The following is a 112528-nucleotide window of genomic DNA, read 5'->3' on the forward strand; positions in this document are numbered from 1 at the left end:
ATGTACGTGATCATGATCATGGCCGCGCTGAGCATCACCACCGAGTACCGCTTCGGCGTCATCCGCACCACCTTCCAGGCCGCGCCCCGGCGCTGGCAGGTGCTGGCGGCCAAGGCCGGCTTCCTGGGCGTGATCGGGCTGGTCCTCGGGGAGATCTTCGCCTTCGGCTCGGTGGCCCTGGCGCGGCTGCTCAACAGCACGGCCCTGCCGGTCAGCAGCGAGGAGGACTGGCGGCTGGTGGCCGGCACCGGAGTCATCTACGGCCTGTCGGCCGTGCTCGCGGTGGCCGTGGGCGCGCTGCTGCGCCAGTCCGCCGGCGCCATCGCGCTGCTGCTGCTGTGGCCGCTGCTGGTGGAGGGCCTGGTCACCCTCATCCCCAAGGTCGGCGACGACATCGGCGAGTGGATGCCCTTCGCCAACGCCAACCACTTCCTCACCGACGGCTTCGTCACCGGCGACTACCCGCTCAGCCCGTGGGGCAGCCTGGTGTACTTCGTCCTCTTCGTCGCCGTGGTCTTCGCCGCTGCCGTCGCGGTGGTCAGCCGCCGGGACGCGTGACTGGGAGAAAAATCGGTGTCCGGCGCGTTGTACGGACAGACACCAACCACCGTCGCCCGCGCGGCGCCCGAGGAGTCCGTATGCCGGTCCTGATCTTCGCCCTGTACGCCGTAGCCGAGGTCGCTGCCCTGATCTGGGTGGGCAGCGCCCTCGGTGTGCTGCCCACCGTCGGGCTGCTGGTGCTGGGCTCCCTGCTCGGCGGGTACCTGCTGCGCCGGGAGGGCCAGCGCGGGATGCAGGCCATCCGCGAGGCGCAGCGCCAGGGGCTGCCGGCGCAGCGGCACCGGCAGGCCGACTACGCCGACGTGGCGCTGCGCACGGGTGGCGCGCTGCTGCTGCTGGTCCCCGGCTTCGTCAGTGCGGTGCTCGGGCTGCTGCTGCTCCTGCCCCCCACCCGCTGGCTGCTGCGCCCGGTGCTCAAGACCGTGGTGGCCCGCCGCGTGCAGGTGATGACCACCAACGCGTTCGCTCGCTTCCCGGGCATGGGTCCGGGCCCGGCAGGTGGAGCCGGCCGCTTTCCCGGCGGCCACCGCCAGGGTGGCTACGGCGACGTGATCGACGGCGAGGTGGTGGACGTGCACGACGAGGGCCCCTCCGGTCCGCCGCGCACCCCGCTGACCTCCTGACGCACCCGGCCGCCCGGCCCACTCGTCGTGGCCGGCCCCCGCTCGGGCAGACTCGCCGATCGTGAGCACGCAACTCCTGCTGGGCGGTCGTATCTACAGCCCCACTTCCCCTGACGCCACCGCCATGGCGGTCACCGACGGCACCGTGGTGTGGACCGGGATGGACGCGCCCGGCCGGGCGATGCACCCCGACGCCGAGGTGATCGACCTGCAGGGCCGGTTCGTGGCCCCGGCCTTCGTGGACTCCCACGTGCACTGCACCGCGGCCGGGCTGGCACTGAGTGGGCTGGACCTGGCCGGCACCACCTCCAAGGCGCAGTGCCTCGAGCTGGTGCGCGCCCACGCCACGGCCCACCCCGACGCGGTGGTGTGGGGCCACGGCTGGGACGAGTCGCGGTGGAGCGAGCAGCGCCCGCCGAGCCGCGCCGAGCTGGACGAGTGCGTGCCCGGCCGACAGGTGTACCTCTCCCGGGTGGACGTGCACTCCGCGTGGGTGTCCACCCCGCTGGTGGAGCAGGCCACCGGCGTCCGCCAGGCGACCGGCTGGTCCGACGAGGGCCCGCTGAGCCAGGACGCCCACCACCTGGTGCGCGAGGCCGCGCGCGTCCGGCTCACCGCCGCTCAGCGCCGGGCCGCGCTGCACACCTTCCTCGACCACGCCGCCGCCCACGGGGTGGCCGCGGTGCACGAGTGCGGGGGCGCGGAGATCGCCGGGCTGGAGGACTTCCGCGCGACCCTGACCGCCGACCACGGGGTGCAGGTGCGCGGCTACTGGGGCGAGGCGGTGACCGACGCCGACCAGGCCCGCGACCTGCTCGAGCGCACTGGCGCCGCCGGCCTGGCCGGCGACCTGTTCGTGGACGGCTCCCTCGGCTCGCACACCGCGTGGCTGCACGAGCCCTACTGCGACCTCCCCGAGGCCGGCACCGGCGCGGCGTACCTGCAGCGCGAGGAGATCGCCGCGCACGTGCGGGCCTGCACCCTCGCCGGAACCCAGGCCGGTTTCCACGTGATCGGCGACGCCGGCATGCAGGCCGTGGTGGACGCCATCGGCGACGTGGTGGCCGAGCTCGGCGTGCCCAAGGTCGCCTCACGGGCGCACCGCCTGGAGCACGCGGAGATGATGACCCCCGGGCAGGCCGAGGCGCTGGGCCGCTGGGGCGTGCTGGCCAGCGTGCAGCCCGGCTTCGACGCGCTCTGGGGCGGCAGCGACGGGCTCTACGCGCAGCGGCTGGGCCCCGACCGTGGCGCCCGGCTCAACCCGTACTCCGCGATGGCCTCGGCCGGGGTGGCGCTGAGCCTGGGCTCGGACGCGCCCGTCACCACCCTCGACCCGTGGCGCGCCGTGCAGGCCGCGGTGCACCACCGCACCCCGGGCAGCGCCATCTCGGCCCGCGCCGCCTTCGCCGCCGCCACTCGCGGGGCCTGGCGGGCCGGGGGAGTGCGCGACGGCATGGCCGGCACCCTCACCCCCGGTGCCCCCGCCTCCTACGCGGTGTGGGACTGCGACGAGCTGGTGGTGGCCGCGCCCAAGGACTCCGTGCAGCGCTGGTCCACCGACCCCCGCGCCGGCGTCGCCCCGCTGCCGCGGCTGGACCCGGACGCGGCCCTGCCGGAGTGCGTGCGCACCGTGCACCGCGGGCGCACCATCTACGAGCGCTGACGTGCCCGGCCTGCCCGCCACCCAGCGACGCCGCTGGCCCCGGCCCCGGGTGCCCTCCCGTGCGGTGGTGCTGCGGTGCCTGGCCGCGCTGGTGGCGGGCGGGCTGCTCTACCTGAGCTTCCCGCCTCGGCCGCTGTGGTTCCTGGCGCCGGTGGGCATCGCGGTGCTGTGCGCGGTGCTGCGCGGGACCCGGCCGGGGGCGGGCTTCGGCTACGGGTACCTGGCCGGGCTGGGCTTCCTGGTGCCGCTGCTGCCGTGGGTGGGTGTGTACGTGGGGCCGCTGCCGTGGCTGGCGCTGGCCGCGGTGCAAGCACTGGCGGTCGGCCTGTTCGGTGCGGTGTCCGCCGTGCTGGTGCGGCTGCCGGGCGCTCCGCTGTGGGTGGCCAGTGCGTGGGTGGGCACCGAGTGGCTGCGCTCCTCGGTGCCGCTGAACGGATTCCCCTGGGGCAAGCTGGCCTTCGGGCAGGCCGACGGGCCACTGCTGCCGCTGGCGTCGGTGGCGGGCACGGCGGGGCTGAGCCTGGCGGTGGCGCTGATCGGCGCCTGCCTGGCCGCCCTGGTGCTGCACCTGCGGCCCCCACGTGCCCGCGCGTGGGCGGTGCTCGGCTGCGTGCTGGGCCTGCTGGTGCCGCTGGCGCTGGCGGCGACCCTGGCCGGCACCGCTGCCGATCCCACCGAGGGGCGCACGGTGACCGTGGCGCTGGTGCAGGGCAACGTGCCGCGGGAGGGCCTGGACTTCAACTCCCAGCGCCGGGCCGTGCTGGACAACCACGTGGCCGAGACCGAGCGCCTGGCCGCCGACGTCGCCGCCGGGCGGGTGCCCCAGCCCGAGCTGGTGATCTGGCCGGAGAACGCCTCCGACATCGACCCGCTGGCCAACGCCGACGCCACCGCGCTGGTCGCCCGGGCCGCGCGGGCGGTGAAGGTACCCATCCTGGTGGGGGCGGTGCTGGTCAACGTCGACCGCACCACCAGCAACGTCGCCATCGTCTGGGATCCCGCGGCCGGGCCGGGCCAGCAGCACGTCAAGCGGGTGCTGGTGCCCTTCGGCGAGTACCTGCCCGCCCGTAACTTCTTCCGCCACTTCTCCTCCTACGCCGACCTGGCGGGGCGCTTCGTGCCCGGGGACGGCAACGGCGTGGTGGACCTCAACGGGGTGCCGCTGGCGGTGGCCACCTGCTACGAGGTGGCCTTCGACTACCTGGTGAACGACTCGGTGCGCGCCGGGGCGCAGCTGATCACGGTGCCCACCAACAACGCCACCTTCGGGCGCACGGAGATGACCTACCAGCAGCTGGCCATGTCGCAGGTGCGGGCGGTGGAGCACGACCGGGCCGTGCTGGTGGCCGCCACCACCGGTGCCAGCGCGGCCATCGCCCCGGACGGTGCAGTGCTGTCGCAAACGTCACTCTTCACCCCAGCTACCCTGGTTGCGCAGGTTCCGCTGCGGACCACGACTACTCTGGCCACTCGGCTCGGGAACCTCCCGCCAGCAGCGATCAGCACCCTCGCGGTGCTCGCGCTCGGAGCAGCCCTCGTTCGCCCGCGCTGGTCGCGGGGCGACGAGCCGCGACACGACACGGCAACAGCCGACGAGGAGGATGTTCATGGCGGAGCACGATCGTCCGCGCGGGACTGACGGGGCTGCGGGTAGCCCAGCGAGCGCGAGCGTGCTGGTCATCATCCCCACCTTCAACGAGCTGGAGAACCTGGCGAAGATCGTGGGCCGGGTGCACGAGTCGGTGGCCCACGCGCACGTGCTCGTGGTGGACGACGGCAGCCCGGACGGCACCGGTCAGCTGGCCGACGAGCTCTCCGCCGCCGACGACCGCGTGCACGTCATGCACCGCACGGAGAAGTCCGGTCTCGGTGCCGCCTACATCGCGGGCTTTCGCTGGGCGCTGGAGCGCAGCTACGCGGTGATCGTGGAGATGGACGCCGACGGAAGCCACGCCCCCGAGCAGCTGCCGTCGCTGCTGGCCCGCGTGGACGCCGGTGCCGACCTGGTGCTGGGCTCGCGCTACGTGCCCGGCGGCAAGGTGGTCAACTGGCCGCGCCACCGCGAGTGGCTCTCCCGCGGCGGCAACCTCTACTCGCGCCTGGCGCTGGGGGTGGGCCTCAAGGACATCACCGGCGGCTACCGCGCCTACCGCAGGCAGGTGCTGTCCGACCTCGACCTGGAGACCATCGCCTCCCAGGGCTACTGCTTCCAGGTGGACCTGGCCTGGCGCACCATCCAGCAGGGCTTCACCGTGGAGGAGGTGCCCATCACCTTCACCGAGCGCGAGCTGGGGGAGTCGAAGATGAGCGGCAACATCGTCCGGGAGGCGCTGCTCATGGTCACCAAGTGGGGCGTGCGCAACCGCGTGCAGCGCCTCACCGGTCGCCGCTAGGCGCCGGCGGCTCCTCCGTCGGGGTGCGGGCTGCGGCAGCGCGAGGCCATGGCCCGGCCGGCGGTGAGATTGAGCCCGGAGACGCCGCCGGCCGCCCACCCCGAGGGGTGCGCGGCCGGCGGCGTCAGTGCTGGGTCAGGAGGAGCGACGGCGCTGCTTGAGCAGCTCCAGGCGCTCGTTGAGCAGCTCCTCGAGCTCCTCGGTGGAGCGGCGCTCCAGCAGCATGTCCCAGTGGGTGCGCGGGGGCTTGACCTTCTTGGTCTCGGCCGTCGAGCCACCGATCAGCTCGGAGGTCTGCCCGTGCAGGCGGCACTCCCAGGTGGCCGGGAACTCGGCGTCGTCGGCGAAGGGCACCTCGAAGTCGTGTCCCTTGGGGCACTGGTAGCGGGCGGCCTGCCGGGGCGCCAGGTCGTGGTCCCGGTCCGTCTCGTAGCTGACAGCTCCGAGCCTGCTGCCGCGCAACACGCGATCAGCCATGGTGTGTCCTCTCCCTGGTTTGTGGCTACGTGCGGGGGTCGGACGAACCGGTCCCGCACAAGTACTGCATGAGTCTCAACGCGCACGAGGGCATGGACGTTCCCGCCCAGGCCCAGTGCTGGCCTCCCAGTGTCTCAACTAGGGCCGAGCAGAAGCAAACGCCTGTGCGGGGGAGTCGTGGTCCGCGCATCACGGTTGGGCGACGCCGTATCGTGCACGCCCGTGGCGCGGAGACCGGAGTACTGCCTGTGGTGTGGCCGCGAGGTCGCCAACCCCCCTGTCGGCCGGCGCCGGCGCTACTGCAAGCCATCCTGTCGCCAGCGCGCCTACGAGCAGCGAGTCGCCCTGCGTGCCACCAGCTTCCCCGAGGACGCGGTGGTGCTGACGGCGCAGGAGGTGGAGGCCCTCACCGACCGCGCGTTCCGCCTGCGCTGCGCGGCCGAGGACGTGGCCACCGCGGTGTCCGACGGAGCCGATCGTGCCGAGGTGGAGCAGCTCTGCGGGGCGCTGGTGGAGCTGGCCGCTGAGGCCGAGCGCTGGCGCTGAACCGGGGTTGACCACGGCGCTCGGCGTGTTGCCTTGCCCCACGCGTGGGGCACAGCGAGACTGGCGAGTTTTGAGTGCCGGTTGTTACTGGTGTGAAATCTGGTTACGGTGTGTCCATCTCGTGATGTACCCCACATCCGCGCTAGCGCGGCTACTGCACTGGAGCGGCTGTGACCACTGCACTCACCAGGACCACCTCGACGAGGCTCGGCGTTCGTCGTCTGCTCGCCGGCATGCTCACCCTGCTGTTCGCGCTCACCACCGCAGCGGTGGTCGGTGCACCCGCCGCCAGTGCTGACCCGAGTGCGGGTGCCTGGAAGGCTCTGCGCGACTGCGAGTCGAGCAACAACTACAAGATCGGTGGCACCAAGTACTACGGCGCCTACCAGTTCGACATGAGCACCTGGATCAGCGTGGGCGGCAACCCCGCCATCACGCCGAACCAGGCCAGCCCCGCCGAGCAGGACTACCGGGCGCTGTACCTCTACCGCAAGCGCGGGTGGCAGCCCTGGCCGCAGTGCCGGGTCAGCAAGGGCCTGGTGGAGGACCGCGACGCGGGCAGCGGCCGCCTCCCCACCTACGCGGAGAGCGCCTACATCGGTGGGGGCGGCACCACCCCCGTCCCCGGGCCCAAGCCGACGGTGCCCGGCACGGCGACGATGGACGAGATCGAGCTGCCCTTCCTCAGCTTCCCGTCCGGCAGCTGCTCCCCGCTGCTGTTCGTGTGGCAGTGGCAGATGAACACCTTCGGCTACGGTCTGCCGCTGTCGGGCTGCAACGACGCCGCCTCGCGCGTCGCGGCCAAGGACCTGCAGCGCACCAACGGCATCACCCAGACCAGCACCATCGGCGGCCTCACCCTGATCGCCGCCTTCTTCGGCACCCCGCCCCGCTAGCGCGGGCCCAGGGTCAGCCCTCCAGCACAGCCCACCCACGGGGAGGCAGCTGGACCTGCCCGGAGGCCAGGTGCCCGGAGCCGCACACCAGGCTGCGGGCACCGGCGCTCGGCAGGGTGACCGCGGTGTCCTCGAGGCTGAGCGCGACGACGACCGACCGGGCTCCGGCGGCGGTTCGCAGCACGAGCTGCCGGTTGTCCAGGTGCACCACGTCGGTCTGGGCGCGGTGCAGCCACGGGTGGCGGCGACGCAGCGCTATCAGGGCCTGGTGTGCGTGCAGCACGTGGCGCGCGGCAGGTTCGAGCTCGTCCTCGGTCGGCGGGCGAGGCGGAAACAGCGGGCGCACGGCCTCGTCACCGCCCAGGCGCTCTTCCTTGATGCCCGTCCAGGCGAGCTCGTCGCCGGCGTACACGCTGGGGGTGCCGGCCACCGTGAACAGCACGGCCAGCGCGTGGGGCACCAGGTCGACGCCGATCGCGGAGGCGATGCGCGTGACGTCGTGGTTGCCCACGAACGTGGAGGGCACGAACGTGGCGAGCAGGTCGTTGTGCCGACGCAGCGCGTGGGCCAGCTCGAAGAGGTTGCGCTCGCCGATGCCGTGCCAGATGCCTTGCCACAGCTCGTACTGAGTCAGGGAGTCCATCGTGGAGGTCCGCACGATCTGCGCGGCGTCACCGTGGATCACCTCGCCGGAGAACCAGGCGCTCGGGTGGGAGCGGCGCACCTCGGGGAGCACCCGGGCCCAGAACGCAGGCGGCACCGCGTAGGCGGCGTCCAGCCGCCAACCGTCCGCTCCTCGGTCCAGCCAGTACGTCATGACCCGAGCGACCAGGTCGGCCACGGCCGCGGACTCGTGGTTGAGGGCGACCAGGTGCTCGTGGCCCTCGAAGACCTCTGCGCGTACCGGGTCGCCGGGGCGCCAGCCGGCCCAGTCGACGCGGAAGAGCTCCGCTGTCGCCGATGCAGGACCGTGCTGCTCGACCTGCACGAAGGCTGGGTGCGCTCGGCCGACGTGGTTGAAGACGCCGTCGAGCAGCACGCGGATGCCGCGCTGGTGGGCTGCGGCGACCAGGTGGTCGAAGTCGTGCTCGTCGCCCAGGCGCGGATCAATCCGGAAGTAGTCCACGGTGTCGTACCCGTGGGTCTGGGACGCGAAGACAGGGCCCAGCGCGATCCCGTTGAGTCCCAGCGCGAGGACGTGGTCCAGCCACGCCTCGACCCCGTGCAGCCGGTGCGTCACCGCACCTGCTGTCGGGCCGTCGTCGGGCGCGCTGGGTTCCGGGTGGATCGGGGCACCAGTGAAACCCAGTGGGTAGAGGTGCCACCACATCACGTGCTCGGGCCACGCTGTCATCGGTCGGTGCCTCCTTGTTGGTCAAGGTTGGTCAAGCATCTGTTGCATGCCGAGCAGGAACAGGCGCAGGTTCATCGCGAGCTGGGCCTCGTCACCCTGGGCATGGCCGACCTCGACCACGCGGCGCAGCGTGGGGTGGGCCGCGTCGTCGCAGTCCGCCAGGGCTCGGCGCAGGTTGGCGAGCCCGGAGTCCTGCCCGCTGCGACGGTGGCGCAGCCGTTCCTGGGCGAGGCCGACGCACAGGAAGGTCAGCGCAGTCACCCCTCGCGCAGCGCACTCCTCGTCGAAGCCCGCTGCCAGCAGTGCGTCCAGGGCCACCTCCACTGGGCGAACGACCACCGGGTCCAGGGGGTCCGCCAGGCTCACGCAACCGGCCAGCTCACCGGTGGCGACCAGGCTGTCGACGCACGCGCGGGCGAAGTCCGTGCACACCTGGCGCCAGTCCCCGTCCTGCTGCAGGCGTGCACTGTCGAAGGAGGACGTGAACAGGTCCGCGGCCACCATCTTCACGAGAGCCTCGCGGCTGCGCACGTGGTGGTGGAGCGCCTTGCGGTCCACCCCGAGCTCATCGGCCACCGCTTGCATGGTGATCGCCCTCGGCGCCAGCGCCCGCGCCGCATCGATGACGGCCTGCCGGTCCAGGCCCGCCCGCTGACCCCGTTGCCGACGTCCCGCTCGTCCCTCGCCGGGGCGACCGGGGCCGCCTGGTTCCGCCGTCACGCGTGGTCACCTCCAGTCTCTATTCCCGGCCGGGAATGTACTCCGGTGCTCGTGTAGAGCCACAGGGGGAACAAGCTGGCTGCGCAGGTAGTTTAATGTTGGACTATCAACCCAGGAGGGCGGCACCATGCAGTTCGGCATCTTCACCGTCGGCGACGTCACCCCGGACCCCACCACGGGCCGGACCCCCACCGAGCACGAGCGGATCAAGGCGACGATCACCATCGCCAAGAAGGCTGAGGAGGTGGGCCTGGACGTCTTCGCCACCGGCGAGCACCACAACCCGCCGTTCATCGCCTCAGCGCCCACCACCACGCTGGCCTTCATCGCGGCGCAGACCGAGCGCATCATCCTGTCCACCTCCACCACGCTGATCACCACCACCGACCCGGTGCTGATCGCCGAGGACTACGCCAAGCTGCAGCACCTCGCCGACGGCCGGGTGGACCTGATGATGGGCCGCGGCAACACCGGCCCGGTCTACCCGTGGTTCGGCAAGGACATCCGCGACGGCGTCAACCTGGCCATCGAGAACTACGCGCTGCTGCGCAGGCTCTGGCGCGAGGACGTGGTGGACTGGCAGGGCACGTTCCGCACGCCGCTGCAGTCGTTCACCTCCACGCCGCGCCCGCTCGACGGCGTGCCGCCCTTCGTGTGGCACGGCTCCATCCGCACGCCCGAGATCGCCGAGCAGGCCGCGCACTACGGCGACGGCTTCTTCCACAACAACATCTTCTGGCCCATCGAGCACACCCGGCAGATGGTGGCGCTCTACCGCCGCCGCTTCGAGCACCACGGCCACGGCAGTGCCGACCAGGCCATCGTCGGCCTCGGCGGGCAGGCGTTCATGCGCAAGAGCTCCCAGGAGGCCAAGCGGGAGTTCCGGCCCTACTTCGACAACGCGCCGGTCTACGGCCACGGCCCCAGCATGGAGGACTTCACCGCACAGACCCCGCTGGTCGTGGGCAGCCCGCAGGAGGTCATCGACCGCTACCTGACCATGCGCGAGGAGGTCGGCGACTACCAGCGCCAGCTGTTCCTGATGGACCACGCCGGCCTGCCGCTGAAGACGGTGCTGGAGCAGCTCGACCTGCTGGGCGAGGAGGTGGTGCCGGTGCTGCGCAAGGAGATGGCCCTCGGCCGGCCCGCGCACGTCCCGGACGCCCCCACGCACGCCTCGCTGGTCGCGGCGGGTGGCGCGCAGGACGCCACCGTGCCCGGCGTGGACGACGTCACCGGCGCCTCCCCGGCGGCGGCGCGATGACGGCCCGCACCATCGCGGTGGTCAGCGCCGGCCTGCGCGAGCTGCGGGCGCGCGGGGTGGACCCGTTCGCCGACCCGGTTCCGTTCGACCAGCTGGTGAGGGGCGCCGCCGCAGGGTGATCCGCGGGGTGTGGCGCAGACCGCAGCGGGAATAAGTTAGGCTAACCAAACCAAGGTTAGGCAAGCCTTACTCGAAGGGCCCCGATGCGCACCCGAACTTCTTTCCTGCAGCGCCGAGGCGCCGTGTCCGCCCTGCTCGCCTCCGCGCTGCTGGTGACGGCCTGCGGATCCGGCGACAACGCCTCGGACAGCGCTCTGGAGGGCCCGGCGACAGCATCGAGCCTGACCATCGCGGTGGACAAGGACTCCGGTCCGCTCAACCTCTTCGCGGGCCAGACCGACCAGCTGACCGAGCTGGTCTACGACAAGCTGCTGGCGCCGTCGCCGTACGTGGACGACCCGAAGCCGTGGCTGGCCACCTCCGTCACCCAGGTGAGCGCCTCCACCTGGGAGGTGGCGCTGCGCGACGGCGTCACCTGGCACGACGGTGCACCGTTCACCGCCGACGACGTGGTCTTCAGCTTCCACTACATGCACCAGGCCCCCACCGGTCGGTTCACCCACCACGTGAACGACACGCCGTCGATCTCGACGGTGGAGACGACGGCGGCCGGGGGAGTGCGCTTCACCTGCGACTACGCGTGCCCGGAGCTGGGCCCGGTCACGCTGGCCGACCTCCCGATCGTCCCCAAGCACGTGTGGTCCACCGTCGACCCGGCCAAGGCGAAGGAGCACGCCGCGCTGCCGATCGGCACCGGCCCCTACCAGCTGGTGGACTACAGCCCCACCTCCGGCTACCGGTTCACGGCCAACGCCAACTACTTCGCGGGCAAGCCGACGGTGGACGAGCTGGTGATGCCGGTGATCGCGGACCCCTCCGCCACGTTCACCGCGCTGCGCTCCGGGCAGATCGACGCGACCACCCGGGCGCTCACGCCGGAGCTCACCGACGAGTTCCGCCGCTCCTCCCAGGTCGGCGTGGTCAAGACCTCCCCGCTGCGCTACCCCGAGCTCAAGCTCAACTTCCTCGAGGCGCCGTTCAGCGAGGCGAAGTTCCGCACGGCCTTGAACAAGGCCGTCGACCGCGACCAGCTGCTCGAGGTGGTGGGACTGGGGCAGGGGCGCCCCGCCACGCAGGGCTACGTCCACCCGGATGCGCCGTACGCCAACCCCACCGAGTCGCCCTACGACGTCGCGGGCGCCAACACGATCCTGGACGAGCTCGGGTACGTGGACGACGACGGCGACGGTTTCCGGGAGAACGCCGCGGGGGAGAAGCTGACCTACCGGATCCATGCCAACGGGGGGCTGGCTCCCGACGTGCGCGCAGCGCAGCTGCTCACCGAGGACTTCCGCAAGGTCGGTCTGGACGTGTCGGTCGTCGCGGTGGACACCGGCTCGCTGTCGGACATCGCGGCGAAGAAGACCTACGACATGTACGTCACGACCAACTCGCCGCACGCGGTGGCCGACCCGACGCAGTTCATCATGTCCCACCGCTCCGGCAACCTCTGGAAGGCGCCGTCGGTGCCGTACCCGGAGTACGACGCGCTGTACGAGAAGTGGAGGAAGACCGAGACCAACGAGGCACGGCTCGCGGTGCTCGACGAGATTCAGACCCTGTTCAACCAGCAGCCCACCGTGCTCGGCCTGTACTACCCGGACGAGTACTTCGGCGTGCGCGCCGACAGCTTCGCCGGCTGGGTGGAGACCCCGGGCTACGGCGTCGTGCACAAGTGGTCGTTCCTGCCGCGCGAGGTCAGCGAGTCCGCCGGCGCCATCGCGCCGGTGCGCTGAGCGCGATGCCCCTGCTGCGACGGGTCGGGCAGTACCTGCTGGTGCTCTGGGCCGCGGTGACGCTGAACTTCGCGCTGCCCTACCTCGCGCCGGGTGACCCGGTGCAGTACCTCTACGGCGGCGAGGAAGGCAACCTCGCACCGGAGCACGTGGCGCAGCTCCGTCAGGACTACGGGCTCGACCGGTCGGTCCTCGAGCAGTACGTGTCCTTCTGGGGCGGGCTGCTGCACGGGGACCTGGGCACGTCGGTCGCGCACAACCGCCCGGTGTCGGACGTGCTCGTGGACAAGCTGCCCTGGACGCTGGCGCTGGTGGGCACCGCGATGGTCCTCGCCGCGGTGCTGGGCACCCTGCTCGGCACCTGGGCGGCCTGGCGGCGGGGCAGCCGGCGGGAGACCGCCACCGTCACCGGGGTGCTCGCGGTGGACTCGATGCCTGGCTTCTGGGTGGGCATGATCTTGATCGCGGTCTTCTCGGTGCAGCTGGGCTGGTTCCCGTCCTACGGCGCGGCGCCGATCGAGGCCAGCGGCTGGTCCTGGTTCACCGCGGTGGCCGTCCGCATGGTCCTGCCGGTGCTCACCCTGGTGATCGCCAGCATCGGCGGGTTCTTCCTGCTGGCCCGGGCGTCCACGGTGAGCGTGCTGGACGAGCCGTTCATCCGGCTCGCTCGGGCCAAGGGGCTCAGCGAGCGCAGCGTGGCGCTGGGCCACGCCCTGCGCAACGCCCTGCTGCCGGTGTTCACCAGCCTCACCCTCACCGCCGGCACGCTGCTCTCCGGCGCGGTGGTGGTGGAGAGCGTGTTCGCCTACCCCGGCCTGGGCAAGCTCACCTACGACGCGGTCACCACCCGGGACTACCCGCTGCTGCAGGGCGCCTTCCTGCTGGCGACCATCGGCATCGTCGCCGCCAACCTGCTGGCCGACCTCGCCTACCCGATCCTGGACCCACGGGTGCGGCGCGAGCGCGTCACCCACCACCGGAAAGAGGTCAGCGCATGACCGTCTCGGCCCGCTCCCGGCGGATGGCGGTGGCCGGCAGCGCGATCCTGGCCCTGCTGGTGCTCTGCGTGGTCGCGGCGCCGCTGCTCGCGCCGCACGATCCCACCGAGCGGGTCACCCGCCCGTTCGCCCGACCGTCGGCCGCGCACTGGCTCGGCGCCGACGACGTGGGCCACGACCTGCTCTCCCAGCTGATCCACGGCGCCCGCACCTCCCTGCTGGTCGGCCTGGTCGCGGCCCTGGCGGCGACGGTGATCGGCGCGCTGGTCGGAGTGGTGGCGGGCTACTGCCGCGGCTGGGTGGACGCGGTGCTGATGCGGATCGTGGACGTGATCCTCACCCTCCCGGTCCTGCCGCTGACCATCGTCATCGGCGTCTTCCTCGGCCCGGGCGTCAGCACCCAGATCCTGGTGATCTCCGCGGTGCTGTGGGCGGGCCTGGCCCGGGAGCTGCGCTCGCAGGTGCTGTCGCTGCGCGAGCGCGACCACGTCCAGGCGCTGCGGGCGATGGGCGCCGGGTCGGGCTACGTGCTGCGTAGGCACGTCTCTCGCGCGGTGCTTCCCCTGGTGGTCCCGCAGTTCATCCTGGCGGCCAAGACGGCGATCCTGCTGGAGGCGTCCCTGGCGTTCCTCGGCCTCGGCGACATCTCCGCCTCCAGCTGGGGCTCCATGCTCGCCATGGCCAGCTCCCGCAGCGCGTTCCTCACCGATGCCTGGCTGTGGTGGGTGATGCCGCCGGGAGTGGCCATCGCGCTCACCGTGCTGGGCTTCGCGCTGCTCGGCAACGCGCTGGAGGAGCGCTCCCGCCCGGTGCTGAGCCGACGCAGGAAGACTGCCGCTGGCCGTGGCCGGTCCGCCGGCGACGCAGGGCCCCCCAACCACGACCACAGTGCGGCGCTGCAGATCGAGAACCTCACTGTCTCCTACGGCCCGGGCAGCTCCGGAGTGCACGGGGTGTCGCTGAGCGTCGCGGCCGGTGAGGTGGTGGCGCTGGTCGGCGAGTCGGGCAGCGGCAAGTCCACGGTGGCGGCCTCGACCGTGGGGCTGCTCCCGCCGGCCGCCGAGATCGTGGGCGGGACGGTGCACGTGGCGGGGCAGGAGGTGACCACGATGTCTGCCGCGGGCCTGCGGGCGTTGCGTGGCAACCGCATCGCGCTCGTCCCGCAGGAGGCGATGTGTGCGCTCGACCCGGTGCACACCATCGGTGCCCAGCTGGTCGAAGCCGTCCTGGTGCACACCCGGTGCACCAGGGGACAGGCGCGGGAGCGGGCCACCGAGCTGCTGGGCCACGTCGGCATCGACCCCGCCCGCATCGACGCCTACCCACACCAGCTCTCCGGCGGGATGCGCCAACGCGTGGTGATCGCGATGGCCCTGGCCAACGACCCGGCGGTGCTGGTGGCGGACGAGCCGACCAGCGGGCTGGACGTGCTGATGGAGGTCGAGATCCTCGCGCTGCTGGCGGACCTGCGCCGACGGAGGAACCTCGGCCTGCTGATCGTCTCGCACAACCTGCGCGTGGTGGAACAGGTCGCGGACCGCATCGCGGTGATGAAGGACGGCGAGATCGTGGAGGTCGGCCCGACCGCACAGATCGTCGGCGAACCCGCCCACTCGTACACCCGCAGGCTGATCGGCTCCGTCGTGCGGCTGGCACCGGTGCGGGAGCGGGTGAGCGCCTGATGAGCCTGCTGGAGATCCGTGGTCTCACGGTGTCCTTCCCCGGCCGCACCGCGGTGGAGGACGTCTGCCTGGACGTCGAGGCGGGCGAGTCCGTCGCGCTGGTCGGAGGGTCGGGGGCCGGCAAGTCCACGGTGGCCCGCGTGGTGGTGGGACTCGAGCAACCCTCGGCCGGGCAGGTGCGCTTCCAGGGCACCGACGTGGTGGGCATGCGTCGCCGAGCCGCGCGCGCCGTGCGGCGGGACGTGCACCTGGTCTTCCAGGACCCCTACGCCTCGCTTCCCCCCACCCTCACCGTCGCCGACATCGTCGCCGAGCCCATGGTGATCCACCGGATCGGCAGCGCCACCAGCCGACGGGACGCCGTGCGGCAGGCGCTGGCAGCGGTGAACCTCGACCCGGCCGAGCGCTACGCCAGCAGGTACGCCCACGAGCTCTCCGGTGGCGAGCGCCAGCGCGTGGCCTTCGCCCGCGCCGTGGTCACCGGGCCCAAGCTCGTCATCGCCGACGAACCGACCAGTGGGCTCGACGCGTCCCTGCGCATGCAGGTCATCGAGCTGATGGAGCGGTTGAACCGCGAGCAGGGCATCGCGATCCTGCACATCACCCATGACCTGGCGCTGGCTCAGCGCGGGTCGCAGCGGGTGGTGGTGATGCAGCACGGACGGGTGGTCGAGAGCGGCCCGGTCGCGTCGGTCCTCGGCGATCCCCAGCACCCGTACACCCAGGCGTTGGTGGCTGCCTCCAGCCACCCGCACATCGCACAGAAGGAGCTCTGACCGCAATGTTTGCACTGGTGACGATGTACCCGACCGGGGAGCTGTCCCCGTTCGCCGCAGGAGCGCTGGGGCACGACGTCTCGCCGATCGACTGCTACGACCTGTCCGACGCGACGCTGGGGCCGCACCAGGTGCTGGTGATCGGGTCGAACGTCGACCAGGAGCACCTCGCCCGCCGCCGCGGGGTGGTCCGTCGGTTCCTGGACGCCGGGAAGGTGGTCATCTTCTGCGGCCACCTCAACCAGGACTGGCTGCCAGGGGCGCGGCACTTCGAGCCGGTGATTCCGCCGCGACGGAAGAACTACAAGGTGACCGAGGCCGCGGATCACCCGGTGTTCCGTGGCGTGGCGCTGGAGCACATGAGCGAGCGACGCGGGGTGGCCGGGTTCTTCGCCCGCGGGCACCACCCGGTGCCCGACGGCGCCGAGGTGCTGGTGCGGCTGGTCGGTGGCCAGCCGGTCACCTACGTCGACCGGGTCTCCACGGCGGGGACGATCTTCGTGCACGCCACCGGTGACCTTTTCGGGTACGCGACCGGGCTGGCGGACAACACCGCCGCCAAGATCCCCGGGCAGCTCGCCGACTGGGCCGCCGCGGAAGCCAGCCAGCTGCAGAACCAGCCCCTCCGGCCGACCCCGCCCCTCGACCAGTGGGGCCCGCTGCCCGTGAGCCCGTCCACGGCGACCGGCCGGGGACTGGCCGCGGTGTACGGCGGCAGCTCGCACCACCACCGCGCGCTGACCACGCCCAAGTACGCCCAGCACCTCACCGGCGGAATGCTCTACCTGCCCGAGCTGGCGCAGACCGACCTGACCGGCTACGACGGCGTCATCATCCCCGAGCGCATCCACCAGGGACTGCTCGACGCCGCGGCGCCTCGCATCCTGGAGCTGCTCGAGGCCGGCGGCACCGTGGTGTCGTTCAGCGGCGGCGAGCCGCTGCCCGGGTTCCTGCCCGGCGTCCAGTGGGAGCACCGGCCCACCAACTACTGGTGGTGGCTGGAGCCCGGGGCGGACCTGGGCATGAGCACCCCCAACCCGCACCACTCCTTCTTCGGCCGGATGGGCGTCGAGGACTGCACCTGGCACTACCACGGGGCCGTCCAGCCGCCGCCCGGCGCGGAGGTGCTGCTCACCCTGCCCAACGGCGACGTGCTGGCCTACGTCGACCAGGTCAGCACTCCGGGAACGATGGTGATCGCGACCCTCGACCCGATGTCGCACTACGGGGCGTACTTCATGCCCGCGACGGAGCGATTCCTCGACGGATTCATGCCCTGGATCTCCGAGTTCAGCCAGACCGCCAACAATGGCGGCACGACAGTGAGGACTGCATCATGACCAACCCGCTCGAGGTGATGGACCAGGGCACCCTGCTCACCTTCGACTTCGACGACGCCCTGCGCTACCACGGGCCGCTGGCGCCCGGCGGAGTTGCCCACGCCTACCAGGTGCTGGCCCGCGGGCTGCAGGCGCTGGGCAAGAACGGCCCCGTCGAGCGGCGCGACATCACGGTCACCACCTCCCACGGCGGCCCGGGCGTCCGCGACACCTTCGAGCTGGTGACCCGGGCGGTGACCGAGGGGCGCTACACCGTGGACGGTGCCCTGAAGCGGCCGGAGCGCGGTCGCACGATGGAGATCTACGTCTTCCGGCTGGACTACCGCGGCGAGAGCGTCACGCTGGTGGTCCGGGAGGGATTCGTCCGGGACGAGTACATCGCCCTCTCCCGCAAGGCAGCCCGCACCGCGGAGGAGGAGGCTCGGCTGGTGGTGGTCAAGCAGGAGATGGCGGACCGGGTGATGGCCAGCCCGGCTGGGGACGTCTACGACGTGGTCTCCAGCGTGGGCGCGGCGTGAGGCCGGTCGCTGCGCGATGACCGGGAGCGGGACGGCTCACCCGGACGTCGACGTGGTGGTGGTCGGCGCCGGGCAGGCCGGGCTGGCGGCGGCGCACCACCTGAGCCGCCGGCTGCCCGCGGGTGGCTCGTTCGTGGTGCTGGACGCCAACGACGGTCCGGGGGGCGCGTGGCGGCACCGGTGGGACTCCCTCACCCTGGGCCGCGCGCACCGGGTGCACGACCTGCCCGGCCTGCCGCTGGTCGACCCCGACCCGGACCAGCCCGCCGCGCAGGTGGTCGCCGACTACTACGGCCGCTACGAGCAGCACTACGCCCTGCCGGTCCGCCGTCCCGTTCGGGTCGCCGCGGTGACGGCGCCGGAGGGTCCGCAGGGTCCGCTGGTGGTGGCCACCGACGCCGGCACCTGGACCACCCGCGCGCTGATCAGCGCCACCGGCACCTGGGACCGCCCCTACTGGCCGCGCTACCCCGGGCAGGAGCGCTTCGGTGGCCGCCAGCTGCACACCCACGACTACACCTCGGCGGAGGACTTCCGCGGGCAGCGCGTGGTGGTGGTGGGCGGTGGCACCTCGGCCGTGCAGCACCTGCTGGAGATCGCGCCCGTCGCCGCGAGCACCACGTGGGTCACCCGCCGACCGCCCCAGTTCGTCGACCGCCCCTTCGACGCGGAGTGGGGTCGCGAGGTGGAGCGCCGGGTGGCGGAGCGGGTGCGCGCCGGGCTGCCGCCGGTGAGCGTGGTGGGCACCACCGGTCTGCCGCTCACCGAGGAGTACCGGCGGGGGATCGACTCCGGTGTGCTGGTGGCCCGGCCGATGTTCACCGAGATCACCCCGCGCGGGGTGCGCTTCGCCGACGGTGCCGAGGTGGTCGCCGACGTCATCCTCTGGGCCACCGGCTTCCGGGCGTCGCTGGATCACCTGGCGCCGCTGCACCTGCGCGAGCCCAGCGGCGGGATCCGGATGGCGGACACCACGGTGGTCCGGGATCCACGGGTCCAGCTGGTCGGGTTCGGGCCGTCGGCCTCCACGCTGGGCGCCACCCGCGCCGGTCGCCTCGCTGCGCTCGCGGCGGTGCGCAGCCTGACGACATCCGGCACCGGCCTGACCAGGGAGAATGAGCACCAACCTCAACCTCAAGTAGAGAGTTAACAGCGTTAACCGTTGAGTTGAGGTTGAGGCTTTCTCTGGTCTCGTGGACGCGGTCAGATGAGGGTGCCGACGTCGGTGCGCACCAGGTGGTCCATCGCCCGCTCGGCCACGGCCGCGATGGTCATCGACGGGTTGCAGGCCGCGGCGCTGCCGGGCAGCAGGGCACCGTCGAGCACGTACAGCCCGGGCTGGTCGTGCACCCGGCCCTCCAGGTCGCAGACCGTGCCCATGCTCGCCCCGCCCAGCGGGTGCCAGGTGGACGGGAAGTAGTCGTTGGTGTCGGTGACGATGCTGGCGGGGCCGGCGATCCTGCGCACGATCGGGTCGATGTGGCCGGTCTGGATGGCGGTGTCGCCGTCCTTGGGCCAGTGCAGCACGGCGTTGTCGGTGGCGGAGTCGTAGCGGAAGCTGCCGCGGCTCTCGCTCACGCCGTAGCCGACCAGCATGGTGCTGCGCGCGTCGAAGCCCACGGGCGGCATGGAGGCCTGGATGACGGTGCAGGCGGTGGCCGGGTCGGCCCAGCTCTTGCTGCCGTAGACCACCGGGCCGCCCTGGGGCACCCCGAACCCGGTCGCGAGGTCGGTCCAGACGTAGATGCGGTCGGCGTTGGTGCCCCAGTTGCCGCCGAGGGCGTCGGGCAGGTCGGGGATCTGCCCGGTGGCCGCGGCCCGCACCAGCAGCTTGGTGGTGTTGAGGCTGCCGGCGGCCATCACCAGGGTCTTGGTGGTGAGGATCTTGGTCTCCAGCACCGTGCCGGCGCGGTCGATGCGCTCCACGTGCACCGTCCAGCGGCCGTCCTTCGCGCGGGCCACGTCGGTCACCTGGTGCAGGGTGCGCACGTCCACCCGTCCGGTGGCCTCGGCGGCGGCGAGGTAGGTGACGTCGATGGAGTGCTTGCCGCCGTTGTTCACCCCGAAGGCCCCGTCACCGTTGGTGTAGGACGGCTTCATCTCGCCGCGGGTCTCCGCCAGGGCGTAGCTCCAGTCGATGGGCATGGGGATCTTCTCCACGGGAAGGCCCGCGCGCTGGGCGTGCTCGGCGAACACCCGGGCCGCGCGGTAGCTGGGGGTGGCGATCAGCTCGTCGGGCGCCACGGCCAGCTTGAGCATCTGCGCCACCCGCGGGTAGTGCACCCGGTTCATGGTCTGCCAGTCGAGCTCGTTCGGGAAGTGCGCGTTGAAGACGGCCTCGTCCGGCTGCAGCGTCATCCCCTGGTACACCAGGGAGCCCCCGCCGACGCCCGCGGCGCACAGGGCGGTCATGTTCTCCCCGGGCACGATCTCCAGCAGCCCGGCGTAGGGCTCGATGATCGGTCGGCCGAAGATCTGCGGGACGGACTGGTGCCAGAGGAAGCGCTTGTCCGGCGCCGACACGCGCGGGAAGGTCTCGGCGTTCGGACCGCTGGGCCAGCGGATGCCGCGCTCGAGCACCACCACCGGCACGCCCGCCTCGGCCAGCCGCAGAGCAGCGACGCCACCACCGAAGCCCGACCCGATCACCACGGCGCGGTGGTCCTCGCGGGTGACGGGGGCCGTGGGGGAGCGGCGCGCACGGGGCCCTGCCGGGGACTGGGCGCTCGCCGACTGCGGGACGGCCAGCGAGGCGGCGACCGCGGCCGCACCGGTGAGAAACGCACGACGCTTGAGCTCAGACATGGGCGGGGCTCCCGACAGAGACGTGACGTGGGCCGGTGGGGCGCCGCGCCACGCTGGTGTCCCGAGACGAGTCGCACCGGCAACCAAGCTGTTCGCTAGGCGAACTCAAAACTAGACACTGGCCGACAATAGTGTCAAGAATTGAATTCTTGGCTACCGCTGGACGGGAGTGCCGGCCGCAGCCACCGGGACAGGAAGCGCCGCAGCGCATCGTCGTCGTGGACGGCGTCGTCGTCGAAGAGCACCACCGACAGCCCGAGGCGCAGCGTGATCTCCACCAGGTCGTCCAGGCTCGACGCCACCTCCGGGTGTCGCTCCGCGAGTGGCTCGAGCAGCTGTCGGGCGATCGGCTGGGCGCGATCCATCATGCCGGGGTCGAACACCGGGCTGCCGCGCTCGGCGTGAAACAGCGTGGCGAGCACCGGGTCGGCCCGCACCGCCGACCGGGCCACGACAACCAGCTCGACCACGTAGGCCAGTGCGCTGTCGGTGGCCTCCAGGCGCTGGCGGATGTCACCGAGCAGGTCCATGGCCAGTCCGGCGACCGCCTGCGACACCAGGTCCTCCCGGGTGCCGAAGATGCTGTAGACGGTCTGCCGCGACACTCCCGCGGCGCTGGCCACTGCGGCGATGTTCACCGCCTCGAACCCGCCACCGGCGATCAGCCCCAGCGTGGCGTCCAAGATCTTTCGGCGAGACCGCATTCGGCCATTATCGGCCAGCGCTGCGGCCGGGGGAGACCAGTGCCGCGCTGCTGGAGGGCGGTCAGCGGGTGGCGGCGAGCTGGGCCGACGGCGTGGTTGCCTGGGACGCGCCGGCGCGCAGGAAGGAGCCGGTGCGCTCGGCGCCGAGGAGCTCGGTCGGGGTGCCGTCCTCGACCACCACGCGCCCGGCGATCAGCACGAGCGGAACGGCTGCGTCGTTGCGGTTGACCATCCGCGACAGCCCGCCGTACTGCTCGACCGGGTTCTCGTGGTACTCGTCGAGCTCGGCGCCCAGGTGCTCGGGGTCGACGACGAGCAGGTCCGCCCGGTCGCCGAGGCGGAGGTGGCCCGCGTCGATGCCGTACCAGTCGGCGAGCTCACCGGTCAGGCGGTGCACGGCGCGCTCGACGGTCATGAACGGCGCGCCGGCTCGCTGCGCGTCGTGCACGTGGCGCAGCAGCCGCAGGCCCATGTTGTAGAAGGCCATGTTCCGCAGGTGGGCACCCGCGTCGGAGAAGCCCATCTGGATGCCGTCGGTGACGGCCATCTTCTTGAGCAGCTCGGGACGGTGGTTGCTGATGGTGGTGTGCCACCGCAGGGCCTTGCCGTGCTCGAGCACGAGGTCCAGGAACGCATCGACCGGGTGCAGTCCATCCCGCTCGATGCCGACCTGGCCGAAGGACTTGCCGACCACGCTGGCGTCTGGGCACTCCACGATCTCGGCGTCGAAGAAGTCACGGTGCCAGACCCGCAGGCCCCACTTCTCGTCGTAGTCCTTGCGGAACTTGCGGCGGTAGTCCTCGTCGCGCAGCAGCGCGTCCCGCTGCACCGCGTCGGACAGGTGCAGGGCGGCCGCACCGGAGCCGAACTCCTCGAAGATCACCAGGTCGATGCCGTCGGCGTAGACCTCGAACGGCACCGGCAGGTGCTGCCACCGAAAGTCGCCGCCCAGTCGGTTGATCGTGCGCGACAGCGGCCCCATCAGGTGGATGACGGCCGGGTTGGCCTTGATGTCGGCCGCCGACAACAGGCTGGTCTTGAGGCGGGGCCGGCCGAGGCCCAGCGAGGTGACCAGCTGGGAGACGACGTTGCGGGGGTTCTTGATGTCGGGGCCGGACTGCAGGATGGCGCTGCGGCGACGGAGGATCGCCTGCAGGCGCCGCAGCTCCCGGGGCTTGGCGTACGTGGAGGGCAGCGTCCGCGAGCGGCAGGTCTGTCCGTCCAGCTTGTCGAACAGCAGCTGCTGCGACGACATGCCCACGAATCCCGCGTCCAGCGCCTCCTCGAGCATCTCCTCCAGCCGAGCCTGCTCGGTGCGGGTCGGGCGCACGTCGGGCCGGGTGGACCGGTCGAGCCCCATCACTGCGGCGCGGGCGTCGGAGTGGCCGAGGAACGCGGCGAGGTTGGGGCCGAGCGGGAGACGCTCGAGGGCGGCGACGTACTCGCCGGCGGTGCTCCAGGTCTTGGTCGTGTCGACCGCGCGGATGACGTCGCCGCGGGGGATCGCCTCCACCCGGCCGAACAGGTCGCCGGCGACCTCGCCGTCGACGTGGATGGTGGACAGGGAGCAGGACCCGATGAAGACCGTGGTGACCCCGTGGCGCACCGACTCGGGCAGGCCGGGGCCGTGGAGAACCTCCACGTCGTAGTGGGTGTGGATGTCGATCAGACCCGGCAGCACCCACTTGCCGGTCGCGTCCACGACCCGGGTGTCCGGTCCGGGCTGGAGCGCCTCGGTGGAGAGCGCCACCACGACCCCGTCGCGGATCCCGATGAACGCGGTCCGCGGTGCTGCGCCGGTGCCGTCGTACACCAGTCCGCCGGCGATGATGGTGTCGTAGCTCATGCGAACGCCCTCTCGAGGTGGGCCTCACCGCAGGGGAGAGCGGTACCGGCTGCTCGAACCGTATGTGACCTGCGTCATCAATGCCAGTGGCCGCAGCGTCACCCAGCGCTCAGGTCAAGGCGGCCGGGGTCCAGAGCGGCCAGGCGGGCGTGCCCACCGGCTGGCCGTACTCGTAGACCGCGACGCGACGAAACGGTTCGTCGAGACGGGAGTTGTCGTAGAAGTCGGCCCGGTCCACCCGGCCACGGGCCTGCGCGAGCAGCTCCCACAGGCGTTGGTAGCGCTGCCGGATCTTGCTCTCCGGCACCGCGTGGCCGCCATGGGCGACGCGATCGGTCACGCGGGCCACCGCCAGGCCCTCGGGAATCATGACGACGTGCAGCGACACCGTGTAACCGCAGACCTGGGCGTGGTGCAGCAGGTCCAGCTTGCTCGGGTGGCTGAAGACGGTCTCCGTGATGAAGGAGGTCTGCTGGGCCATCAGCCGGTCCCGTTCCTGCGCGGCCAACCGGGAGACCTCGCCGGCACGGCGCTGCTGCTCGGCCCGGTCGTCGGGCCACAGCCGCTCGGCGATCAGGTCGGCGTTGACGAACGGCAGGTGCATCCGCGGTACGAGCACCTCCTGGGCGAGGGTGGACTTGCCCGCCCCGTTGGAGCCCGCCAGCAGGTGCAGGACTGGTGTGCCCACCCTCAGTCGGCGTCCGGGCCGCTGGCCTCACCGTGCGTCGTTTCGTGCACCACGGCGTTGCCGTGCTCGTCGGCCTCCGACCACCGGGTGCGCCCCTGCTCGGCGAACCGGGCCCGCAGGTCCAGGGTTGCCAGGTCGGCCTCGACTCCTTCACGCCACCCGGTGCGCACCGCTGCCTGCTCCCGGTCGCCGACCTCGTCGTAGGACAGCTGCCCGGCGAGCACGCGGCCGATGTCGCGCTGGGAGATCCCAGCGGACGCCTCGAGCTCACGACCCAGGCGGGCCCAGTGGGCCAGCTGCTGAGCGGCGCTGCGGTGGGCCCGCGCGCCGGCGGCCTGCGCGGACTCGAAGAGTGCCGCGTCGAAGCGTGTGGGTGTGGTCGACGACGGTGCCATGGCCAGCTCCTCGGTTCTCGTCCAGTCCGCACTGCCAGCGTAGCAAGGTGCTACACCCACTCTAGGGCGGCGCGAGGTGACTGGGGGTGGAGCGCGGCTCGGGCGTCCGCCGGCATCGCGCGAGTCGAGCGGTTTGTCCACCCTGGCACCAGCCCTCGATATGTCACAGTGACGTATTGGGGGGTCGCAGCGGGGTGTCCGGGGACAGGGGTCTCGAAACTGGAGGCGCGGTCCGGCGATCGTCGGTGCCAGAATGTGCTGAGGACCGACTCGCGGGGAGGCTGGCGCCGTGCGGAAACTGACCTTCGGCATGAACCTGAGCCTGGACGGGTACATCGCCGCACCCGGAGGCGACATCGGCTGGAGCGCGCCGAGTGATGAGCTGTTCCAGTGGTGGTCCGACCGGGTGGGCACGACAGATCTGGCGCTGTACGGGCGCAAGCTGTGGGAGACGATGAGCTCACACTGGCCGACCGCCGACCAGCAGCCTGGTGTCACCCCGGCGGAGGTCGAGTTCGCCCACCGCTGGCGGGAGATGCCCAAGGTGGTGTTTTCCTCGACGACCAGCACGATCGACGGGGACACCCGTCTGGTCACTGGCGACGCGGTCGCCGAGATCGCCCGGCTCAAGGCCGAGGACGGCGGCCCCATGGACATCGGCGGCGCCACGCTCGCTGCGGCGGCCATGCGGGCCGGGCTGATCGACGAGTACGTGTTGGCCACCGCGCCGGTGATGGTGGGCGGCGGCACGCCGTTCTTCACGGCGCTGGACAGCTGGGTGAACCTGAACCTGGTGGAGACGCAGACGTTTCCCGGCGGCGTGGTGCTGAGCAGGTACGAGACGGTGCGCTGAGCGCCCGACGTCGGCGTTTCAGCCCCCTGGACTAAGCGCCGATAACCTACATTATGACATTTACACCGGTCAGCACGCTCCCCACCCGGTACTGCGCCCTGTCCGGTGCGTAGCCTCGAAGGCATGAGTTCCCTTGCTTCACACACCGCCCTGGTCGTCGGCGCCACTGGAATCGCCGGACAGGCCCTGTGCCGTCTCCTGGTCGGCGAGGGCTGGGACGTCCTGGGCCTGTCGCGGCGGGCTGCGAGCGACGTTCCTGGCGTGGTGTCCGTCCAGGCTGACCTGACCGACGCCGCCGGTCTGCGAGATGCCCTGGCCGGGCACCAGCCGACGCACGTCTTCCTCACCGCCTGGGCTCGCCAGGACACTGAGGAGGACAACATCCGCGTCAACAGCGCCATGGTCCGCGACGTCCTGGAGGCTGTCCGGCCCGCGGCGTCGGTGCGCCACGTCGCGCTGGTGACCGGGCTCAAGCACTACCTCGGTCCCTTCGAGGCCTACGGCAAGGGCAACCTCCCCGACACGCCCTTCCACGAGGACGAGGACCGGCTGCCCTACCCGAACTTCTACTACGCCCAGGAGGACGAGCTCTTCGCCGCCGCCGCGCGCGATGGCTTCACCTGGAGCGTGCACCGGGCTCACACGATCATCGGCTACGCCCTGGGCAACGCGATGAACATGGGCCAGACTCTCGCCGCGCAGGCCGCGCTCTGCCGCGAGCAGGGGCTGCCCTTCGTGTTCCCGGGGTCGGAGACCCAGTGGAACGGCGTGACCGACATGACCGACGCGGGGTTGCTGGCCGAGCAGATGCACTGGGCGGCCGTCACCCCCGCCGCCGCCGACACCGCCTTCAACACCGCCAACGGCGACGTCTTCCGGTGGCGCTGGATGTGGCCGCGCCTCGCCGAGCGCCTGGGCGTTGACCCCGTGGGGTACGAGGGCCACCCGCGTCCCCTGGAGGAGCAGATGGCCGACGCCGCACCGGTGTGGGCCGAGCTCGCCGCACGCGAGCAGCTGCGCGAGCACGACCTGCACCGCGTCGCCTCGTGGTGGCACACCGATGCCGACCTCGGCCGCGACATGGAGTGCTTCACCGACCTGGCCCGCAGCCGGGCCGCCGGGTTCACCGGCTACCGCTCGACGCTCGCCAGCTTCCTCGAGCTGTTCGACCGGCTCGAGCAGGATCGGGTCGTGCCCACGCCCCGTCGATGAGCTCCTAGCCGCGGTCCGGGAACGCGGCGTCGGTCTCGTCGCGACCCGGCACTGCTGACACCGGGTAGGACAAGACCGTGAGCACGTCGTCGTGCAGCGCGGCGTTGGAGTAGAAACCACCGCCCTTGTCGCTCGCGTGTCCGCCGGTGGGGTCGGTGAACCGCCCGCCCGCTTCCTGGACCAGCAAGATCCACGGAGCGTGGTCCCACGTGAAGTAGCGCTCAGCGAGGAAACCATCGATCTCCCCTCGGACGAGCTCAACCAACGGCAAGGGGCTCGAAGGCGGACGAAATCCGGCAGGCAGCCGGTCTCGTCCTGGGCTGGCAAGGGCGTCCAGCGCTGCCTCGGCCACCCTCGACGTGGCGCTGACGGAGAGACGCCGGACCTCGCCACCGACTCGAGGCCAGGCTGCTTCGAAAGCCCCACCGTCCCGCACCGCCCACCAACGAGTGCCGAGCGCGGGCGAGGTCACCACTGCCAGCGCGGTGACTCCACCGATCTCGAGGGCCACATGGATCCGCCAGTTCGGATCACCTCGGCTGAAGAACCCGGTGCCGTCAATGGGGTCAAGGATCCACAGGCGCTCGGATTCACCTTCCTGACCGTGCTCCTCCCCCAGCAACGCATCGCCCGGGCACACCGCTGAGAGGCACTCACGAAGGAGCCGCTCCACGGCGACGTCGGCTTCGGTCACAGGCGATCCGTCAGCCTTGGCGGTGGCCGTGACGCCCGACGTGAAGAACTGCAGCGCTAGATCGGCGGCTCGGTCTGCGACGTCGAAGGCGACCTGAAGGTCAGTCGAGTAATCCATCGCGGGTAGACGCTATCGGCCCAGGGCGCGGCGCGCGCGAGCAGCCACCCGACCGCAGATACTCTCCGCCGCAACGGTGCTCATAGATGATGGTCGCTGGAACGGTGATAGAGCTCGCGTTGCCAGGGACGACAAGGAGACTGCGGCATGACCGAGATCGCGAAGGGCTCGAAAACCGACCTGCGAGGGACGCAATTCACCGTCCGCATCGACAGCACGCAGCAATCCGGGCACAACGTTGATGTCGCGGCCACGTTGCTCGGACCATCGGGAAAAGTCCGGAGCGACGCGGACTTCGTGTTCTTCAACAACCCGGCTGGGGCTGGCGTAACCCTGGTTTCCGACGCGGTCGTCGAGGTGGACCTCGCCAGGGTCCCGGCAGAGGTGGACAGAGTGCTGGTGACGGCCAGCACAGAAGCGATCGGCACGACGTTCGGCGCCGTTGCGGCCCCGACGGTGCACGTCGTGAGCGACGCCGAGACCATGCAGTTTCGCCCTTCCGGACTGACCACCGAGACGGTGCTGCAGGCAGTGGCGTTCTATCGACGCGGACAGGGTTGGCGCCTCGACGCAGTGGGCCAGGGCTACAGCGGTGGACTGGCCGCGTTCGCTGCTGAGCACGGCATCGACGTCGACGACCCCGGCACTCCCCCAGCCGTCCCCGCTCCCCCGGCGCCGCCGGCCGCCGCGCCGCCGGAGCCGACATCGACGATCAGCTTCTCCAAGGTCAAGGTCGCACTGACCAAGGACTCGCCCGAGAAGAAGGCGACGATCGACCTCCGCAAGAGTCAGGGCGACCCGAGCTGGGTGTTGACGGTCGGGCTGGAGTGGGACGGGCGCGGGGCCACCTACGACCGCAACGGACAGGTCAAGCGCTTCGGCAAGGGTGACCTCGACGTCTACTTCTTCTGCCGCAACGAGGAGACCAACAATTACGTGGTCATCAGCGGCGAGAAGGGGCATCGGGGCAGCCTCGACGCCTGGCCGTTCATGCACCACGACGGAGACAGCAAGGGGCCCGGAGCGAGGTCGAAGCCGGCCACCGAGCAGGTGCGGGTGCGCCCCCAGGAGAACGGCGACCTGCTGGTGAACGTGTACCAGAGCGTCGACAACGGCGGCGGAGCCATCAACACCTTCGGCAAGCCCCGGGTGGCCATCCGCTACGGACGCATGGGGGTGGACGGGTTGCCCGGCCCGGATGCGGACGAGGTCCTGGTGTTCATCGGCAACGACGAGGACTCCTACTGGGCCACCGTCGCTCACGTCGACGTGCAGGACGGAATCCTCACGGTGGACGGGGAGACCCGCTACAGCGAGCCGGGCGAGGAGTGCATGCCAGGGCTGGACACTGCGGGGGGTTGGGTGCGGGAGCCGAAGGGCGGACCTGTCGGGCGGAGCAAGAGAGCGAACAAGGGAATCGGGTTGACCCGGTACGCCGGCAAGTGCCCGCCACCCGCGAAGTAGCCCTGTCGGGCTGAGGAAACTCCGCGTTTGGGACGGGAAACCTGCGTACCGCAGCGCTTGTTGAGACTTACCGAACGATGTCTCAGTAAGATGGTCCTATGTCAGCCACTGACCATGCAGCCGAGAGCGGCAGTGGTGTGGGCGCATGGCCGGCAGTGGCCTACGAAGAGCTGCCGTGGCGCTCCTCGATCGACCCGAGCCTCGTCTCGCGACGGGTGCGGGAGCGCCACTCTGCTCCCTACTCGGCCGCCCTCGTGCCGGCGATCGCGGCGGTGGAGCTGGCGCTGCCCGCATCGACGCTGGCACTGACCGAGGAGGCTTCCGCCGAGATAGCCCGCTTCGACGCCGAGGTCGGAGCGGAGCTGGCCCCGTTCGCCGCCATCTTGCTCCGGTCGGAATCAGCTGCGTCCTCCATGATCGAGAACCTGACCTCGGGTGCGAAGGCGATCGCGCTGGCGGAGCTGGGCGGGGTGGCCAAGCGCAACGCCGCCGAGATCGTCGCCAACGTGCGGGCCATGCAGGCTGCCGTCGCGCTGGCCGACCGGCTCGACGAGCACACCGTGCTCGCCATGCACGAGGCACTGATGGGTCATCTGCACCCGGAGGTGGCCGGACGCTGGCGGGAGGAGCAGGTGTGGATCGGTGGCGACGGCTACGGACCGCACGGGGCCGACTTCGTTCCCCCGCACCACACCCACGTGCCCGCGGCGATCGCCGACCTTCTCAACTACGCCCGCCGCGACGACGTTCCCGTGATGGCCCAGGCCGCAGTCGCCCACGCCCAGCTCGAGACCATCCACCCCTTCCCGGACGGCAACGGGCGCACCGGCCGTGCGCTGGTGCACGCCATGCTGCGCAACAAGGAGCTGACCCGCAGGGTCACCATTCCCGTGTCGGCAGGTCTGCTCACCGACACCGGCCGGTACTTCAGCGCTCTGACCGCCTACCGTGCCGGAGAGGTGGTGCCGATCGTGGAGCTGATGGCCTCGGCGTCCCTGCACGCGATCGCCAACGGTCGCCAGCTCGCCGCCGAGATCACCCGCATCCGCACCGGGTGGGACGACACGGTGGTCGCCCGCCGCGACGCCGCCGCCTGGCGCCTGGCCGACCTGGTGCTGCGCCAGCCGGTCGTGAACTCAGAGACCGTGGCCCGCGAGCTCGCGATCCCGCCGACCAGCGCGCTCGCCGCCATCGGTGTGCTCGTCTCCAGCGGAGTCCTGGTGGAGATCACGGGCGGCAAGCGCAACCGGCTGTGGCAGTCACCGGAGATCCTGGGTGCCCTGGACGACTTCGCCGCACGGGCAGGCAGGCGTCGCCTGGACGACTCCTAGCCACTCAGGGGAGATCTGGCCGCCGGCGGTGAGGAACCGCGTCCGAACGCGGACCTCACGCCATTGTCGAGAGGCAACCAGTGGTCATCTCCGCCACGTAGCGGTTTTGGCTGGCCGGTCGGATCGCATGGTTGTATTGCCCCATGCGTTCCCAGCCTTCGGCCGCAGTGTGGCCAGCCGTTCACCACGAACGCCACATCCTTGTTGGAGAACTTGAATCGCTCACCTCAGAGCAATGGGCCCAGCCCTCGCTCTGCCCCGGCTGGGACGTTCACGACGTCGTGGCTCATCTCGTGGATTCCGCGAAGACGACTCGCCTCGGCTTTCTCCGTCGAATGGTGACCGCGAGGCTCGATTTTGACAAGGCCACGGCACACGGGGTCGTCAGGGAACGTGGCGCGACTCCAGGCGCGACCTTGGCTGAGCTCCGCCGCGTGCGCGAAGCAACCACGACGCCGCCCGCTGCCCTGGCAACACGACTCGTCGAGATCATCGTGCATGGTGAGGACATTCGGCGTCCCCTGGGTCTGGTGCACTCCTACCCGGTTGAGTCGGTCAACGCGGCCTTGTCTTATCAGCTCAGGACCTCCGTCTCCATGGGCGGTGGCAAGGAACGCGCAGCTGGATTCCGGCTGCACGCTTCCGACGCACGGTTCGAGCACGGTTCTGGATCAGATGTCACAGGAACCTCCTTGGCACTTCTCATGGCCATCTCGGGCCGCCCCGCCGACAAGGAAGATTTCTCCGGTGACGGTGCCGCCACGTTCCTGCACAAGCTAGAACAAGCGTCTTGATGAGCAGCCACGTCCCGTGCTGATGCACAACAGCACCCCACCCCAAACTGGGGTGAGGTGCCGTCGTAGCACGGAGGCGACTGTTACCCGGTCACGCCGTAGTCCTGCGTGATGCCCGCCAGGCCGGCCGCGTAACCCTGACCCACGGCGCGGAACTTCCACTCCGCCCCGTTGCGGTAGAGCTCGCCGAAGACCATCGCGGTCTCCACGGAGGCGTCCTCGGACAGGTCGTAGCGGGCCAGCTCGGTCTGGTCGGCCTTGTTGACCACGCGGATGAACGCGTTGCGGACCTGGCCGAAGGACTGCTTGCGGGCCTCGCCGTCGTAGACGGAGACGGGGAAGACGACCTTCTCGGCCTCGGCCGGAATGGTGCCCAGGTCCACGGTGATCTGCTCGTCGTCACCGGCGCCCGCGCCCGTGAGGTTGTCGCCGCTGTGCACGACAGCGTTCTCCGGCGAGGCCAGGTTGTTGTAGTAGACGAAGTGCTTCGGGGTGACCACCTTGCCGTCGGCTCCACAGACGATGGCGCACGCGTCGAGGTCGAAGTCCTCGCCGGTGGTGGTGCGGGCGTCCCAGCCCAGGCCGACCGTGACGGCGGTGAGCCCCGCTGCGCCAGCCTGCTTGGTCAGCGAGATGTTGCCGCCCTTGGTGAGAGAAACTCCCATGTGGTGCACGCTCCTTTGGGGTGCTGCCCCGGCGCAGGAGTGCGGACCGGGGTGTGGTGCTGTTCCTACCGTGCTTGTGCTGCGGCGGTTTCCGCCAGCCTCTCACCGATTGGTGAGGGTTTGGGTCAGCGCGCGCCCTGTGCCGGTGCATTTCTGCGGAACGACACCGGCGGCGCAGTGTCTAGGATCTGCCTCCAGTGGTGGTCCGCCGGATTACCGCCCCCACCAGCCCGGGAAGGTCCGCCGTGCCCCTGCTCAGCTCGTTGTCCGGGGAGCTCGACGACTCGGCGGCCGCGGTCACCGTCGGCGACAGGTCCGTGTCCCGCGAGCAGCTGCTCGCCGCGGCGACGGCGGTGGCCACCGAGGTCGCCGGGGCCAGCAGCGTGGCCATCGACGCCCGTGCCGAGCTCGAGACGGTGGTGGCGGTGACCGGGTGCCTGCTCGCCGGTGTTCCCGCGGTCCCGGTCCCGCCGGACTCCGGTGAGCGCGAGCGGCAGCACCTCCTGGCCGACTCCGGTGCGCAGCTGTGGCTGGGCGCGCCGCGGGACGACGTGCAGGTCCCGGTGGTGCCGGTGGACGCCCGGGCCAGGTCCGCGGCGTCGCTGCCTGCTGTCGACGAGGACGCGCCCGCCCTGATCGTCTACACCTCGGGCACCACGGGCGCCCCCAAGGGCGTGGTCCACTCCGGACGATCCGTCGCCGCCTGCCTGGACGGTCTGGCGTCGGCGTGGCAGTGGACCGCCGAGGACACCCTTGTCCACGGCCTGCCGCTGTTCCACGTGCACGGACTGGTCCTCGGCGTGCTCGGTGCGCTGCGGGTCGGCTCTCCCCTGGTGCACACCGTCCGGCCCACCGCCCAGGGCTACGCCGCCGCGCCGGGAACGCTGTACTTCGGGGTGCCGACCGTGTGGTCGCGCATGTGCGACGACGCCACGGCGCTCCAGGGCCTCGCCCACGCGCGGCTCCTCGTCTCCGGCAGCGCACCCCTGCCGGTGTCGGTGTTCCAGACCCTCGCCGCCGCAACGGGAAAGGCCCCGATCGAGCGGTACGGGATGACCGAGACCCTGATCACCGTGAGCACCAGGTTCGACGGAGAGCGCCGGCCCGGCTGGGTGGGCACCCGGCTCGACGGTGTGCGAACGCGCCTGCGCGCGGAGTCCGGTGCGCTCGCCCCGCACGACGGAACCTCCATGGGCCAGCTCGAGGTGCACGGCCCCACCCTGTTCGACGGCTACCTCAACGCCCCCGAGCGCACCACCGAGGTGATGGGCGACGACGGCTGGTTCGCCACCGGAGACATCGCGGTGATCGACCCGGGCGGGTTCCACCGCATCGTCGGGCGTGAGTCGGTCGACCTGATCAAGTCTGGCGGCTACCGCATCGGCGCCGGTGAGGTGGAGCACGCCCTGCTCGTCCACCCCACCGTGCGCGAGGTTGCCGTGGTCGGCGTGCCCGACCCTGACCTCGGCCAGCGCATCGTCGCCTACGTGGTGGGTGAGGGGTGCGACGAGAAGACCCTCATCGACTTCGTCGCCACCACGCTGTCCGTGCACAAGCGCCCCAGGGCGGTGCGGGTGGTGAGCGCACTCCCCCGCAACGAGATGGGCAAGGTGCAGAAGAAGGCACTGATGGCCGAGGGCGGCAGCAGCTGACCCCGAAAACCCGGTGCGCTCAGCGCCCTGCCCTCCCTACCCTGTGGTGAACGCGCAGCAACGGAGGTGACGGCATGGGCACGGAGCACGCGAGCGCCGAGCACGCCCCGTTGCTCCGGGCACTGCAGGACGTCAGCTCCTCGACCAGGCTGCGCGCGGCGCTGGCGGCCGGTACCCGGCCCGACCCGCGGCTGGTGGACCCGCTCGTCGCCCGGTGCGCGACCGAGCCGGACTTCTTCGTCCGCGACATGCTCACCTGGGCGCTGACCCGCCACGAGCCCGCGACCACGGTTCCCCGGCTGGTCGCGGAGCTGGGCTCGGACACCGACCAGGCCCGCAGCCAGGCCCTGCACACGCTGTCCAAGATCGGTGACCGCAGCGCCTGGCCCGCCGTCACCCGAGCACTGCTGACCGACGCCGACGACGAGGTGGCCCGCACCGCGTGGCGAGCCGCCGTCGTGCTGGCGCCCGAGGACGAGACGCCGGAGCTGGCACGGGTGCTGGGCAGCCAGCTCGGGCGTGGGAGCCGCGAGGTGCGGCGGAGCCTGAGCCGCGCCCTGGTGGCCCTCGGGGACGTCGCCTCGCCGGTGCTCGAGGGTGCGACCACCAGCTCCCGTCCAGCAGTGCGCGTGCACGCGATCGCCACCCAGCACCTGCTGCGCGACCCGGACGCAGGGTTCGACCACGCGCTGGCGCACGCAGAAGACGTCGCTGCGCTGGGTCCTGCCCAGGCGGGTGAGGCTGGGTGAACCTGCAGGACCTGGCGCGGCTGCGCCGAGTGACGCCAGCGGCGCACCGTGGCCGAGATGATGGCCAAGGGCACCTACGCGGCCCAGCTCAGGCGGGCGCCAGGGCGACGGCGTCATCCTCGGTGGTCGGGGTGGTCCGCGACCTCTCCGGTGCCCGATCGTGGCTGGGCGTCGCGCGCCAGGCCGAGGCGATCGGCATCCGCCGGTCGCGGCCGAACGCCAACCGGGTCAGCTTGATGCGCGGGCCGGCCTGGCGACGCTTCCACTCGCTGGTCTCGATCAGCCGCAGCACCCGCCGCACCAGCGCGTCGGCCGCACCGGCGTCCATGCCGCCCTCGACCAGCAGCTGCACGCACTCATCGGGGGTGGCGTGCTCCTCCAGGAAGGCGGCGAGCACCGGGTCCAGCACCTCGTACGGCGGCAGGCTGTCGGAGTCCAGCTGCCCCTCGGCGAGCTCCGCCGACGGTGGCTTGGTCAGGGTGGAGGCCGGGATCGGCGGGGTCTGGCCCAGGCTGGTCGCGTGGGCGTTGCGCCAGCGGGCCAGGGCGTACACCCCGGGCATCACCGTGCCGTCGGAGTAGGTGACGGTGGACTTCCAGGCGTCCCCGACGGGGTTCGGGGCCGTGCCCAGGGCGTCCCCACCGACGGTCATGTAGCCCACCGCCGACTCGGACTTGTTGCCGGTGGTCAGCAGCAGCAGGTCGTGGGTGTTGGCCAGCGCCATCAGCGTGACCGCCCGCATCCGGGCCTGCAGGTTCTCCTGCGCGACGGCGAAGCCTGCCGGGCGCTGCCCGTCAGGGGCCTGCAGCAGCGCGTCCAGGGTGTCCAGGCGCTCGCCGACCGCGCCGCCGATCGGCACGACGTCGAAGCGCATCCCGAGGTTGTCCGCCAGCGCCTGGGCGTCGTCGACGCTGCCTCGTGAGGAGTACGGGCCGGGCAGGCCCACGCCCCACACGTTGTCCGGGCCGAGGGCGTCACAGGCGATGGTCGCGACCAGGGCGGAGTCGATGCCGCCGGACAGGCCCAGCACCGCGCGGGTGAAGCGGGTCTTGGCGAAGTACTCGCGCAGCCCGAGGACAGCGGCGGAGTACACCGCCTCCTCCCCCGTCAGCCCCGGGGCGCAGCCCGGCGCCGGCAGCGGTGGACGGGCCCCGGGCTGGGCCGGCACCGCCGCGGCGGGAGTGACGTGCAGCGGGCGGGGTTCTCCCACGGGCACGTCGAGGATGAGCAGGTCCGGGGTGAACGCGGCAGCGCGGGCGAGCAGGGCGCCGTCCGGGCCGGCGACCAGGCTGGCACCGTCGAAGACGATCTCGTCCTGGGCGCCGACGGTGTTGACGTAGGCGACCGCGCAGCCGGTGCGGGCCGCGGCGTCGCAGACCAGCTGCTCGCGCAGCGCGGCCTTGCCCACGTGGAACGGGCTGGCGTTGAGCACCACGATCGCCTGGGCGCCGTCGGCGGCGGCAGCGTCGACGAGGGCGTCGTCCCATAGGTCCTCGCAGATCAGCACGGTCACCTGTACGCCGGCGACGGTGATCAGGGTGGTCTGCTGCGGGCCGGGGGCGACGTGGCGGGCGTCGTCGAAGATCGCGTACGTCGGCAGGCGGCGCTTGGCCACGGCGGCCAGCACCGCGCCACCGTGCACGGCCACGGCGACGTTGCGGATCGGGCGGGCCAGGGCGTCCAGACGTCCGGGCGTCGCGGCGGCCTCCCCGGCGGCGGGCAGGTCGGCGGTGTGCATCGGCGCGCCCAGCAGCGTCAGGCACGACCCGGACGTGGTGGCGAGCTGGTTGACGGTGGCGGCGGTGGCGGTGAGCAGGTCCGGCATGGTCAGCAGGTCCTCCAGCGGGTAGCCGCTCAGGTGCATCTCCGGGGTCAGGCACAGGTCGGCGCCGGCGCGCTCGGCGGCGGCCATCGCCGCGCTGGCGGTGGCGGCGTTGGCGGCCAGCGCACCGACCTGCACCGGCAGCTGGGCCAGCGCGATCCGCAGGGTCGTCGGGGTGCTCATCGGGTCTGCTCCTGCTCGGTGGGGGGACGGTTGTGGGTGCGCATCAGCGGGGGCATCAGCGCGGTGGCGGTCCCGGCGGAGTACAGGGCGGCGGGGCGGCCCGCGGTGGTGCGCTTCGGGGCGTCGACAGGGGTGAGGAAGCCGTCGATGCTCAGCACCTTGCGGCGGAAGTTCGCCGGGTGCAGGGGGTAGCCCCACACGGTCTCGTAGACCTTGCGCAGCTGGGCGATGGTGAACGTGGGCTCGCAGAACGCCGTCGCGATGGTGGTGTACTCCAGCTTGGCCGCCGCCCGCTCGACGGCGTCGGTGAGGATCTGGTCGTGGTCGAAGGCCAGGTGCACCCCGGTCTCGGCCAGCGCCCGCAGCGGCACGAAGCGGGCGGTGGTGGCGTCGGTGCCGGCGACGGGGTCGGCGGCGTTGGGCACCAGGGCCAGGTAGGCCAGCGACAGCACCCGGGTGCGCGGGTCGCGCCCCGGCGCGGTGTAGGTGCGCAGCTGCTCCAGGTGGGCGTAGGTGCCGGTCTCCTCGGCCAGCTCGCGGGCGGCGGCGGTGTCGGCGTCCTCGTCGGGCTCCAGGAAGCCACCGGGCAGGGCGAGGTGGCCCTTGAACGGGTGGTCGCCGCGGGTGATGAGCAGCGCACACAGCTCGTCGTTGCGGATGGTCAGCACGACGACGTCCACCGTCACCGACGGGCGGTCGTAGGCGGAGGGGTCGTAGCGAGCGAGGAAGGCCTCCTCGGTGTCGGTCTCCCCCACCGGGCGGGCGGGCCGCTTCGGGGTGCTCATGCCGGCACCGGAAACGCGGCGGTGCTGGGCAGGTAGGTGGCGCCGGCGCCCAGCATCGTGTGGCGGGCGGCGTGACCCATCTCGAAGGTCACCGGCACCGTCAGGTCCGACAGCACGCGCACCCGGAAGCCGTGGCGCAGCGCGGCCAGCACCGTCGCGAACACGCAGTGGCTCTCGGCGATGCCGAAGACGTCCACGTCGGTGACGCCGGCGGCGCGCAACACGTCCACCGCTGCGGTGCCGTCGGTGGTCGCCCCGTCGAACAGCGAGTAGGCGGCCTCGTGCTGGCCCTTGAGGATGCGCACGTCGATGCGGGCGTTCGCCAGCGCCGGGTGCAGCTCGGCGTTGGGAGTGCCGGCCACGCCGTGCGGCGGCCAGGAGTCGACGAAGTCCGGGGTCGCCGAGAAGTGGTCGCCCGGGTCGACGTGGTAGTCCTGGCTGGTCATCACCAGGTCGTAGTCACCGTCGTGGGCGGCGAGAAACGCCGCGCCGCGGGTGCAGACGTCGTTGCCGCCGGCGACGGGCAGCTCACCGTCCTCGCAGAAGGTCGGCTGGCAGTCCACGACCAGGCAGGCCCGCACGACCGTGGTGGCCTCGCTGGGGGTGTCGGTGGTGTCGGTGGTCATGACGGTGTCCTTTCCGGTGGTCGTGGTGCTCGGGGGCGGGGCGGTGATCACTGCTCGCCGCCGATCAGTCGGGGCGCGCCGGGAGCCAGGTCCAGGTCGTCGGTGGTGAGCTCGGCCATCGCCCCGCGGTGGTGGGCGCGGATGTCGTCGATGCTGGGGTTGTGCACCCGGACCCCGTCGCGCACGACGGGGACCTGCAGGGCGCGACCGGTCGGCACCGCGGCGGTGACGTCGCTGATCAGGTAGCGGGTGGTGACGTGCTCAGCCACGGCGACGCCGTCGTCGTCGAGGATGCGGCGGGCCCGCTTGCGGCCGCCGACGCTGGCCTTGCTGCTGCTGCGCTTGGCCACCGGGCGCAGCGCCGTGTCCAGGCCCGGCTCGTCGGCGATCGCGACCAGCTTGAACACCATCTCCGCCGTCGGTGCACCCGAGCCGGTGACCAGGCGGGTGCCGACGCCGTAGCCGTCGACCGGGACCTCGGCCAGCTCGGCGATGGTGTGCTCGTCCAGGTCGGAGCTGACCACGATGCGGGTGTTCACCGCACCGAGGGCGTCCAGCAGCTCTCGGGCTGCGGGCACCTCCACCCGCGGGTCCCCGGAGTCCAGGCGCACCCCGCCGAGGTCGGTGCCGGCGACCTCCACAGCGGTGCGTATGCCGGTGGGGATGTCGTAGGTGTCCACCAGCAGCGTGGTGGCAGTGCCCAGGGCGGCGACCTGGCTGGCGAACGCCGCCCGCTCGTCGCGGTGGGCCAGGGTGAAGGCGTGCGCGGCCGTGCCGGTGGTGGGCACGCCGTAGACGTCGCCGGCCTGCAGGTTGGAGGTGGCGGTGAAGCCGGTGAGGTAGGCGGCGCGGGCGGCGGCGACCGCGGCCTGCTCCCCGGTGCGGCGCGAGCCCATCTCGATCAGGGTGCGTCCACCGGCGGCGTGCACCATGCGGGCAGCGGCGGAGGCGATCGCGCTGTCGTGGTTGAGGATCGACAGGGCCAGGGTCTCCAGCAGCACGCACTCGCCGAAGGTGCCCTCGATGGTCAGCACCGGCGAGTGAGGGAAGTACACCTCGCCCTCCTGGTAGGCGTCGATGTTGCCGCTGAAGCGGTAGGCGCGCAGGTAGTCCGCAGTGGCGTCGTCGACCACGCCCCGCGCCGCCAGCTTGTCCACCTGGGCGTCGGTGAAGCGGAAGTGCGCCAGGGCGTCGAGGAAGCGGCCCAGTCCCGCGACGACGCCGTAGCGGCGCCCGGTGGGCAGCCGGCGGGCGAAGAGCTCGAAGACCGCGCGGTGCTCGGCGACGCCGTCGGCGATGGCGGCCTGCAGCATCGTCAGCTCGTACTGGTCGGTCAGCAGTGCGGTGGACGGGGCCTGGGTGACCTCGGCCTGGGCGACAGGGGCCTGCTCGGTGGCGGTCAGCGTGCCTGTGTTCATGTCCCACTCCTTCGTCTCACGGTGATTCCCACTTTAATCTCATAGTGAGTCAAAGGGGAAGGGGGAACCTCTGCGGCCGGGCGGCCGGCCGTCGGCCCGCGCGCCGGCTGGCCCCGCGCTCCACCCGCTCGACCTGCGTCGCGACACGGCCTGAATCCGCAGGTCAGGGCACTGGTGGCGGCGAGCACCCTCCGTCCTGGCCGTGGCGGGCAAGGCTTCTCGCCTCGCGGATGGAAGTGATGCACATCACGACGTGGGCGTCGGCCGGACAAGGGCAGGGAGGCCGGATCAGCCGCCCTCCGGCGCGCGAGTACAACTGAGCGGACACGATCGCACGCGCTTCAGGAGTGGTATGGCATCGACGGAGACGACGGTCGCGCGCACCCCCACGCTGTCGATGCTGACGCTGACGGCACTGGTCGTCGGGTCCATGGTCGGGGCGGGGGTGTTCTCCCTGCCCGGTCGCTTCGCCTCCGAGACGGGGGTGGCCGGTGCGTTGATCGTGTGGGGCATCGCCGGCTCCGGGACGCTCATGCTCGCGCTGGTCTTCCAGAACCTGGCGATGCGCAAGCCGGAGCTCGATGCCGGGGTGTACGCCTACGCGAAGGCCGGCTTCGGCGAGTACCTGGGCTTCTTCTCCGCGTTCGGCTACTGGGCCAGTGCGTGCGTGGGCAACGTGACCTACTGGGTGCTCATGACGTCCACCGCGGGGGCGGTCTTCCCGGGCCTCGGGTCCGGCGACACGCCCCTGGCGGTGGCGGTCAGCTCCGCCGGCGTGTGGGTGTTCTACCTGCTGGTGCGGCGCGGTGTCCGGGAGGCTGCGGCCATCAACCGCGCGGTGACCGTGGCCAAGCTGGTCCCGATCGTGGTCTTCGTCCTGCTGGCCCTGTTCGTGCTGGACCCCCAGGTGTTCGTCGACAACTGGTCCGGGTCGGGCGGGCTGGGCACGCTCCCGGAGCAGGTCCGCGCCACCATGCTGGTCACGGTGTTCGTCTTCCTCGGGGTGGAGGGGGCCAGCGTCTACTCCCGCCACGCCCGCCGCCGCAAGGACGTCGGACGCGCCACCGTGCTGGGGTTCCTGGTGGTGCTGTCGATCTTCGCCTCGGTCACCATCGTCTCCTACGGGGTCCTGCCCGCCGCGGAGATCGCCGCCCTGCGGCAGCCGACGATGGCGGGCATCCTCGAGGAGGCGACCGGCGAGTGGGGCGCCGTGTTCATCAGCGTGGGCCTGCTCGTCGCCGTCCTGGGCGCCTACCTCGCCTGGACGCTGATGGCGGCGGAGGTCCTCTACGTGGCCGCGGCCGACCACGACATGCCCCGCTTCCTGGGGCGGGCGAACACCGCGGGCGTGCCCGGTCCGGCACTGCTGATGTCCACCCTCCTCGCCCAGGTGGTGCTGCTCCTCACGATGTTCTCCGAGGACGCCTTCACCTTCGCCCTCAACCTCACCAGCGCCCTGGTCCTCGTCCCGCTCCTGCTCGCGGCCGCCTACGCGCTCAAGCTCGCCGTCACCCGGGAGACCTACACGGAGCGACCCCAGGGTCACGCCCGCGAGTACGCCGTGTCGGCGCTCGCCACGCTGTACGTCACGTTCCTGCTCTCGGCGGCCGGCGTGGACCTCCTGCTGCTCTCCTTCATCGTCTACGCGTGCTCCACGCTGCTGTTCGTGATGGTGCGCCGCGAACAGGGCCGCAGGGTGTTCGCGCCCCGCGAGCTGGTCATCTTCGGCATCTCGCTGCTCGGTGCCGCCGCCGGCGTCGCGGGACTGGTGATGGGCTGGATCGACCTCTGACGCACCCCACAGCGGTGCTGCCACCGCTAGCGTGACGCCATGAACCTCCCCACCCCCGACACGCACGTGGCCGACACCCACGACGTGATCCGGGTGCACGGTGCCCGGGAGAACAACCTCAAGAACGTCGACGTCGAGATCCCCAAGCGCCGGCTCACGGTGTTCACCGGCGTCTCCGGCTCGGGCAAGAGCTCGTTGGTGTTCCACACCATCGCCGCAGAGTCGCAGCGGATGATCAACGAGACCTACAGCTCCTTCGTGCAAGGCTTCATGCCCACGCTGGCCCGGCCCGACGTGGACCTGCTGGATGGGCTGACCACCGCGATCATCGTGGACCAGCAGCGCATGGGAGCTGACCCCCGCTCCACGGTGGGCACCGCCACTGACGCCAACGCCATGCTCCGCATCCTCTTCAGCCGGCTCGGCCAGCCGCACATCGGCTCCGCCCAGGCGTACTCCTTCAACGTCGCCTCCCTCTCCGGTGCCGGCGCGGTGACCGTGGAGCGTGGCGGGAAGCAGACCAAGGAGCGGCGCAGCTTCAGCATTACCGGCGGCATGTGCCCGCGCTGCGAGGGCCGCGGCTCCGTCACCGACGTCAACCTCTCGGCGCTCTACGACGACAGCTTGTCGCTCAACGAGGGTGCTCTCACCATTCCCGGCTACAGCATGGACGGCTGGTACGGCCGCATCTTCCGCGGCTGCGGCTGGTTCGACCCGGACAAGCCGATCCGTGACTACACCACCAAGGAGCTCGACGCCCTCCTGCACAAGGAGGCCACCAAGATCAAGGTCGAGGGCATCAACCTGACCTACCTGGGCCTGATCCCGCAGATCCAGAAGTCCATGCTGGCCAAGGACGTCGACTCCATGCAGCCGCACATCCGCGCCTTCGTGGAGCGGGCCATCACCTTCACCACCTGCCCGGACTGCGACGGCACCCGGCTCAACGAGGGTGCCCGCTCGTCCACCATCAACGGCAAGAGCATCGCCGACCTGTGCGCGATGCAGATCAGCGACCTCGCCGCCTGGGTGGGGGCGCTGGACGAGCCGTCGGTGGCGCCGCTGCTCACCGGGCTGCGCCACCTGCTCAGCTCCTTCGACGAGATCGGGCTGGGCTACCTGTCCCTGGACCGGCCCTCGGGCACGCTCTCCGGCGGCGAGGCGCAGCGCACCAAGATGATCCGCCACCTCGGCTCCTCCCTCACCGACGTCACCTACGTCTTCGACGAGCCCACCACGGGCCTGCACCCGCACGACATCGAGCGCATGAACAACCTGCTGCTGCGCCTGCGGGACAAGGGCAACACGGTGCTCGTGGTGGAGCACAAGCCGGAGACCATCGTCATCGCCGACCACGTGGTCGACCTCGGCCCCGGTGCCGGCACGGCCGGCGGCAGCGTCTGCTTCGAGGGCACCGTCGAGCAGCTGCGCAGCAGCGCCACCACCACCGGCCGCCACCTCGACGACCGGGTGTCGCTGAAGCAGGAGGTGCGCTCCCCCACCGGTGCCGCGTCGATCCGAGGCGCGAGCGCGCACAACCTGCGCGACGTCGACGTCGACGTGCCCCTGGGCGTGCTGGTGGTGGTGACCGGGGTGGCCGGGTCGGGCAAGAGCTCGCTGATCCACGGCTCCCTGGCCGCCCGCGAGGGGGTGGTGGCGGTGGACCAGGGGGCCATTCGCGGCTCCCGCCGGAGCAACCCGGCCACCTACACCGGCCTGCTCGACCCCATCCGCAAGGCCTTCGCCAAGGCCAACGGCGTCAAGCCCGCCCTGTTCAGCGCCAACTCCGAGGGCGCCTGCCCCACCTGCAACGGGGCCGGCGTCATCTACACCGACCTGGCGATGATGGCCGGCGTGGCCACCACCTGCGAGAGCTGCGAGGGCAAGCGGTTCCAGGCCGACGTGCTGGAGCACCACCTGGGCGAGCGCGACATCAGCGAGGTGCTGGCCATGCCGGTGGCCGAGGCCGAGGAGCTCTTCAGCACGGACGGTGCCGCCAGCGTGCCTGCCGCCCACCGGATCCTGGTGCGCCTGCGGGACGTGGGGCTCGGCTACCTCACCCTGGGTCAGCCGCTGACCACGCTGTCCGGCGGCGAGCGGCAGCGGCTCAAGCTGGCCACCCACCTGTCCGAGAAGGGCGGGGTCTACATCCTGGACGAGCCGACCGCCGGCCTGCACCTCGCCGACGTGGACCAGCTGCTCGGTCTGCTCGACCGGCTCGTGGACTCTGGCAAGTCGGTGATCGTCATCGAGCACCACCAGGCAGTGATGGCGCACGCCGACTGGATCATCGACCTCGGCCCGGGTGCCGGCCACGACGGCGGGCGGGTCGTCTTCGAGGGCACCCCGGCTGACCTGGTCGCCGCCCGCAGCACCCGCACCGGCGAGCACCTCGCCGCCTACGTCTCCGGCTGACCGAGGCTCGCCGGGGCGCCGACCGATGAGTTGCTCCTGCCCCAGGCGTCTCAGGGAGGACGGAGCACCACCGCCCCCTTCCTGAGGAGCCCGGATGACGACTGACCGGAAACCACCGCCAGCCTCGGACGAGCTGGCCATCGAGACCCACGACCTGCTCAAGCTGTTCGGCACCAACCGTGCGGTCGACGGCATCGACCTGGCCATCCCGCGGGGCGGGGTGCACGGCTTCCTCGGGCCCAACGGCGCCGGCAAGACCACCACCATCCGGATGCTGGCCACCCTGACCCGGCCCGACGGCGGCACCGCCCGGGTGCTCGGGCGCGACGTGGTCGCCGAGGCCACCGCGGTGCGCAGCCGGGTGAGCCTCACCGGGCAGTTCGCGTCGGTGGACGAGGACCTCACCGGCTGCGAGAACCTGCGGCTCATCGCGCGGCTGTTCGGTTACTCCCGGGCGGGCGCGGTTCGGCGGGCCAACGAGCTGCTCGAGGCGTTCGGCCTCGGCGAGGCAGCCAACCGGCAGGTGAAGAAGTACTCCGGCGGCATGCGGCGACGGATCGACGTGGCGGCCAGCATCGTGGTCACTCCGGAGCTGCTGTTCCTGGACGAGCCGACCACCGGTCTCGACCCGCGCAGCCGCAACGAGGTGTGGGACATCATCCGGGCGATGGTGGACACCGGCACCACGGTGCTGCTGACCACGCAGTACCTGGACGAGGCCGACCAGCTCGCCGACCGCATCAGCGTCATCGACCACGGCACGGTGATCGCCGAGGGCACGCCGGGTGAGCTCAAGGCCTCCGTGGGGTCCGGCTCGCTGCAGGTTCGCGTGCTCGACCGTGACGACCGTCCCGCCGCCCGGCAGGTGCTCGAGCGCGAGCTGGGCGTGGCGGTGCGGGAGGAGACCGACCCCACTGCGCTCGGGGTGCAGGTGGACAGCACCGCGCCGGTGCCGCGGGCGCTCGGTGCCCTGCAGGAGGCGGGCATCGAGCTCGCCCAGTTCGCGCTGGGCCAACCCACCCTCGACGAGGTGTTCCTGTCGCTCACCGGCCACGCCGCCGTCGAGGCAGGCAACGACGACGCCGACCAGGAGGACGCGGCATGACCATCCAGGCGGGCACCACCGCACACGGAGATCCCGCGCAGGACCCAGCGCAGCAGCCGCAGAGGTCCACCATCGTCGCGGCGCTGGCCAGCAGCGAGCGGCCCACTCCCCCCGGGCCGCTGGCCACCTCGCTCACCTTCGGCTGGCGGGCGCTGCTCAAGATCAAGCACATCCCCGAGCAGCTCTTCGACGTGACCGCGTTCCCCATCATGTTCACGCTGCTGTTCACGTTCCTCTTCGGTGGCGCGCTGGCCGGCAGCACCGAGGACTACATCCAGTTCCTGCTGCCCGGCATCCTGGTGCAGGGCGTCATCATGATCACGATGTACACCGGCAGCACCCTGCGCACCGACATCGACCGGGGGGTCTTCGACCGTTTCCGGTCGCTGCCCATCTGGCGGCCCTCGGCACTGGTCGGGATGCTGCTGGGGGACGCGGTGCGCTTCACCATCTCCTGCGTGGTCACCATCACGCTGGGTCTCATCCTCGGGTGGCGCCCGGACAGCGCCGTCGGCGTGGTGCTCGGCGTGCTGCTGATCCTGGTGTTCGCCTTCGGCCTCAGCTGGGTCTGGACGTTCCTGGGCCTGCTGCTGCGCACGCCGGGGGCGGTGATGGGCGTGAGCATGTTCGTCATCACTCCGCTCACCTTCGGCAGCAACATCTTCGTCGACCCTGCCACCATGCCGGGCTGGCTGCAGGCCTTTGTGGACGTCAACCCGGTGACGCACCTGGTCACCGCCGTGCGCGCGCTGATGGGCGGCACGCCGGTGGGCTCCAGCGTGTTCTGGACGCTGTTCGCGGCTGCGGTGTGGACGGCGTTCTTCGGCTCGCTGACCATGTGGCGCTACCGCGACGCCAGCTAGCGCCGTCGAGACTGGGCTCAGAGGCGCTCGAGCACCAGGCAGGTGGTCGCCGCGGAGGCACAGATCGCCACCAGCGCGGTCTGCTGGTTGGTGCGCTCCAGCTCCTCCAGCGCCGTGGCGATCACCCGCACGCCGGTGGCGCCCGCGGGGTGGCCCAGCGCGATGGCACCGCCGTTGACGTTGAGCTGCTCGGCGTCCAGCCCGTGCGCCCGGGCGAAGGACATCGGCACCGAGGCGAAGGCCTCGTTCACCTCGAACACGTCGATGTCGCCGATGGACATGCCGAGGCGGCCCAGGACCGTGCGGGAGGCGGCGATGGGCCCGTCGAGCATCAGCTCGGTGTCGCCGCCCACCACGCACTGGCCAAGGATCCGCGCCCGCGGGGTGACGCCCAGCGCGCTCGCCCGCTCGCGGGACATCAGCAGGGCGGCACTGGCACCGTCGGAGACCTGCGAGGACGTGCCCGCGGTGTGCATCCCGCCGTCCTTCACCGGCCGCAGCCGCCCGAGCAGCTCCATGCTGGTCTCCCGCAGCCCCTGGTCCCGGCTGACCGTCTCCCCGTCCGGCCGCGTCACCGGGATGATCTGCCGGGCAAAGCGATCAGCGTCCCACGCGGCCCGGCCGCGCTCCTGGGAGCGGAGACCGAAGGCGTCCAGGTCCTCGCGGGTGAAGCCGTTCTTGGCCGCGATGCGGTCGGCGGCGGTGTACTGGTCGGGCGTGACCAGCGACCAGCTCTCCGGCCGGGGGGTGCCCAGGCCCTTGCCGGACTTGGCGGTGAGCGGCACTCGCGACATCAGCTCGACGCCGCAGGAGACGCCGACCTCCACCGCGCCCACCGCGATCTGACCGGCCATCAGCTGCACGGCCTGCTGGGCGGTGCCGCACTGGGCGTCGATGGTGGTGCAGCCGGCGCCGTGCGGCAGCCCGGCGTGCATCCACGAGGTGCGGGTGACGTTGCCGAACTGCTCGCCGATCGGCGTGACGCACCCACCGATCACCTGGTCGACCGTCTCCGGGTCCACCCCGGTGCGCTCCAGGACGCCGCGCTGGGCCAGGCCGAGCAGCTCGGCGGCGTGCATCGACGACAGCCAGCCCTCTCGCCGCCCGAACGGTGTGCGGGCGAGGTCGACGATCACGGGTTCCATCACGGGGCTCCTTCAGCGGGGCGGGTCTCGAGGGGCCGGGCATCCAGCCCGTGCACGGTCAGCTGCCACTCCCGCAGCAGGTCCAGGCTCACGCCCGTGCGGCCGGTGACGTCCTCTGGACAGGCACAGAGCGCGGTGACCGCCTCCACCACCTGCTCCATGGACTCCACCTGGTCGGGGCGGATGGTGTCACCGACCAGCGCGGCCGCACCCTCGCTGAGCACCGCCGCTCGGGGTTGCACGGTGTTCACCCGGATGCCGGTGCCGTGCACCTCCGCGGCCATGCCGTTGGTGATCCGGTTCAGGGCCGCCTTGGACCCCGCGTACACCGCCAGCGCCGTGCCAGGCTCGACGAGGGTGAATGGCGGCCCTTCCTGCAGCCGGGCACTGGCGCTGGAGAGGTTGACGATCCAGCCCTGCCCGCCCGCGCGCATGCCGGGCAGCGCCTGCTGCATGAGGTCCAGCGGTGCGTGCACGTTCACCTCGAACACCAGTCGGCTCCGCCGCAGCGGGAAGTCGGCCAGGGGCTGGTAGATGGCCGCCGCCGCGTTGTTCACCAGCACGTCCACCGGGCCACCGAGCTTCTCCGACGCCAGCGCAACCAGGGTGGCACGGGCGTCGGCGTCGGTGAGGTCCGCGGCCAGCACCGCGACCGTGGTGCCGTACCGCGCGAGTCGCTGCACCGTCTCGGAGAGGCTGCCGCTGAGGTGGTCGTGCTCGTGCAGGGTGCGGGCGGTGATCACCACGTCGGCGCCCTCGGCGGCGAGGCGCTCGGCGACCGCTGCGCCGATGCCCCGGCTGGCTCCGGTGACCAGGGCGCGGCGGCCGGTGAAGCGTCGCTGGGTCGTCACCGTCACTGCATCTCCTCGTCGGGCGGGCCACGGTGGTGCGCAGCCAACCACCAGAGCAGTTGAGCGGGCGCTTGGTCAACGTAGCAGCGCCGGCCCGTCCCCTCGCAGCCCGTCTCACGCAGCGGCCGGGTCAGCCGTCGTTCAGCCTTGGGCTGCGCGCACGACGGCCGTTGCGGATGCCGCCATCCCGGCGTGGTTGGGGTGCAGCGCGACGCCCTCGTGCACGAGGGCCGGACCCTCCATCCACTTGATCCCCGGCTGCTGGCACGCGTCGTGACCCACGCTCGGGGTGTAGGTGTCCACGAAGGTCGCCGCATTGGCGGCGGCCCGCGCCCGGAGCATGGTGTTCAGCTCGCGAACCACCCCCGACAAGTACGGCATGTCGCCGGGCCCGTAGGGGCCGTCGGGGCAGGCCGACGGCTGGTCGGGCACGACCGCCGGCACCCCCACCACCAGCACCTTGGCCCGGGGGGAGCGCTGGTGGATCGCCTGCAGGGTCTGGTCGAGGGACCCGGCCTGCGCGTGCAGGTGGCTGCCGACCAGGTTGAAGCCGAGCGGGTTGAGCAGCACGGTGCAGGGCGCCCCGCCGGGGGCCAGCCACTGCAGGTAGGCGCAGACCTGGATGGTCCAGAGCACGTAGGAGTCGTTGAGCCCCAGGTTCAGCGTGACCAGGTCGGTGTCTGGCCGCAGGGCGTCGAGCTGGGGCCCGCGGCTGCCTGGCTGGACGCCGGCCATGTGCTCCACCCGCGCCCCCGAGCAGGTGGCGTTGGTGAACGTGGTGGCGCCCAGGGCGCGGGCCGCGATCTCGGGATAGCCCTGACCGCGGCCGCAGGCGCCGTCGGTGATCGGTGCCAGACCCGGCCCGGCGGCGAAGGAGTCGCCCAGGGCGACGTAGCGCAGCGTGCCGGCTGCCTCTGCGTGCAGCGGCGCACCCAGCCCCAGGATCAGTGCGACCACAGCAGAAATGACAAGACGGATCATCAGGTGCCCCCCGGCATCCCCCCAGCGAGGTCCCCACCTCGCTTCCCCATGCGTACACAGTGGACCGTACGGGGACGGTGCGTGATGCTGCAGGGTTTTTGCCGGTCAGGCCGGACTTTCAGACGCTCCGTAGCGGAACATCACCACTCCGTTGCAGAAGGTCGTGGTCGCAGCGGCGTCACCCACGTGCGCAGCCCAGTGGCGGGGAACAGCGGTCGGCCGGCAGCAAGGATCACCGGGCTGACGTGGAGCAGGTGCTCGTCGATCAGGCCGAGCTCACGGAAGGTGGCGGCCAGCGAGGCCCCACCCACCACCTGCCCCGGCTGGACTCCGCGGCGAGCTGGCGCACCTGAGCCGGGTCGGCCTCGGGCACCCGGGCGCTACCGGCCCAGCGCCTCGCGCGTCATCGTCCAGATCTCCTGCCGCGCCGGCTCGGTGAACGACAGCGCGGAGAAGGTCAGGAAGCCGTGGAACAAGCCGTCGAAGCGGCGGTGGAGCACCCGCACCCCGTCGGTGTCCAGCCGCTGCGCGTAGGCGTCACCGGAGGAGCACGGCGGGTCGAGCTCAGCGGTGACCACGACGGCGGGCGGCAGCCCGGCAAGAGTCTGGGCCCGAGTGGGCACGACCCGGGCGTCGGCGGTGCCGTGCGGGGCGTACTGCTGCCAGTACCACCGCATCGCCGACTCGGTGTTGTAGTAGCCGGTGCCGAACCGCTGGTAGGAGTCGGTCTCGAAGTCGTCGTCGATCACCGGGTACAGCAGCACCTGGGCGGCCACCGCCGGGCCGCCGCGGTCGCGGGCGGCGATGGCCACCGTGGCCGCAAGGTTGCCGCCGGCGCTGTCGCCGGCGAGCACCAGGCGCGTGGGGTCGCCGCCGTGCTCGTCGGCGTGCTTGGCCGCCCACTCCAGCGCCGCGTACACGTCGTCGTGGGCCGCGGGCGCGACGTGCTCGGGCGCGAGCCGGTAGTCCACCGACACCACCACCGCGCCCACCCCCTGCGCCATGGAGCGGCAGAGCTCGTCGTGGCTGTCGAGGTCGCAGAACACGAACCCCCCGCCGTGGGCGAACACGACCACCGGCAGGTCCGGCTGGTCCAGGTGCGGCCGGTACACGCGCAGCGCCAGGTCGCCACCGGGCCCGTCGATGGACACCTCGTGCACCGCGCGCATGTCCGGCTGGCGGGCCAGTGGTGCCCGCCGGGCCTGGATGGCCGCGCGCAGCTCGGTCGGCGGCACCGTGGTGACGTCGGGAAAGCCCGCGTTGAGCGTGGCGAGCATCGCCGCCACCTCGGGGTGCAGGGTGGGCTGGTCGGTCATCGCAGATCTCCTCGCTTCACTTGATGCAGTGCCCTGCGTCGACGGGCAGGGTGACGCCGGTGATGTAGCGCGCCTCGTCGGAAGCCAGGAACAGGCTGGCGTTGGCGATGTCCACCGGCTCGAGCATGGCCACGGGCAGCAGGTGCATCGACTGCACCCCGACCTCGAACTCCTCCTGTGTGGGCGAGGCCAGGTCGGGCCGGAAGGTGCGCATGGTGCCGGGGTTCTGGATCATCGGCGTGCGGGTGTTGGCTGGGTGCACGGTGTTCACCCGCACCTGGTGCGGAGCCAGCTCCTGGGCCAGCGAGCGCATCAGCCCCACCACCCCGTGCTTGGCCGCTGTGTAGTGGCCCACGCTGACCAGGCCGCGCAGCCCGGCGATGGAGCTGACCAGCACGATCGAGCCGCCGCGTCCGCCGTCGATCACGTGCGGGATGCCGGCCTTGCAGGTGCGCCACACGCCGGTGAGGTTGACGTCGAGCATCGTCTGCCACTGCTCGGCCCCCATCTCCACCGCCGGGCCCGAGGAGCTGATCCCGGCGGTGGCGCAGATGACGTCCAGGCGGCCCAGCCGGGCGACGCCGTCGTCGACCGCGGCGGAGAGCGCCTGCTGGTCGCGAACGTCGGCCTGGCCGGCGCAGATGGTGCGGCCGAGGGACTCCACCAGGCGGACGGTCTCCGCCAGGTCCGCGGGCGTGGCGGGCGGGGTGGTGGCGTGCTCGACGGGTGCACACACGTCCACGGCGATGACGTCGGCACCCTCCTCCGCGAACCGCACCGCCTGGGCGCGCCCGATCCCCCGCGCCGCGCCGGTGACCAGCGCGACCTTGCCCGCCAGCCGCCCGCTCATCAGGCCACCTTCTGGGTGAGTCCGGCGTCGACCACGAGCTGGAGCCCGGTGACGTAGCGCGACTCGTCGGAGGCGAGGAAGAGCACGGCGTTGCTGACGTCCTCCGCCTCCACCCACGGCACGGGCAGCAGGTTCTTGGCCGCGAGGACCGGGGCCACGTCGGCGACGGTCGGGCTCGCCAGGTCGGGGCGCAGCCGGGCGAAGGTGGCCGGGTTGAGCGTCATCGCGGTGGCGACAGCCCCGGGGTGCACGGTGTTCACCCGGATCGACCGCGGCCCCAGCTCGTTGGCCAGGGTCTTGGCCAGCCCGGTGACCGCGTGCTTGGCCGCCGAGTAAGGGGACGCGCCCCGCACGGCCTTGATGCCGGCGGTGGAGCTGACGATGACGACGGACCCGCCCGCGGGGCTCAGCGCGGCCACCCCGGCCTTGACGGTGTGCCAGGTGCCCGTGAGGTTGACGTCGAGGGACCGGTGCCACGCCGCGTCGTCGACCGTCCACGACGGCCCCGGGTTGTCGGTGATCCCCGCGTTGGCCACCACCACGTCGAGCGGCCCCAGCTCGCGAACCCCAGCGCTCACGGCGGCGGTGAGCGCGTCGAGGTCGCGGATGTCGGCGGTGCCGGTGACCACCCGGCGGCCGGTCTCGGCCACCAGGTCGGCCGTCGCCGCCAGGTTGGCCACCGACGCCGTGCCGGGCAGGTCCAGGGCGAGCACGTCGGCCCCCTCCTGGGCCAGGCGCACGGCGTGCACCCGTCCCATCCCGGTGCCGGCGCCCGTGACGAGCACCGTCTTGCCGGCCATGCGACTCATGTGGCTCCGTTCGTGGAGGACGGCACGCAGCGGTACCCGGGGGTCGGCCACCCCGACCGACTGACAGTTAGCAGTATTTCTAATCGAAACATGGGTGTCAACGGACACGTGGTCGTGTGACCGACTGCACGGTGCGCATGTTTGCAGTCACTGCAAGTAGGCGGCAAGACTCGTTCGCATGGGCAACGAACAGTCAGTTCCCCCGGGTCTGCGCGAGCGCACGAAGGAGGCCACCCGCGCGGGGCTGCAGGCTGCTGCGGTGCGGCTGGTGCTGGCGCACGGGGTGTCGGCGGTGACGGTCGAGGACATCGCCGCGTCCGCCAACGTCTCCGCGCGCACGTTCTTCAACTACTTCGCCAGCAAGGAGGAGGCGCTGCTCGGTCGAACCGTCGGCGTGTGCCAGTCAGCCGTGCAGGCGCTGCGCGAGCGCCCGGGCGAGGAGAGCCCCCTCGGCGCGGTTCGAGCACTGCTGCCCAGCCTGGTGGACGCCGTGGGCAGTGACCGCGCCACCTGGCGCGACCGCGCGGAGGTGGTGCGCGCCAACCCCCAGCTGCTGCCGCACCTGCTGCAGTGCTTCGTGGACGAGGAGCGGGCTGGCCGCTGCCGTCGCGGCGCGCACCGGGCTGCCGGCCGACCACGAGTACCCGGCCCTGGTGGCGGCGCACGTGATGGCCGCCTTCCGGGTCACCGTGGCCCGGTGGGCGCAGCCGGAGCCCACGGACTCGCTGCTCGACGCCCTCGGCCGCGCGCTCGCGAGCCTGGCCGCCGGGCTGCCGGCGCCGCAAGCGGCCGGTCGGTGACCACCGCGCCCACGCTCCGGTGGGCCTCCGCGCGCCCCGTGCTGCACCGGCTGCTCCGCGAGACGCTGCTGGTGGTGGGCCCGCCGCCAGCGCCGCCCCGCCCTGAGCGGTGCGGCCCTGAGCGATCGGCCCTGAGCGGTCAGCTCTTGCGGGCGCGGCCGGTGATGAGGTGCTGCACCTGCACCTCGTGGTTGGGCGCCACGCCGTAGCGCTGGTCCAGCTCGAGCATCCGGGTGAGCGGCGTGGCCGTCACCTGGTCGAAGCCGGCGGCCTCCACCGCAGCCACGGTGGCGTCGATGGAGGTGGCCTCGGCCAGCGGCAGCGACTGGCGGACCTGCTCGTCGTAGAGCCGCGCGAACTCGGGGCTGGCGCCGGTGTGCAGGCCCTGCGGGAACCAGGTGCTGTCCACCACGGCGAGCACTCCCCCGTCGCGCAGCAGCTCGTGCCAGCGGGTCAGCGCCTGGGCGGGGTCACGCAGCGTCCACATCACGTACCGGTTGACCACCGCGTCGAAGGAGCCGGCCGGGAAGTCCGGGGCCACCGCGTCGCCGCGCTCGAAGCGGGGCGGGTTGGTCATCCGCTCGGCGTGCTGGCGGGCGCGCCCGAGCATGCCCTCGGCCAGGTCGGTGCCCACCACCCGGTGGCCCAGGTCAGCGATGACGCGGGCAACGTAGCCACTGCCGGTGCCCACGTCGAGCACGTCCGCCGGAGCGGCCGGCAGTGCGTCGCGCCAGATGTCGGTCCACGCCGCACGGTCGGCCTCACGGCGCTCCGGGCGCTCCTGGTACTCGTCGTAGGGGGCGGAACGGGCGGTCCAGTACTCGTTCAGGTTGGCCTGGACGGTGCTCGGGTCGGTGCTGGTCATGCGGTCTGCTTCTCCTGGTGTGGGGACGGGTGCGGGCGGAAGGCGAGCTGGAACTGCTCACCCAGCGGGATGCGGCGAACGCCGACCTCGTAGACGGGCTCGAGGATCTCGGGGGTGAGCACCTCGTGCGGAGTGCCGGCGGCCACCACCTGGCCGTCGTGCAGCAGCGCCACCTGGTCGCAGTACAGCGCCGCGAGGTTCAGGTCGTGCAGCACCACCACGCTGGTGCTCTCCAGGCCACGGACCAGGTCCAGGATCTCGTGCTGGTAGCGGATGTCGAGGTGGTTGGTGGGCTCGTCCAGCAGCAGGTGGGTGGCCTGCTGGGTGAGGGCGCGGGCGATGAGCACCCGCTGCTTCTCCCCGCCGGAGAGCTCGGCGTACTGGCGGCCGGCCAGGTGCGCCACGCCCACCCGGGCCAGCGCGTCGGCGGCGATGCGGTGGTCCTCGGCGCGGTGGCGCTCGAAGGTCCCGCGGTGCGGCGTGCGGCCGAGCAACACCATGTCCGCCACCCGCAGGGGCAGGTCGCTGCTGTGCTCCTGCACCACCACGGCCACCTCGCGGGCGATCTGCCGCGCACCGAGGGCGGCGACGTCGCGGCCGTCCAGGTGCACGGCGCCGGCCGAGGGGCGCAGCGAGGCGTAGAGGGTGCGCAGCAGGGTGGTCTTGCCACTGCCGTTGGGGCCCAGCAGCCCCACCACCTGCCCCTGCTGCGCGGTGAGGTCGATGCCGGCCAGCACCTGCTTGCGCCCGTAGGCGAAGGCGACGTCGTGGGCGGTGATCACTGGCCGAACCGCTCGCGGATCTTCTGCAGCCCGTCCAGCGACAGCGGGGTGGGCGGCTCGGTGAAGTTGAACAGCTGCACGTGGACCTGGTTGTTGCGCACCGCGCTCAGGTCCTGCGCGCCCGGCATGGAGGTGATCGCCTGGGCCACCGCGGCGGGGCTGCCGTCGGTGTGCAGCAGCACCAGCACGTCAGGGTTGCGCCCGATCAGCTCCTCCCGGGTCACCTCGAAGGTGCGCTCGTCGACGTCGGCGAAGACGTTGCGCAGCCCGGCCGCCGCCAGCTGCGGCTGGGCCATGCTGCGGGAGCCGTAGGCGTAGGTGGTGCCGCCCCCACCGTCGGGTACAGCACCGCCGCGGTGCGCTGGGTGCTGGCGTCCACCGACGCGGTGAGGGTGCGCACTCGCTCCGCCAGCCCGGCGGCAGCAGCGGCCCCGCGGTCGGGCACGTCGAACACGTCGGCGTAGAAGGTCATCTGGCGGTAGACCTCGTCGAAGGAGGGGTTGCGCACCCCTTCGGCGCACATGGCCGGCTCCTCCAGCAGCGGGATGCCGGCGGCGGCCAGGGTGTCTCGGTTGAGGTTGTCAATCTCGCCGAGCACCAGGTCGGGCTCCTGGGCGATGACCACCTCCTTGGAGATCTGCAGGTGCCCGGCGGTGTCCGTCTTGTCGGTGAGCAGCGGGATCTTGTCCAGCTCGGCGCGGGTGGCCTCGTCGTAGTACTCCGCCGGGTAGGCGCCGGCCCGGGCGACCACCTTGTCCAGCAGTCCGAGGGCGTGCAGGTACGGAACCGCCGAGCTCTTCAGCATCACCACTCGCTCGGGGGGTGCGTCGAGCGTGACCTCGGCGCCGCAGTTGCGCACCGTCAGGGGGTAGCCCTCGACAGCGCTGGCGGACTCGCCGCCCACTCCGGCGCCGCACCCGGCGAGCAGCAGCAGCCCCGCCGAGAGGGCAGCCACCAGCGAACCTCGGGTGCGGGACGGGGACATGGCAGGGCTCCTCACGAGGCGGCGTGCAGGTTGCGGACGAGGTAGAGCAGGAACGGTGCGCCCACCAGGGCGGTGACGATGCCGATGGGCAGCTCCTGCGGCTGCAGCACCACGCGGGCGAACAGGTCGGCCCACACCAGGAAGATGGCGCCCATCAGCGCCGAGACCGGGATGGACCAGCTGTGCGCGGCGCCCACCACCCGCCGGGCCAGGTGGGGCACCACCAGCCCGACGAAGCCGATGCTGCCGGAGGCGGCCACGAGCACCCCGACGCACAGCGACACCAGCACCAGCAGCTGGGTGCGAAACGCCGTGGGCGAGAGCCCCAGGGTGCGGGCGGTCTCGTCGCCGATGGCCAGCGCGTCCAGCCGCGAGCCCCACAGGGTGAGCAGGCCCACGGCCAGCGCGGCCACGGCCAGCACCACCGCGAGCGTCGCCCCCCACTGCGCCAGCCCGAGCGAGCCCAGCAGCCAGAACAGCACCGACCGGGCTCCCTCGGCCGAGCCGGAGGCGAAGATCAGGAACGCCGTGGTGGCGTAGAGGACGTAGCCCACCGCGACGCCGGCGAGCAGCAGCCGCACCGAGGTGACCTGCCCCGACGTGCGGGCGACGAGGAAGACCAGCAGCGACGCGGCCAGGGCGCCCAGGAAGGCGCTGGTGGTGAGGGCGTGCTCACCGAAGCCGGCCCCGAAGCCGAACAGGATGGCGGCCGCGGCACCGCTGGAGGCCCCGGAGTTGATGCCCAGCAGGTACGGGTCGGCCAGCATGTTGCGCACCATGGCCTGCAGCGCGGCGCCGCACACCGCCAGCCCGGCGCCCACCGCCACCCCGAGGAGCACCCGCGGCAGGCGGACCCGCCAGACGATCGCCTCCTCGGTACCGCGCCAGGTCACCTCCCCCGGCAGCCCGAACACCTGGTGGCCCACGATCTTGAGCACGGTGAGCGGGGAGATGGAGACGGCGCCGATGCCCACCCCAGCCAGCACGCTGACCACCAGCAGACCGGCGAGGCCGGCGACCCACCACAGGTTCCGGGTGCGTCGCGCGTCCAGGCCGAGCGGGTCCGAGCCGAGCTGGCCGGCGTGGCGCTGCTCGGGGCCGAGCTGGGCCGGGTCGACCGGAGCCGGGCCGTGTGCGGCAGCCGCCAGTGGCATGAAGACCCCAGTTGCTTGGTATCAGTTGTTGCAAAGTCTATGCGATAAGCGACCCTGGTCTGTACCGGTCCGGGGTGGGGACGGCTGGGATCATGCCGGGACGGGAACACCGGCACGGTCGAGGAACAGGGGCAGCAGATGGCACACGAGGTCAGCACCAGCGCGGGCACGCTGCGGGGCACCCCCGAGCGCGGGTGCGTGCTCTTCCGGGGGGTCCCCTACGCCGCCGCCGAGCGGTTCGGCCGGCCCCAGCCGGTGCCCCCGTGGAGCGGAGTGCGGGAGCCCACCGGCGGCCCGGTGCCACCCCAGCTGCCCTCCAGCCTGGAGGTCGTCATCGGCTCTCCCGAGCCCCGGCCGCAGGCCGAGGACTGCCTGAACCTCACCGTGACGGTGCCCGACCGCGAGGGATCCGGTCGTCCGGTGCTGGTGTGGGTTCCCGGTGGTGGCTACGACGTGGGCGCCGGCACCTGGGACATGTACGACGGGGTGCGGCTGAGCACGGCCGCGGACGCCGTGGTGGTCTCGGTGACCTACCGGCTGGGTGCGCTGGGGTTCCTGCGCTCACCGGGGCTCAGCGAGGGCAACCTGGCGGTCTGGGACGTGGTGGCCGCGCTGCAGTGGGTGCAGGCCAACGCGGCCGCCTTCGGTGGGGACCCGGAGCGGGTGACGGTGGCGGGCCAGTCGGCCGGGGCGCACCTGATCGCCGTGCTGCTGGGCATGGCGGAGACCGAGGGCCTGTTCACGTCGGCCATCCTGCAGAGCCCACCGCTGGGGCTGGGGCTGGACCGGGCGGAGCACGCCGCAGAGACCGGGGCCCGCTTCCTCGAGGCACTGGCGACCGACCCCCGCACAGCCCCGGTGAGCGCGGTGCTCGACGCGCAGGAGCGGGTGATCAACGCCGCTGGCTCCGAGGGGCTGCTCTTCCTGCCCATCGCCGGCGCCGGCGGGGTGCCCGACGAGGAGCAGCTGCGGCGCCAGGTGCAGGCTCGCGCGGCCGGCCTGCGGGTGCTCACCGGGCTGGTCGCCGAGGAGCTGAACCAGCCGGCGTACGCGCAGCCGCTGCAGAGCTTCGTGGAGCTCCTCACCGGAGCCGGTGCGCAGGTGTACCGCTACCTCAGCCGCACCAGCGCACCCGCCTCCCCCTACGGCGCGGTGCACTGCAGCGAGCTGCCGTTCCTGGTGGGCACCGAGCGCGCGTGGGCCGGGGCGGCCATGCTCGCGGGGTGGTCCTGGGCAGACGTGCAGCGGGTGGGCGCGCCGTACCTAGCCGCCTGGGCGGCCTTCGTCCGCGGCGAGCAACCCGAGGTGGGTGGTGCGCCGTGGGCACCGCTGAGCGCGGAGGGCGACGGGGTGGCGGAGCTCTAGCCCGTCGGCCCGGGCACCATGACCACCCCCTAGCGCCATGGTGCCCGGCCGGCAGGGCTCGGCTGGCCGGGGTCACCGGAACGGGTTCTCCAGCGGCACAACACGTTGATCCTGCGGCAACGCTGCCGGGCTGTACGGCCCGACGAGCACAGACGATATGCGATGTCACAAACGCTGTACAGCCGAAATGGGGGTCGCGTGGGAAAGGTTTCTCAGAAATCGGATCAACCGACCGCGAACGGCCTCACCTTCCGTAGCAATGTGAGCTACAGACTGTTACTCAAAATGTGGCGGCGCCAATGTGTCGAGCAAATTAACAAGCGTCGCAATTGGTTTCGGATGAAAGTCGGGGACGGGCACGCACTCCAGGTAGCTGTCGAAGACGGCCCGGAAGGACCAGGCGGCGAGCGACCACGCCCGCGGCTGCCCGCGGAAGGGCGGCCCGGGCGTCCGCGCCTCCAGCTCCGCAGCCCCGGCTCCCTCCCACGGCCGCTCACGGGCCGGAACCCGGGCGGGATCAGCGGCGCGCACGGCGAACTGGTAGCGCAGGCTGAGTCCCTCGAGCACCGCGGCGCCGGCGGTGGCCAGCCCGGAGTAGCCACGGGCGGGGTCCGTCAGACGGAGCCCGGCGACCTCGGCCAGCTGCGCGTAGAAGTGGGCGAGGGTGGAGGTGAGCGTCCACTCGGCCTGCTCCAGCGCCGCACTGACGCTGTGCCGGGTGTGGGGGTCGGGAATGGAGCGGACCGTGGCGGTGAGCACGGTGTACATCCGCCACGACTCGTCGGTGCGCATGAACTCGAAGTTGGTCTCGGTGCCCACGCGCAGGGCCTCGTGGGCGACCGACAGTCGTTCGGCAGCCGAGCGGTTGGCCGAGATGAGGTCGTAGTTCTCCAGCAGCACCTGCCCGGTAGCGCGCAGCGTCTGTCGGTCGAGGGAGCCCGAGCGGAACCAGTCCGGCGTCGCCAGGTGGATGAGCAGGTCGTGCACGAAGTCCTTGCGGTAGGGCCAGATCCGGTACACCGACCCGCGGGGGACGTCAGCCCGGACGATGACCTCCTCCATGCCGAGCCCTTCCAGCCCGGCAGCGAGCAGCTGGTCCTCGGCGACCATGCGCCGGGCGGTGTCCATCATCGTCGCGCGCACGCTGTCCGGGTCCTGCCGGGGGCGACGGCGGCGTGGCGCCACCGCAGAGATGTGGGTCATGGCCCGACGGCGCTCCTCACGAGTTCAGCGACAGATCCGCGCCAGACGGCGGAGACGGTCCTCGCTGGTCAACCTAGGTGACCGAACCAGCCTCCGCCCCAGGGTTTCCGGTCGGTGGAACCGGGAAAGCGCCGGCAACCGCCGGCTCGAGCACCAGGAACAGCTGGGCTGGGGCAGCCTGGGAGAGCAGCACCAACATCGACACGAGGAGAACCGATGAGCACCACCGTGACGGAGAGCACCGAGCGGTCCCGCTACGAGATCTACGAGGGTGCGGACCTCGCCGGCTTCGTCGCGTACCGCCGGAGTGGCAACACCCTCGACCTCCTGCACACCGAGACGGAGAGCGGGTTCGAGGGCAAGGGCGTGGCCAAGCGGCTGGTGACCGAGACGCTCGACGACGCGCGCCGCCGCGGGCTCACCGTGCTGCCGTCATGCAGCTACGTGCGCAAGGTCGTCGCCGAGCACCGGGAGGACTACCTCGACCTCGTCCCGCCGGAGCAGCGGGCACGCTTCGACCTGGCGTGAGGCAGGGGCCAGGCCGCTGTGTTCAGGTCCCTGGGCTGATCAGGTCACTGGGGCAGCCCGCCACGCCGGGTCGCGGCCGGTGAGGCCGATGAGCTGGTCGAGCAGCGGGGCGGAGCTCGGCACCGACACCGGCGGGCCGAACAGGCCGGGGATGCCCTCGGGGTGCTCCGCGACCGCGGACGCGACGAAGTGCAGGGCGGCCGCAGTCAGCTGCGGGTCGCTGTGGAACGGCTGGCTGCTGGCCACGGCCACGTCCCACCCGTGCACCAGCACCTCGTTGGCCGCGACCGCAGCGGCGACGTCCCCGGGCATCTGCTGCCCACCGGCCTCGGTCACCCCGGCCAGCGCCTCGTCGTCGGACCAGGCGTGCGCCAGCGCAGCCAGTCGTTGCGGGATGCGCACCCGCCAGTCGGGGCCCAGCTCGGCCTGGCTCGCGCCCGGAGCGAGGGGCGACTTGGTGGCGGCGGCGGTGAAGGCGAGCGCCAGGCCGTCGACGTGCTGCAGCAGCGCGGCGAGGGAGGTGTCCGCGCAAGGGGTCTGGGCGCTCAGCTGCTCGTCGCGCACACCGCGGACGAGGTCGGCGAGGGCGGTGGTGGCAGGGGCGAGGTCGAACACGGTGAGTCCTCTCGTCGATGGGTCCTGCCCCTAGGACGGCGCCCACCGGCGCAGCTCATCGGCGCAAAGTCATCGGCGCAGACTCACCGGCGCAGACCCCTCGGAGCAACCGGCCCTGGGAGGTGCTGCGCTGGGCGCTCACCTCGAGGGCGGCCCCTGCCACGCACCCCGGGCCAGCTCGTACGCCGCGCCCGCGCGCAGCACCGTCGCGTCGTCGAAGTGGCGGCCCACGAACATGGCGCCCACCGGCAGGCCGTCGGCCAGTCCGCACGGCACGCTGATCGCCGGGTTGCCGGTCACGTCGAACGGCGCGGTGTTGTGCAGGTTGCCCAGCGCCGCGGCGACCGTCTCCCCCACCGACGCGTCCACCGGCGGCACCGCCTGTGCCGTCATCGCGGTGGTCGGCAGCAGCAGCACGTCCACGTCCTGCAGTGCCTCCTCGTAGCGGCGGGCCAGTGCGCGGCCGAGGTTCTGCGCCTTGGCGTAGTAGTGGTGCCCGTGGCGCTCGGCGAGCCAGTCGCCGGTGAGCACCGTGACGGCGACGGTGGGCGGGTAGTCGGCGGCGCGGGCTCGGCGAGCAGCGCCGTAGGCGTCCACCAGCGCGGTCGGGTAGGCGCCGCGCCAGCCGGTGCCCACGGCGTCCCCGCGCACCATCTGGTCGGTGGCGCCCTGGGTGGCGATGGCGTTCCAGATGGCCAACCCGTGCCGGTGCATCGGCACCGACACCTCCTGCACGGTGGCCCCTGCCTCGCGCAGCGCCTCGGCCGCGGCCCGCACCGTGGCGTCCACCGCTGGGTCGGACACCCCGGGCCAGTCGAAGCCCTCCGCCAGCACACCCACCCGCAGCCCTGCCGCACCCAGCTCGAGCGCGGCCACGTAGTCCTGCAGCTGCACTCCCACCTGCCGGGGGTCCAGCCCGTCCGCGCCGGCGAGCACCGCCAGCGCACGGGCGCACGTGGCCACGTCCCGCGCCATCGGCCCGAGGTGGTCCAGCGTGGTCTCGATGGGGAACGCGCCCGTGTAGGGCACCAGGCCGTGGGTGGGCTTGTGCCCCACGCAGCCGCTCCACGAGGCGGGCATGCGCACCGAGCCGCCCTGGTCGCCGCCGAGGGCCAGGTCCACCTGGCCGGTGACCACCACCACCGCGCTGCCGTTGGAGGAGGAGCCGGCCATCCGCGTGGGGTCCCACGGGTTGACCGGCTGCGGGTCGGGATACCCGGTGATGCCACCACCGTCGAAGCAGTAGCCGGGCACCGCGGTCTTGCCGACCACCTCTGCCCCCGCGTCGAGCAGCCGGGTGACCACGGTGGCGTCCTCCCGCGGCACGTAGCCCTCCATCATCTGGCTGCCGTTGAGCAGCGGCACTCCGGCGACCGCGATGTTGTCCTTGACGCCGACTCGCATCCCCTGCAGCGGACCGCTCGGCGCCCCCGGCACCGAGCAGCGCCACGCCCATCCGCCGAAGGGGTTGTCCTCGACCGCAGGACGCCGGCCGAGGTCAGCGCGGGGCCACCGCACGGGCACGGTCTCCTCCACCAGCTCGTCCAGGCCCTGGTAGCCGGCCAGCCCGGCCCCCACCAGCTCCTGGTAGGCATCCACGTTGTCCTCGCTGACCGGCAGTCCGTGCACGGCGGCCAGGCGCAGGACGTCGGCACGGGACGGGGGCTGAACAGGCACGGCAACCTCCGCGGGCTCGAGCTGGCAGGTCGGCCTGGGACAGGCACGACCTGTGGCAGGGACTCTGTCAGGAACGGTCGAAGTCGGCCTTGCGAATGAGCCCGTGGATGCCGGTGGTGCGGTCCACGGCCTGGGAGACCACGAAGTCCGACGCCGCGCTGAGGTAGGCGTAGGCCACCGGGCCGGCCATGCCCAGGTCCTGGGTGAGGAACGCCAGCGCCTTGCGGACCGCGGTCTGCATCGCCGCGTCCAGGGTGGTCACCTGCGCGCCGCCCTCGGAGCCGTCCGGGTCGCTGAGGCCGATGGGGATCCAGTGCTCGCTGGTCTCGGCGAACGGGTAGTCGAACGCCACCGACGGCGCCCGGCCGCCGCGCTTGATCACGCTGAGCCGAAACGTCGCCCGCAGCGACCCCTCCATCGCGGTGAGGGCGACCTCGCCGTCGCCCTGGGCCATGTGCGGGTCGCCGGAGTAGAACATCGCACCCGGCACGCGCACGGGCAGGTAGAGCGTGCTGCCCACGCCCAGGGCGGCGATGTCCAGGTTGCCGCCGACGTCGGTGGGGGGCACCGAGTCCACCATCGTGGCGGTGTCGCGGGCGATGCCCATGATGCCCATGAACGGGTTCAGCGGATAGCTCACCGGGACCGCGCCGGGCAGGGTGCCCCGCTGCTGGCCACGCCGTTGCTCCACGGTGGCGAACACCGAGATGTTGCCGCCGGCGTTGAAGTACGGCGCGTTCGCGGGGTTGTCCCGGAAGCCCTCCGGGTACTCCCCGGGCAGCACCCCCTTGGCGTGGCGGTTGGAGATCACGCCATAGGGCACTCGCAGCGCCAGGTCGAGCGTCTCGATCTTGAGCACGTCGCCGCGCTCCGCGCCACGGACGGCGACGGGGCCGGTGACCACGTGCGGGCCCGGCCCGGTGTGCGCCTTGTTGCGGGCGATGTCCACCGCGTCGTCGAGCACCCGGTTGCGCGGCACTCCCTTGCTGCCGAAGTACGCCACCGGGTCCTTGCCCTGGTCCTCCAGCACCCCCTCGTGGGAGACGCCGTCGAGGGTGAGCACGTCGCCGGAGGAGATCACCGCGGCCGGGGTGCTGGTGCGGTTGGGCAGCTCTCCCCACAGCACGGTGCGCGGGGTGGAGCGCAGGTAGGTGCCGCGGACCTTGCCGACCCCGGGCTGCAGCACGGGGAAGTCGCGTCCGGCGGGGACGGGCCGACCCGGCGTGGCGCTCGCAGTACCCGCGAGCGCCGCCGGGGCCACCACCCCGGCTGCGGCCAGCGCGGTCGCGGCCCGGAACAGGGACCGGCGCCCGATCCCGCTGGCCAGGGTCTCCGCCTTCAGCTCACCGTCGTCGGTCATGCGTACCTGCTCTCGTCGTCGGGCGCCTGCGCACGAGGTGTGCCGAGCGCCGGTCCCCTGAGCACAGTGCCCCCGCGTTTCGCGCCGGTGACGTCGTCGCTTCGTGCTGGTAACGATCAGCTGAGGCACCCTGGACCCATGACGACGACGTGGACGGACTTTGCCGTGGCGAACACCGAGCTGGCCGCCACCGTGCGGCGGTGCTTCGGGGTGCGCAAGCACGCCACCATGGCCACGCTGCGCCGCGACGGTGCCCCCCGGATCAGCGGCACCGAGCTGGTGTGGGACGACGCCGGCCTCAGGGTGGGCATGATGCCGGGCACCCGACGGGCGGCGGACCTGCGGCGCGACCCCCGCGTGGCGGTCCACTCCCCCACGCACGACACCGACGAGGACAACCCGGGGTCGTGGCTGGGCGAGGCCAAGGTGTCCGGTCGGGCCAGGGACGTCACCGACAGCAGCAGTGCTGACCCGGTGGACTGGTTTGTGATCGATCCGGAGGAAGTGGTGCACACCTGCGTCGACCCGGCCGGCCAGCACCTGGTGGTGACCACCTGGCACCCGGTTCGCGGTGTGCAGCAGCACCGGCGGGGCTGACACCGTCCGCGGGGAGACGACGATGGTGCGACGCATGGCCGACCCGCAGTTCCGGGCGCAGCAGCAGCGCGACCGCTACGCACCGCACGTCCGGGCGGTGAACGAGCTGGTGGACGCCCTGCACGGCGCCGACGGGCGGGGCTGGCTGCCGCACGTGGCGCCCTGGCACGGTGGCGTGCACGCCCGGGTGCTGAGCGTGCTGCGCGATCCGGGCCCCAAGACGCAGGTCGAGGGCGGCTCCGGGTTCCTGTGCACCGAGAACGACGACGCCAGCGCGGAGCGGCAGGCCCGGCTGTTCGACCAGGTCGGTGTCTGCCCGCGCGAGCTGCTGCCCTGGAACGCCTACCCCTGGTACATCAACAAGGCCCCCACCCCGCGCCAGCTGCAGGCCGGCGTCGACCCCGTGCTGCGGCTGGTCCAGCTGCTGCCCGGCCTGCGGGTGGTGCTGCTGCAGGTTGCCACCTACCACCCGAGCAGGCAGGCGTTGTTCCACGCCGACCGCGCCGTCCGGGCGTTGCGCGAGCAGGACCGGGTGCAGGCCTACCAGCGGGTGGCCGAGCTGCTCACCTGATCAGCGGCTGGTGCGCTCGGCCACCTGGCGCCACTGCGCATCCGTGACCGGCTGCGGCTCGTGGTGCATCCAGCGGCGGCAGTCGGCGATCGAGCGACGCAGCAGGTCCACCAGCACGGCGTCGGCGTCGATCTTCTTGGCGCCGGCGATCCCCACCACGCAGGAGTGGATGATGGCTGGTGCACTGCGCCGGTCGAAGCGGTCCTGGCGTCCCCAGCCCAGGCTGCAGAAGCGCAGCGCCCAGTCCTGGGCGTCCGGGTAGGCGGCCATGGCGGCGGTCACCTCCGGCGAGAGGTAGTCCAGTGGGCGCCCCTCGATGGTGTCCAGCACCCGCTCGCAGTGCAGCAGGCCGACCACGGCCACGCACTGCCGCTCCGCGGAGACCAGCGGCAGGGCGGTGAGCGAGACCTCGCGGGCCAGCCAGGCGTCGATCCGCGGATCCGTGTCGTTGAGGCCGATGACGTCGGGAATCATCGTGGACAGCTGTTGCCGGGCCTCGTCGCGCACCTGGTCGTTCACGTCGCGGGCCAGCGCCGCGAGCAGGGGGTGGGTGCATCCCGGGTGGTCGGACCAGCGCTCGCCGGCCAGGAACGACGCCAGCTCCATGAAGCACGCGCCCTTGCTGGGCTTGCGATGCCTGCCCCGCGACAGGACGGGTACGTAGTCCGGCAAAGGGCTGTTGGGCATGCGACCAGCTCCCCGAAATCGTCATCGGCAACGACCCACCCCTGAGTGGCGGCTAACCCAGTCTGCGCCCCCAAGTCGCCGCGCACCACCATTGCGGCGGGTTCGGACAATTCCTTCGGACAAAGCGCCCAGAATGGTGAATTCCCTTTCCGTGCGGCCAAGGGAGTGCGTTGTTCGCAAAGTCGACAGCACCCACCTGGTGGGAAGAGCGCGCCGCGGTGGGGCCGGGAGACCTAGGCTCGGCCGCGCCCACCGCCCCTGCCACTCCTGGAGCCAGAGATGACCGATGCTGTTGCGGCAGAGGAGATTCGGTCGCTCGTTGCGCGCCTGGCGCACCTGGCTGACGGCGGGGACCTCGACGACTACCTCGCGCTGTTCACCGACGACGCCGTCTGGGACATGCCGGCGCACTCGCTGAGCCGGGCGCCCGCGGGCCGCAGGCAGGGCCGCGCGGAGATCGCTGAGGCCGCCCGCACGCGGCGGGCCGCGGGCACCGTCGGGCCGGGCAGCGCCACCCGGCACGTCACCGGCTGTGTGGACGTCCAGGTCGAGGACGCGGACAACGCACGCGCAGTGGCGATCTGGCAGTTCTACGCCCAGACCGCCACCCGGCCCACGCTGGTGTCCATGGGCCGCTACGACGACCGCTTCCGGCGCGAGGGCGGCCGCTGGCTGCTGGCCTCGCGGGAGATCACCGTCGGCTGAGCCGGCGGGCAGGTGCGTCCGCTATCCGGCCGTCACCCCGTCGGCGGCGGCCCGCATTGCGGCCACGTCCAGCTTGGTCATGCCGAGCATGGCCTGCATCGCCCGCTGGCCCCGTTCTGCGTCGGGATCGCCGAGCACCTCCTCCATGCCCTCCGGAACCACCTGCCAGGACAGGCCGTAGCGGTCCTTCAGCCACCCGCACTGGCTCTCCTCGCCGCCGGCGACGAGCGTGTCCCAGTAGTGGTCGACCTCGGCCTGGTCGGCGCAGGTGATCTGGAACGAGACCGCCTCGCTGAACGGGAACTGCGGTCCGCCGTTGATGCCGACGAACCGCTGGCCGTTGATCTCGAACTCCACCGTCATCACCTCGCCGGCAGGACCGGGTGAGTTCTCCGGGTACCGGCTGACGCTGACGATGCGCGAGTCGGGAAACACCGAGGTGTAGAACTCGGCCGCCTCCTCGGCCTGGGTGTCGAACCAGAGGTTGGGGATGATCGAGTGCTCCATGGCGGACCCTCCTCCACGGTGGAACGACGGGTCGTCGCTCCGGTGCTCCGGTAGACGGGTCGAGCGGACGGAAGTCATCGCGGAGTGGGCAGGCGCGGCCGGCTCAGAGCGGCTCGACCCTCGACTGCTGGTGGACGGCGAGCTGCCAGTCCCCGTTCTGGCGCGCGTAGGTGCTGTGGCCGGTCAGCGCACCTGTGGTGCGCACCACAAACGCGCAGTGGCGTGATCAATGCGGGGCGTCACAGAACGTAACGTCGGAGTAATGCCCGACTCTCCTTCTCGTCGGGCTCGTCCCGTTGGCCGCCTTGACTGAAGGAGCACCATCCATGCCCTCGTACCTCCGCCTCGCTGGCGTGGTGGCCGTCGCCGCCGCGCTCACCACCGCCTGCGCCAACTCCGAGGAGGCGTCCACGGAGACGGGCACGACGCCCCCCACCACGGTGTCCGCGCCGGCCAGCAGCTCGTCGGCGCCCGCCTCCTCCAGCGCTGCCACCTCCAGCGCTGCCACCTCGAGCGCGCCCACGTCGAGCGCTGCGGCCTCTGCCCACGGCGACAACGCCTTCTGCGACACCCTGGAGAAGCAGGACGCGAGCTTCCGGACGTTCGGCTCCCTGCAGCTCTACGCCCCGGTCACGGCCCGCAAGGAGGCGCAGGACGCGCGCAAGCAGATGGGCAGCGCGACTCCGCCCGCAGAGATCGCGCAGGACTGGACCACCTGGACGGGCTACCTCGACTTCGTCATCGCGCAGACCGAGACGTCCACCGCCGCCAGCTCTGCGGCCTTCGAGACGCTGAACACCGCGCAGAAGAAGGCGGAGCCCAGCGCGCAGAAGCTGCGCACCTACTACGGCGACACCTGCCAGTAGACACCGACGGTTGCGCTGAGCGCCCGCACCAGGGCTCTGGGGCGGGCGCTCAGCGCTGTTCGGACACTGCTCCGGCGCGGTGACGACCGGCCGTGGCCGGTGGCTGCTGCGGGCCGAGCACGGCGGCGATCTCGGCGATCTGCTTGGCGTTGAGCTGCGCCCGTTGGCCGCGCAGCCACTCGACGAGGTGGTCGCCGTGGACGTAGGTCATCCGGTCGCCGCCAGCGACCTCCTGCGGGAACTCGCCCCACAGCACGACCACGCCGGTGACCCAGGTGCGAAGGCCGCAGCGCTCGCGGAGCGGCTGGCTCAGGTAGAGGCCTTGTCCGCGGGACTGCGCCGCCGGAGGCGCACTGGAGTAGGCGGGTCGATCGGTGCCGGGGCGGGTGAGGGTGAGCTACGTCGCCGGAGGCGCTAATGGTGCCCTGCAGGTTCTTGGTGTCCAGCGCGAAGACGCCACCGGGACCGATGAGTGCGTGGTCGATGTTCGATCCGCCGCGGTCGAGGTCGTGCACCACGCGCCAGCCCTCCCCCATCAGCTGGGCGACGACCTTGGCGGTGCGCTCCTCGCCCCAGCTGCCCATCCGGTACTGCTCGATCCAGGCGGGCGGCGAGTTCCACATCATGAGGAAGGCGAACAGCGCGCCACCACTGAGCATGCCCGCGTAGTCGTGCCACCTGTGCTCGTGCGTTGCTGTTGCCGTGCCGAGGCAGATGGTGGCGACCACGAGTCCCGCGACGATGAACATCGTGCGGTTGCGGGCTCGCCACGCGCGGGCGTGCTCGCTGTAGAGATTCGCCGCCGACTTTCCTGCTTGGCGCGTGATCCGTCGACGCGCGAACATCCCTGCCATTCGGCCCCCGCTGATTCAGCCGAATTCTTTGGCGCACAACGTCTTGATGCGCCAAGGGGCGATGATGCCCGTGGCTACTTCTCGTTGTCTAGCGTGGCTATCGGTGGCATTTGGCGTTGTCCCACAATTGTCGGCACACGGTTCTATGATTCGAACATGCGTTCGAATGGTGCAGCGGAGGACCTCCCCGACGAGGTCGCCTCGCTGCTGGCTGAGCATGCCGCGGTGGTGGCGCGGTTGCAGCAGGTGCCACTGGCCGGGCTGTCCGATGCTGGGGTGTTGGCGGTGTGCCGTGAGGTGGAGCGGGTGCACCGGATGAAGCCGACGGTGGATCATCGGTTGATCGTGGAGATGGAGTGCCGTTCCTTGGCCACGGTGTTCCTGGCGCGGGGCACGGCTGGGTTGTTGTCGGAGCTGCTGCACCTGGACGTGCAGGAAGCGCGAGCCCGGGTACGTGCTGCGCAGCTTCGAGGTCCGCGGACCTCCTTCACTGGTGCGGATCTCGGTCCGCTGCAGCCCGCTACGGCAGCAGCCGAAGCCGCTGGGGCGATCTCGCCGCGCCACGCTGACATCGTCGCCAAGACGATGCACGACCTACCCGCATCCCTCGATGCCGAAACGACCGCCCTGGCCGAGGAGACGCTGGCTGGGCAGGCCTGCGCGCTGCGCCCGTCCGAATTAGCCAAGGCCGCGGAACGACTGGTGGCCTACCTCGACCCCGACGGGCGGGAGACCTCTGACGCCGATCGGGCCCGGCGGCGCGGGTTCACCATCGGTCGGCAGCGCCCGGACGGGATGAGCCGCATCAGCGGTGAGCTCGACCCGATGACCCGGGCCCTGGTGGACGCCGCCTTCTCCGCCGCTGCGCGGCCCGTCGCCGAGGACGGGGTGGCGGATCCGCGCAGTGCCGCCCAGCGCAACCACGACGCGCTGGCCACGCTGTGCCGCAACGCCCTCGCCTCCGGTGAGCTCCCAAACAACCGCGGGTTGCCGGCGACGGTGGTGGTGACCATGGGGCTGGCGGACCTGGAGCGCCGCGCCGGGACAGCGTCGACCGCCTCGGGCGGCACGGTGCCGGTGCGCGATGTGCTGCGCAGGGCGGCCGACGCGAAGTGGCTGCCCTGCGTGCTCGACTCCACCGGACAAGTGCTCCATCTCGGTCAGGGTCAGCGCTTGGCCTCACCGGCCCAACGGTTGGCGTTGTACGCCCGCGACCGCGGCTGCTCCCGACCCGGCTGTGAGATGCCCGCCCAGTGGACCCAAGTCCACCACCTGCACGAGTGGCAACACGGCGGACCCACCGACCTGCACAACCTCGCGCTCGTCTGCCCGTTCGACCACCGCCTCATCACCCACGAAGGCTTCACCGTCCGCATGGGCACCCACGGCCGCATCGAGTGGATCGCACCCAGACACGTTGACCCCGACCAGCAACCCAGGGTGAACCCGATCCACCACCCGCCCGACCTCAGCGATGCGAGCCCCCCGTGACGCACTACCGGCGCTTGCCGAAAGCCCGGGACACCAACCACCCCTCGAACATCCCTGCGACAAAGATCCCCGCGATGCGGGCAACCTTGAGCGCCTCGGGAGGGAGCATCGACAACGCGTTGAGCTCGCCACCAGACACCGGTGCCGCCGCAGCAACGGGGGCGCCCTGGGCCACAGCGGCCACCGGCGCGCCAGCGACAGGGGCGACAGCGCTGGCGTCCGAGCCGGCTGCGTCCCCCTGCAGCATCGCGGCCAGGTTGGTCGCGAACTGCGCCATGATCTTGTTGGACACCGCCACGATCGCACCCTTGCCGAACGCCACGATCTTTCCGCTGATCACCAGGTCGGTGTCCACCCGCAGCTGTGACCCACCCTCCACCGGATCCACCGCCAGCGCGATGTGCGCCTGCGCATCACCGTTGCCGTGTGAGTCCGCGCCCTTGCCCTCCATCGTCAGCCGCCGCGTCGCGTCGTCCACCGAGAGGAACCTGATCTTGCCGTTGTAGGCCGCGCTCACCGGCCCGACCTTCACCTTCACCCCGCCGACGTAGGCATCGCCGTCCTTGCCGGTGAGCGTCGCACCCGGCACGCACGAGGCGACCCGCTCCACGTCGTTGATCAGCGCGAACACCTGCTCGGGCGGGGCCGGGACGGTGATGACGTTCTCGAGCTTCACTGTGCACCCTCCTTGGCCGCGCCACCGCACCGCTGGGCGGCGCACGCGGAAATGCTGTCGATGATGGTCTGGTATCCGGTGCACCGGCAGTAGTTGGAGGACACCACCTCGCGCACCTGCTCCCGGGTCGGGCTGGGCTCCTCGGCGAGGAACCCCTCGGCCAGCATGAGGAAGCCGGGTGTGCAGAACCCGCACTGCAGCCCGTGGTTGTCGGCGAAGCACTGCTGCAGGTCGCTGAGCGTCCCGTCCGGCTCGGCCAGCGACTCCACCGTGCGCACCTCGCGCCCCTCGGCCTGCACGGCGAACATCAGGCAGGCGCGTGCCGGCTGGCCGTCCACCAGCACCGTGCACGCCCCGCACACCCCGTGCTCGCACCCGACGTGGGTGCCGGTGAGCCGCAGGTCGTGGCGCAGCGCGTCCACCAGCGTCCGCCGCGGCTCCACCACCAGCTCGTGCTCGACACCGTTGACGGTGAGCTCGATGAGCACCTTCTCGCTCATGCCGGGCTGTCCTCTCGTGCAGTCGCGGTCGCGGTGGCCAGCGCAGCCGCCACGACGTGCGGATGAATGGGCGTGTCGTTCAGCTCGACGCCGGTGTGGCGCAACCCGTCGTTCACCGCGTTGAGCACCGCGGCGGGCGCACCGATGGTGCCGCCCTCCCCCGCGCCCTTCGCGCCCGACTCGGTGAACAGGCACGGTGTCTCCAGGTGCGAGATGCCCACGTCGGGGATCTCGCACGCGGTGGGCACCCGGTAGTCGATGAAGCTGGCCACCAGCGGCTGCCCGTTGGCGTCGTAGGTGACCTCCTCGAACAGCGCACCGGCAATGCCCTGCGCGATGCCGCCGCGAGCCTGGCCGTCCACCACCTTCGGGTTGATGGCCACCCCGCAGTCCTCCACGCAGTAGTAGCGCAGGATCTCCACCTTGCCCGTGCCCGGGTGCAGCTCGACCACCGCACCGTGGGTGGCGTTGGAGAACGTGCCGTCGCCGTTGACGTCGAAGCTGGCCGTCGCCGCCAGCCCCGGCTCCACCCCCTTGGGCAGCAGCTGGGCCCGCAGGTGGGCGACCTCGGCGATGGCGCGGTAGTCCAGGCCCGTGCCCGGCTCGTCGACCAGCTCCACCCGGCCCTCGCCGAGGCGCACGTTGTCGATGTGGGTGTCCAGCAGGTGCGCGGCGATCTCCAGCAGCTTGTCGCCCAGCTTCACCGCGGCCAGCGACACCGCGCTGCCGCCGATGGTGATGGAGCGGCTGGCGAAGCTTCCGAAGCCGTAGGTGATCCGGTCGGTGTCACCCTGGACGATCTTCACCTGGTTGATGTCCAGGCCCAGCTTGTCCGCCACGATCTGCGCCATGGTGGTCTCGTGGCTCTGCCCGTGGCTCAACGTGCCGGTGGTCACCACCACCGTGCCCGAGGTGTCCATCTTGATCTCGGAGATGTCGAAGCCGGGCACCACGTCCATCTTGCGGGCGGCGAACGCGGCCGAGCCGTAGCCGGTGCGCTCGCTGAAGCAGGAGTAGCCGATCCCGACGTGGCGACCCTGCTGCGCCGCCTCCGCCTGGTACTCGTACCAGCCCTCGTCCTGCAGCACCTGCTCGCACAGGTTCAGCGACTCCAGGTAGGAGCCCGGGTCGTAGGTGATGTTGTTGATCCCCGTGTAGGGGAAGACCGTGATGAGGTTGCGCCGGCGCAGCTCCACCGCGTCCATGCCCAGCTCACGAGCTGCGCGCTCCATCAGCCGCTCGATCACCATCACGTACTGCGGCCGGCTCACCCCGCGGTAGGGCGCGGTGGGCGCCTTGTTCGAGGTGATGGCCCGCCCGCGCACTCGGTAGGCGGGCAGCTGGTACACCCCGGGCATCTCCGCCGACGCCATCAGCGGCTCGATGCCGGCGGTGAACGGGTAGCAGGAGTAGGCGCCCATGTCGCAAAGCACGTCGGCCTGCAGCGCCAGCAAGGTGCCGTCGGCGTCGAAGGCGGCCTTGGCGTCGTAGTGCTGCTCCCGGGCCAGGAACGACGCGGTGAGCGCGTCGCGGCGGTCCTCGATCCACTTCACCGGTCGCTTCAGCCGCAGCGCAGCCGCGGCCACCGCGATCTCCTCGCGGCCCACCACGCACTTGATGCCGAACCCGCCGCCCATGTCCGGCACGACCACCCGGATCTTGCGCTCGTCCAGGCCCAGGCTGCGAGCGGCCACGGTGCGCACCTGGTGCGGCACCTGGCTGCAGGTGTAGATGATCAGCTGCTCGTCGCGGGCGTCCCAGTACGCCAGCGCGCCGCGGGTCTCGATGGGCAGCGCGTTCTGCCGCCCGGTCGAGCACTGCACGTCCACCACCACCGCGGCCTCGGCGAAGGCCTGGTCCACGCCCTCGGTGTCGAACATCGACACGTCCAGGAAGGTGTTGGCGGGCACCTCGTCGTGCACCAACGGGGCGCCCTCGGCGAGCGCGCCCGGGATGGAGGTGATGGCCGCGCCCACCTCGTACTCCACCTCCACCAGCTCCAGCGCGTCCTCCACCAGGTAGGCGTCGTCGGCGACCGCGATGGCCAGCGGCTCGCCGACGTAGCGCACCCGGTCCTGGGCCAGCACCGGCATCTCGGTGGGCCGGAACTCAGTCAGCGGGCGGTCCAGCCCGGCGATGATCCCGGTGAGACCGAGGTCGCGGGCGGCAAACACGCCGCGCACGCCCCGCATGGCCCGGGCGGCGTCCAGGGACAGCGCGGTGACGCTGCCCGCGGCCACCGTGGAGCGGACGAACTGGGCGTGCAGCATGCCCGGCAGGGTGATGTCGTCCAGAAAACGGCCGGAGCCGGTGAGCAGGCGCGGGTCCTCGCGGCGCTGCACCGACCTGCCGACCCAGGACCCTCCGCGCAGCGTGCGCTCACTCGCGGTGGCGGTCACTGCAGAACCTCCTGTCGTGCGGTCTGGCGCAGCGCCGCCTCGGGCAGCGCGCTGGCCAGCAGGGTGCGGACCAGGCCGCGGACGTACTCCGCGCCCCCGGCGGCGACGTCGTCGTCGAGCTCCACCGACGCGGCGGCGGCCTCGGCGCACGCAGTGACCAGCGCGCTGTCGAAGCGGCCGGCGTCGGTGAGCACGGCCTCGGCGGCAGGCACCCGCACGGGCACCGGGCCCACCCCGCTCAGTGCCACGCGGCCGCCGCGCACCTGCTCGCCGTCGAGGTCGAGATCCACCGCCACCGCGACCACGGCGAAGTCACCCTGCCGCTGGGCGTGCTCGGCCAGCGCGGCGTGCGGCGCGGGTCGAGGAAAGCAGATTTCCACGATCATCTCGTCCGGCTCCAGCGCCGTGGCGTAGAAGCCGAAGAAGAACTCCGACGCGGCCACGGTGCGCCGGCCGCGCACCGACTCCACCACGATCTGGGCGTCCAGCAGCACCGCCAGCAGGCACCACTCGGCGGTGGCGTCGGCGTGGGCGATGCTGCCGCCGACCGTGCCGCGGGTACGGATGGGCAGGTGCCCGATCCAGCGCATGGCGTCGGCGATCACCGCGTAGTCCGCAGTGAGGCCCGCCCGGCCCATCTCCACCTGCCGGTGCGTGGTCAGCGCTCCGACGTGCAGCCCTGCGGCGTCCCGGGTGAGGTAGCTCAGCTCGTGCAGGCCGGTCACGTCGACGAGGTGCGCCGGCCGGGCGAGGCGGAAGCTCATCATGGCGACCAGGCTCTGGCCCCCGGCGATCAGCTTGGCGTCCTCGCCCAGCTCGGCGAGCGTGGCGACGGCGGAGGCAACCGAGTGAGCGCGGTGGTAGTGGAACCGGGCGGGCTTCATCAGGGCTCCTTATCCGTTGCTCTTGACGACGACGAGTGGTGTCTCGATCTCGTCCATGCCGTCGAGCTCGCGGCCCTTGGTCTCCGGGGCGCCGACGATCATCCACAGCACCGCGACGAGCACCGCGATGCCGGAGATGGCGAAGGTCAGCGGGAGCCCGAACACCGGCCACAGCAGCGAGCCGAACAGCAGCGGGGCGAACCCGGTCGCCACCCGGCTCACCGAGGAGGCCCAGCCGAAGCCCGAGGCCCGGATCTCGGTGGGGTACAGCTCGGACACGTAGGCGTAGAGCACCGGGATGGTCAGCTGGATCAGGAAGCCGAACACGGCCAGCCAGATCAGGGCCACGTTGCCGACGTCGAGCATCATCGCGAACAGCACCAGCGCGACCGCCGCGATGGGACCGGACAGGCCGATCACCCACTTGCGCCCGTAGGCCTCGCAGAGCCAGGCCGAGGTGAGCACGCCGATGATGCCCACACCGGTCATCAGCGTGGTGCCGGCGAAGGCCGCCTGGTCGCCGTAGCCCTGCTCGCGCAGGATGGTCGGCATCCAGGTCAGCGCGGCGTAGTACAGCAGCATGATGGTGACGAACAGCAGCCAGGCGGTGGCCGTGATGCGCGGGCTGAAGCGCCAGATGTCGCGCAGCTGGGTGAACGCAGCCTTCACGCTCATCTTCTCGGCCGGCGGCTGCGGGGCGAACTCGTAGGGCTCGGGGGTGACGCCGGTGTTGGTGACCAGGGTGTCGATGACCTGACGGGCCTCAGCCTCGCGGCCGGCCTTGGCCAGGAACATCGGTGACTCCGGGACACCGCGACGCACCCAGAACAGCAGCAGCGCCGGCAGCACCATGAACATCAGCATCCAGCGCCAGCGCTCGTCGCCGTCGATGGGCACCAGTGCCGTGGCCACCAGGCCACACACCGTGCCGCCGATCGGCCACCACACGTCCATGGCGGCCAGCACCCGTCCGCGCAGCTTGCTCGGGGAGAACTCGCTGACGATGGCGTAGTCCACCGGGATGCAGCCACCCAGGCCGAACCCGGCGAGGAAGCGCAGCGCGATGAACACCTCGTAGCTCGGCGAGAACGCCCCGAGCACCGAGAACAGCGCGAAGATCAGCATGGTGATGCTGAAGGCCTTCTTGCGGCCCATCTTGTCGGCCACCGTGCCCCACACCACGGCTCCGACGGCCATGCCGATGAGGTTCGCCGTGGCCACCAGGCTGCGCTCCGGGGTGGACAGGTTCCAGAAGTCGCCCACCAGGGGGGTGAGGAAGCCGTTGAGCACGACGTCCCAGGCGTCGAACATGTACCCGAGGCCACCGATGATGAAGATGCGACCCTGCACGTTCCATCTCCAGGGCAGCCCCTGGACGATCTGTTCGCCGGTCTTCATGGTTCTACTTCCTGTCGAGTCAGAGGGTCGACAGTGCGGCGTTGCACTGGAGGGGGTGGTGCTTGGTCGCCGAAAGGGTTGGCCTACTTGGCGAACTGGTAGATGAAGCTCTCGTTGTCGGGGTCGTTGAGCGGGGTGCCGCTCCACAGCCACTCGTAGGAGACGATGGACTCGCCGTTGAAGTTCTTGAGCTTGGCGTCGCGCTCACGCTGCTCCGGGCCGTCCTCGAGGTGGTAGAGGTCCATGTTGGCCAGCGAGGCGTCCTGCACCATGCCGGCGTGCTTGGCCCGGCGGGCCACGTAGCGCACCAGGGCGTCGTCGATCCCCGAGCGGGTGACCCGGCCCAGCTCCTCGGCCAGCACCGCGGCGTCCTCCATGGCCTGCGAGGCACCCTGGGCCTGGTACGGCAGCATCGCGTGCGCCGCGTCGCCGAGCAGTGCCACCCGGCCGTCGATCCACACCGGGTCGCGGCGGCGGTAGTGCAGCGCCTGCAGCAGCACGTCGTCGTTGGCCTTGGACAGCATCGCCTGCACCCGGTCGTCCCAGTCGAGGTACTCGTTGGTGAGCTGCTGGGCGGTCGCGGTCACCGGTCCGCCGTCACGCACCTCGTCGGTGCAGGGCACCAGGGCCACCACGTTGAGGTACTCCCCGCCGCGCAGCAGGTAGTGCACCAGGTGGCGACCGGGGCCGTACCAGATGGTCGACTGGAAGCGATCGAAGAGGAAGCGGGTGGCCGGGTCCTTGAAGATCCGCTCACCGGGGATCAGCGCCCGGTAGGCCATCTCGCCGGAGAACACCAGGTTGTCGTCGAAGCCCGCGGCCTCGCGGACCCGCGAGCGCACACCATCGGCACCGATCACCACGTCGGCCTCGTGGCGGGAGCCGTCGGCCGTGAGCACCACCGGTCGCTCCGGTGTGGACCGGTCCAGGTCCACCACCCGGCTGTTGGTGTGCAGCTGCACCACCGGGCCCGGCTGCAGCGGGTCGCGGCAGGCGTCCAGGATGACGTTGTGCAGGTCGGCGCGGTGGTAGTGCCAGTACGGCGCCAGGTAGTTGTCCTTGACGAACTCCCCCAGCGACGTGAGGCCGATGATCGAGCCGTCCTCCCAGCGGCGGCGCACCTGGTCCAGTGGCTCGGTGCGGATGGCCTCGAGCTGGCGGCGCAGCCCCATGCCCATGAGGACCTTGCTGGCGTTGGGCGCGGTCTGGATGCCGGCACCGACCTCGCCGAGCTGCGGGGCCGCCTCCAGGACGGTGACGCGGAGGCCGAACCGGCGCAGCGCCAGGGCGGCGGTGAGTCCGCCCAGACCGCCACCGACGATCAGGACCTCGTAGGACTGGCTCGGGGCCATGGTGTGCTCCTGTCGCTGGAGGGGTCTAGTGCTCGACGAGGTGGCCGGCATCGACCACGGTGGTCCCGTCGATGCGGACGGTGTTGTTGCGCTGCGCAATGTCCAGGTGGGCATAGGAGTCGCGGTCGAGCACCGGGTGCGGCCCGGTGGACCAGAGGAAGTTCCCGGCGAAGGCGCGGGCGTCCATGCCCATGATCTCGTTCTTGCCGTACATCGCCGTGGCGAACCAGTCGCCGGTCTTCATCAGGCCCCAGCCCATGTGCGAGAGGTACCGCGCCCACTTGTCCTCGGAGTCCTCGAAGAAGGTGTTCAGCATGGTCGCCTCAGCGCCACCGGTGACCTCCACGATCTGGCCGTTGTTGACGTGCAGGGTGGTGCGCGAGCGCACGTACTCCTTGAACGGCAGCAGGATGTCGCCCTCGTCCAGCACGATGACGCCGTTGGAGATCTCCGGCCAGCAGAGCACCATCGTGGACGGCCAGTGGTCCCAGCGGCCCGGGTCGTCGGCGAAGCCCACCTGGAACTCCGGCTGGGCGTTGCGCAGCTCGACGGTGAGGTCGGTGCCCGCGGCGGAGCTGACGTGCATCACCTGCGACCGGTTGACCAGGTCGACGCCGGCCTGCACCCGCGCCTTGTCACCCTCCTGAGGCATGTTGCGGATGAGCACCTCAGGGGCGTCGCAGACGAAGATGATGCGGGTGCCCGCGGCGAGGATCTCCTGCTGCACGGGGGCGTGGATGAAGCCCTCGCTGGTCAGGTCCACCACCAGGTCGGCCGCCTTGAGCACGCCCTGGGCGACCTGGTCGGCGAGGACCGACACCAGGCCGGGGCCGGCGCCGGTGTGCGTGCTGGGCATGGGTGCGGGGCTGCCCCCGGAGGCGGTGACGACCAGCGCGTGCGCACCCAGGGTCTGGGCGGCGCCGAACGCGGCGGCCACGTAGTCGCCCCGGCTGCTGGGTTCGGTCAGGACGACGACGTGCTCGCCACGCTGCACCTTGCACAGCTCCAGCTGACGGGTGAACGCGCGGAGCAGGTCTGCGGACCTCAGGTCAAACATCGGTCTCCCTTTCCTTGTCGCCGAGGGGACGGCGGGGGGCCTGTCCGACGGAGCTGGTGCTCCACCGCCGGGAGGGCAGTGTCGGAAACTGGTTGTGCAATCGGTTGCTCAGGACGCTAACCCGTGGATATTCGAGTGTCGATCCCCTGCGGGCCGATTTGTGGGATTTCATGAAGCCGTAACACGAGACCGGCTCATCCGCTGCAGATCGGCCAGGTACGGCAGCTCCGCGCGGGCCTGCTCGATCGCGCCGGCCGGCACGTGGACCACCGCGGCGTCCGGGGTATCGCCCAGCTCCACCAGCCGGGTGCCGCGCGGATCCACCACGGTGGAGTGCCCGGCGAAGGCGACCCCCTGGCCGTTCTCCCCGCACAGCCCGGCGGCGGCGACGATGCAGCCGTTCTCCACCGCTCGCGACACGGTGAGCAGCTGCCAGATGTGCCGGCGAGCCCGGCCGAAGGCAGCGGGCACCGCGATGACGTCAGCGCCGGCCACGGCCAGCTCGCGGACGGTCTCCGGGAAGCCGGCCTCGTAGCAGATCACCACGCCGACCGTCCCGACCGCGGTGGGCACCAGCAGCCCGCTGGCGTCGCCCGCCTGGAAGACCGCTCGCTCGCCGCCCCACAGGTAGCGCTTGGCGCCCCGGTGCTCGCGGCCGTCGGCGGTCAGGACCAGCGAGCAGTTGTGCAGCCGGCCGGAGGTGTCCAGGCGCGGCACCGCGGTCACCACCGTGGTCTGGGTGCGCACCGCCAGCGCGGTGAGCCGGGCGGTGGTCAGCTCGGTGGTGGCCTCGGCGATGGCGGGGTAGTCCAGGGTCAGGTCGTAGCCGGTGACGGCGAGCTCGGGCAGCACCACCACGTCGGCGCCCTGCTCGCCGAGCTGGGCCACCACCGTGTCCAGGTGGTCCAGCGCCGCCTCCGCGGAGGTGCTGACGGCCGGGGTCTGCACCACCGCGACGCCGATGGCGCCGGTGCTGCTCACCGGAAGGACCCTGCGTCGGGTCCGCCGCCCTGGTGGACGCTGTGGGTGAGGTTGGAGTAGTAGGGCCCCGCCAGGCGCGCCAGCCACTTGCCGGTGGAGACGTCGGTGTAGCCGTGCTCGTCGATGGCGTCGTGGCGGGCGGTCACCGCCAGCACGGTGCCCAGCACGAGAGTGTCGGTGCCCAGCGGCACCGCCTGGGCCAGGCGGCACTCCAGCGAGATCAGCGACTCCTGCACCGAGGGCACGGCCACCTGCAGCGAGTCGATGGCGGTGACGCCGGCCAGGTCGAACTCGTCCACGTGTGGCTCCACCGTGGCGAAGCTGGCGGTGACCGCCGCGGCGTTGTCCACCGACGGGATGTTCACCACGAACTCGCCGGTCTCGCGGATGTTCACCAGGGTGTCCTTGTCCTGGCCGGGGAAGCCGATGCGCTCGCCGATGGACACCGCCAGGGTCGCCGGGTTGCGCGAGGCGACCGTGAAGAAGCTGAACGGCGCGAGGTTGCGCACCCCGGCACCGTCCACGGTGGAGACCCAGGCGATGGGGCGCGGCTGGACCGCGCAGGAGAGCAGCTTGTAGACGTCGGCGTCGCCGAGCTCGGTCAGGTCGAAGGTGCGGCTCGACGCCGTCCTCGCGGTCACGTTGTCCACTGGTCCTGCCTCCCGGGCGGCCACGCTGCGGGGTCGCCTGCTCGTGTGCAACTGCTCGTGCAATCGGTTGCACAGTAACCGGCGAACTGTTGCAGCAACACCCCCCGGCGACCGGTGAGCCGAGGTTTTACCCAGCTGTTACCCAGCCCCGGCCGACGGGGGGGTTCCGGCGCTACGGCTGCCCCAGGGACCGACGCAGCCCGGCGCGCGCGGTGTCCTCGGTGCTGCCGGGCTCGCGCCCTGGTCCGTACCCGTCGGCGGTGCCGTCGGTGACCTGGACCTCGGCCTCCCAGGGCACCCGGTACTCGCCCTTCACCAGGTCGGTCATGAAGGTGTAAGGGCAGTCGCGGGCACCCCCGCGCACCGCGGTGAAGCCGCGGTGGCCCAGCTGGTAGATGTTGTTCTCCACGCCCCAGGTGCGGCGAGCGGCGTCAGCCCGGGACGGCTCGATGGACACGGTGAGCACCCGTCCGGGGGTGGCGTCGCCCTTGGCCAGCACGGTGCCCTCGAAGTCGCAGACCATCGACTCCCCCATCGAGCCGATGCTGTTGCCGTCGTCGCCGGCCAGCGCCACCGAGGCGGTGAAGGCGAGGTTGTGGAAGGCGTTGGCCTCGTTGGTGATGCGCCAGGACTGCTGCAGCGGAAACTTGTAGCCGGCGGTGCGCAGCAGCACGTTGGCGCCGCGGTAGGCGGCCTCGCGCGCCACCTCGGGGAACATCCCGTCGTGGCAGATCAACAGGGCCAGCCGGGAACCGCCCGGCCCGTCGCACACCGCGATCCCCCCGTCGCCGGGCTCCCACGGCTCCTTGGGCACCCACGGATGCAGCTTGCGCTGGTACAGCACGATCTCGCCGGAGGCGTCCACGATGATTCCCGAGTTGAACGGAGCGCCCTGTGGGTTGCGCTCCATGATGCTGAAGCAGCCCCACGTCCCGGTCTGCGCGCACACCGCACGCAGCCGCTCCACCTCCGGGCCGTCCAGGTCGAGCATCAGCTCGTCCCGCGCCCAGGCACCCTTGCGGAGCCCGTGCAGGCCGTACTCGGGAAAGACCAGCAGCTGCACGGTGGGAAACGCGGTGGCGATCTCGGTGACCGTGGCGCACACGCTGTCCACCACCGCGGCAACATCCTCCGTGGTGCTCACCAGCGGGACCTGCTGCTGCACCAGCCCCAGGGTGAGCGCCCCCTCGGGCGGGTTGAGTCCACTGAGGCCAGTCATCGGCGGCTTCCTCTCGGCTGGTCGGACGCAATTTTGCGCAATCGATTGCTCCCAACGCTACAGTGAAATTGTCGGTGCCCCGGTGCGGGCGCCGCTGCCCGGGGCCGGCCGCAGCCTGTCCCGACGGGCACGGCACGGCCGTGCGACTTCAGGGGGTCCCAGTGCGAGAACGAGCTCCGGCGGCCAGCACCAACCGGTCGATGGTGACGCTGAAGACGGTGGCGGTGGCCGCCGGCGTGCACGTCTCCACGGTGTCGCGCGCCCTGCGCCGAGCGGCGCTGGACGGTGACTCGGCGAGCCCCCGCGACCGCGAGCTGCTCGAGCTGGCCCGCGAGATGGGCTACGTCCCCAACCCCAACGCCGCCAGCCTCACCACCCGCCGGTCGATGGCCTTCGGCGTGCTGGTGCCCCGGCTCACCGACACCGTGCTGGCTGCGGTCTACGACGCCGTGGAGGAGACCGCCAACCGGGCGGGCTACGCCACGTTCGTCTCCAACACCCGCGACGACCCCGCCGAGCAGCAGCGCCTGGTGGAGCTGCTGCTCGGCCGGGCGGTGGACGGGCTGATCATCGGTGACTCCCGGCTGGACAACGACAACATCGCCCGGCTGGTGGAGCGCGGCATCGACCTGGTGCTGGTCAGCCGTCGCTGTGCCGGCGCGCCGTCGGTGACCACCGACGACGTGGCCGGCGGCGAGCTGGCGGCCACCCACCTGCTCGAGCTGGGCCACCGCAGCATCGGCGTGGTCGCCGGACCACTGTGGGCCAGCACCGCGGCCGAGCGAGTCACCGGTTTCCGGGCCACGCTGGAGCGGGCCCGGGTGGCACTGCCCGCCGAGCACGTCCGCGAGGAGGGTTTCGACGTCGCTGCCGGACGGCGCGGCACCGAGGCGCTGCTGGACGGCCCCTGTCCGCCCACGGCGATCTTCGCCACCAACGACGACGCCGCCATCGGTGCGCTGGGGGTGCTGCGCGACCGCGGGCTTCGCCCCGGCCACGACGTGTCGGTGATCGGCTACAACGACATTCCCATCGCCGCCGAGCTGGCAGTGCCGCTGAGCACGGTGCGCGCCCCGCTGCAGGAGATGGGGGTGCGGGCGGCCGAGACGCTGCTGGCGCTGACTCACCGCCTGCCTGCGTCGTCGGTGGCGCTGAAGCCCCAGCTGGTCGCGCGCGCCACCACCGCACCGCTGGCGGTCTGAGCGCGGACTAAGGTTTCCCGCGCCGGAGCCGCAGCGTCGCGGGCCAGCCCGTCCCCACGACGTCGTCGGAAAGCAGCCGCTGCAGTGCCCTCTCTCCCTCCCCTGCCCGCGCTCACGCTCACCCGCCCGGCCTGGTTCACCCCGCGGGTGCTGCGCACCGAGGTGCTGGCCGGGCTGGTGGTGGCCCTGGCGCTGATCCCTGAGGCCATCTCCTTCTCCATCATCGCCGGGGTGGATCCGCGCGTCGGCCTGTTCGCCTCCTTCACGATGGCGGTGACCATCGCCATCGTGGGTGGTCGGCCGGCGATGATCTCCGCCGCCACCGGGGCGGTGGCCCTGGTGGTGGCTCCGCTGGCCCGTGAGCACGGGGTGGAGCACCTCTTCGCCGCGGTGATCGTCGGCGGGGTGCTGCAGGTGGTGCTCGCCGGCCTGGGCGTGGCTCGGCTGATGCGCTTCCTGCCGCGCAGCGTGATGGTGGGTTTCGTCAACGCGCTGGCCATCCTCATCTTCACCGCCCAGCTGCCCTACCTGCGCGACGTGCCGTGGACGGTGTACGCGCTGCTCGCGGTGGGCCTGGTGGTGATGGTGGGCCTGCCCCGGCTCACCCAGGCGGTGCCCGCGCCGCTGGTGGCCATCGTGGCGCTCACCGCGTTCACCGTGGCCGCGCACGTGGCGGTGCCCACCGTGGGCGACCAGGGCGAGCTGCCGGACAGCCTGCCCGTGCTCGGGGTGCCCGGCGTGCCGCTCACCCTGGAGACGCTGCAGGTGATCGCCCCGTACGCCCTGGCCATCGCCATGGTCGGGCTGCTGGAGTCGCTGATGACCGCCAAGCTGGTGGACGGCATCACCGACACCCACTCGAACAAGACCCGCGAGTCGTGGGGCCAGGGCGTGGCCAACATCGTCACCGGCTTCTTCGGCGGCATGGGCGGCTGCGCCATGATCGGGCAGACGATGATCAACGTGCGCAACGGCGCGCGCACCCGGTTGTCCACCTTCCTGGCCGGGGTGCTGCTGCTGGTGCTGGTGGTGGTCCTCGGCGACGTGGTGGCCCGGATCCCGATGGCCGCGCTGGTCGGCGTGATGGTGATGGTGTGCGTCGGCACCTTCGACTGGCACAGCATCCACCCGCGCACCCTGGTGCGGATGCCCCGCAGCGAGACGCTGGTGATGCTCTCCACCGTGGTGGTCACCGTGACGACCCACAACCTGGCCTACGGGGTGGGGGTCGGCGTGCTCGTGGCGATGGTGGCCTTCGCCCGCCGGGTGGCCCACCTGGTGGAGGTCGACCGCGAGCTCTCCCCCGACGGTGCCACCGTGCACTACCGGGTGCGCGGCAACCTGTTCTTCGCCTCCAGCAACGACGTGGTGTTCGCCTTCCGCTACGCCGACGACCCGGCGCAGGTGGTGATCGACCTGGCCCAGGCGCACGTCTGGGACGCCTCGACCGTCGCCTCGCTGGACGCCGTGACCGAGAAGTACCGCGCCCGGGGGGCGAGCGTGCGCATCATCGGCATGAACGTCGACAGCGAGCGGCGTCACCTGCGCCTGGCGGGGACACTGAACCAGTAAGGTGGTGATCGGTGTGCCGGGAAGTCTGGTCGGCGATTCTGCTGGCGACCCCTGACGGAGGCACGAACGTGACCACTGCACCCCCCAACAACACCCTCTTCAGCCGCGGCTCCTGGCCGGAGGCCAGCCGTGTCGCGCACCTGTTGCGGGGCGAGACACTGGGCGGGGCGCTGCTGCTGGTGGCCACCGTGGCGGCGCTGGTCTGGGCGAACACCCCGGCGTCCGGGGCCTACGAGACCCTCCGCGACTTCACCTTCGGCCCGCACGCGCTGCACCTGGACCTCAGCGTCGGCCAGTGGGCCGCTGACGGGCTGCTCGCCATCTTCTTCTTCGTGGCCGGGCTGGAGGTCAAGCGCGAGTTCGTCGCCGGTGACCTGCGTGACCCGCGCCGGGCGGCCCTGCCGGTGATGGCGGCGCTGGGCGGGATGGCCGTCCCGGCGCTGGTCTACCTGCTGGTGAACCTGAACACCGGCGACGGAGCCCTGCAGGGCTGGGCCATTCCCACCGCCACCGACATCGCGTTCGCGCTGGCCGTGCTCGCCGTCATCAGCACCCACCTGCCCATCGCGCTGCGCACCTTCCTGCTCACCCTGGCAGTGGTGGACGACCTGTTCGCCATCGCCATCATCGCCGTGTTCTTCACCAGCGGGCTGGCCATCACCCCCCTGCTGCTGGCTCTGCTGCCACTGGCCGCGTTCGGGTGGCTGGTGCAGCGCCGGGTGCGCACCTGGTGGCTGCTGGTCCCGCTGGCGCTGGCCACCTGGGCGCTGGTGCACGCCTCCGGGGTGCACGCCACGGTGGCCGGGGTGCTGCTCGCCTTCACCGTGCCGGTGGTGCGCAGCCAGGCCGCCGGTGGACCGGACGCCGGCCCCGGGCTGGCCGAGCACTTCGAGCACCGGCTGCGCCCCCTGTCCTCCGGGTTCGCGGTGCCGGTGTTCGCCTTCTTCGCCGCCGGGGTCACCGTGGGCGGGCTCAGCGGCTTCGGCGACGCGCTCACCGACAAGGTGGCTATCGGCATCGTGCTGGGCCTGGTGGTGGGCAAGACAGTGGGCGTGTTCGGCGCCACCTGGTTGGTGTCGCGGTTCACCAGGGCCGGTCTGGATCCGTCGCTGCGCTGGGTGGACGTCTTCGGCGTCTCGGTGCTGGCCGGCATCGGGTTCACCGTGTCGCTGCTCATCGGCGAGCTGGCGTTCGGGCTGGGCAGCCTGCGTGACGAGCACGTCAAGGTGGGGGTGCTCACCGGATCGGTGGTCGCCGCGCTGCTGGCTGCGGTGATCCTGCGGCTGCGCAACGCGCACTACCGGCGGGTGGCCAAGACCGAGGAGCTCGACCTCGACCGCGACGGCGTCCCGGACATCTACCAGCAGAGCGACTGATCCCGTGCGGGTCACCGTCTCGGCCACCGGTGCGGCCACCCCCGACGTGGTGTGGGACCGCTACGTGCGCCCGGCCCGGTGGCCGACGTGGTCGCCCTACATCCGCCGGGTGGACTGCACCGACGAGGTGCTGCAGGCCGGCACCACCGGGCAGGTGCACGGGCCCACGGGTCTGGTCGGCGACTTCCGGGTGCTCGTCGTGGAGCCGGCCGAGCGCACGTGGTCGTGGCGCGTGCGCATCCGGCACCTGAAGATGCAGCTGGACCTGCTGCACGACGTGCAGCAGGTCCCCGAGGGGGGTACGAGCAGCACGCTGCGCATCGACGGGCTGGTTCCCGTGGCACTGTCCTACGCTCCGATCGCGCAGTGGTCGCTCACCCAGCTGGTGCGGCCCTGACGCCCGAGCTGGGACGGGGGCTGCGGTGACCGGCAGCGGCACGATCGTGGTGGGCGTGGACGGATCGGCCGGCTCTGCGCACGCGCTGCGGTGGGCGGTGCGCCACGCTGGGCTGACCGGCGCGCAGGTGCGGGCAGTGGCTGCCTGGGAGCACCCCGCGGCCTACGGATGGGCGCCGGTGTACCCCCCGAACGATCCCGTGCCCGCGCTCACCGCGGCGATGCTGGACCGCACGGTGCGGGCCACGCTCGGCGAGCACGACGCCGCACGGGTGCAGCAGACCGCCACCGAGGGCCACGCCGCGCAGGTCCTGGTGGACGCCGCCGACGGCGCCGAGCTGCTGGTGGTGGGCACCCGAGGTCACCGCGGGCTGGCGGCTGCGCTGCTGGGGTCGGTGAGCCAGCAGTGCGTGCAGCACGCGCCCTGCCCCGTGGTCGTGGTGCCGGAACCGCGGCTGCACCGCTAGCGCGTTTCTCGGGTCGCGGCACCCCTGCAGGTGCGAGGATGTGAGGTCAGTGTCACCACGGGGGGCCGTCACGAGCTGTGGCGGAGTCGTGGCGGCGCACCGTCATTCCGGGGGGAACACGCGTGCACCCAGCTTCGTCGCCCAGCAGCACCCACGTCTGGTCGGTCCGCGAACGGGCCCAGCACCTCGGGGTGCTGGACGCGCTGGTGTTCCGGCGGCTCTCCGGCGCGGCCTGGGCGCACCTGGGCGGACTCGGCGGCGGCCGGGACTGGGTGGGCGTGGTGGACGCCGACACCGACGGCGAGCTCAGCATCGCCCACCTGCCTTCCCGCGTGCACGGCGTCCACCGCTTCCGCCACGCCCACCGCAGCCAGGTGCTGGGCTCCTACGCGGCCCGCTCCGGCGCGGTGGTGCGCACCAGCCCGGACGTGGTGGTGATCCTGGCGAGCCCCACCGGCGTGCTGGCCCCCGAGGCTGACGACCAGGCGCTCTGCGCGCTCGCCATGACGGTCAGCTCGGTGGTCGACGACATCACTCCCGCCAAGCGGCTGGCGGACGAGCTGGAGGTGCTGCACGCGGTCCGCGCGGTCACCACGGGTGCGCCGCAGGACCTCGCGGGAACTCTGCGCCACGTGCTCACGGTCGCCCTGGACGCGCTGGGCTGCGACGTCGGGGCGCTCTGCTACGCCAGCTCCGGGCCCACGGTGCTGAGCAGCTGGCCAGGCGTCGACCCAGCCGACCCGGCGGTGGCCCGAGCGGTGCTGCGGCTGCGCCAGCGGGCGGGCGCCACGACGCTGTGCGTGCAGGACACCACCGGCCACGACCTGCCCGGGGCGCTGTCGCTGGCGGCCGGGGTGCGCTCCCTGCTGGTGGTGCCGGTCCCGGACGAGGCCGGTGGCGTGCTGGTGGCCGCGCACACCGACGCCGACCCCCGGGGGTTCACCGCGCTGCGCCAGGAGCTGGCCCGGCAGGTGGCCGACGCGGCCGGGGTGGTGCTGCACACCGCCGCGCTGCGCGAGGAGCTGCGGGCCAGCGCCGCCGAGCACGCCTCGACGGCCCGGCGCGACCCGCTGACCCGGCTGGGCAACCGCCTGGCCTTCGACGAGGCGCTGGTCGCCGCGCAGCAGCAGGTGGACGACGGCCGCCACGTCACGGTGCTCACGGTGGACCTGGACGGGCTGAAGCAGGTGAACGACACCTATGGCCACGCCGCCGGGGACCAGCTGCTGCGCCGGTGCGCGGACGTGCTGCGCCAGCACTCCCGGGCCGAGGACGTGTGTGTGCGACTCGGTGGTGACGAGTTCGCGGTGCTGATGCCCCACGCCGGGGACATGGCCCAGCACCGGCTGGTCACGCTCTCCGAGCTGCTGGGCGGCGGGGACGCCGGGAGCGGTCGGGTGTCGGGCAGCGTGGGAATGGCCACGGCGGCCCCGGGCACCAGCGTGGCCGACGCCGTGCGCGAGGCCGACAGCGCGATGTACGCGGCCAAGCGAGCCCGCCGCGCGCGCAGCTGGACGTCGTCCTGACGGGCGGAAAAGGTCACGAAAATGGAGCCGGGAACACAGGTGTGCACTGCTGACAGAGTTGTCCCGAACCCGGGGTAACACCTAATGGCGCGCAGCCGGCCACCATTCTTGACGGCGGCCCCTAACCCGACGTTGCGCACATTTCGCGCCGGATTCTGCCGCCGGTGTGGTTACTCAAAGTAACCGCCCGGCCCTGCCGAGCACCCCGCGCTGACTGTGGGCCGACTAATCACACTTCGGCCCTCCCCGCTCGGTTCGAGGGCCCGCAGTCCCACTGAGTGGGACGGCAGAGCTGCTCGGGCGCAACCGATCCCGCCTGAGGGCCACCAACCTCACCCGGGGTTCACGCCGCCGTGCACCTGCGGTTCACCCCGGTTCCCCACCACCGAGCGCCACTCGGCGTGCCGCGCTCGCTGCGGAAGAAGACCCCAAGGTCAGGACGGGTGCATTGACACTGAGTGATGAATAGTTCAACTTATGCACACGCAGTGTGTAACGCTTACGCACGCTCCGTAGATATGTAGTCGATCGTTCAGTGCAGAGGGCGGATTCGCTGCTCCGGGGGCCTTGTTTCTCCGGTGGAGCGCAGCTGTGTCGGTACTGAGTTCCCTGAGCAGAAGTGGGTACCGATGTCAGACAACGCGCACGCCACCTCGGTGGTGGCCGACGCCCCTCGCCGGGCGCGGCGTCCCCGTTCCGTCCGCAGTGCCGTGGACCTGCTGGTCGAGGAGAACCTGCCGCTGGTGGGACACATCGTCCGCCAGATCGCGGTGCGGCTGCCCGACCACGTGGCCCGCGAGGACCTGATCTCCGCCGGGATGGCCGCCCTGGTGGCCAGTGCCCGCAGCTTCGACACCGGCCGCGGCATCCCCTTCACCGGGTTCGCGACCTTCCGCATCCGCGGTGCGGTGCTCGACGAGCTGCGCGGGATGGACTGGGCGAGCCGGTCGGTGCGCGGCAAGGCCCGCCGGCTGGAGACCGTCCGCGGTGAGCTCACCGCAGCGCTGGGCCGAGCGCCCCGTCCGGAAGAGCTCGCCAACGCCATGGGCGTCACCCTGGCCGAGATGGGCAGCAACGAGGCCGACGTGCAGCGGGCCAGCGTGCTCAGCCTGCAGGGCTTCGCCCCGGAGACCGGCGCGCTGCTGGTGCAGGACCGGGGCACCGGCCCCGAGCAGACGCTGCTCAACCGCGAGCAGCTCGGCCTGCTGCACGACGCCATCGACGTGCTGCCCGAGCGGCTGGCGCACGTGGTGCGCTCCTACTTCTTCGACCAGCGCCCGATGGCCGAGATCGCCGCCGAGCTGGGCGTGACGGCCTCGCGGGTGTCGCAGATCCGCGCCGAGGCGCTCACCATGTTGCGTGCTGGTCTGGCCGCCAACGAGCGCAGCAGCGCCACGGCCAAGCAGTCCACCCGCACCAAGGCCAAGGAGGCCGCCTACGCCGCTGCCGTCGCCTCACGCGGGACGCTGGCCACCCGGCTGCAGAAGTCCACGGTGCTCGGCGACATCATCGCCGAGACCTACCGCACCGCCGCCGCGGCGCCGCGCGGCTGCACCGCTTGAGCGCCGTGGTGCGGGACAGCGTGGCGGGGAAGGTCGCTCGATGACCCTGCTGAGTGACGTTCGGGGTCCGGAGAGCGTGGCGGTGGGTGTCGCCGACGAGTCGTGGCGAGGGCTGTTCCACCGCACCGCCATCCAGTCGATCAGCCTCCGGCCCGGTCAGCAGTGCCTGTCCACGCGCATCCACGGTGCCGACGGCCGGCTCTTCGGCGGCATCAGCGGTGTCCGCGACGGCACGGTCGTCGAGGCCGGGCTGGACCTGGTGTCCTCCCGGGCCACGCCGGCGGTGGTGGCCACGGTGCTGCGCCGCTCGCTGGAGAAGCTGGGTGCGCAGGGCGTGCGCGAGGTGGAGCTGCACCTGCCGCCGGCCTGCCACAGCGACAACGAGCCACTGGTGCAGTTCACCGTGCTCAACGAGGGATTCACCGTCCGCAGCTGCGAGCTCAACCAGCACCTGGACCTGAGCCACCTCCGGTCGCCGCGGCAGTGGGTGGACGAGCTCCGCCGTCCGGCCCGCTCCGCGCTGGACCGGCTGCACGCCAAGGACCTGCAGGTGCGCGAGGTGCGGGGCCGCGCGGAGTGGGAGGCTGGTCGCCAGCTGCTGCACGGCGGTGCGGACCTGGTGCTGTCCTGGGACGACCTGGCCGGTGCTCGTGCACCGCTGGCCCCGCACGTGCGCATGGTGTGCGTGTTCCGTCGGGGCGCCCCGATCGCCGCGGCGCTGGTCTACCGGGTGCGCCCGGCGGTGGAGCTGGTGGCCGCGTGGGGCGAGAGCGACCACCGCTTGGCGCACTCCCCGCTGGTGCTGCTCGCCGCCGAGCTGGTGGAGCAGGCGCTGCGCCAGGGAGTGCAGACCATCGACCTCGGGCAGGTGTCCGACGTCGCCGCTGTCGCGGGTGAGGCGGCGGAGCGCGGGCACGGCTCGGCCCAGCTGGCACGGAGCCTGTCCGCTCGCGAGCAGCCGCGGCTCACCGTCGCCACCACTCTCGCCGCCTAGCTGGCCGCGCTGACCGGGCGATGTGTCCATTGCGCGAGTCCTGCAGCAGCACAGCGAAAATTCCTGGTCAGGACTGCTCAACATCCTCGGAGCAGCGCCGATAGGTAAGGCATGTTGGTCCACGGATGGACCGGCAGGCCCGCTCGTCGGGTCACGTCTTGACTCTGTCCAGGAGGACACCCCATGAGTCTTCGCATCAACACCAACACCGCCGCGCTCAACGCCTACGGCAACCTGCAGGCCAACCAGGCCAAGCAGCAGAACGCCTTCGAGAAGCTCTCCAGCGGCCTGCGGATCAACCGGGCGGCGGACGACGCGGCCGGCCTGTCCATCAGCCAGGGCCTGACCAGCCAGATCAACGGCCTCACCCAGGCCACCCGCAACGCCCAGGACGGCATCAACGTCGCCCAGATCGCTGACGGCGCCCTGGCCACCGTGCAGACGATCCTGCAGCGCCAGCGCGACCTGACCGTCCAGGCTTCCAACGGTGGCTCCATGGACGACAACGCCCGTGACGCCATCTCCGCCGAGATCGGCAAGCTCAACAAGCAGCTGGACAACATCAACCAGACCACCGCCTTTGGTGGTAAGCAACTGTTCGACGACGCCACCAACACGTACGACGGCACCTTCCAGGTCGGCGCCAACGGCACCGCGAACGAGCGGATCACCCTAGCGCTGGGTTCCTTCGACGCCGAGACGCTCAAGACGGCCCCGGCGGCCGGCGGCACCACCGGCGGAATTGACGTGAGCTCGACCACGGCCGCACAGGGCTCCATCGAGATCATCGACGCCGCGATCAAGACGGTGTCGGCGGCCCGGTCCGACATCGGTGCCACGCAGAACCAGCTCAGCTACACCATGACCAACCTGCAGACCACCATCCAGAACGTGTCTGCCTCGCGGTCGAACATCACTGACGCCGACCTGGCCACCGAGGTCTCCAACATGAGCCAGGCTCAGATCCTCACCCAGGCCGCCACCTCGGTGCTGGCCCAGGCGAACTCGGCCCCGCAGGCCATCCTGAAGCTCCTGCAGTAAGTCGTACCAGCTCGAACCGCTTGACCCCAGGTAGCACGGGCGGGGCCCTGTCCGCAGGGCTCCGCCCGTGCTGCATCGGCACCACAAGGAGCGTGCGTGGCTACCTTCTCGTTCGACGGCCTGGCCTCGGGCATCGACACCAAGACGCTGGTCACCCAGCTGATGCAGGTGGCGGCCCAGCCCCAGGCGCAGCTCAAGACTCAGCTGAGCAGCACGCAGACGCTGGTCTCGGCCTACCAGTCGATCAACACTCGCATCACTGCCCTGCAGTCCGCCGCCGACGCGGTGAAGCTGGCGGGCACCTGGACCGCCGCCACTGCCAGCTCCTCCTCGCCCTCGGTGATCGCCACCAGCACCAGCGCCGCCCAGGCCGGCTCGGCCATGACCTTCAGCGTCACCCGACTGGCGGCCGCCCAGGTCAGCACCGTCGCTGTCGCCGGTGACGTGGTGGCCGACTTCGCCGCCGGCATCGACGTGACCATCGGCTCCGGCAGCACCGCCACCACCACCCACGTGGCCCTCACCGGCGGCAGCGCCAGCGACGTGGTGGCCGCGCTGAGCAAGGCCGGGCTCGGGGTGCGGGCCTCGGTGGTGAACGTGGACGACGCCACCGGCACCGGCACCACCCAGCGCCTGCAGCTCAGCTCCACCTCCACCGGCACCGCCGGCGCCTTCAGCATCAGCGGGCTCAGCACCGCACCCACCCAGATCGTGGCGGCGCAGAACGCGCAGCTGACGGTCGGCGACCCGGCCGCGGGCGGCTACTCGGTGTCCTCGTCCACCAACACCTTCACCGAGGCGCTGCCGGGGGTCACCTTCACGGTGGGGGCACTGGCCTCCGGGGTGACCGTGTCGGTGGCCAGCGACACCACGGCCATCACCAAGGCGATGCAGACCATGGTGGACGCCGCGAACGCTGCGCTCGGACAGGTGGGCATGTACACGGCCAAGGGCGGCAGCCTGCAGGGCAACACCCAGGTGGTGGCGCTGAGCCAGGACATCCTCTCCAGCATCAGCCGGGGCACCGGCACCGGCGGCAGCTTCCACAGCATCGGGGTGCAGCTCACCAACACCGGTGGCCTGGCCTTTGACGCCACCGTGTTCGCCGCGGCCTACGCCGCCGACCCCGCGAAGACGCAGGCCGTCGCCGGGCAGGCGCTGGGCTCAGCACTGTCGACCGTGGCCGAGCGGGCCAGCGCACCGGCGGTGGGCTCGCTGAGCCTGCTGATCACCTCCGGCAACGAGCGGATGACCAACCTGAACAAGCAGATCCAGAGCTGGGACACCCGCCTGGCCGACACCCAGACCGCGATGCAGAAGAAGTACGCGGCCATGGAGGCGGCGGTGAACAAGCTGAACTCGACGCAGGCCTGGCTGAGCTCCGCGCTCTCCTCGCTCGATGCCTCCAAGAAGTCCGACTAGCTCACTGCTCTCCCCCAGAACGCTCCGCCCGAGAACGAGGAGAACCTGTGTCCAGCGACTTGGCTCGAGCCCGCTACCTCGCCGACGCGGTCGCCACGGCGACGCCGGCCCGCCGCATCGTGCTGCTCTACGACCGGCTGTGGCTGGACGTCCAGCGCGGTGTCGAGGGCCTGGCCAGCGCTGATCCCGCCGCGGCCGGTGACCACGTCCAGCACGCCCAGCAGATCGTCGCCGAGCTGCTCGGCAGCCTGGACACCACGGCGTGGGAGGGCGCCGGCGAGCTCGCCTCGCTGTACACCTACCTGCTCCGCGAGCTGATGAACGCCATCGTCTCCCCCACCCCCGGAGCCCTGGACACCGCCGCGGGCATCATCACCGGCCTGCGGGACACCTGGAAGCAGGCCGAGGTCCAGCTGCAGACCGGTATCGCCCGCGCCGCGGCGGCCCCGGCCGCCCGACAGGCGGCGTGGGTTGGCTGAGCCTGCGGCGCAGCCCACCTGGGAAGAGGTCTTGGCCGCGCTGACGGCCGACAACGACGCCCTGGAGGCTGCGCTGCACTCCGGAGCCGAGCTGCCGGCGTCGGCCACCCAGCCCTGGCACCCCCCGCAGCTGCCGCCGCTGCCCCCGGAGCTGGCCCCGGCCGCCCGTGAGGTGCTCGCCCGCCAGGTGGCCCTGCAGGCCCGCCTCGCCCTCGACCTCGCCCAGCTCTCCCCGGCCACCCGCCGCCGCAGCGTGGCCACCGCCGCCCCGCAACCGACCCTGGTGGATCTGCGCGCGTAAACCCTTGCTGCTCAGGCAAAACTCGTAGTAACAACTGCTCAACTCAGCGTGATCTCGGCCGATGACAACCTCGAGCACGGATCGCTCACCCCGCTTGCCAAGGACTGGCGAGACTCGACAGGTGAGGTCCATCTCGTGCTGGATGACATTGCTTCGGTGACGATGCGCACGGCTCTGTCGAGCCTGTCCGCCCGCCAGCGCGTGAGCGCCGACAACATCGCGAACATCGAGACGCCCAACTACCGCGCGTCCCGAGTCTCGTTCGAGTCCAGCCTGCGTGACGCGGTCGCCTCCGGTGATCCCGCCCGAGCCACGGCGTCGGTGGAGGGCACCGGCGACACCCCGGGGGTGAACGGCAACAACGTCAACCTCGACGCCGAGACGATCATCGACCAGAAGACCCAGCTGCAGTACCAGCTGCTGGCCAGCGCGCTCTCCGGCAAGTACAGCCTCCTCAGCACCGTGATCAAGGGCTGAGCCGATGACCCTCTTCTCCGCCATCAACGCCTCCGGCACCGGGCTCACCACCTACCGCACCTGGATCGACGTGCTGGCCAACAACGTCGCCAACGTCAACACCGCGCGGCCCACCTCGGGCCCGGCCTTCCAGGCGTCCTACGTGGAGGCCCAGGAGATCGCCGGCGGACCCGACGGCATCGGCCAGGGCGTGGAGATCACCTCGCTGCCGCAGGGCAGCGCCGAGGGCATCCTCACCTACCAGCCCGACAACCCGCTGGCCGACGAGAACGGCTACGTCCGGCTGCCGGACATCGACATGGCTGAGCAGATGGGCAACCTGATCATGGCGCAGCGGGGCTTCCAGGCCAACGCCGCGGTGATCGACCGCGCCAAGGACACCTACCTGCAGGCCATCAACATCGGAAAGAACCGCTGACCATGACGATCCCCGCCATCGGCGCCCTCAGTGCCGCCCTGCCCGCCTTCGCGCCCTTCGCGCCGGTGAGCCCCGAGACCACCGCCCCCGCAGCCACCGGTGGCAGCGACTTCGCCGCCATGCTCAGCAAGGGCCTGGAGACGGTGCAGACCGCGCAGGACAAGGCCAGCGGGCTGGCCGTGCAGGCCGCCACCGGCGACCTGACCGACATCCACGACTACACGATCGCCTCCACCGAGGCGGGCCTGGTCACCGAGCTGGCCTCGGCGATCCGCACCAAGGGCATCGACGCGTTCAACCAGATCATGGGAATGCAGGCCTGACATCGTGAAGAACATCGTCGTCGACCGCGCGCAGCGGTTCTGGCAGGGCTTCCTGGCCTTCACCCCCGGCCAGAAGGTCGTCTCCGTGGCCGCCGTGCTGGCGCTCACCCTCGGTGGCTTCTTCTTCACCACCTGGGCCTCGGCGCCCACCTACGCCCCGCTGTTCACCAACCTCGCCCCGACCGACGCCAGCGCGATGATCGACAAGCTCAACGCCACCGGCACCCCCTACGAGCTGGCGGCCAACGGCACCTCGATCATGGTGCCGGAGAAGGACGTCTACGCCCTGCGGCTGACCATGAGCTCGGCCGGCCTGCCCACCTCGGGCAAGTCCGGCTACAGCCTGCTGGACAACGAGGGCATCACCACCTCGGAGTTCAAGCAGCAGGTGGACTACCAGCGGGCGCTGGAGGGCGAGATCGGCAACACCGTCCGCTCCATCGACGGCGTCGTCGACGCCACCGTGCACCTGGCGATCCCCAAGGACACCGTCTACGACGACGGCACCAAGAAGCCCACCGGCGCCGTGCTGCTGACCACCGCCCCCGGCACCAAGCTCACCTCCGGGCAGGTGCAGTCGGTGGTCAACCTGGTCTCCTCCAGCGTGCCCGGCCTCACCGCCGACCAGGTCAGCGTGTCCGACTCCACCGGCAAGGTGCTCAGCGCCCTCGGTGAGGACGACACCGCCGCCGGCTCCGACACCCGCAGCGAGGCCACCCGGCAGTACGAGAGCCGGCTGAACACCGCGGTGCAGCAGATGCTGGACCAGATGGTGGGCGCCGGGCACTCGGTGGTCACGGTGAACGCCGACCTGGACTTCGACAAGACCAACACCGTCTCCCAGACCTACGTCTACGACGCCGAGGTCCCCCCGCTGGCGGAGTCCTCCACCACCGAGACCTACAACGGCGGGGCCGGCGACAACGGGGTGCTGGGCGCGGCCGCCACCCCGCCGGTGGCCGGAGCCGACGGCGCCACCGACGGCAACGGTGGCTACACCAAGACCACCGGCACCAAGAACAACGCCGTGGGTCAGGTCACCGACACCCGCAACTCCGCCCCCGGGCAGGTCCGCAACCTCAACGTCGCCGTCCTGCTCGACCGCAACGCCCCCGCCGTGGACCAGGCTGCGCTGCAGCAGCTGGTGAGCTCGGCGGTGGGCCTGGACACCGAGCGCGGGGACACCCTGGCCGTGGCCAGCGCCCCGTTCGACACCACCGCGGCCGACGCCGCAGCCGACACCGCCGCTGCCGCGGCTGCCGCCACCGCGGCCAGCGAGAAGAGAGAACAGCTGATGTCCATGGCCAAGACCCTTGCGGTGGTGGTTCTCGTCGCGGTGCTGGTGGTCGCCACCCTCATCGCCAACCGCCGTCGTCGCAAGGCCGCGCTGCGCACCGAGCCGGCCTACGACCCGGACGAGTTCCTGTCCGCGCTCAACGACTCCCCCGACCTGCTCCCGCCGGCACCGCAGGACATCGTGCCGCCCTCGACGCAGGCCTCGACGCAGGCCGCTGCTCGGGCCCGTGAGCAGGGGGTGGCCGCCCTGGCCGGCAACGAGCCGCACGAGGTCGCCCGCCTGCTCCGCAGCTGGCTCAACGAGAAGGACAAGTGACGATGACTACTGCTCTCGCCGACCCGCAGCTGGCCACGGTCACCCCGATCGCGCCGGGCGTGCCGATGGGCAAGCGCGCCACCGACACCGCCCCCGACCCGCTGCTGGGCATGCCGGGCCGCCGCAAGGCCGCCATCCTCATGCTCCAGCTCGACCGGGAGACCTCGGCGAAGGTGATGGCGCAGCTGCGCGACACCGAGCTGGAGGAGCTCTCCGCCGAGCTCACCCGCGCCGGGGACGTCTCCCCGGACATCTCCCGCGCGGTGCTCGACGAGTTCGGCCTGATGATGGAGTCGGGCCGCGCCGTGGTGCAGGGCGGGGCCGACCAGGCCCGGGAGATGCTGGTGGCTGCGGTCGGCGAGCAGCGCGCGTCGGCCATCATGGACCGGCTGTCGGCCACCATGGTCGAGCAGCCGTTCAAGTTCCTGCACGACACCGACGCCCGCCAGGTGCTGAACTTCATCACCGACGAGCACCCGCAGACCACCGCCCTGGTGCTGGCCCACCTGCCGGCGCCGCTGGCCTCGCGCGTGCTGGCAGGCCTCGGCGCCGACCTGCAGGCCGACGTCGCCCACCGCATCGCCACCATGGACCGCACCTCTCCCGACGTGATCCGGCAGATCGAGGCGAGCCTGGAGCGACGGATGGTCACCCAGCTGGGTGCCCCCTCCGCCGACCAGTCCTCGGTGGGCGGGCTGCAGCCGCTGGTGGACATCATCAACCGGGCCGACCCGGGTACCGAGAAGCTGATCATGGAGGGCCTGGAGGCACGCGACCCCGAGCTCGCCGAGGAGATCCGCAGCCGGATGTTCATGTTCGAGGACCTGCTCACCCTGGAGGACCGGGCGGTGCAGCTGGTGTTGCGCCAGGTGGAGGCCAGCACCCTCGCCGTGGCGCTCAAGGGCATGCCGATCCCGGTGCACACCAAGGTGATGGCCAACATGTCCGAGCGCGCCGCGGAGACCCTGGCCGAGGAGATCGAGCTGCTCGGCCCGGTGCGCGTGGCCAGCGTGGAGGAGGCCCAGGCCGACGTGGTCCGGGTGATCCGCCAGCTGGAGGAGTCCGGCCAGATCGTCGTCCGTCGTGGCGGCGAGGACGAGTACGTTGCCTGACACCCTGGCCGCCCGGCCGGCGTTCGCGCTGGCCGGTCCCTCGGCCATCCCGGAGCGCCTCGTCGCCGACGCCCGCAGCGCCGCCGAGGCGGTGGGCTACGCCCGGGGCTGGGCCCAGGGACTGGCCGAGGCCCGCCGGGCCAGCGCCGACGCGCTGGCCGCCGCCCGGGCCGCGGAGGTCCGCCACGCCGCCGAGCGCAGCGACTCGCTCGCCTCGGCGGTGGCTGCGCTCGCCGCGGCGGCCGACCAGCTGGAGGCCGTCGCCGCCCCCGCCTGCACGCAGATCGAGGACACCGTGCTGGCCGTGGCGCTCGAGCTGGCCCAGGCGCTGCTCGGCCGTGCGCTGGCGCAGCCCGCCGTGTCCGGCCCGGCCGCGCTGGCCCGGGTGCTGGCCCTGGCGCCGGAGGGTGAGCCGGTGAGCGTGCGGCTGCACCCCCGCGACCACGCCCAGCTCAGCGGAGCCGGCGGTGCCGAGGTGCTCGCCGCGCTGGCGGGTGCGGCGGGCCGGGAGATCACCCTCACCGCCGACGCTGCCGTGGCGCCCGGTGACGCCCTCGCCCGCTGCGGCGCGACCTCCATCGACGCCCGGCTGTCCGCCGGGGTGGCCCGGCTGCAGGAGCACCTGGCCCGATGAGCACCCCGGTACCCACGCTGCTGCCCGAGCGCACCCGTCGCGGCCTGGACGAGCTGCTGGCCCTGGCCGGCCCCCGCCGCTACGGCTACGTCTGCCGGGTGGTCGGGCTGTCCGTCACCGTGGCTGGGCTCCCCGGCCGCATCGGCGACCTGCTGCGCATCGGCACCGGCGAGTCCGCCGTGCTGGCCGAGGTGGTGTCGGTGAGCGGCGCGGAGTGCACCTGCCTGCCGCTGGGCCCGATGGCCGGCATCGGCAACGGCGACCAGGTCTCGCACACCGGTGGCCCCCTGCAGGTGGCGGTGGGTGAGGAGCTGCGCGGCCGGGTGCTCGACGGTCTGGGTCGACCGCTGGACGGCTCCGCGCTGCCCGGCGGCATGGAGCGGGTGTCGGTGGAGATGGCGCCCCCGGCCGCCATGTCCCGCCGGCGGGTGGACCAGGCGCTGCCCGTGGGAGTGCGCGCCATCGACAGCCTCATCACCGTCGGGCGTGGCCAACGGGTGGGCATCTTCGCCGGCTCCGGGGTGGGCAAGTCCAGCCTGCTGTCCATGATCACCCGCGGCACCACCGCCGAGATCACCGTGGTGGCGCTCATCGGCGAGCGCGGCCGGGAGGTGCGGGAGTTCCTCGACGACGTCCTCGGCGCCGAGGGCCTGCGCAACGCGATCGTCGTCGTCGCCACCTCCGACCAGCCCCCGATGGTGCGGCTGCGCGCGGCGTTCGTGGCCACCCGCATCGCGGAGTGGTACCGCGACACCGGCGCCGACGTGCTGCTGATGATGGACTCCATCACCCGGCTGGCCACCGCCCAGCGAGAGATCGGCCTGTCCGTCGGCGAGCCCCCGGCCTCCCGCGGCTACCCGCCGTCGGTGTTCGCCCTGATGCCGCAGCTGCTGGAGCGCGCCGGCGGCGGCGAGCACGGCACCATCACCGGTCTGTACACCGTGCTGGTGGACGGCGACGACCACAACGAGCCGATCGCCGACACCGCCCGGTCCATCCTGGACGGACACATCGTGCTCGACCGCCGGCTGGCCACCGCCGGGCACTTCCCCAGCATCGACGTGCTCGAGTCGGTGTCGCGGGTGACCACGTCGGTCACCAGCCGGGAGCAGCAGGACCTCGCCCGCACCGCTCGCCAGCTGATGGCGGCCCAGCGCGACGTGAAGGAGCTGGTGGAGATCGGCGCCTACGTGGGCGGCACCAACCCCCGCGCCGACCGCGCCCTGCAGGTGTGGCCGCAGCTGGAGTCCTTCCTGCAACAGCGCATCGACGAACCTGCCGGCTACGACGCCGCGTGGTCGCAGCTGGCCGGCGTGCTGGCCAGCACCGGGGCCGCAGCGGCCGGAGACGCGGCATGAGCGGGCGCCGCTGGCTTGGCACCATGATCCGCGCCCGCCAGGCCGAGGAGGACGTGGCCGTGCAGAACCTCGCCGACGCCCGGCGCACCGCCACCCTCGCCGCCCAGCGCCTGGCTCGTGAGGCAGGCCGGGTGGACGCGCTGGCCCAGCCGGACAGCGAGTCGGTGCGGGCGTTCCACGCCTCTGCCGCCGCCCGACAGGCTGCGGCGGCGACGCTGTCGGCTGCCCGGCACCGGTTGCTCACCGCCCAGGACCGGGTGGGCTGCGCCGAGACCGAGCTGACCGCCGCGGCTCGCGCCCGGCGCACCGTGGAGAAGATGCACGAGCGGGACGCGGCTGCCAGCACCCGGGCCGCGCTCACCGCGGCCCAGCAGGAGCTGGACGAGATCGGCATCAGCCGGCACACCGCGCGCCAGGAGGCGACCCGATGACCGCCATCAGCGGCGTGTCCATGGTGCTGGCCCGCATCTCCCAGATCGAGTCGACCCTGAGCTCGCTCAGCGGCAGCCGATCCGCGAGCGCGAGGTCGGCCACCACCACGCTGGGCACCGCCGCGCTGGGCACCGCCGCAGCCGCGACCGCCAGCGGGCCCCGGGCCCAGTTCCTCGCCGCTCAGGTCCCCAGCGCGGCCCAGGGCACCAGCACCGCGGAGTCGTTCTCCGTGCAGCTGGCCAGCGCCGCGTCGGACACCAGCCGCAGCGGTGGTGGCGTCACCGGCGACGCCGTGGTGGCTGCGGCCAAGAAGTACCTGGGCGTGCCCTACGTGTGGGGCGGCACCAGCGCCACCGGGCTGGACTGCTCCGGGCTGGTGCAGCGCGCCTACGGCGACCTGGGTGTCACCCTGCCGCGGGTGGCGGCCGACCAGGCCAAGTCCGGCACCGCGGTGGCGAGCCTGGCCCAGGCCAAGCCGGGCGACCTGCTCGCCTTCGGCCAGCCGGTGGACCACATCGCCATCTACGTGGGCAACAACCAGATGATCGCCGCCCCCCAGCCCGGGGAGAACGTGAAGATCCAGTCGGTCTACACCACCCCGGTGGCCATCCGCCGGGTCGTCACCGACGCACCGGCGGTGCAGAGCGTGGCCGCCGCAGCGGTGACCACCACCTCCGCAGCAACGTCCGGGGTGGCCCGGTACGCCACGCTGTTCAGCCAGGCCGAGGCCCGGCACGGCCTGCCCAGCGGACTGCTGGCCGCGGTGGCCCAGACCGAGTCGGGTGGCAACGCCGCCGCGCTGAGCCCCGCGGGGGCCTCCGGGCTGATGCAGATCATGCCGGCCACCGCCCGCGGCCTGGGTGTGGATCCGCTGGTTCCCGCCCAAGCGGTGGACGGCGCGGCCCGGCTGCTGTCGGGCTACCTGCGGGACTACCAGGGCTCCATCCCGCTGTCGCTGGCCGCGTACAACGCCGGCCCCGGCGCGGTGAAGCAGTACGGCGGGGTGCCGCCCTACCGGGAGACGCAGAACTACGTCGCCAAGATCACCGGGCTGATGGGCAGGTCCGTCTGATGGCCATCACCCTCGCCGGCGCACCCTCCACCCGGTCTGGGGCAGCGACGCCCGCCGCGCCCACCCCTGACCCGACCTCGGGCGACGCCTTCGCCGCGCTGCTCGGCGCCGTGCCGCTGGGCGGACCTCCGCCCGGCACCCTCACCGTTGCGATGTCCGGCGGTGTTCCGGCATCGACGGGCCACGAGGCTCTCTCGGTGCTCGGCAGCCTCCTGGCCGAGCTGGGTGACCAGGACGCCACGACCACAGTGGACGGTGGGGCGGCGCTCCCCGCGCTGATACCGGATGCTGGCCTGGCGGGGGGTGCTGGCCTGGCGGGTGCGCTCACCGCCAGCGCCGTGCTGCCCCTGCTCCTGCCCCTGCCGGCGCTGGTTCCGTTCGTCGCGCAGGCTCCGGCCACCGCCGCGGCGGGCACCCCCGTGCCGGCCACCGCAGTCGCGGTCGCCCCCGCCCAGCCGGACGGTCACGCACCCGCAGCGGCGCCGCAGCACCCGGCCAGCCCCGCGATTGCTGCCCCGACCACTGGCGTCGCGCTTCCGACCGGGTTCACCCCCGTGACCGAGGCCGAGTCTGCGCTGCTCACCGCTGCCCTGTTGCCGGCCGGTTCCCTCCTGCCGACCGACCCGGCAGTGCCGGTGTCGCCCGCCCAGGCCGGCATGGTCCCCGCACCCGACGCCGCCCTGCCCGCCGCCGGTGCGCCGCAGGTGGTCGCCCCCCTGCCCGCACCGGTGCCGACCCCGCCGACCACGCCCGTGGTGAGCGCGCCGCCCGCCGTACCCCCGGAGCCGGTGCACCACCAGGTGGCCACCGCCCTGCTCGGGGTTCACAGCCGCGGGGAGGGCAGCCACCAGCTGGAGCTCGCCCTGCACCCCGCCGAGCTGGGCCAGGTGAACGTGCACGTCCGGATGGTGGACGGCGCCCTCACCGTCGCGCTGGCCAGCGGAAGCGACGCCACGCTGGACGCCCTGCGCGCCGCGCTGCCCGAGCTGCGCCAGGAGCTGCGCGCTGCCGGGCTGGCGCAGGTGACGCTGAGCCTCGACCTCACCGACCCCGGCACCGCCCACCACCAGGAGCGGGCGGAGCAGCACGCCTCCCGCCCGGCTGACCGCCGGCCCGGGCCGCCGGCAGCCGCAGCCGCCCCCGAGCCGGACACGCCGGTGCTCCGCAGCTCCACCACCGCCCTGGACCGACTGCTGTGACCCCCACACCCCGAGCGACCACCCCCGAGCAGGAGACCCGATGACCGCGCCCCTCTCCGCCACCCCGCCGGCCACCACGCCGATGACGGCCCCGCCGTCCACCACCGGCGCCACCTCCACCTCCGCTGCCACCGCCACGGACAAGACGCAGCTGAGCAACCAGGCGTTCATGCAGCTGCTGGTGGCTCAGCTGAAGTACCAGGACCCCAGCAAGCCGATGGACACCGCCGCGTTCATGAACCAGACGGCCACCCTCACCCAGGTGCAGGCCATGGAGAAGAGCACGCAGGCCAACACCGACATGCTGGCCGCCCAGCGGGCCCAGACCGCCAGCACGCTGGTGGGCCGCACCGTGTCCTACACCGCCCTCGACGGCTCGGTGGCCACCGGCTACGTCTCCGCGGCCACCATCTCCACCCCTACCCCCACCCTGCGCATCGGCGGCAGCGACGTCGAGCTGGCCAGCGTCCAGCAGGTTCTCGACACCGCAGCCCCCACGCCGTAGCTCGGCACCACCACCCAGCTCGAACCCCACCCTCAGGAGCCCCCATGATCCGCTCACTGTTCACCGGCATCTCCGGGCTCCGTGCCCACCAGCAGATGCTCGACGTCACGTCGAACAACATCGCCAACGTCAACACCACCGGCTTCAAGAGCTCGTCCACGGTGTTCGAGGACACCCTGAGCCAGACCGTCGCCGGGGCCGGTGCACCCGGCGCCGCCACCGGCGGCACCAACGCCAAGCAGGTGGGCCTGGGCGTGCAGCTCGCCGCCACCCAGACCAGCTTCACCGAGGGGTCCAACCAGTTCACCGGCCGCACCAGCGACCTGCGCATCAACGGTGACGGCTTCTTCGTGCTCACCAAGGGCGGCCAGGAGACCTACAGCCGCGCCGGGTCGTTCTCCCCCGACGCCGAGGGCAACCTGGTCAGCCCGGACGGTGCGGTGCTGCAGAGCACCACGGGCGGGCCGATCAACATCAACGGCGGTTACACCTCCTGGAGCATCTCCCCCGCCGGTGTGGTCAACGCGGTGGACGCCACCGGCGCCACCGTGCCGATCGCCACCATCGCGCTGGCCACGTTCGCCAACCCGGCGGGCCTGGTCAAGGTGGGCGAGACCCAGTTCCAGACCAGCATCAACTCCGGTGCGCCGCAGATCGGCAACCCCGGCGAGGGCGGGCGCGGCAGCATGACCTCGGGGTACCTGGAGATGTCCAACGTGGACCTGGCCAGCGAGCTGACCAACCTGATCATCTCCCAGCGCGGGTTCCAGGCGAACTCCCGCGTCATCACCACCTCCGACGAGGTGCTGCAGAGCCTCATCAACATCAAGTAGCGCCCCGCCTCCGCACCCTGGGCGCCCGCGCTGGTGATCCGTCCACCAGCGCGGGCGCAGGGGCTCAGGAAGTCCCCCGACCGGCCGATCAAACACCCGACAGGGATCCACGGATGGGTCCCGACGAGCACCTGGATGGATCCGTTGATACAGCTACGTCGGTTGGGTGGCGCCGTCTTCGCCCTGAACCCCGACCTCATCGAACGTGCCGAGGCCACGCCCGACACGGTCGTGACGCTGGTCGGCGGCAACAAGTACGTCATCCTGGAGTCCCTCGACGAGCTCACCCTGCTCATCCAGGAGCACCGCACCCGCATCCTCGCCGACGCCGAGCTGCTGGCCATGCAGGCCAGCCAACCGGCCGAGCAGCCGGTCCCGCCCGTGCGGGGGATCGCCAGCAGCCCCGGTGCGCGCAGCCAGGTGGTGCCGATCCGCCCCCAGGACACCTGATGGACCCCTCCCTGCTCATCGGCATGGGTCTCGCGCTGGTGGCCGTGGTCGCCTCGGTCATCCTCGAGGGCGGCCACATCACCGACATGTTCCTGCTGCCGCCGATGATCCTGGTGTTCGTCGGCACGTTCGGGGTGGCGATGGCCGGCGGCATCAAGCGGGACGTCAAGGCCCTGCCCAGCCAGCTCAAGCGCGCCGCGACGGCCACCGCCCCCGACCCGTCCGAGGCGGTGGAGACGCTGGTCCACCTGGCCGGCCGGGCCCGCCGCGAGGGCATGCTGGCGCTGGAGGACGAGGCCCGCAGCATCGAGGACGACTTCCTGCGTCGCGGGCTGCAGATGGCCATCGACGGCACCGACGCCGACGACGTTGCGGTGATCCTCTCCGCCGAGGTGGACACCAAGCGGGCGGCCGACGCCGCTGCGGCCAAGCTCTTCAACGACATGGGCGGCTACGCCCCCACCATCGGCATCATCGGCACCGTGCTGGGCCTGCTGCACGTGCTGGGCCAGCTCGCCTCCCCCGACAAGCTGGGCACCGCCATCGCCGGCGCCTTCGTCGCCACCCTGTGGGGCGTCATGTCGGCCAACGTGTTCTGGTTGCCCATCGGCAACCGGCTCAAGCGGCTGAGCCAGGTGGAGTGCGACCACATGGAGGTGGTCATCGAGGGCATCCTCGCCATCCAGGCCGGGGCCTCGCCGCGCCTGGTGGAGCAGCGGCTGGCCAGCCTGGTGCCGCTGGCCGCTGACGGCACCAAGGACGCCGGCGGGAAGACCCAGGACAAGGCCGCCTGATGGCCGCGGGACGTGGCGGACACAGCGCCCGCAGCCACCGCGGGCGCTCGCACGAGGAGCACGCCGAGGACGGCAGCGAGCGCTGGATGGTGACCTACGCCGACATGGTCACCCTGCTGCTGGTGCTGTTCATCGTGCTCTACGCCATGGGGTCGGTGAACACCTCCAAGTACGAGGAGCTCAAGACCAGCCTGGCCGGCGCGTTCAGCTCCGGGCCCACCCCAGGGCTGACCGACAGCGGCTCCGGACTGGTCAGCGGGGGCCAGCTGAGTCCTCCGCTGCCGCCCGCACCGCAGAACATCGCCCCTGCCGCACCCACGCTGGCCCCCATCGACCAGGCGGCCCAGGACGCGGCCCGCGCTGCTGCCCAAGCCACCGCCCAGCGCGCGCAACCGGCGCCGGCCGGCACCAGCGACGCCGCCCGCCGCGAGCTGGAGGAGTTCCTGCGCATCGAGGAGGAGATCAACCGGTCGCTGGCCGAGCGGGGCCTGGCCGGCAGCGCCGAGTACACGATCAACGAGCGCGGCCTGGCCGTCACCATTGTCACCGACTCCTTGGTGTTCCCCGGCAACAGCGCCGTGCTGGGGGTGGACGGGCCGCGCATCCTGGACGCCGTCATCCCGCCGCTGCAGCGGGCCACCAACCTGATCCAGGTGGACGGGCACACCAACCAGCAGAACGTGGGCACCGACCCCTACCCCAGCGGCTGGGAGCTCTCCTCGGCCCGCGCCTCCGCGGTGGTCCGCTACCTGACCAGCGTCGGCCGCATCAGCTCCGGCCGGCTCAGCGCCGCCGGGTTCTCCGACCAGCGCCCCCTGGTGCCGGCCAGCGACCCGGCCTCGGTCACCCGCAACCGCCGGGTGGACATCGTGGTCGTCTCCCAGCTGCCGCTGGCCGAGCGCGGTGCCCTCGCCAGCCCGTCGGGACCCGGCGGATGAGGCGCCCACCGCCGTCCCCGCCCCTCGCCCGCCCCGCCACCCGACGCCGGAACCAGGAGTGAGCCCCATGCCCGTCGACACCGCCCCCACCACCCGAGCGGCGAGCAGCGCCCCGTCCGGGGCTGCGGCCGCCGGGGCCAAGCGCCGCTCCGGTGACGCCACCGACGCTCCGGCCAAGGCCGGCGCCGGCCGCAAGAAGATCATCGTGATCGCGGTGGTGGTGCTCCTGCTCGCCGCCGCCGGCTACTTCTTCCTCGCCCCCTCCGGCGAGGAAGGGCCCCCGGAGCCCGGGCCGGTGGTGGCCATGGAGACCACCACCCTGAACCTGGCCGACGGGCACTTCCTGCGGGTGAAGATCGCCCTGCAGACCGTGCTGGGCGCGGACGAGGCGCTGGACACCAGCAAGGCCGCGCAGCTGGTGATCAGCGAGCTCAGCAACCGGCCGATGGCCAGCCTGAGCACCGAGGCCGCGCGCACCGAGGCCAAGACGGCGCTGCTGGGCAAGCTCCAGCAGGCCTACCCCGACCAGATCATGGACCTGTACTACACGGAGTTCGTCATGCAGTGATGCCCGCGCCGGGGGTGTCCGTGAAAACCCCATCCGTGAAAACCCTTGGCCCCGAGCGGACCTCGCTCGACGCCCGTCGTCGGAGGCCGCCTCAGGTTCGGCCGAGCGCGGTCGAAGAGTAACCATGTGGCACCCACTTCGACCGGTACAGCCGCGCCCGTGGCGCGGCTGCTGCGCCGCACGGCCCCCGCCGGCGCGGTCCCGTACGACTTCCGCAGGCCCGCCAAGCTGCCCCGGGAGTACATGCGTGGCCTGCAGCTGAGCTACGAGACCTTCGGTCGCCGGCTGGGCACGCTGCTCACCAGCGGCCTGCGCCAGCTGAGCACGGTCAACCTGGTGGCCATCGAGCACCAGACCTACGAGGAGTACGCGGCCGGGCTGGAGCCGACCACCCTGATGGCGGTGCTGGACATCGCCCCGCTGCAGGGCACGGCGATCTTCGAGATGTCGGTGCCCACGGCGCTGGGGTGCCTGGACTACATGCTCGGTGGCGCGGGCGGTGAGCAGCCCACCCGCCAGCTCACCGACATCGAGGTGACGGTGCTGCGCACGCTGCTGGACCAGATCCTCGCCGTGCTCGCCTACGCCACCGAGCCCACGGTGGGCATGACGCCCACGCTGCGCACCCTCGAGTACCACCCGCAGTTCATCCAGCCGGTGCCCGCCGCTGACACCGTGGTGGTGGCCTCCTTCGAGATGCGGGTGGGCAACCAGGTCTGCGTCGCCACCCTCTGCGTGCCCTTCGCCTCGCTGCAGCCGCGGCTGCAGGTCGGTGCGGAGGGCGCACCCCAGTCGGCCGCCGAGCGCAGCTCGCGGGAGCGGGCCGCGCGGCAGGTGCGCTCAGCCATGGGCAACGTGCCGGTGGACGTCTCGGTGGCCTTCCGCCCCCTGCAGCTGACCCCGCAGGAGGTCATCGCCCTGGTGCCCGGCTCGGTCATCAGCCTCAACCACCCGGTGAGCACCCCGCTGACGGTCGACGCCGGCGGCGTCACCTTCGCCCACGCCCTCGCCGGACGGCAGGGCACCCGCCTCGCCGGCCTCGTCATCGGCACCCCCCTGGAGCAGACACCATGACCACCCCGTCCCCGGCCGACGCCGTCCGCCAGGCCGCGCTCGCCGCCATCGCCGCGCTGCCCATCGCCGAACCCCTCACCCTGGGCGAGCCGGTCACCCACACCGCTGCGCTGGACTTCGACGGGGTGGCGGTCACCGCCCGCTTCACCGGCGGCACCGGCGGCGAGGTGGTGGTGGCCGTGGAGCGTGCCGTGAGCGAGGCGCTGCAGGGCTCCGCGCTGGGCTCGCTCGACCTGGGCTCGGCGCTGGCTCCCGCCCTGGCTGCCGCCGCCGGCACCGTGGGCACCGTGCAGACCGGGCCCGGCCAGGTGCTCGACGTGCGCCCCGCGCTGGACGCCCTGCTCAGCAAGCCCGGTGCCGCGGTGGTGCCGCTGCTGCACCAGGGCGTGGTGCGCGCCGTGGTCGGCCTGGCGGTCGCCGCGTCGGCGGCGCCCGCGGTGGCCCCCACCACGCCGCTCTACCCGACGCTGGAGGAGGCCCGTGCCACCGCCGCGGCCCCCGGTGGCATGGGTGCCCAGCAGATCCGGCGGGGCCTGGACCTGCTGCGCGACGTGCACATGGAGGTCACCGCCCAGATCGGTGCCACCCGCATGACGGTGAACGAGCTGCTCACCCTCACCGACGGCGCCGTGGTGGAGCTGGACCGGGCGGCGGGCGCCCCGGCCGACCTGCTGGTCAACGGGCACCTCATCGCCCGCGGCGAGGTGGTGGTGGTGGACGAGAACTTCGGTCTGCGGATCACCGAGATCGTGGTCGGTGACGAGATGGTCTCCGCACCCGCGTGAGCACCGTCGAGCTCGTCGGCCGGATGATCCTCGCCCTGGTCGTCGTGATCTTCGTGATGTGGGGCCTGGCCAAGTGGGCCCGCAAGCCGCTCGGCGCCGGTGCGGGCCAGGTGCTGACCGTGCTGGCCCGCCAGCAGCTCAGCCGCACCTCCTCGGTGGCCGTGGTGAAGGTGCTCGACCAGGCCCTGGTGCTCGGCGTGACCGAGCAGGGCATCCGCCTGCTCACCGAGGTCGACCTGGACCAGGTGCAGACCGTGCTGTCCACGCCGCCGGCACCGCGCGAGCGGCGGCTGCGCCGCCCCTCCAGCACTAACCCCGGCTCCACCGCCGACCCGCTCGCCGAGCCCGCGCCGGAGCCGGTGACGCTGACGAAGAGCGCCACCGCGCCGGGTCGCCTGGACGGCTCCGTGCTCTCCCCCCGCACCTGGCACCAGGCGGTGGACGCCGTCCGCGACCTCACGGCGCGCCGGTGAGCACCCGCCCGGCCGGCCGGCCGGTGGTGCGCACCACGGTGCTGGCCCTGCTCGCCGGGCTGTTCCTGCTGCTGGCCGTCCCCGCCGCCCCGCACGCCGCTGCCGCCTCGGCCCAGCCAGGGGCGAGCCCGCCAGGAGCGACTCTGGTGGTGGCCGCCGCGGTGGCCCAGCCGCTGCCCCAGCAGACCGAGCCCACCCCGCCGGCTCCGCCCACGGCGCCCGATGCGCCCACCGGTTCGGTGACCGTGGACGTCAACCCCTCCCCCAGCACCTCGGTGAGCATCCTGCTGCTGCTCACGGTGCTGTCGGTGGCGCCGTCGATCCTGCTGCTGATGACGAGCTTCACCAAGATCTTCGTCGTCCTCGGCCTCACCCGAAATGCGTTGGGGCTCAACACTGTTCCACCCAACCAGGTGCTCGCCGGGCTCTCGTTGTTCCTCAGCCTGTTCATCATGACGCCGGTGCTGAAGCTGGTGAACTCCGAGGGGCTGCAGCCCTACCTCAACGGCACCAAGACGCAGTCCGACGCGTTCGACGACGGCATCAAGCCGCTGCGGGAGTTCATGCTCGCCCACACCCGCACCGAGGAGATCGCGATGATGCTGCGGGCGGCCAAGCTGCCCAACCCGCCCAGCCCGGACGCCGTGGAGCTGACCACGCTCATCCCGGCGTTCGTGCTCTCCGAGCTGCGGGCGGCGATGATCATCGGCTTCGTCATCTTCATCCCGTTCCTCATCATCGACATGGTCGTGTCGTCCTCGCTCATGTCGCTGGGAATGATGATGCTCCCGCCGGTCACGGTGTCCCTGCCGTTCAAGATCCTGCTGTTCGTGCTCGCCGACGGCTGGGGGCTGATCATCAACTCCCTGGTCACCAGCTACAACACCGGCTGATCCCCCAGCACACGCCCGTCCGTGCCCAGCCGAACCACCCCTGACTCGAGGTACCCGCCATGACCGACACCGCGATCGTCCACCTGGGACTGCAGGCCATGCTGATCGGCTTCCAGCTGGCTGCGCCGGTGCTGCTCACCGCCCTGGTCATCGGCTTCGCCATCTCGATGTTCCAGTCGGCGACGCAGATCCAGGAGTTCACGCTCTCCTTCGTGCCCAAGGTGATCGGCGTCGGGGTGGCGCTGCTGGTCTCCGGCAGCTGGATGATGCACACGATGATCACCTTCACCGAGCAGCTGTTCACCCAGATCCCCTCCCTGACCAGCTGAGCGAGGGCGAGCCCACCCGTGGACGTGCGATGAGCGTGCAGCTGGACACCGCGAGCCTGCTCGCGGTGCTGCTGGCCTCGATCCGCATCGGCGCGTGGCTGATGATCGCCCCACCGCTGGCCACCGCGGGCGTGCCGCGCACCGTGCGGATGATGCTGGCCGGGGTGCTGTCGCTGGTGGTGGTGGGCACCGCCCGGCAGAACGTGCCCGCCGCGGAGATCGGGCCACTGGTGGGCAGTGCCGTGCAGCAGCTGCTGATCGGCGCCGCACTGGGGTTCCTCACCCGGCTGCTGTTCACCGCCGTCGAGGCGGCGGGGACGATGGTCGACCTGTTCGGGGGGTTCTCCCTGGCCGCGGCCTACGACCCGCTGATGGCCAACACCAACGCCGTGTTCGGGCGGCTGTTCGCGCTGCTCACCACGGTGCTGATCTTCGCCAGCAACGCGCACCTGGTGATCATCACCGGCTTCCTGCGCACCTTCACCGCGCTGCCGCTGGACGCCACCCTGTCGCTGTCCGACCTCGGCGCCACCCTGGTCACCGCCATGACCGACATGTTCATCGCCGCGCTGCAGATCGCCGCCCCGATGATCGCGGTGCTGTTCATCGCCGACGTGGCGCTGGGCCTGCTCAGCCGGATCTCCCCGCACCTGAACATCTTCTCGGTGAGCTTCCCGCTGAAGATCGGCCTGACCCTCGGGCTGGTGGGACTGGTGCTCACCACGCTGCCCGGGGTGATCACCACCATGGCCGACACCGCCAGCCGGATGATCTCGGCGGTGATCGGCTGATGGCGGGCAAGCCGGCGGGTGAGAAGACCGAGCAGGCCACCCCGCAGAAGAAGAAGAAGGCCCGCAAGGACGGCCAGATCGCGCACAGCCCGGAGCTGGGCTCCTGGCTCAGCCTGGCCGCCGCCAGCTTCGTCATCCCGATGGTGTGCAGCTCGCTGATGAGCCTGTGCCGGGCCACCATGGTCCAGGTCGGGGCGCTCATCACCACCCCTGACACCAGCCGGGCGCTGCAGCTGGCGCGCGACACCATGCTGGAGGCGGCGATGGCCACCGTGCCGCTGGCGGCGGTGGTGATGCTGACCTCGGTGCTGGCCTCGGGCTCGCAGGCCGGGATCTACCTGGCGCCCAAGCTGTGGAAGCCCAAGGTGTCGCGGCTCAACCCCTTCAGCGGGGTCAAGCGGATGTTCGGCCCCCAGGGGCTGTGGCAGCTGGTCAAGTCGATGCTCAAGCTCGGGGTCCTGTGCGGGATCACCTACCTGTCGGTGCGCGACCTGGTGCCGGCGCTGATGAGCGCCGGCACGCTGCCGCTGACCAGCGTGCTGGACACCACCGTGGACTCCGCGATGCGGCTGGTGCGCTACGGCGCGGTGGCCGGGGTGGTGATGGCGATCGCGGACGTGATCGTGGTGCGCCGACGCACCAGCAAGCAGCTGAAGATGACCAAGCAGGAGGTGAAGCAGGAGCACAAGACCTCCGAGGGCGACCCGGTGCAGAAGGGCGCTCGCCGCTCGCGCGCGCTGGCCATGAGCCGCAACCGGATGATGGCCGACCTGCCCACCGCCGACGTCATCGTGCTCAACCCCACCCACCTCGCCGTGGCGCTGCGCTACGACCCCGCCCGCGGCGCGCCCCGGGTGATCGCCAAGGGCGCGGACTTCACCGCCGCGCGCATCCGCGAGGTGGCCGCCGAGCACCGCATCCCGATGGTGCGCGACGTGGCGCTGGCCCGCAGCCTGCACGCCACCTGCGAGATCGGCCACGAGATCCCCGCCGACCTGTACCAGGGCGTGGCGACCGTGCTGGCCTTCGTGATGCGGCTGCGCCGGCGCGGTTCGGTGGCCGGCACCCACCAGCTGCCCGCCGTCGCACACTGATCCAACTTCGTTGCCGCACTCAGGTTCTGGTGACAGCTGCCGAACAGAACCAGTGCCAGGACGGTGAGTCGATGCAGCCCAGGGACCGGGATGCACCAGCAGTGTTCCCCGAGCCATGCCCCCGGAGCAGCGACACCTCGCCGCTTCCTCGTCGCGTCTGAGCAGTAGGTGTCGTGAATCCCAAGTCGCTGAGCAAGCTGGCGGTGCCCATCGGCATCGTCTCCGTCATCATGATGATGGTGGTGCCGGTGCCTGCCATGGTGCTGGACCTGCTGATCGCCTTCAACATCACCCTGGCCGTGCTCATCGTGCTGGTCAGCATGTACGTCAAGCGGCCGCTGGACTTCTCCAGCTTCCCCTCGCTGCTGCTCATCGCCACGCTCTTCCGGCTCGCGCTGAACATCTCCGCCACCCGCCTGGTGCTCACCGACGGCTACGCCGGTGAGGTCATCGGCGCCTTCGGCCACTTCGTCATCGGCGGCTCGCTGATCATCGGGCTGATGATCTTCACCATCCTGCTGGTGGTGCAGTTCGTGGTCATCACCAACGGCGCCGGGCGGGTGGCCGAGGTGGGCGCGCGGTTCACCCTGGACGCCATGCCCGGCAAGCAGATGGCCATCGACGCCGACCTCAACTCCGGCCTGATCGACGAGAAGCAGGCCCGTGAGCGGCGCGCCGAGGTCTCCTCCGAGGCCGACTTCTACGGCTCGATGGACGGCGCCTCCAAGTTCGTCAAGGGCGACGCCATCGCGGCCATCCTGATCACCCTGATCAACCTCATCGGCGGCATCGCCATCGGGGTGGTCTCGCACGGGATGCCCGTGGGCGAGGCGGTCAGCAAGTACAGCCTGCTCTCCGTGGGTGACGGCCTGGTCTCCCAGATCCCGGCGCTGCTGCTGTCGGTGGCCACCGGCCTCATCGTCACCCGCTCCAGCGACTCCGACGACCTGGGCACGGTGGTCGCCGCCCAGCTGGGCCGGCACCAGCGCGCGCTGCAGATCGCCGGTGGCGCCGCGATCGCGCTGTGCCTGGTGCCGGGCCTACCCAAGCTGCCGTTCATCGCCGTGGGCGGACTGCTGCTGTTCCTGGCCCAGCGCCTGGGCGCGACCACCAAGCAGGAGGCGGCCGAGGCGGCGATGCTCGAGGCCGCCACCGCCACCGGCCCCGCCCCGGACAGCACCAACGCGCTGCTGGACGACCTGGCGGTCGACCCGCTGGAGCTGGCGCTGGCCCCGGACATGATCTCCCTGGTGGACGGCGCCGGCGCCGACCTGCTCGACCGGGTGCGCGCCCTGCGCCGCAAGCTCGCGCTGGAGCTAGGCCTGGTGATGCCGCCGGTGCGCACCCGCGACAACCTGGACCTGCCCGCCTCCACCTACGCCATCAGCGTCAACGGCGTGGAGGTCGCCCGCGGCGCCGCGCCGGCCGGCACCGCCCTGGCCATCGGCGACAACCTGGACAACCTGCCCGGCGTGGTGGGCCAGGAGCCGGTGTTCGGGCTGACCGGCAAGTGGATCCACACCAGCCTGCGTGGCCAGGCGGAGATGCTCGGAGCCACCGTGGTGGACCAGTCGTCGGTGATCATCACGCACCTCTCCGAGATCGTGCGCACCCACGCCAGCCAGCTGCTGGGTCGCGAGGACACCGCCGCGCTCACCCAGGCCCTCAAGCGCAGCCACCCAGTGGTGGTGGAGGACCTCACCCCCGCCCTGCTGAGCCTGGGCGAGGTGCAGCGGGTGCTGCGGGCGCTGCTCGACGAGGGGGTGCCCATCCGCGACCTGGTGCGCATCTTCGAGGCGCTCTCGCTGGCCGCGAAGACCGGCACCGACCCCGACCGGCTGGTGGAGGCTGCGCGCCTGGCCCTGGCCCCAGCCATCACCGCGGCCCACCTGACCGACGGGCGCCTCAGCGTGCTGACCCTCGAGCCGTCCATGCAGCAGGGCCTGCTGGAGTCGCTGCGGCCCAGCGAGACCGGGGTGCAGCTGCTGCCCACCCCGGACCTGCTCGAGGGCGTGCTGGAGGGCGTGGCCCGGATGCACCAGCAGGCCCTGGAGCACGGCTACCGCCCGGTGCTGGCCTGCGCACCGCAGATCCGGCTGCCACTGCGCCGGTTGATCGCCAGCACGGTGCCCGACCTGCCGGTGATGTCGTACTCGGAGATCTCCCACAACGCGGTGGCCGTGGACACCGTGGGCGTGGTGGCCGACGGCCGCACGGTCGGTGTCTGACATGAGCGACGCCGAGACGGCAGACACCACCGGGGTGCTGACTGCCGAGGGCAGCGACGTGCGCCGCCTGGTGGAGCAGCTGCGGGAGCGCCACGGCGACATCAGCGTGCTCAGCCACGAGCGGGTGCGCCGTGGCGGCGTGGCCGGCTTCTTCGCCCGCGAGTCCTTCCGCCTCACCTACCGGGTGCAGGCCGCGCCACCCGCCCCGGCCGAGGTGGACCCGGCCGCAGCGCTGGAGCCGGCCGAGCTGGACCCGGTCGCGGCGCTGGTGGCGGACGCTGACCGGCTGGACCACGTGGACACCTCGAGCGACGGCCGGACGCTGTCCGCCTCGGAGGACGGCTGGCACGTCGACGACGCCCTGCTGGACCTGCTGGGCTCCACCGACCACCGGGAGAGCACGCTCAACGGCACCCCGCACGAGCTCGACTTCGCCCAGGTGCTGCAGAACCTCGTCGGCGGCACCAGCTCCC

At 71.8% G+C, this 112528-nt stretch carries 114 protein-coding genes and 1 pseudogene (2 of these 115 running past the window's edge); 72 read left to right on the plus strand and 43 right to left on the minus strand.

What is annotated here, in order from left to right:
- The 5 genes from ELX43_RS08170 to ELX43_RS08190 all read left to right on the plus strand — a co-directional run.
- A protein-coding gene (locus ELX43_RS08170) for a hypothetical protein (RefSeq protein ID WP_127782938.1) crosses the window boundary here: on the plus strand, nt 1-558 show its 3' portion. The gene continues 189 nt to the left of window position 1, outside the view; only the last 558 of its 747 coding nucleotides appear in the window; the start codon falls outside the window, past its left edge; its stop codon occupies nt 556-558.
- Nucleotides 559-638: 80 nt separating this feature from the next.
- A complete protein-coding gene (locus ELX43_RS08175) occupies nt 639-1184 on the plus strand; it encodes an FxsA family protein (protein ID WP_127782939.1) in 546 nt (181 codons plus the stop codon).
- A gap of 61 nt (nt 1185-1245) precedes the next feature.
- Nucleotides 1246-2847, plus strand: coding sequence for an amidohydrolase family protein (locus ELX43_RS08180; RefSeq protein ID WP_241249833.1), 1602 nt, complete (start codon nt 1246-1248; stop codon nt 2845-2847).
- A gap of 49 nt (nt 2848-2896) precedes the next feature.
- Nucleotides 2897-4486 (plus strand): apolipoprotein N-acyltransferase, encoded by a 1590-nt coding sequence (gene lnt, locus ELX43_RS08185; protein WP_241249885.1) that lies wholly within the window; start codon nt 2897-2899, stop codon nt 4484-4486.
- A complete protein-coding gene (locus tag ELX43_RS08190; protein ID WP_127782940.1) occupies nt 4455-5240 on the plus strand; it encodes a polyprenol monophosphomannose synthase in 786 nt (261 codons plus the stop codon). The genes lnt and ELX43_RS08190 overlap by 32 nt, the downstream gene beginning before the upstream one ends.
- 135 nt (nt 5241-5375) lie before the next feature.
- On the opposite strand, the gene ELX43_RS08195 is transcribed toward ELX43_RS08190, so the two are convergent.
- Nucleotides 5376-5717 (minus strand): RNA polymerase-binding protein RbpA, encoded by a 342-nt coding sequence (locus ELX43_RS08195; protein ID WP_127782941.1) that lies wholly within the window; start codon nt 5715-5717, stop codon nt 5376-5378.
- Between the two features lie 222 nt (nt 5718-5939).
- On the opposite strand from ELX43_RS08195, the gene ELX43_RS08200 reads away from it, so the two are divergent.
- Together ELX43_RS08200 and ELX43_RS08205 are read left to right on the plus strand one after the other, a co-directional pair.
- Complete coding sequence (locus tag ELX43_RS08200) at nt 5940-6263, plus strand: hypothetical protein (protein ID WP_127782942.1); 324 nt, start codon at nt 5940-5942, stop codon at nt 6261-6263.
- A gap of 170 nt (nt 6264-6433) precedes the next feature.
- Complete coding sequence (locus ELX43_RS08205; protein WP_206518146.1) at nt 6434-7159, plus strand: transglycosylase family protein; 726 nt, start codon at nt 6434-6436, stop codon at nt 7157-7159.
- A 13-nt stretch (nt 7160-7172) separates the two neighbouring features.
- Here the strand turns inward: ELX43_RS08205 and ELX43_RS08210 are convergent, their stop codons facing one another.
- Together ELX43_RS08210 and ELX43_RS08215 are read right to left on the minus strand one after the other, a co-directional pair.
- A complete protein-coding gene (locus ELX43_RS08210) occupies nt 7173-8513 on the minus strand; it encodes an alpha-amylase family glycosyl hydrolase (RefSeq protein WP_127782943.1) in 1341 nt (446 codons plus the stop codon).
- A gap of 21 nt (nt 8514-8534) precedes the next feature.
- Complete coding sequence (locus ELX43_RS08215; protein ID WP_127782944.1) at nt 8535-9233, minus strand: TetR/AcrR family transcriptional regulator C-terminal domain-containing protein; 699 nt, start codon at nt 9231-9233, stop codon at nt 8535-8537.
- Between the two features lie 127 nt (nt 9234-9360).
- Here ELX43_RS08215 and ELX43_RS08220 point away from each other — a divergent pair, with 127 nt between their 5' ends.
- The 9 genes from ELX43_RS08220 (at nt 9361) to ELX43_RS08255 (ending at nt 18817) form a co-directional block, all read left to right on the plus strand.
- Nucleotides 9361-10497 carry an LLM class flavin-dependent oxidoreductase gene (locus tag ELX43_RS08220; RefSeq protein WP_127782945.1) on the plus strand — a complete coding sequence of 379 codons (1137 nt, stop codon included), beginning with the start codon at nt 9361-9363 and terminating at the stop codon, nt 10495-10497.
- Nucleotides 10494-10616, plus strand: a complete 123-nt coding sequence (locus ELX43_RS18200) for a hypothetical protein (protein ID WP_277601724.1) — start codon at nt 10494-10496, stop codon at nt 10614-10616. The genes ELX43_RS08220 and ELX43_RS18200 overlap by 4 nt, the downstream gene beginning before the upstream one ends.
- A 123-nt stretch (nt 10617-10739) precedes the next feature.
- Nucleotides 10740-12353 carry an ABC transporter substrate-binding protein gene (locus ELX43_RS08225; RefSeq protein WP_164860616.1) on the plus strand — a complete coding sequence of 538 codons (1614 nt, stop codon included), beginning with the start codon at nt 10740-10742 and terminating at the stop codon, nt 12351-12353.
- Nucleotides 12354-12358: 5 nt separating this feature from the next.
- On the plus strand, nt 12359-13351 hold the full coding sequence (locus ELX43_RS08230; protein ID WP_127782947.1) for an ABC transporter permease: 993 nt from the start codon (nt 12359-12361) through the stop codon (nt 13349-13351).
- A complete protein-coding gene (locus ELX43_RS08235; protein WP_127782948.1) occupies nt 13348-15033 on the plus strand; it encodes a dipeptide/oligopeptide/nickel ABC transporter permease/ATP-binding protein in 1686 nt (561 codons plus the stop codon). Before ELX43_RS08230 ends, ELX43_RS08235 begins: the two co-directional genes overlap by 4 nt.
- Nucleotides 15033-15809, plus strand: coding sequence for an ABC transporter ATP-binding protein (locus tag ELX43_RS08240; RefSeq protein WP_127782949.1), 777 nt, complete (start codon nt 15033-15035; stop codon nt 15807-15809). Before ELX43_RS08235 ends, ELX43_RS08240 begins: the two co-directional genes overlap by 1 nt.
- A gap of 5 nt (nt 15810-15814) precedes the next feature.
- Nucleotides 15815-17149 carry a hypothetical protein gene (locus ELX43_RS08245; protein WP_127782950.1) on the plus strand — a complete coding sequence of 445 codons (1335 nt, stop codon included), beginning with the start codon at nt 15815-15817 and terminating at the stop codon, nt 17147-17149.
- Nucleotides 17146-17667 (plus strand): hypothetical protein, encoded by a 522-nt coding sequence (locus ELX43_RS08250; RefSeq protein WP_127782951.1) that lies wholly within the window; start codon nt 17146-17148, stop codon nt 17665-17667. The genes ELX43_RS08245 and ELX43_RS08250 overlap by 4 nt, the downstream gene beginning before the upstream one ends.
- Before the next feature lie 16 nt (nt 17668-17683).
- Nucleotides 17684-18817, plus strand: coding sequence for an FAD-dependent oxidoreductase (locus ELX43_RS08255; protein ID WP_127782952.1), 1134 nt, complete (start codon nt 17684-17686; stop codon nt 18815-18817).
- A 53-nt stretch (nt 18818-18870) separates the two neighbouring features.
- Here ELX43_RS08255 and ELX43_RS08260 read toward each other — a convergent pair whose 3' ends face one another.
- The 5 genes from ELX43_RS08260 to ELX43_RS08280 form a co-directional block, all read right to left on the minus strand.
- A complete protein-coding gene (locus tag ELX43_RS08260; RefSeq protein WP_127782953.1) occupies nt 18871-20472 on the minus strand; it encodes a GMC family oxidoreductase in 1602 nt (533 codons plus the stop codon).
- Nucleotides 20473-20606: 134 nt separating this feature from the next.
- Nucleotides 20607-21176 (minus strand): TetR/AcrR family transcriptional regulator, encoded by a 570-nt coding sequence (locus ELX43_RS08265; protein ID WP_127782954.1) that lies wholly within the window; start codon nt 21174-21176, stop codon nt 20607-20609.
- A 61-nt stretch (nt 21177-21237) separates the two neighbouring features.
- Nucleotides 21238-23022, minus strand: a complete 1785-nt coding sequence (locus ELX43_RS08270; RefSeq protein WP_127782955.1) for an amidohydrolase family protein — start codon at nt 23020-23022, stop codon at nt 21238-21240.
- A gap of 109 nt (nt 23023-23131) precedes the next feature.
- On the minus strand, nt 23132-23710 hold the full coding sequence (locus ELX43_RS08275; RefSeq protein ID WP_127782956.1) for a zeta toxin family protein: 579 nt from the start codon (nt 23708-23710) through the stop codon (nt 23132-23134).
- A 2-nt stretch (nt 23711-23712) separates the two neighbouring features.
- The gene (locus tag ELX43_RS08280; RefSeq protein WP_127782957.1) at nt 23713-24105 is read right to left on the minus strand and encodes a hypothetical protein; all 393 of its coding nucleotides are present in this window, start codon (nt 24103-24105) and stop codon (nt 23713-23715) included.
- Between the two features lie 289 nt (nt 24106-24394).
- Here ELX43_RS08280 and ELX43_RS08285 point away from each other — a divergent pair, with 289 nt between their 5' ends.
- Both ELX43_RS08285 and ELX43_RS08290 read left to right on the plus strand, forming a co-directional pair.
- On the plus strand, nt 24395-24958 hold the full coding sequence (locus ELX43_RS08285) for a dihydrofolate reductase family protein (protein ID WP_127782958.1): 564 nt from the start codon (nt 24395-24397) through the stop codon (nt 24956-24958).
- A gap of 123 nt (nt 24959-25081) precedes the next feature.
- Nucleotides 25082-26170, plus strand: coding sequence for an SDR family oxidoreductase (locus ELX43_RS08290; protein ID WP_127782959.1), 1089 nt, complete (start codon nt 25082-25084; stop codon nt 26168-26170).
- A gap of 4 nt (nt 26171-26174) precedes the next feature.
- Here the strand turns inward: ELX43_RS08290 and ELX43_RS08295 are convergent, their stop codons facing one another.
- Nucleotides 26175-26981 (minus strand): inositol monophosphatase, encoded by an 807-nt coding sequence (locus ELX43_RS08295; RefSeq protein WP_127782960.1) that lies wholly within the window; start codon nt 26979-26981, stop codon nt 26175-26177.
- Nucleotides 26982-27128: 147 nt separating this feature from the next.
- On the opposite strand from ELX43_RS08295, the gene ELX43_RS08300 reads away from it, so the two are divergent.
- The 3 genes from ELX43_RS08300 to ELX43_RS08310 all read left to right on the plus strand — a co-directional run bounded on the left by ELX43_RS08300 (nt 27129) and on the right by ELX43_RS08310 (nt 30570).
- The gene (locus ELX43_RS08300) at nt 27129-28445 is read left to right on the plus strand and encodes a TerD family protein (RefSeq protein WP_127782961.1); all 1317 of its coding nucleotides are present in this window, start codon (nt 27129-27131) and stop codon (nt 28443-28445) included.
- A gap of 98 nt (nt 28446-28543) precedes the next feature.
- On the plus strand, nt 28544-29776 hold the full coding sequence (locus ELX43_RS08305) for a Fic family protein (RefSeq protein ID WP_127782962.1): 1233 nt from the start codon (nt 28544-28546) through the stop codon (nt 29774-29776).
- A gap of 143 nt (nt 29777-29919) precedes the next feature.
- Complete coding sequence (locus ELX43_RS08310; RefSeq protein ID WP_127782963.1) at nt 29920-30570, plus strand: maleylpyruvate isomerase family mycothiol-dependent enzyme; 651 nt, start codon at nt 29920-29922, stop codon at nt 30568-30570.
- A gap of 83 nt (nt 30571-30653) precedes the next feature.
- On the opposite strand, the gene ELX43_RS08315 is transcribed toward ELX43_RS08310, so the two are convergent.
- Entirely contained in the window at nt 30654-31235 is a 582-nt protein-coding gene (locus tag ELX43_RS08315) for a TerD family protein (protein ID WP_127782964.1), read from the minus strand.
- Between the two features lie 245 nt (nt 31236-31480).
- On the opposite strand from ELX43_RS08315, the gene ELX43_RS08320 reads away from it, so the two are divergent.
- Both ELX43_RS08320 and ELX43_RS08325 read left to right on the plus strand, forming a co-directional pair.
- On the plus strand, nt 31481-32887 hold the full coding sequence (locus ELX43_RS08320) for an acyl-CoA synthetase (RefSeq protein WP_127782965.1): 1407 nt from the start codon (nt 31481-31483) through the stop codon (nt 32885-32887).
- Nucleotides 32888-32961: 74 nt separating this feature from the next.
- Nucleotides 32962-33636, plus strand: coding sequence for a HEAT repeat domain-containing protein (locus tag ELX43_RS08325; RefSeq protein WP_127782966.1), 675 nt, complete (start codon nt 32962-32964; stop codon nt 33634-33636).
- 88 nt (nt 33637-33724) lie between these two features.
- On the opposite strand, the gene ELX43_RS08330 is transcribed toward ELX43_RS08325, so the two are convergent.
- The 4 genes from ELX43_RS08330 to ELX43_RS08345 are packed head-to-tail and all read right to left on the minus strand — an operon-like array spanning nt 33725 to nt 38470.
- Entirely contained in the window at nt 33725-35641 is a 1917-nt protein-coding gene (locus ELX43_RS08330) for an NAD+ synthase (protein WP_127782967.1), read from the minus strand.
- Complete coding sequence (locus tag ELX43_RS18205; RefSeq protein ID WP_127782968.1) at nt 35638-36426, minus strand: NUDIX domain-containing protein; 789 nt, start codon at nt 36424-36426, stop codon at nt 35638-35640. Before ELX43_RS18205 ends, ELX43_RS08330 begins: the two co-directional genes overlap by 4 nt.
- Nucleotides 36423-37052: an isochorismatase family protein gene (locus ELX43_RS08340; protein ID WP_127782969.1), complete on the minus strand. Its 630-nt coding sequence runs from the start codon at nt 37050-37052 to the stop codon at nt 36423-36425. Before ELX43_RS08340 ends, ELX43_RS18205 begins: the two co-directional genes overlap by 4 nt.
- A 47-nt stretch (nt 37053-37099) precedes the next feature.
- Nucleotides 37100-38470: a nicotinate phosphoribosyltransferase gene (locus tag ELX43_RS08345; RefSeq protein WP_127782970.1), complete on the minus strand. Its 1371-nt coding sequence runs from the start codon at nt 38468-38470 to the stop codon at nt 37100-37102.
- A 352-nt stretch (nt 38471-38822) separates the two neighbouring features.
- On the opposite strand from ELX43_RS08345, the gene ELX43_RS08350 reads away from it, so the two are divergent.
- The 4 genes from ELX43_RS08350 to ELX43_RS08365 all read left to right on the plus strand — a co-directional run bounded on the left by ELX43_RS08350 (nt 38823) and on the right by ELX43_RS08365 (nt 44645).
- Nucleotides 38823-40262 carry a basic amino acid/polyamine antiporter gene (locus tag ELX43_RS08350; RefSeq protein WP_127782971.1) on the plus strand — a complete coding sequence of 480 codons (1440 nt, stop codon included), beginning with the start codon at nt 38823-38825 and terminating at the stop codon, nt 40260-40262.
- Nucleotides 40263-40301: 39 nt separating this feature from the next.
- Nucleotides 40302-42677 carry an excinuclease ABC subunit UvrA gene (locus ELX43_RS08355; protein ID WP_127782972.1) on the plus strand — a complete coding sequence of 792 codons (2376 nt, stop codon included), beginning with the start codon at nt 40302-40304 and terminating at the stop codon, nt 42675-42677.
- A 94-nt stretch (nt 42678-42771) separates the two neighbouring features.
- On the plus strand, nt 42772-43782 hold the full coding sequence (locus tag ELX43_RS08360) for an ATP-binding cassette domain-containing protein (protein WP_127782973.1): 1011 nt from the start codon (nt 42772-42774) through the stop codon (nt 43780-43782).
- A complete protein-coding gene (locus ELX43_RS08365) occupies nt 43779-44645 on the plus strand; it encodes an ABC transporter permease (protein ID WP_127782974.1) in 867 nt (288 codons plus the stop codon). Before ELX43_RS08360 ends, ELX43_RS08365 begins: the two co-directional genes overlap by 4 nt.
- A 17-nt stretch (nt 44646-44662) precedes the next feature.
- Here the strand turns inward: ELX43_RS08365 and ELX43_RS08370 are convergent, their stop codons facing one another.
- The 7 genes and pseudogenes from ELX43_RS08370 to ELX43_RS08400 all read right to left on the minus strand — a co-directional run bounded on the left by ELX43_RS08370 (nt 44663) and on the right by ELX43_RS08400 (nt 50597).
- Nucleotides 44663-45793 (minus strand): steroid 3-ketoacyl-CoA thiolase, encoded by a 1131-nt coding sequence (locus ELX43_RS08370; RefSeq protein WP_164860617.1) that lies wholly within the window; start codon nt 45791-45793, stop codon nt 44663-44665.
- Nucleotides 45790-46647: an SDR family oxidoreductase gene (locus tag ELX43_RS08375; protein ID WP_127782976.1), complete on the minus strand. Its 858-nt coding sequence runs from the start codon at nt 46645-46647 to the stop codon at nt 45790-45792. Before ELX43_RS08375 ends, ELX43_RS08370 begins: the two co-directional genes overlap by 4 nt.
- Before the next feature lie 135 nt (nt 46648-46782).
- A complete protein-coding gene (locus tag ELX43_RS08380) occupies nt 46783-47598 on the minus strand; it encodes an SGNH/GDSL hydrolase family protein (protein WP_164860618.1) in 816 nt (271 codons plus the stop codon).
- Between the two features lie 164 nt (nt 47599-47762).
- Nucleotides 47763-47936 (minus strand): dihydrofolate reductase family protein, encoded by a 174-nt coding sequence (locus ELX43_RS08385; protein WP_127782978.1) that lies wholly within the window; start codon nt 47934-47936, stop codon nt 47763-47765.
- Between the two features lie 66 nt (nt 47937-48002).
- A pseudogene (locus tag ELX43_RS08390) lies at nt 48003-48998 on the minus strand (alpha/beta hydrolase); the annotation flags it as partial.
- On the minus strand, nt 48955-49788 hold the full coding sequence (locus tag ELX43_RS08395; protein ID WP_127782979.1) for a mycofactocin-coupled SDR family oxidoreductase: 834 nt from the start codon (nt 49786-49788) through the stop codon (nt 48955-48957). The gene ELX43_RS08395 and the pseudogene ELX43_RS08390, both read right to left, overlap by 44 nt.
- The gene (locus tag ELX43_RS08400; protein WP_127782980.1) at nt 49788-50597 is read right to left on the minus strand and encodes a mycofactocin-coupled SDR family oxidoreductase; all 810 of its coding nucleotides are present in this window, start codon (nt 50595-50597) and stop codon (nt 49788-49790) included. Before ELX43_RS08400 ends, ELX43_RS08395 begins: the two co-directional genes overlap by 1 nt.
- A gap of 178 nt (nt 50598-50775) precedes the next feature.
- Here ELX43_RS08400 and ELX43_RS17995 point away from each other — a divergent pair, with 178 nt between their 5' ends.
- Complete coding sequence (locus ELX43_RS17995; protein ID WP_127782981.1) at nt 50776-51606, plus strand: TetR/AcrR family transcriptional regulator; 831 nt, start codon at nt 50776-50778, stop codon at nt 51604-51606.
- Here ELX43_RS17995 and ELX43_RS08410 read toward each other — a convergent pair.
- The 5 genes from ELX43_RS08410 to ELX43_RS08425 are packed head-to-tail and all read right to left on the minus strand — an operon-like array spanning nt 51537 to nt 55183.
- Nucleotides 51537-52262: a class I SAM-dependent methyltransferase gene (locus tag ELX43_RS08410; RefSeq protein ID WP_127782982.1), complete on the minus strand. Its 726-nt coding sequence runs from the start codon at nt 52260-52262 to the stop codon at nt 51537-51539. The two genes, ELX43_RS17995 and ELX43_RS08410, sit on opposite strands and share 70 nt — an antisense overlap.
- A complete protein-coding gene (locus tag ELX43_RS08415; RefSeq protein ID WP_241249887.1) occupies nt 52259-52999 on the minus strand; it encodes an ABC transporter ATP-binding protein in 741 nt (246 codons plus the stop codon). The genes ELX43_RS08410 and ELX43_RS08415 overlap by 4 nt, the downstream gene beginning before the upstream one ends.
- A 41-nt stretch (nt 53000-53040) precedes the next feature.
- Nucleotides 53041-53340 carry a hypothetical protein gene (locus ELX43_RS18210; protein ID WP_206518147.1) on the minus strand — a complete coding sequence of 100 codons (300 nt, stop codon included), beginning with the start codon at nt 53338-53340 and terminating at the stop codon, nt 53041-53043.
- Nucleotides 53265-54029 carry an ABC transporter substrate-binding protein gene (locus ELX43_RS18215; RefSeq protein ID WP_206518148.1) on the minus strand — a complete coding sequence of 255 codons (765 nt, stop codon included), beginning with the start codon at nt 54027-54029 and terminating at the stop codon, nt 53265-53267. Before ELX43_RS18215 ends, ELX43_RS18210 begins: the two co-directional genes overlap by 76 nt.
- Nucleotides 54030-54040: 11 nt before the next feature.
- Complete coding sequence (locus ELX43_RS08425) at nt 54041-55183, minus strand: iron ABC transporter permease (protein ID WP_127782984.1); 1143 nt, start codon at nt 55181-55183, stop codon at nt 54041-54043.
- Nucleotides 55184-55321: 138 nt separating this feature from the next.
- Between ELX43_RS08425 and ELX43_RS08430 the strand changes: the two genes are divergently transcribed.
- Nucleotides 55322-56548: a carboxylesterase family protein gene (locus tag ELX43_RS08430; RefSeq protein ID WP_127782985.1), complete on the plus strand. Its 1227-nt coding sequence runs from the start codon at nt 55322-55324 to the stop codon at nt 56546-56548.
- A gap of 276 nt (nt 56549-56824) precedes the next feature.
- Here the strand turns inward: ELX43_RS08430 and ELX43_RS08435 are convergent, their stop codons facing one another.
- Nucleotides 56825-57751 carry a hypothetical protein gene (locus ELX43_RS08435; protein WP_127782986.1) on the minus strand — a complete coding sequence of 309 codons (927 nt, stop codon included), beginning with the start codon at nt 57749-57751 and terminating at the stop codon, nt 56825-56827.
- 216 nt (nt 57752-57967) lie between these two features.
- On the opposite strand from ELX43_RS08435, the gene ELX43_RS08440 reads away from it, so the two are divergent.
- Nucleotides 57968-58279 carry a GNAT family N-acetyltransferase gene (locus tag ELX43_RS08440; RefSeq protein WP_127782987.1) on the plus strand — a complete coding sequence of 104 codons (312 nt, stop codon included), beginning with the start codon at nt 57968-57970 and terminating at the stop codon, nt 58277-58279.
- A 39-nt stretch (nt 58280-58318) separates the two neighbouring features.
- On the opposite strand, the gene ELX43_RS08445 is transcribed toward ELX43_RS08440, so the two are convergent.
- The 3 genes from ELX43_RS08445 to ELX43_RS08455 all read right to left on the minus strand — a co-directional run bounded on the left by ELX43_RS08445 (nt 58319) and on the right by ELX43_RS08455 (nt 61931).
- Nucleotides 58319-58894, minus strand: coding sequence for a TIGR03086 family metal-binding protein (locus tag ELX43_RS08445; RefSeq protein WP_127782988.1), 576 nt, complete (start codon nt 58892-58894; stop codon nt 58319-58321).
- A gap of 138 nt (nt 58895-59032) precedes the next feature.
- Nucleotides 59033-60571: an amidase gene (locus ELX43_RS08450; RefSeq protein ID WP_127782989.1), complete on the minus strand. Its 1539-nt coding sequence runs from the start codon at nt 60569-60571 to the stop codon at nt 59033-59035.
- Nucleotides 60572-60638: 67 nt separating this feature from the next.
- Entirely contained in the window at nt 60639-61931 is a 1293-nt protein-coding gene (locus ELX43_RS08455) for an acetamidase/formamidase family protein (protein ID WP_127782990.1), read from the minus strand.
- Between the two features lie 138 nt (nt 61932-62069).
- On the opposite strand from ELX43_RS08455, the gene ELX43_RS08460 reads away from it, so the two are divergent.
- Together ELX43_RS08460 and ELX43_RS08465 are read left to right on the plus strand one after the other, a co-directional pair.
- Entirely contained in the window at nt 62070-62528 is a 459-nt protein-coding gene (locus ELX43_RS08460) for a pyridoxamine 5'-phosphate oxidase family protein (protein ID WP_127782991.1), read from the plus strand.
- A gap of 22 nt (nt 62529-62550) precedes the next feature.
- Entirely contained in the window at nt 62551-63099 is a 549-nt protein-coding gene (locus ELX43_RS08465) for a uracil-DNA glycosylase (protein ID WP_127782992.1), read from the plus strand.
- On the opposite strand, the gene ELX43_RS08470 is transcribed toward ELX43_RS08465, so the two are convergent.
- Nucleotides 63100-63786, minus strand: a complete 687-nt coding sequence (locus ELX43_RS08470; protein ID WP_127782993.1) for a hypothetical protein — start codon at nt 63784-63786, stop codon at nt 63100-63102. It lies immediately after the preceding gene.
- Between the two features lie 279 nt (nt 63787-64065).
- Between ELX43_RS08470 and ELX43_RS08475 the strand changes: the two genes are divergently transcribed.
- Nucleotides 64066-64491 carry a nuclear transport factor 2 family protein gene (locus ELX43_RS08475; RefSeq protein ID WP_127782994.1) on the plus strand — a complete coding sequence of 142 codons (426 nt, stop codon included), beginning with the start codon at nt 64066-64068 and terminating at the stop codon, nt 64489-64491.
- A gap of 21 nt (nt 64492-64512) precedes the next feature.
- Here the strand turns inward: ELX43_RS08475 and ELX43_RS08480 are convergent, their stop codons facing one another.
- A complete protein-coding gene (locus ELX43_RS08480) occupies nt 64513-64998 on the minus strand; it encodes a VOC family protein (RefSeq protein ID WP_127782995.1) in 486 nt (161 codons plus the stop codon).
- A gap of 326 nt (nt 64999-65324) precedes the next feature.
- Here ELX43_RS08480 and ELX43_RS08485 point away from each other — a divergent pair, with 326 nt between their 5' ends.
- Nucleotides 65325-65864: a hypothetical protein gene (locus tag ELX43_RS08485; RefSeq protein WP_127782996.1), complete on the plus strand. Its 540-nt coding sequence runs from the start codon at nt 65325-65327 to the stop codon at nt 65862-65864.
- 49 nt (nt 65865-65913) lie between these two features.
- On the opposite strand, the gene ELX43_RS18005 is transcribed toward ELX43_RS08485, so the two are convergent.
- A complete protein-coding gene (locus ELX43_RS18005; protein ID WP_241249834.1) occupies nt 65914-66126 on the minus strand; it encodes a hypothetical protein in 213 nt (70 codons plus the stop codon).
- Between the two features lie 748 nt (nt 66127-66874).
- Here ELX43_RS18005 and ELX43_RS08495 point away from each other — a divergent pair.
- Nucleotides 66875-68209 (plus strand): HNH endonuclease signature motif containing protein, encoded by a 1335-nt coding sequence (locus ELX43_RS08495; RefSeq protein ID WP_127782998.1) that lies wholly within the window; start codon nt 66875-66877, stop codon nt 68207-68209.
- 4 nt (nt 68210-68213) lie between these two features.
- On the opposite strand, the gene ELX43_RS08500 is transcribed toward ELX43_RS08495, so the two are convergent.
- From ELX43_RS08500 to ELX43_RS08545, 10 genes are all read right to left on the minus strand, one after another.
- The gene (locus ELX43_RS08500; RefSeq protein WP_127782999.1) at nt 68214-68885 is read right to left on the minus strand and encodes an SRPBCC family protein; all 672 of its coding nucleotides are present in this window, start codon (nt 68883-68885) and stop codon (nt 68214-68216) included.
- Nucleotides 68882-69385: a (2Fe-2S)-binding protein gene (locus ELX43_RS08505; RefSeq protein WP_127783000.1), complete on the minus strand. Its 504-nt coding sequence runs from the start codon at nt 69383-69385 to the stop codon at nt 68882-68884. Before ELX43_RS08505 ends, ELX43_RS08500 begins: the two co-directional genes overlap by 4 nt.
- Nucleotides 69382-71784: a xanthine dehydrogenase family protein molybdopterin-binding subunit gene (locus tag ELX43_RS08510; protein ID WP_127783001.1), complete on the minus strand. Its 2403-nt coding sequence runs from the start codon at nt 71782-71784 to the stop codon at nt 69382-69384. The genes ELX43_RS08505 and ELX43_RS08510 overlap by 4 nt, the downstream gene beginning before the upstream one ends.
- Entirely contained in the window at nt 71781-72668 is an 888-nt protein-coding gene (locus ELX43_RS08515) for an FAD binding domain-containing protein (RefSeq protein WP_127783002.1), read from the minus strand. The genes ELX43_RS08510 and ELX43_RS08515 overlap by 4 nt, the downstream gene beginning before the upstream one ends.
- A 9-nt stretch (nt 72669-72677) precedes the next feature.
- Nucleotides 72678-74066, minus strand: a complete 1389-nt coding sequence (locus ELX43_RS08520; protein WP_127783003.1) for an MFS transporter — start codon at nt 74064-74066, stop codon at nt 72678-72680.
- Between the two features lie 83 nt (nt 74067-74149).
- On the minus strand, nt 74150-75418 hold the full coding sequence (locus ELX43_RS08525) for an FAD-dependent monooxygenase (RefSeq protein WP_127783004.1): 1269 nt from the start codon (nt 75416-75418) through the stop codon (nt 74150-74152).
- 25 nt (nt 75419-75443) lie between these two features.
- Nucleotides 75444-76475 (minus strand): hypothetical protein, encoded by a 1032-nt coding sequence (locus tag ELX43_RS08530; RefSeq protein WP_127783005.1) that lies wholly within the window; start codon nt 76473-76475, stop codon nt 75444-75446.
- 168 nt (nt 76476-76643) lie between these two features.
- Nucleotides 76644-77456, minus strand: coding sequence for a carbon-nitrogen hydrolase family protein (locus ELX43_RS08535; RefSeq protein ID WP_164860619.1), 813 nt, complete (start codon nt 77454-77456; stop codon nt 76644-76646).
- Nucleotides 77453-78097, minus strand: coding sequence for a flavin reductase family protein (locus ELX43_RS08540; protein ID WP_164860620.1), 645 nt, complete (start codon nt 78095-78097; stop codon nt 77453-77455). The genes ELX43_RS08535 and ELX43_RS08540 overlap by 4 nt, the downstream gene beginning before the upstream one ends.
- Nucleotides 78098-78278: 181 nt before the next feature.
- Nucleotides 78279-79325: a formamidase gene (locus tag ELX43_RS08545; RefSeq protein WP_127783008.1), complete on the minus strand. Its 1047-nt coding sequence runs from the start codon at nt 79323-79325 to the stop codon at nt 78279-78281.
- Nucleotides 79326-79525: 200 nt separating this feature from the next.
- Here ELX43_RS08545 and ELX43_RS08550 point away from each other — a divergent pair, with 200 nt between their 5' ends.
- The 37 genes from ELX43_RS08550 to ELX43_RS08730 all read left to right on the plus strand — a co-directional run.
- On the plus strand, nt 79526-80527 hold the full coding sequence (locus ELX43_RS08550; RefSeq protein WP_127783009.1) for a LacI family DNA-binding transcriptional regulator: 1002 nt from the start codon (nt 79526-79528) through the stop codon (nt 80525-80527).
- An 84-nt stretch (nt 80528-80611) separates the two neighbouring features.
- Complete coding sequence (locus tag ELX43_RS08555; RefSeq protein WP_206518149.1) at nt 80612-82099, plus strand: SulP family inorganic anion transporter; 1488 nt, start codon at nt 80612-80614, stop codon at nt 82097-82099.
- 68 nt (nt 82100-82167) lie between these two features.
- Entirely contained in the window at nt 82168-83475 is a 1308-nt protein-coding gene (gene nhaA / locus ELX43_RS08560) for a Na+/H+ antiporter NhaA (protein ID WP_127783010.1), read from the plus strand.
- Nucleotides 83476-83479: 4 nt separating this feature from the next.
- A complete protein-coding gene (locus ELX43_RS08565) occupies nt 83480-83872 on the plus strand; it encodes an SRPBCC family protein (RefSeq protein WP_127783011.1) in 393 nt (130 codons plus the stop codon).
- Nucleotides 83873-83897: 25 nt separating this feature from the next.
- A complete protein-coding gene (locus tag ELX43_RS08570; protein ID WP_241249835.1) occupies nt 83898-84338 on the plus strand; it encodes a universal stress protein in 441 nt (146 codons plus the stop codon).
- A gap of 122 nt (nt 84339-84460) precedes the next feature.
- Nucleotides 84461-85864 carry a sensor domain-containing diguanylate cyclase gene (locus tag ELX43_RS08575; RefSeq protein ID WP_127783012.1) on the plus strand — a complete coding sequence of 468 codons (1404 nt, stop codon included), beginning with the start codon at nt 84461-84463 and terminating at the stop codon, nt 85862-85864.
- A gap of 629 nt (nt 85865-86493) precedes the next feature.
- The gene (locus ELX43_RS08580; protein ID WP_127783013.1) at nt 86494-87426 is read left to right on the plus strand and encodes a sigma-70 family RNA polymerase sigma factor; all 933 of its coding nucleotides are present in this window, start codon (nt 86494-86496) and stop codon (nt 87424-87426) included.
- A gap of 40 nt (nt 87427-87466) precedes the next feature.
- On the plus strand, nt 87467-88420 hold the full coding sequence (locus tag ELX43_RS08585) for a GNAT family N-acetyltransferase (protein ID WP_127783014.1): 954 nt from the start codon (nt 87467-87469) through the stop codon (nt 88418-88420).
- 183 nt (nt 88421-88603) lie between these two features.
- The gene (locus ELX43_RS08590; RefSeq protein ID WP_127783015.1) at nt 88604-89461 is read left to right on the plus strand and encodes a flagellin; all 858 of its coding nucleotides are present in this window, start codon (nt 88604-88606) and stop codon (nt 89459-89461) included.
- A gap of 96 nt (nt 89462-89557) precedes the next feature.
- Nucleotides 89558-90883 (plus strand): flagellar filament capping protein FliD, encoded by a 1326-nt coding sequence (fliD, locus tag ELX43_RS08595; protein WP_127783016.1) that lies wholly within the window; start codon nt 89558-89560, stop codon nt 90881-90883.
- A gap of 47 nt (nt 90884-90930) precedes the next feature.
- On the plus strand, nt 90931-91362 hold the full coding sequence (locus tag ELX43_RS08600; RefSeq protein ID WP_164860621.1) for a flagellar export chaperone FliS: 432 nt from the start codon (nt 90931-90933) through the stop codon (nt 91360-91362).
- Between the two features lie 31 nt (nt 91363-91393).
- Nucleotides 91394-91663, plus strand: a complete 270-nt coding sequence (locus ELX43_RS08605) for a hypothetical protein (RefSeq protein ID WP_127783018.1) — start codon at nt 91394-91396, stop codon at nt 91661-91663.
- A gap of 162 nt (nt 91664-91825) precedes the next feature.
- On the plus strand, nt 91826-92140 hold the full coding sequence (locus ELX43_RS08610) for a flagellar basal body protein (protein WP_127784773.1): 315 nt from the start codon (nt 91826-91828) through the stop codon (nt 92138-92140).
- Between the two features lie 4 nt (nt 92141-92144).
- Nucleotides 92145-92558: a flagellar basal body rod C-terminal domain-containing protein gene (locus ELX43_RS08615; protein WP_127783019.1), complete on the plus strand. Its 414-nt coding sequence runs from the start codon at nt 92145-92147 to the stop codon at nt 92556-92558.
- 2 nt (nt 92559-92560) lie between these two features.
- A complete protein-coding gene (locus ELX43_RS08620; protein WP_127783020.1) occupies nt 92561-92881 on the plus strand; it encodes a flagellar hook-basal body complex protein FliE in 321 nt (106 codons plus the stop codon).
- A 4-nt stretch (nt 92882-92885) separates the two neighbouring features.
- Entirely contained in the window at nt 92886-94493 is a 1608-nt protein-coding gene (gene fliF / locus ELX43_RS08625; RefSeq protein WP_164860622.1) for a flagellar basal-body MS-ring/collar protein FliF, read from the plus strand.
- A 2-nt stretch (nt 94494-94495) separates the two neighbouring features.
- The gene (fliG, locus tag ELX43_RS08630; RefSeq protein ID WP_206518151.1) at nt 94496-95605 is read left to right on the plus strand and encodes a flagellar motor switch protein FliG; all 1110 of its coding nucleotides are present in this window, start codon (nt 94496-94498) and stop codon (nt 95603-95605) included.
- A complete protein-coding gene (locus ELX43_RS08635) occupies nt 95598-96239 on the plus strand; it encodes a FliH/SctL family protein (RefSeq protein ID WP_127783022.1) in 642 nt (213 codons plus the stop codon). The genes fliG and ELX43_RS08635 overlap by 8 nt, the downstream gene beginning before the upstream one ends.
- Complete coding sequence (locus tag ELX43_RS08640) at nt 96236-97597, plus strand: FliI/YscN family ATPase (RefSeq protein WP_127783023.1); 1362 nt, start codon at nt 96236-96238, stop codon at nt 97595-97597. Before ELX43_RS08635 ends, ELX43_RS08640 begins: the two co-directional genes overlap by 4 nt.
- Entirely contained in the window at nt 97594-98028 is a 435-nt protein-coding gene (locus ELX43_RS08645; RefSeq protein ID WP_127783024.1) for a flagellar FliJ family protein, read from the plus strand. Before ELX43_RS08640 ends, ELX43_RS08645 begins: the two co-directional genes overlap by 4 nt.
- A complete protein-coding gene (locus tag ELX43_RS08650; RefSeq protein WP_206518152.1) occupies nt 98025-99101 on the plus strand; it encodes an NlpC/P60 family protein in 1077 nt (358 codons plus the stop codon). The genes ELX43_RS08645 and ELX43_RS08650 overlap by 4 nt, the downstream gene beginning before the upstream one ends.
- Nucleotides 99101-100300: a flagellar hook-length control protein FliK gene (locus ELX43_RS08655; RefSeq protein ID WP_127783025.1), complete on the plus strand. Its 1200-nt coding sequence runs from the start codon at nt 99101-99103 to the stop codon at nt 100298-100300. Before ELX43_RS08650 ends, ELX43_RS08655 begins: the two co-directional genes overlap by 1 nt.
- A gap of 40 nt (nt 100301-100340) precedes the next feature.
- On the plus strand, nt 100341-100805 hold the full coding sequence (locus ELX43_RS18220) for a flagellar hook capping FlgD N-terminal domain-containing protein (protein WP_206518153.1): 465 nt from the start codon (nt 100341-100343) through the stop codon (nt 100803-100805).
- A 44-nt stretch (nt 100806-100849) separates the two neighbouring features.
- Entirely contained in the window at nt 100850-101638 is a 789-nt protein-coding gene (locus ELX43_RS18015) for a flagellar hook-basal body complex protein (RefSeq protein WP_127783026.1), read from the plus strand.
- A 135-nt stretch (nt 101639-101773) separates the two neighbouring features.
- Nucleotides 101774-102088 (plus strand): flagellar FlbD family protein, encoded by a 315-nt coding sequence (locus ELX43_RS08670; RefSeq protein ID WP_127783027.1) that lies wholly within the window; start codon nt 101774-101776, stop codon nt 102086-102088.
- Complete coding sequence (locus ELX43_RS08675; protein WP_127783028.1) at nt 102088-102882, plus strand: MotA/TolQ/ExbB proton channel family protein; 795 nt, start codon at nt 102088-102090, stop codon at nt 102880-102882. Before ELX43_RS08670 ends, ELX43_RS08675 begins: the two co-directional genes overlap by 1 nt.
- Nucleotides 102882-103820 carry a flagellar motor protein MotB gene (locus ELX43_RS08680; protein WP_127783029.1) on the plus strand — a complete coding sequence of 313 codons (939 nt, stop codon included), beginning with the start codon at nt 102882-102884 and terminating at the stop codon, nt 103818-103820. The genes ELX43_RS08675 and ELX43_RS08680 overlap by 1 nt, the downstream gene beginning before the upstream one ends.
- 67 nt (nt 103821-103887) lie before the next feature.
- Nucleotides 103888-104388, plus strand: coding sequence for a flagellar basal body-associated FliL family protein (locus tag ELX43_RS08685; RefSeq protein WP_127783030.1), 501 nt, complete (start codon nt 103888-103890; stop codon nt 104386-104388).
- Between the two features lie 159 nt (nt 104389-104547).
- The gene (locus ELX43_RS08690; protein ID WP_127783031.1) at nt 104548-105462 is read left to right on the plus strand and encodes a flagellar motor switch protein FliM; all 915 of its coding nucleotides are present in this window, start codon (nt 104548-104550) and stop codon (nt 105460-105462) included.
- The gene (fliN, locus tag ELX43_RS08695; protein ID WP_127783032.1) at nt 105459-106247 is read left to right on the plus strand and encodes a flagellar motor switch protein FliN; all 789 of its coding nucleotides are present in this window, start codon (nt 105459-105461) and stop codon (nt 106245-106247) included. The genes ELX43_RS08690 and fliN overlap by 4 nt, the downstream gene beginning before the upstream one ends.
- Nucleotides 106244-106720 carry a flagellar biosynthetic protein FliO gene (locus ELX43_RS08700; protein WP_127783033.1) on the plus strand — a complete coding sequence of 159 codons (477 nt, stop codon included), beginning with the start codon at nt 106244-106246 and terminating at the stop codon, nt 106718-106720. The genes fliN and ELX43_RS08700 overlap by 4 nt, the downstream gene beginning before the upstream one ends.
- Nucleotides 106717-107613: a flagellar type III secretion system pore protein FliP gene (gene fliP / locus ELX43_RS08705; protein ID WP_206518154.1), complete on the plus strand. Its 897-nt coding sequence runs from the start codon at nt 106717-106719 to the stop codon at nt 107611-107613. Before ELX43_RS08700 ends, fliP begins: the two co-directional genes overlap by 4 nt.
- A gap of 59 nt (nt 107614-107672) precedes the next feature.
- The gene (locus ELX43_RS08710; protein ID WP_127783034.1) at nt 107673-107942 is read left to right on the plus strand and encodes a flagellar biosynthetic protein FliQ; all 270 of its coding nucleotides are present in this window, start codon (nt 107673-107675) and stop codon (nt 107940-107942) included.
- A gap of 29 nt (nt 107943-107971) precedes the next feature.
- Complete coding sequence (locus ELX43_RS08715) at nt 107972-108733, plus strand: flagellar biosynthetic protein FliR (RefSeq protein ID WP_127783035.1); 762 nt, start codon at nt 107972-107974, stop codon at nt 108731-108733.
- Nucleotides 108733-109827 carry an EscU/YscU/HrcU family type III secretion system export apparatus switch protein gene (locus ELX43_RS08720; RefSeq protein WP_127783036.1) on the plus strand — a complete coding sequence of 365 codons (1095 nt, stop codon included), beginning with the start codon at nt 108733-108735 and terminating at the stop codon, nt 109825-109827. The genes ELX43_RS08715 and ELX43_RS08720 overlap by 1 nt, the downstream gene beginning before the upstream one ends.
- 173 nt (nt 109828-110000) lie before the next feature.
- A complete protein-coding gene (gene flhA, locus ELX43_RS08725; RefSeq protein WP_127783037.1) occupies nt 110001-112055 on the plus strand; it encodes a flagellar biosynthesis protein FlhA in 2055 nt (684 codons plus the stop codon).
- Nucleotide 112056: 1 nt separating this feature from the next.
- Nucleotides 112057-112528: the 5' end (the start) of a hypothetical protein gene (locus ELX43_RS08730; RefSeq protein ID WP_127783038.1), read on the plus strand. 824 nt of this gene lie beyond the right edge of the window; 472 of the gene's 1296 nt are visible here — the first part of the coding sequence; it begins with the start codon at nt 112057-112059; its stop codon lies beyond the right edge, outside the window.

The organism is Rhodococcus sp. X156, from assembly GCF_004006015.1.
Lineage (GTDB): Bacteria > Actinomycetota > Actinomycetes > Mycobacteriales > Mycobacteriaceae > X156.

Bases quoted from the DNA above. Each gene is read 5' to 3' on its own strand.
- ELX43_RS08175 (WP_127782939.1), top strand. From the start codon at position 639: ATGCCGGTCCTGATCTTCGCCCTGTACGCCGTAGCCGAGGTCGCTGCC.
- ELX43_RS08190 (WP_127782940.1), top strand. From the start codon at position 4,455: ATGGCGGAGCACGATCGTCCGCGCGGGACTGACGGGGCTGCGGGTAGC.
- ELX43_RS08195 (WP_127782941.1), bottom strand. From the start codon at position 5,717: ATGGCTGATCGCGTGTTGCGCGGCAGCAGGCTCGGAGCTGTCAGCTAC.
- ELX43_RS08210 (WP_127782943.1), bottom strand. From the start codon at position 8,513: ATGACAGCGTGGCCCGAGCACGTGATGTGGTGGCACCTCTACCCACTG.
- ELX43_RS08220 (WP_127782945.1), top strand. From the start codon at position 9,361: ATGCAGTTCGGCATCTTCACCGTCGGCGACGTCACCCCGGACCCCACC.
- ELX43_RS18200 (WP_277601724.1), top strand. From the start codon at position 10,494: ATGACGGCCCGCACCATCGCGGTGGTCAGCGCCGGCCTGCGCGAGCTG.
- ELX43_RS08230 (WP_127782947.1), top strand. From the start codon at position 12,359: ATGCCCCTGCTGCGACGGGTCGGGCAGTACCTGCTGGTGCTCTGGGCC.
- ELX43_RS08235 (WP_127782948.1), top strand. From the start codon at position 13,348: ATGACCGTCTCGGCCCGCTCCCGGCGGATGGCGGTGGCCGGCAGCGCG.
- ELX43_RS08240 (WP_127782949.1), top strand. From the start codon at position 15,033: ATGAGCCTGCTGGAGATCCGTGGTCTCACGGTGTCCTTCCCCGGCCGC.
- ELX43_RS08245 (WP_127782950.1), top strand. From the start codon at position 15,815: ATGTTTGCACTGGTGACGATGTACCCGACCGGGGAGCTGTCCCCGTTC.
- ELX43_RS08250 (WP_127782951.1), top strand. From the start codon at position 17,146: ATGACCAACCCGCTCGAGGTGATGGACCAGGGCACCCTGCTCACCTTC.
- ELX43_RS08255 (WP_127782952.1), top strand. From the start codon at position 17,684: ATGACCGGGAGCGGGACGGCTCACCCGGACGTCGACGTGGTGGTGGTC.
- ELX43_RS08260 (WP_127782953.1), bottom strand. From the start codon at position 20,472: ATGTCTGAGCTCAAGCGTCGTGCGTTTCTCACCGGTGCGGCCGCGGTC.
- ELX43_RS08265 (WP_127782954.1), bottom strand. From the start codon at position 21,176: ATGCGGTCTCGCCGAAAGATCTTGGACGCCACGCTGGGGCTGATCGCC.
- ELX43_RS08270 (WP_127782955.1), bottom strand. From the start codon at position 23,022: ATGAGCTACGACACCATCATCGCCGGCGGACTGGTGTACGACGGCACC.
- ELX43_RS08280 (WP_127782957.1), bottom strand. From the start codon at position 24,105: ATGGCACCGTCGTCGACCACACCCACACGCTTCGACGCGGCACTCTTC.
- ELX43_RS08290 (WP_127782959.1), top strand. From the start codon at position 25,082: ATGAGTTCCCTTGCTTCACACACCGCCCTGGTCGTCGGCGCCACTGGA.
- ELX43_RS08295 (WP_127782960.1), bottom strand. From the start codon at position 26,981: ATGGATTACTCGACTGACCTTCAGGTCGCCTTCGACGTCGCAGACCGA.
- ELX43_RS08300 (WP_127782961.1), top strand. From the start codon at position 27,129: ATGACCGAGATCGCGAAGGGCTCGAAAACCGACCTGCGAGGGACGCAA.
- ELX43_RS08305 (WP_127782962.1), top strand. From the start codon at position 28,544: ATGTCAGCCACTGACCATGCAGCCGAGAGCGGCAGTGGTGTGGGCGCA.
- ELX43_RS08310 (WP_127782963.1), top strand. From the start codon at position 29,920: ATGCGTTCCCAGCCTTCGGCCGCAGTGTGGCCAGCCGTTCACCACGAA.
- ELX43_RS08315 (WP_127782964.1), bottom strand. From the start codon at position 31,235: ATGGGAGTTTCTCTCACCAAGGGCGGCAACATCTCGCTGACCAAGCAG.
- ELX43_RS08325 (WP_127782966.1), top strand. From the start codon at position 32,962: ATGGGCACGGAGCACGCGAGCGCCGAGCACGCCCCGTTGCTCCGGGCA.
- ELX43_RS08330 (WP_127782967.1), bottom strand. From the start codon at position 35,641: ATGAGCACCCCGACGACCCTGCGGATCGCGCTGGCCCAGCTGCCGGTG.
- ELX43_RS18205 (WP_127782968.1), bottom strand. From the start codon at position 36,426: ATGAGCACCCCGAAGCGGCCCGCCCGCCCGGTGGGGGAGACCGACACC.
- ELX43_RS08340 (WP_127782969.1), bottom strand. From the start codon at position 37,052: ATGACCACCGACACCACCGACACCCCCAGCGAGGCCACCACGGTCGTG.
- ELX43_RS08345 (WP_127782970.1), bottom strand. From the start codon at position 38,470: ATGAACACAGGCACGCTGACCGCCACCGAGCAGGCCCCTGTCGCCCAG.
- ELX43_RS08350 (WP_127782971.1), top strand. From the start codon at position 38,823: ATGGCATCGACGGAGACGACGGTCGCGCGCACCCCCACGCTGTCGATG.
- ELX43_RS08355 (WP_127782972.1), top strand. From the start codon at position 40,302: ATGAACCTCCCCACCCCCGACACGCACGTGGCCGACACCCACGACGTG.
- ELX43_RS08360 (WP_127782973.1), top strand. From the start codon at position 42,772: ATGACGACTGACCGGAAACCACCGCCAGCCTCGGACGAGCTGGCCATC.
- ELX43_RS08365 (WP_127782974.1), top strand. From the start codon at position 43,779: ATGACCATCCAGGCGGGCACCACCGCACACGGAGATCCCGCGCAGGAC.
- ELX43_RS08395 (WP_127782979.1), bottom strand. From the start codon at position 49,788: ATGAGCGGGCGGCTGGCGGGCAAGGTCGCGCTGGTCACCGGCGCGGCG.
- ELX43_RS08400 (WP_127782980.1), bottom strand. From the start codon at position 50,597: ATGAGTCGCATGGCCGGCAAGACGGTGCTCGTCACGGGCGCCGGCACC.
- ELX43_RS17995 (WP_127782981.1), top strand. From the start codon at position 50,776: ATGGGCAACGAACAGTCAGTTCCCCCGGGTCTGCGCGAGCGCACGAAG.
- ELX43_RS08410 (WP_127782982.1), bottom strand. From the start codon at position 52,262: ATGACCAGCACCGACCCGAGCACCGTCCAGGCCAACCTGAACGAGTAC.
- ELX43_RS18210 (WP_206518147.1), bottom strand. From the start codon at position 53,340: ATGGCCCAGCCGCAGCTGGCGGCGGCCGGGCTGCGCAACGTCTTCGCC.
- ELX43_RS18215 (WP_206518148.1), bottom strand. From the start codon at position 54,029: ATGTCCCCGTCCCGCACCCGAGGTTCGCTGGTGGCTGCCCTCTCGGCG.
- ELX43_RS08425 (WP_127782984.1), bottom strand. From the start codon at position 55,183: ATGCCACTGGCGGCTGCCGCACACGGCCCGGCTCCGGTCGACCCGGCC.
- ELX43_RS08430 (WP_127782985.1), top strand. From the start codon at position 55,322: ATGGCACACGAGGTCAGCACCAGCGCGGGCACGCTGCGGGGCACCCCC.
- ELX43_RS08435 (WP_127782986.1), bottom strand. From the start codon at position 57,751: ATGACCCACATCTCTGCGGTGGCGCCACGCCGCCGTCGCCCCCGGCAG.
- ELX43_RS08440 (WP_127782987.1), top strand. From the start codon at position 57,968: ATGAGCACCACCGTGACGGAGAGCACCGAGCGGTCCCGCTACGAGATC.
- ELX43_RS08455 (WP_127782990.1), bottom strand. From the start codon at position 61,931: ATGACCGACGACGGTGAGCTGAAGGCGGAGACCCTGGCCAGCGGGATC.
- ELX43_RS08460 (WP_127782991.1), top strand. From the start codon at position 62,070: ATGACGACGACGTGGACGGACTTTGCCGTGGCGAACACCGAGCTGGCC.
- ELX43_RS08465 (WP_127782992.1), top strand. From the start codon at position 62,551: ATGGTGCGACGCATGGCCGACCCGCAGTTCCGGGCGCAGCAGCAGCGC.
- ELX43_RS08470 (WP_127782993.1), bottom strand. From the start codon at position 63,786: ATGCCCAACAGCCCTTTGCCGGACTACGTACCCGTCCTGTCGCGGGGC.
- ELX43_RS08475 (WP_127782994.1), top strand. From the start codon at position 64,066: ATGACCGATGCTGTTGCGGCAGAGGAGATTCGGTCGCTCGTTGCGCGC.
- ELX43_RS08480 (WP_127782995.1), bottom strand. From the start codon at position 64,998: ATGGAGCACTCGATCATCCCCAACCTCTGGTTCGACACCCAGGCCGAG.
- ELX43_RS08485 (WP_127782996.1), top strand. From the start codon at position 65,325: ATGCCCTCGTACCTCCGCCTCGCTGGCGTGGTGGCCGTCGCCGCCGCG.
- ELX43_RS08495 (WP_127782998.1), top strand. From the start codon at position 66,875: ATGCGTTCGAATGGTGCAGCGGAGGACCTCCCCGACGAGGTCGCCTCG.
- ELX43_RS08505 (WP_127783000.1), bottom strand. From the start codon at position 69,385: ATGAGCGAGAAGGTGCTCATCGAGCTCACCGTCAACGGTGTCGAGCAC.
- ELX43_RS08515 (WP_127783002.1), bottom strand. From the start codon at position 72,668: ATGAAGCCCGCCCGGTTCCACTACCACCGCGCTCACTCGGTTGCCTCC.
- ELX43_RS08520 (WP_127783003.1), bottom strand. From the start codon at position 74,066: ATGAAGACCGGCGAACAGATCGTCCAGGGGCTGCCCTGGAGATGGAAC.
- ELX43_RS08525 (WP_127783004.1), bottom strand. From the start codon at position 75,418: ATGGCCCCGAGCCAGTCCTACGAGGTCCTGATCGTCGGTGGCGGTCTG.
- ELX43_RS08530 (WP_127783005.1), bottom strand. From the start codon at position 76,475: ATGTTTGACCTGAGGTCCGCAGACCTGCTCCGCGCGTTCACCCGTCAG.
- ELX43_RS08545 (WP_127783008.1), bottom strand. From the start codon at position 79,325: ATGACTGGCCTCAGTGGACTCAACCCGCCCGAGGGGGCGCTCACCCTG.
- ELX43_RS08550 (WP_127783009.1), top strand. From the start codon at position 79,526: ATGGTGACGCTGAAGACGGTGGCGGTGGCCGCCGGCGTGCACGTCTCC.
- ELX43_RS08580 (WP_127783013.1), top strand. From the start codon at position 86,494: ATGTCAGACAACGCGCACGCCACCTCGGTGGTGGCCGACGCCCCTCGC.
- ELX43_RS08585 (WP_127783014.1), top strand. From the start codon at position 87,467: ATGACCCTGCTGAGTGACGTTCGGGGTCCGGAGAGCGTGGCGGTGGGT.
- ELX43_RS08590 (WP_127783015.1), top strand. From the start codon at position 88,604: ATGAGTCTTCGCATCAACACCAACACCGCCGCGCTCAACGCCTACGGC.
- ELX43_RS08610 (WP_127784773.1), top strand. From the start codon at position 91,826: ATGCGCACGGCTCTGTCGAGCCTGTCCGCCCGCCAGCGCGTGAGCGCC.
- ELX43_RS08615 (WP_127783019.1), top strand. From the start codon at position 92,145: ATGACCCTCTTCTCCGCCATCAACGCCTCCGGCACCGGGCTCACCACC.
- ELX43_RS08620 (WP_127783020.1), top strand. From the start codon at position 92,561: ATGACGATCCCCGCCATCGGCGCCCTCAGTGCCGCCCTGCCCGCCTTC.
- fliG (WP_206518151.1), top strand. From the start codon at position 94,496: ATGACTACTGCTCTCGCCGACCCGCAGCTGGCCACGGTCACCCCGATC.
- ELX43_RS08640 (WP_127783023.1), top strand. From the start codon at position 96,236: ATGAGCACCCCGGTACCCACGCTGCTGCCCGAGCGCACCCGTCGCGGC.
- ELX43_RS08645 (WP_127783024.1), top strand. From the start codon at position 97,594: ATGAGCGGGCGCCGCTGGCTTGGCACCATGATCCGCGCCCGCCAGGCC.
- ELX43_RS08650 (WP_206518152.1), top strand. From the start codon at position 98,025: ATGACCGCCATCAGCGGCGTGTCCATGGTGCTGGCCCGCATCTCCCAG.
- ELX43_RS08655 (WP_127783025.1), top strand. From the start codon at position 99,101: ATGGCCATCACCCTCGCCGGCGCACCCTCCACCCGGTCTGGGGCAGCG.
- ELX43_RS18220 (WP_206518153.1), top strand. From the start codon at position 100,341: ATGACCGCGCCCCTCTCCGCCACCCCGCCGGCCACCACGCCGATGACG.
- ELX43_RS18015 (WP_127783026.1), top strand. From the start codon at position 100,850: ATGATCCGCTCACTGTTCACCGGCATCTCCGGGCTCCGTGCCCACCAG.
- ELX43_RS08670 (WP_127783027.1), top strand. From the start codon at position 101,774: ATGGATCCGTTGATACAGCTACGTCGGTTGGGTGGCGCCGTCTTCGCC.
- ELX43_RS08675 (WP_127783028.1), top strand. From the start codon at position 102,088: ATGGACCCCTCCCTGCTCATCGGCATGGGTCTCGCGCTGGTGGCCGTG.
- ELX43_RS08680 (WP_127783029.1), top strand. From the start codon at position 102,882: ATGGCCGCGGGACGTGGCGGACACAGCGCCCGCAGCCACCGCGGGCGC.
- ELX43_RS08685 (WP_127783030.1), top strand. From the start codon at position 103,888: ATGCCCGTCGACACCGCCCCCACCACCCGAGCGGCGAGCAGCGCCCCG.
- fliN (WP_127783032.1), top strand. From the start codon at position 105,459: ATGACCACCCCGTCCCCGGCCGACGCCGTCCGCCAGGCCGCGCTCGCC.
- ELX43_RS08710 (WP_127783034.1), top strand. From the start codon at position 107,673: ATGACCGACACCGCGATCGTCCACCTGGGACTGCAGGCCATGCTGATC.
- ELX43_RS08715 (WP_127783035.1), top strand. From the start codon at position 107,972: ATGAGCGTGCAGCTGGACACCGCGAGCCTGCTCGCGGTGCTGCTGGCC.
- ELX43_RS08720 (WP_127783036.1), top strand. From the start codon at position 108,733: ATGGCGGGCAAGCCGGCGGGTGAGAAGACCGAGCAGGCCACCCCGCAG.